Origin of the sequence: Novosphingobium sp. PhB165 (assembly GCF_004341845.1) — a bacterium.
In the GTDB taxonomy this organism is placed as follows: Bacteria; Pseudomonadota; Alphaproteobacteria; order Sphingomonadales; family Sphingomonadaceae; genus Novosphingobium.
In genome coordinates this window covers 1-115,343 of the sequence record NZ_SLVB01000010.1, presented here as the reverse complement: position 1 = coordinate 115,343, position 115,343 = coordinate 1, and the positions used below count along the sequence as shown (strand labels likewise).

Genomic DNA, 115,343 nt, shown 5'->3' with positions numbered 1-115,343 from the left:
AACGACGATCCCGCCTGCGCGCCGATCAATCCCTTCGGCAACGGCAATGTCTCGTCCGCAGCGCGCAATTACGTGAGCGTGCGCACCGGCCAGGACTACACCAACGAACAGACCGATCTGCTCGCCACCATCGGCGGCGACGTGGTTCGCCTGCCGGGCGGAACGGTCAAGTTCAGCCTCGCCTACGAACACCGCGACGAGCAGGTTTCCTACACCCCGCTCGAAGCGAACCAGCTCGGCCTGTTCGAAGGCGGCACCATGGAAGTGGCGCAGAAGGCCGGTTACAACACCGACGAGCTTTCGGGCGAACTGCTGATTCCGCTGGTCGATCAGGCCATGAACGTGCCGATCGTGCGCCTGCTGGAGGCAAGCGCGGCCGGGCGTCTCGTCGATAATTCGATTGCGGGCAAGGAACAGGTCTGGGACCTCGGCCTGCGCTGGCAGCCGGTTGACGGGATCACGCTGCGCGTATCGCGCAGCCGCAATTTCCGCGCGCCGACGCTGGCCATGCTGTTCGCGCCCTCGACAACCGCGCTGGGCTCGGTCGGGTTCGACCCTTGCGATGCCGACCGTATCAGCAGCGGGTCCAACCCGTCGGTCCGCCAGGCCAACTGCCTGGCCGCATTCCAGGCCAACCCGAACTACGGCGTAGAAGCCGACGGCACCAACGCCGGGAAGAGCGCGGCCGAGCGCCTCGCCGCCTTCCAGGACCCGTCCGAGAACTTCGAGCGCGCCACGATCACCACTGGCGGCAATCCGAACTTGCGCAACGAGATCTCGGATACGTTCACTTACGGGGTCGTTCTCCAGCCCGCCTTCGTGCCGGGCCTGACGATCAGCGCCGACCGCATCGAGATCGATCTCAAGGACGGCCTCTCGGCCTTCACCACGGAGGACTTCACCTCCGCCTGCTACGACAACACGACCCCCGATCCGACCGTCTGCAGCGCCTTCACGCGCCTTGCGGCATCGGACGGCGTGAGCCCGGGCGGCACCATCGTCACCGGCACGACCACCACCTTCAATGCGGGCGTCGTCAAGTATCGCGGCGAAGTCTACGCGCTCGACTACACCTTCGCGCCGGGTGACATCGGCACGTTCCACCTCGGCGTGAGCGCAACGCACAATTCGCTGCTCACCACCTCGGTCACCGGCGAGACCTTCACGCGCACCGACAACACGTACGAGAAGCCGACCTGGGAAGGCCGTCTCAACCTCGACTGGAGCCGGGGCAAGGTGCGGGTGAGCTATCAGGCCTATTATCTCGACAAGACCAAGGCCGCATACGACGCGACGATCGAGAACAATCCCAATCCGATCCTCGACAGCAACCTGACCCACTCGATCTCGGCGCAAGTCGACCTCGGCGGCTTCTCGCTGCGCGCCGGTATCGACAACTTCACCGACGAAGGCCCCTCCTACCCGCAGATCGCCTACGGCGACATCCTCGGCCGCCGCTTCTGGATCGGCGCCAAGGTCAAGATGTGATCGAGGCTGCGGCGGTGACGTTTGGTCGCCACCGCCGCAGCTCTTCACGTTCCTTCCGAACTTTCCGGTAGATTACAGACCCATGGCCGAAAGCCCCCCCCTGACCACGACTTCTTACGCCGATTGGGTCAGGCGCTCGATCCTCAGGAACAGTTCGTCGCGCGACCTGCTCGTCGGCCTGTTCGAAAGCTCGGTGCCGGAACCGACCGAACTGCTGCGCGAGGTCCTGCTCGAAGGCTTCGGCAAGGGCGTGACCTCGCGCTACACAAGCACCTTCGTTCGCGGGAACCCTTACCTCGTGGCCGCGCTCGCGCGGGAATACGGCGTCGGCGAAGGCCAGGTGCTGACGACCACCGGGGCGACGGGCGCCTTGTCGCTGGTCTACCGCGCACTGCTGGCGCCGGGCGAACGCATCCTGATCGAAAACCCGGGCTTCGATCTGTTCGCCAATCTCGCCCATGCCACCGGCAATGGCGTGGACCGCTTCGAACGGCGCGGCGCGCGGTTCCAGATCGATCCCGTCGAACTTGAGGCGGCGATTGGGCCGAAGACCCGTCTCGTCGTGCTCAGCAACCTGCACAATCCCTCGGGCATGGCGCTCGATGACGAGACCTTCCGCGCCCTGGCTGAAATTGCCAACCGGCGCGGCGTCACGTTCGTATTCGACGAAGTCTACGGCGGCTATGCGGGCGAGGCCGCACGTCCGGCCGCCTCGCGCGGAATTTCTCCGCATTTCCTGTCCATCAGCAGCGTGACCAAGCTCTACGGTCTTTCCACCCTGCGCTGCGGCTGGATCGTCGGCGACGAGGCCACGCTCGGCCCGATCCGCGACATGGCGCGCGAAGTCGAATTCGCCATTTCCAACCTGGCGCACGGGATCGCCGCGCTGGTCGTCGAAAACCCGGCGCGGTTCCGCGAGAACACCTTTTCCGTGCTTGGCCGGGCGCGGCCGATCATCGAATCCTACCACGATCACTGGCGCGCGCAGGGCCTTGCCGAGGGCGACCTGCCCGAGCACGGCTGCATCGCGTTTCCCCGCCTTGTGGGCATCCGGGACACGCTGCACTTCTCGGGCTGGCTTTCCGATCGCTGCGGGGTACTGGTGGCGCCGGGCGACTACTTCGGCGCGCCCGGCCATATCCGGCTCGGCTTCGCAATGGAGCCATCGCGGCTGGATTACGGGCTTCAGGCGCTGACCGACAGCCTGCTGACCTACCGCGAAACCCACCGAAATACGGACACACGATGATGCCCACTTCGCCGAAGCCCTCGGGTCGCACCGAAAGAGCGCAAGGACGAGCGATGAAATTCGCCGCGATCGCGCTGCTGGGGGCATTGCAGGGACCTGTTCCGGTACTGGCTCAGGAGCCGGCGCCGGGACAGGTTCCCATCGCATTGAAGATTGCTGCCGAGATCAGTCCCCCTGGTCTGGGCCAGCATGTCCGCGTCGAGCTGGGAACTGTCCCTGTCTCAGCCGGCGCGGACACCACGCCCGCCACCGCCGGGTTCCTGTCCTATTCGCAGCCGCCCGCCCGCAAGAGTTCCGCGCGGAAAGCCTCCGGGCACGAACGTCCGGTCATATTCGCGTTCAACGGCGGCCCCGGCGCATCTTCGGCCTATCTGCAAATGGGCCTGCTGGGCCCCGCGCTCGCCCATGTTCCGCAGGACCCGGCGGCGCCCGGCCAGACCTCGACCGGAAACATCCCCGGGGCGTCGGCGCTCTACGGCCTTGCCGATGTGGTCTTCATCGACCCGCCGGGCACCGGCTTTTCCGAGCGCCCCAAGGGCGCGGCCGCCGCGCCGTACAGCACCGTCTCCGGCGATGCCCACGCCGCCGCGGACCTCGTGCGCCAGTGGCTCGCGGCCCATGGCCGCCAGAAAGCCCCGGTCTACATCCTTGGCGAGAGCTACGGCACGATCCGCGCCGTCGCCATGCTGGACGCGCTGGACGAGATGGGCCTTGGCGGCAACGTGCGCGGCGTCGTCCTGCTCGGGCAGGCGCTCAACATGATCGAGACGTCGCAGCGGCCCGATAACGTGGTGACTTATGCGGTCTCGCTGCCCACGCTCGCGGCCATCGCCTGCTACCATGGCAAGCTCAAGGCCCCCTGCACCGCCGAGGCGGTCACGGCAGAGGCCGCCCGCTTCGCCCGCGACATCTACTTGCCCGCGCTCTATCGGGGCCGCGACCTCCCGCAGGAGGAACGCGCGCGCATTGCCGCGCGGCTGGAGGAACTGACCGGCATTCCCGCCGCCTTCTACCTCGCCAACGACTTGCGCATTTCGAAGGAGCGCTTCCGCGTCGAACTGCTGCGCGGGGAAGGCAAGGTCATGGGCCGCTACGATGCGCGCTACCTTGCTGAGCGTCCCGCAACCGTGACCACGATGATGCCCGGCGATCCCTCGTCGCCGATCTCGGACATCTATGGCAAGGCGATGACCGACTACCTGGCATCGACGCTGAAAGTGCCGGATGCCGCAAGCTACAAGGTGCTCGCCCGCTTCGAGGACGAGTGGCGTTATGGCGGCGCGGATTCGCCTTTCGCGGACTGGCCCTTCATGGCCACGGTGGAACGGCACGCGCAGGCGAACACCTGCCTTCGCTTCTTCGTCGGCACCGGCCTCTATGACACCACCACCACGATCGGCGCGGCGGACTATCTCTTTGCGCAGTCCAGCCTGCCCACGGCGCGCTACCGCAACGCGCGCTACGTAGGCGGCCACGTTTTCTATTCGGACGATACCAGCCGCGCGCGGTTCCAGGCCGACCTCGTCCAGTTCATCAAGGCGGATCCCTGCACATGAGTGACCATACCAGCAGCCTGCGCAAGGGTATCGGCCTGTGGGGGGTCGTCTCGATGGGTCTCGGCACCGCTGTCGGCGTGTCGATCTTCTCCGCCGTCTCGCCCGCGACCGCGCTGGCGGGCCCGGGGATGCTGCTCTCGGTGCTGATCGCCGCGCTGCCGATGTATCTCATCGCCGTGAGCTATGCCTATCTCGGCTCGGCCGATCCGGTTTCGGGCGCGAGTTTCGTCTGGCCATCGCGCTATCTCAGCCCGACGCTCGGCTTCTTCATCGCCTGGATGCGGATCATCGCCAACATGGGTGCGATGGTCGTCCTGGCACTGGTGCTCGTGCGCTATGTCTCGCTGCTCGTGCCGCTTCCGGTAAAGCCCACGATGTTCGCGGTGCTCGTGCTTGCGCTGCTGGCCAATATCTTCGGCGTTCACGTCGCCGCGCGGGCGCAGACGCTGATGATCGGCGCGCTTATCGTGCTGTTCGGCCTCTTCGCGATCTGGGGCGGGTTCGGCGCGGCCGAACCGGCTCGCCTCGAACCGTTCCTGCCGCACGGCATCCACGGCGCAATCGCCGCCGCGCCGCTGCTGATGGGCCTGTTCTTCGGGATCGAGGCCGCGACCGAGGCCGGTTCGGAAGTCGCCGAAAGCCGCCGCAATATCCCGCTGGGCATTGCCCTTGCCATCGGTTCGGCGACAGTGCTCTACACCGCCGTAGCGTTCGTCGCGCTGGGCGTGCTCGGGCCGGAAGCGCTGGCGGGAAGCAAGGCGCCGATCCTGGAGACGGCACAGGCTTTCATGGGCCCGCTTGCCGTTCCGGTGATCGTTCTGGCGGCCATCGTCGCCATTGGCACCAGCCTCAATTCGATCTTCACGATGTTCAGCCGCAGCCTCTTTGCCATGGCCGAGGCGGGCGTGCTGCCGCGCGTGCTTTCGCAGGTTCATCCGCGCTGGCACGTGCCGCACATGGCGCTGCTGGCGGTCTTCGCGATCGGCTGCATGGGCCTGTTCATGCCGATGGAACTGACGTTCCTGTTTCTCGCCGTGAACATTCCCAATCTCGCCAAATATGCGAGCATCTGCTTCTGCGCCCTGCGCGTGGCGCGCGACCGGCCGGACCTTCACGCCAGCGCCAGCTTCCGCCCCGCGCGCCGTCAGATGATGATGCTTGGCGGCACTGGAACTCTCTGCGCGATGGGGCTGATCTTCGTCGGGCTTGAGACCGACTGGCGACCCTACGTCCTGCTCTTGATCTGGGGCGTGCTGGGCGCGGTCTGGTACTTCGCCAGGAGGAACGGCAGGGAAGCCTGACTTCCCTACCCATTTCTCCCGATCAGAACGCGAAGTCCTCGTGCACATCGTCGCCATTGGTCAGCGCCGCCTGCTTGGGCGCTGACGGCGGCACGCTGATTTTCGGCGCGGCGGCGAAGGGCTTCACGCCCACTTCGCTCCAGATCTCCGACGGGAAATAGACCGTCCCGCCCTTCACCACCATGGCCATGCGGTGCAGCGCCGACATGTCCTCCAGCGGGTTGCCGTCCAGCAGCACGAAGTCGGCGTACTTGCCCTTCTCGACCGAGCCGTAGGATTGATCGCGGTGCATGTAGCGCTCGGGGCCGAGCGTGCCGATGCGCAGCACATCGGCGGTCGGGATGCCCGCCTCGGCATAGATCTGCAATTCACGGTGGAGCGAGAGCCCGGTCTGGTCGTCGGTCCCGGGCAGCAGTGTGATCCCCCGGCCGTACATATCGCGCAGCAGCGCCTTGATGGTCACGAACGACCCATCATAGGCTGCCGCATCGGCGGGGGAGGCAATCGGCGCAATGCCCTGTCGGCGGTTGCGCTGGACGCCCACCGGCAAGTGATCGAAATAGCCCGCCACCGCCGGGCTGATCGTGCCATTGCGGCTCAGCATCAGCAGTTCGAGCGTGACCGCCGTGGGATCAAGCGCGATGTGCTTGGCCTGCATGGTATCGAGCGTCGCGGTGACGCGCGGCGAGTTCAGGTCCAGCCCGGCAGTGCGGCGCATGGCGGTAAGCCGCAGCGGCGTGCGCGTATCCTCCTTGGGATCGAGGACCCATCCCAGCATCAGCTGGTTGATATGGGTGACTTCATCGTAGCCCGCCGCGATCATCGCATCGGCATTGGTGAAAGCCGGGATATGTCCGGTGACGCCCATGCCGAGCCGCTTCGCCTCGGCGGCGACGGCAGGCACCCATTCGGGATGGAAGCTGTTGTAGATCTTCACCTGCCAGTAGCCGCGCGCGCCGTACCAGCGCACCGCGTCCAGCGCCTCTGCCTCGCTGTCGACGATGAACCCGTTGCGCGAGGAATAGGGGCTGCGCCCTTCGAGGAACCCGTTGCGCACGATGCGCGGGCCGGCAACCTCACCCTGCTCGATACGGCGCGTGAGGTCGATCAGGAACGCGTTGTCGTTGCCCATGTCGCGCACGCTGGTCACGCCAGAGGCGATGTAGAGCAGCGCGGATTGCAGCGAAACGTGCGCGTGCATGTCGTGGAGGCCGGGAATCACCACCCGGCCGGCACCCTCCACAGTCACTTCGCCGGGCGAGGCCGGGCTGCCAAGCGGTTCGATCGCGGCGATCCGATCGCCGAAGACCACCACGGAAACCGGATCGCCAAGCTTGCCGCTTGCGGGATCGAATACGCGGACATCGCGGATGCGGATCGGCGCGTCGTAGCTGTGCGCGACTTTCTTCTGGATCGCCGCGAAGCGCTCGGCCGAACGGGTTGCGGCGATGCGGCCCAGTTCGCCCGCATACGTCGCCAGATCCTCGCGCAGCGTGGCGTTCGTCGGCGAATAGGCGGCGACGAGGCGGCCCGCATCGTCGAGCAGGATCGCGCTTGGCGTCAGCCCGATACCCTTGACGAGATAGGCCTTGTAGGCGGTGCCGCCCAGCGTGACCGGCGCTTCCTCCTCAAGCGAGAGCGCGCCGCCGGGCGCGGCGGGAAGCGCATGGTGGGCATCGGCCAGCAATGCGCGCGCATAGATACCGAGCGAGAACGGACTGCCTTCCTGCGCGACATAGAGCGTGGATGTCTTCGCTTTCAGAGCCCCCTTGCCCGTCGTGTCGGCCCAGGACAGTGCCCCGCCTTTGGCCGTGAAACGCTCGTCGACGGCATTGCCGAAAGTCGACGTGCCGGTCAGCGTCCAATTGACGGGCACGCCTCCGGCCCCCAGCACGATGTCCTCGTGCATGGTCGGTCCGCGACCGTTGCTCTTGACGTCGTGGTCGATCGTGACGTGGTTGCCGTCGATCTCGGCATAGACGTGGCCGACGTTCTCGCCATTGTCGATCACGGCGAAGCGCTCGCTTTCGGCATGGAGGGCGGCGGCGGAAAGGGCGAGCGTGGAGCAGGCGAGCCAGCGCAGCGCGGCGGCATTTTTCGAAGGCATCAGGCGTTCCCGGATTGGTGCTTGGCGTAGATGTGGGCGGCGGCGGCAAGATCCTGCACCGCATGGCCGAGCGACTTGTAGAGCGTGATCTGTTCGCCGTTCTCGCGGCCGGCGACGCGGCCCAGCAGCACCTCGCCGATCTCGGCGACGATGTGCGCGTCGGTGACCAGTCCCGCCGATCTGGCGTTGAGGAACTCGGCCGCCGCATCGAGCGCGGAGGCGCGGCTGTCGGCAATATAGCGGCTGGTGGCGACGAGTTCGCCGTCGATCTCGACCGGCCCCGGGCCGCTCGATCCGACGATATTGATGTGGGTTCCGGGCCTGACCCACTTGCCGAACAGGATCGGCTCGCGCGCGCCGGTCAGCGTGCAGATCACGTCCGCCGCGCCCGCCGCCGCTTCAAGGTCGGCGCCCACTTCGACCGGCAGCCGGCCGCTCCAGCGGTCGACCACGGCTTGCGCCCGTGAGAGGTCGCGCCCCCAGATCAGGATGCGGTCGAAGTCCCGCACCAAAGGCAGAGCTTCCAGGTGCGAATGAACCTGCGCGCCGATGCCCACCAGCAGAAGGATCCGGGAATCCGCGCGCGCCAGCGCGTCGGTGGCGACGGCCGTGGCGGCAGCCGTGCGGATATGCGTGATCTCTTCGGCATCGGCGACGCAGACCGGCCGCCCTTCCGACGGTTCGAACATCGTCACGAGCCCGCGATGGCGGCGCACGCCGGGCTGGCCAGCTTCGGCGAAGACGCTGATCATCTTGGCGCCGAACATGCCGCTGTCGGATAGCGCGCCGGGCATCTGCGCGAATGTCCGGCCTTCGCCCATGTGAATCATCGTGCGCAGCAGTTGCCGCGTCTCTCCGCGCGAGAGCGCCTTCATGGCCTCGCGCACGACCGCGATGCAGGACGGATAGTCCAGCAAGGCCCGCACGTCTTCGGCATCGAAGACTGCCAGTTCGCTCCGTTTCATCTTATCGCCCCGCCCCCGATACCTCATGCGTTCAGCATGAACCTTAGCGCGGCCTTTGGAAATTTCTCACGCTTTGTTGCGTCAGGATGACAGATCATGGCATGATCAAACCAACAGAACACGTCAGGGAGCATAAATTTGCCTGCCGAACTCGACCGGCTCGATCTCAAGATCCTCGATCGCCTGCAGATAGACGCCACTGAATCCTCGAACGAGATCGCCGAGCGCGTGGGGCTCTCGCAGTCGCCATGCTGGCGGCGGATCCAGCGGCTCAAGGAAGATGGCTATGTGCGGGAGACCGTGGCCATCCTCGATCGCGAAAAGTTCGGCGAGAGCATGTTCATTTTCGCGCAGCTCAAGATGTCGCGCCTGTCCGACACCGAACGCGAACGCTTCATCAGCGCGGTCAACGCCACGCCGGAGATCCTGGAAGCCTATACGCTGTTCGGCGAGATGGACGTGATGCTCAAAGTGCTGGCTCCGAACATTGCCTGGTACCAGAACTTCACATTCCGGACCCTGCTGCGCCTTCCCGGAGTTGAGGATGTGCGCTCCACGGCAACGCTTTCCGAACTCAAGTGGACACACCGGCTGCCGCTGCCCTCGGCCCCCACCTGATCGTAGAACTCCCCCCGGTGAGGCCCGGCAAAAGTGTTTCGGGTGCATAATTCATGCACGCGGATGCGCACGACCTGCGACCTTTGCACAAATCCCACCGGCGCAGACTGTTAGCCTTGAACCATGACACGCCCTCGTTCGTTTCGCATCGCCCTTGGCGCCGCCCTGCTGGCCTCCACACCGCTGGCCGCCGCATCCACGCCTGAAACGCCCGATCTGACCGTTACGCTGGCCCCGCTCGCCGATCCGAGCGGCGCGCTGACGCGGATGAATGTCGTCATCCGCTTCGAGAATCCCCTGCACGACGGCGCGCTGGCCGCCATCGCCTTGACGGCCAATACGGTCGAGACCTCGGCCGCAACCATGGAAGGGCTTGTCTTCACCGACGCAAAAGGCGTGATCCCGGTTGCCGTCAACGACGCGCGGCAGGACGGCGACAATGTCGATCGCAAATGGACGCCGCAGCGTCCCGTGGAAGGGCCCGTCACGCTTGCCTATCGCGTTGCCATTGACCCGCATCAGCCCGAACTCGCCAAGCCGCAGTACGAGCTGCGCGCGGCGGACGGCGGACTCTCGGGATCGGGCAAGGCCTTCCTCGTGCTTCCCGCCGACGACAGGCTCCGCAATGTCTCGGTGCATTGGGACCTTTCGCACGCCGGTGCCGCTGCGCGCGGAATCTCCAGTCTGGGCGCCGGCGATGCCGTGAGCAGCCATCCCTTGCGACCCGCCGAACTGGCCGACACTTATTACATGGCTGGACAGATCGGCTCTTATTCCAAGGGCGCTTTCTTCGGCGCCTGGCAAGGCCGCTTCGGCTTCGAGGCACCCGAGTTGATGAGCTGGGCTGCGCGGCTTCAGGGCTTCTACGGGACCTTCTTCGACCAGCGCCCTGCCAGCTTCGGCGTCTTTGCCCGGACCAACAGGCTCAATCCCGGCAGCGGTATCGGGCTGACCGACAGTTTCGCCTTCACGTTCAGCGATACGACCCCGATCACCGATCTCCAGAGCCTGCTCGCGCACGAGATGGTCCATGCCTGGATCAATTCGCTGAGCGGCTCGATGGATGCTCCGGGCGGGCTCAATCTCTCGTGGTTCGGCGAAGGGCTTGCCGTTCACTACCAGCGCATGCTGCCCTGGCGCGCCGGGCTGATCTCGCAGCAGGCTTTCCTGGACGACCTCAATTCGACCGCCGCGCGCTATTACACGAATGCGCTGATCGCCATGCCCAACGACCGGATCGCAGACGGGTTCTGGAAGGACACGCGCATCCGCGTGCTGCCCTATGACCGGGGCTCGCTCTATTTCGCCAAGGTCGACGCCGATATCCGCCATGCCTCGCAAGGGAAGCGCTCGCTCGACGATGTGGTGCGCAAGATGCTCGCCGAGCGGCGCGCCGGAAAGCCGATGGACCTTGCGCTCTGGAAGCGGCTTCTGGGCGAGGAACTGGGCGCGCAAGGACTGGCCGATTTCGACCGCATGCTCGCAGGCGAAACCGTGCTCCCCCCGTCCGATGCCTTCGGGCCGGGCTTCGAGCGTGTGGTCAAGCCGCTGCAGCGGTTCGACCTTGGTTTCGATCCACTCGTGCTGGTGTCACCCGACCGCGTGGTCAAAGGCCTTGAACCCGGCTCCGCCGCCGCACTGGCGGGCCTGCAAAACGGCGACCGGATCCTCAACCGCTTTCCGCAGGACGCCCTTCAGGGGAAACAGGATGCCACCCTTACCCTTCAGGTCGAACGCGAAGGCCGTCGTTTCAGCCTGACCTACCGTCCGCGCGGCGAAACGGTCCCGGCTTATCAATGGCAAGCGCGGACCTAGCCAGCCGGACCGGCCGAACGATAGACGGCCGCCGGCAATCTCAGGCCACCTGTCCGCGCGCCAGCGCGGCAAGCACCTGCGCCGGGACCGTATAGACGGCGTGGCGCTGGGCGCCGCGATTGTGATGGTCGACGCGGAAGCCCTGATAGTGGCGGGTCACGAGGCCGGCCTTCACAAGTTCGGAGACCGCGCGGCTGACCGAGGTCATGCCCGAGATGCGCACGCGGTCGGCCACTTCCATGTCGACGAGTTGCTGTGCCTGCGCCGCATCCGGGGGCAGCAGGCCGCGCTCGGCCATGTCGCGGCGCACCGCCTCGACGGTCGCCTTGCGGTAGTGGTGGCGCGCGGCACTCGGCGCGATGGCGGCTGAGAGCCATTCGCGGATCGGCACGAGCTGTTCGCCGTCGCGCACCATCGGCCCCGCCGCACCGCCCCGGCCGGCGACGCGGGCGATGAGGTCCAGCACCATGAACGTATAGCGCGGCCGCGCCGAATGAACGGAGATCGTGCGCATGATCCCCGGCATGTCGAGCCCGCGTTCAGGGGCGGGCGGGCTGCTGAGCGGGAGTTCCAACATGGAACGAATCAAGCACAAGTGCGAATCCGTGGGAATCCACAATCTGCATGAGAGCGCGAATTTCCGCCACTTTTTCCATCTGTGTCACTTTACCCAAAGCCTCTGGTAAAGTGACATGGGTGGCAATCACCACTTCTGGAACTTCGGATCCGAATGAAATTCAGGCTGCTGGACCGCCTGCATCCTCGCTGTCGAGATCAGCGCCATGTGCGCGCAGGACTTCGACAACGCGCGCCATCGCCATGGCCAGCGGCTCGGTCTCGCCCATCAACGCGAAGCTGCCGCCCAGAGCAAAACTGCAATGACCGTGGACCGTCGCCACCAGCGAGCGCGAAAGGCGGGCCGCCTCTCCGTGTTGCGCTTCCGGCAGGACAATGGTGACTTCGCGCTCGACGATAGCCATCAGCCCGCTGCGACGCCGCGCCAGATCCTCGGGCATGGCCATCGTTTCGGGCAGGCGGTGCTCGTAGATGGCTGACCAGAGATTACTGCGCTGCGAGGCGAAATCGAAATAGCCTTCGACCAGCGCGCGAATGCGCTCGCTTCCCCGCGCCTCTGCAAGACGCTCCTCCAGCCACTGCGCCCAGAGGATGAACGTGCGCGTGTTGATCTCCAGCACCAGAGCATCGACGCTGCCGAAGACGTGCATCACCGTGCCCACCGAATAGCCGATGCGCTTGGCCACCTCGCGCGCGGAGAAGCGAGCAAAGCCGACTTCCTCCATCAACTGCTGCGCCGCATCGAGGATCAGCGCTTCCAGTTCGTCGCGGGTGTGGTCGGATCTTCTGCCCATGGCGGCGATATACCGCGCCAATTTAACAGCGTCTAATTGTTAAATCACGTCAGGTGTTCGCGGCCCCGTTCGCCATGATATGCGCCCCCGAAACCCAGCTTGCCTGCGGGCTGGCAAGGAACGCCACCACATCTGCGATCTCGCCCGCCGTGCCGATCCGGCCGAAGGGCGAGGCGTTTTCGAAGAACGCGCGGGTGGCCTCGGGCGCCTTGTCCATCATGCCCGGCGCTGTGGCGCCGGGGATCACGGTGTTCACCGTCACGCCCTTGCGGCCCAGTTCCTTTGCCCAGCTTTCGGTCAAGCTCTTGATCGCGACCTTGGTGGCCGAATAGACGCCCGATCCCGCCATCGGAAACTCGCTGAGACTGGAGGAGAGGTTGACGATCCGGCCCCCCTCGCCCAGCCGCCGCGCCGCTTCCGAGGCGACGTAGAGCGGCCCGCGCAGATTGACGCCCAGCATCCATTCAAGCTGTTCGTCATCGAGATCGGCCAGCGAACCGCCGCCGCTCACGCCCGCGCTGTTGACCACCACGTCGAGCCGTCCGAACCCCTCGTCGATCGCCGCGAACAGCGCCCGCACTTCATCGCGCCGTGCAATGTCGGCGCGGACGGTCATGGCCTCGCCGCCAGCATCGCGGATCATCTTTGCAGTCTCCAGCGCGCCCTGCTCGCTGCCGCTGTAATGGACAGCCAGCCGTGCGCCGTCCTGTGCCAGCCGCAGCGCGATGGCGCGGCCGATGCCGCGTCCCGCTCCCGTGACCAGCGCAACTTTGCCGGCCAGAACGCCCTCACCCATCATTCACTCCCTATCATTCGCCATTCGCGTCGGCGCGCCAAAGCCCCGCCGACGCGCAATCGGCCATCACCCGGCACAACAAGCCCTCGACCATGATCGAGGCATGGGTGAGCACATGCGAGGGGTTGCGGGCGAGCGTCAGCGTCCTGCGCAAGGGCGGATCGCCGATGGACGCGGTGCTGATCCAGCCCTTCTCTCTCGCGCCCGCCGCAGCACAAAGCGGCAGCACGGTCAGCGCCGCCGCGTGCTCCACCAGCGAGATCGTCGTATCGAGAGAGTCGATCTCATGCGCGATCTGCAATGTCAGACCCAGCCGCGCCGCGTCGCGATCGAGCAATTGCCGCAAGCCATGCTGCGGCCCGGGCAGTACCAGTGGCTCGGCGGCCAGTGCAGCAATTTCGACTTTCGCATCTGCAGCAAAGCGGCCGGATGGCCCCGCCAGAACCAGTTCCTCGCTCGCCAAAGTGCGGGTGGCGAGGTGGCGCAGCGGATGGACCTCATACAGAACGCCAAGGTCGATCTTCTCCGTTTCCAGCCAGCCGCGCGCCGCGCCGGAATAGGCCTCCACCAGCCGCAGCCGAACCGAGGGCGCCTGTCGCGCCAGTTCCTCAACGAGGCGCGCACCCACCACGCGCATCAGCGAAGGCGGCATCGCCAGGACCACCTGCCCGCGCGCATCGGCGCGCAAGTGGCGGGCATCGGCAACAGCCTGCTCTGTCGCATGGAGGATCTGGCGTGCCCGTTCGCGAAAGACATGACCCGCCTCGGTCAGCGTCACTCCGCGCGCGGTGCGCTCGAACAGCGAAAAGCCGATCTCGTCCTCCAGCCGCAGAAGCTGCTGGCTGAGCGAGGGCTGCGCAATGCCCAGCGATTCCGCGGCGCGGCTGATCGATGCGCTGTCGGCGATCTTGAGGAAGGCCTTGAGGTGTGCGGTGTCCATGAACGCGGATGCTATTCCGCCGCGATGCCGAGCGCCACACCGTCCGGAGCAGGCCGCATGTCCACCACCCAGCGCACCGAACGGCGCATCGGCTCAATTCCGTCGTGCGGCGAACCGGGCGGCATGTGGTGCGAATTGGCATAGACCGTCATCGGATCGCCGCCCGACAGCGAAACCAGCCGCTGCACGCCCGCCAAGGCAAACAGATCCAAGAGGCGCGAACGGATGGTCTCGGGGTAAATGCCGACGGTCTGGGTAGTGTCGTCGCACCACTTGAGCACGTCCGTAAGGTCGTCGACCGGCACGAAGTTGACCACGCGATTGGAGAGCTTGTCGTAGAATTCGACGCGGTCGCTGAACTTCGAAACGACGAAGCCGCCTTTCAGCGTGTCACCCTCCACGTGGTAGAAATCGTCCTCCAGCGCGACGGCCACCAGTTCGGCTTCCAACTCGCGGTTCGGTACCGTGAACGGCACCGAAAGCAGCGGCGGCAGCCGGTCATAGGCCGCGACCATCCGGCGGCCGAGATCGATCACCTTGTCCAGCGACGCCTCATCGCAATCGCTTTCGACATAGATGATGCGCGTGTTGGCGCAGGCGGTCTGGTTGTAGAACCCCGCCAATGTAGCAAGACCCACCGCCGCCTCGTCCATCGCGGCATCGCTCTCGAACGTCTCGCTGCCCACCATCGACATCGAATACTTGGGATTGAGCGCGGTCAGGTCGATGCCGGGCTGGAGAAACTTCTGGATGTGGCGCACCGAACTCATCCCGCCCCAGGCGGTGATCTTGTCGATGCGGCTGGTGCGCACGATCTGCGAGTCCATGAATTCGTCTCCGCCCTTCCAGTAGGCGACGGCGATATGCTTCGTCACCGGATGATCGGGCGCCAGACCGATCAGCGTGCGGGCGATGGCATTGGCGGTGAGCGGATCGTTGGACGGCGACTTGATGAGAATGTCGGACTTGGTGAGTCCCGCGCGTGCCACCGTCATCGCCGCCACTACCGGCACGTTCCCCGCCGTGATGTGAAGCTGCCGCGTACCGACCGCGCGGATGCTGACATTGGCATAATCGCCCTGCCCCGGCACCCAGCCATCGAGATGATCGAGCCCGATGGTCTTGTCGACCAGCCCCGTCATCATCACCGCATCGAACATCGCCGGCAGCGCGTCATAGACGCCGCGCAGGATCGGCTCGGCCAGCCCGCCCGCTTTCAGGGCGAGAGCGAAACTCTGCTGGAGCAGTTCGTTGTCCTCCAGCCGCAGGCGCTTGCCCAGTTCTGCCAAGAGGTCGATGATCTCACGGATCGGCGTATCGTGCAGGTCGCGCAGCCGCGCTGTATCGCCGAGCACAAGGTCGTGGATGTGCCGATGCGGATCGGCCTGCCGGAAATCCGCGCCTCCCCGTCCTTTGAACAGCACCGCGTCCTCACCCGGCATGATAACCCGGCCACGCGCGATGATCGGGATGTCGAGAGCGTCAGCCATGGGCAGTTCCATCACGCCTCTCCCGCCACGAATTCCATGAACTCGTTGTAGGCGGCCTGCGATCCGGCGCAGGTGATCTTGTCATCCCCGCCCTCGTTCTCGGCAAACCGGCGGATCGTCTTGGCGGCGCGCGGACCACCCCAGCCGCAGGGGCAGTCCTCCTCCCAGTGGATCGTCACTTCATCGCCCGACGTGAAGCCGCCCCAATAGGATGTCGGGATCGGGTCGACGAGCGCGAGCCGCCCTTTCTGGATCCCCTCGCGCGGCAGCGCGCGCCCTTCGCCGTCCATCAGCAAGGGCACGGTGTAAGGCAGGAAATGGAAGTATCCGTGCGAACACATCGGCGCATTGCCGATGCATTCGGAAAAACCGTACTGATTGCCCAGCCGGGCGACCCCGAAGAAGGCCTTCACCTGTTCTTCCCAGTCAGCGGGGGCATCCTTGTACCCCTTCATGCCGCCGCCGCCCTCGACGATGGAGCCCGCTGCGAACTGACAGGTCATGCCCTTGTCGAGCCCGGCGCGGGCCACGCGGTAGAGGTCCGCGAACGTGCCGCCGATCTTCACGCGCTGGCCCCGGAAGTCGTGGATCAGCTTGCCGAACCACGACTCCATGTCCGTCTCGCGCGTGCGGCCCTGCCGCATCATCGCCTCGCGCTGATCGAGCAATGCCGGATCGAGGCCAAGGCTCATCACCTCGCCCCGGTCTTCGGCGGCCTGCAGGCGTCCGGAAAGCGCCATCAGGTCGGCCGGGATATGGGTGTCGTAAAGCGTGTGGTAGTTGGCCTCGCCGCCCGCCATCTCGACATTGAACAGGCTCATCATCTTGAGCATCGTCTGATAGCCGCCGCGATAGCCGGGGAAGAAGGTCGGCAGCTTAGTGGTCCAGGGATCGACGCCGCTCGACGCGCGGTTGACGTTGAAGAAGTGGAATTTCCACGGACCAAGCTCGTCATAGGAACGCGGCACGAAAGAGAGCTTGCCGGTCGTCCCGCTCGAATAGGTCACCAGCATGCCATAGGCTTCGAGGCGGGCGAGCCACTGCTCGATGGTGGTCACGCCGGTAAGATCGACGCGGGTGAGGTCATGCGCGGTCAGCTTGTCCAGCCAGCCGGTGAGCTTTGCAAAATCGCGGTTCTCGATGATCTGGATCGGATAGTTCTTGAGCACGCGGTGATCGAAGCAGACCGGCAGGACATCCTCGATCCGATCGATCGCCTCCACGCCCTGCCGGTCTGCCAGCTTCTTCAGAGCCGGGATGCGGTCCCGCAGCTTCGCGAAATTGATCCGCACCGCTTCCAGTTGCAGCTTCTCGCGCTCCTCGCGCGGGATCGCATAGAGGTCCTCGAAACGGCGATAGGTCCAAGTGGCCGGATTGTCCGGCAGCAGGCTGATCGACATTGGCAAATCCTCTTCCGGTTTTTCTTTGCCCGCAGCTTATGCAAGCCTCTCCCGAGCCGGAACCTGCCGAGCCTTTCTGGCAGCCAGAGGATTTTCGAATGGCTGGGCGTCATTATCCCACAAATTGACGATATCTAGAAATTGTGGGATAAATGGGGATGGCCCGCGTCCGCCCCTTCTCCGATGAGCAGTCCCGCCTGCTGGTCAACTTGCGCCAGCGCTACGAGACATGGATCGAGGCCGAGCGCGACCTTGCCGCCCTGCCCTACGACCTGCGGCGCAAGACCGTGAACGGCCACGAATACCTTTACCGCATCTTCGACCGGGGCGGAAACGGCAAGAGCCTCGGCGCCATGACGCCCGAACTGGAAGCGCAGTTTGCCGACTATCACGAGACAAAAGCGGCGCTGAAGGAGCGCGTGCGCGCGCTGCGCCCGGCCCTTGCCGAAGCGGCGGCGCTCTACCGCGCGCTGCGGCTGCCGCTGCTGTCCTCCGACGCAGGGCCGATCCTGCGCGAATGCGACCGGCGCGACCTGCTGGGTTCGCACTTGCTGGTCGTCGGCACCAATGCCATTGCCGCCTACATGATCGAGGCCAATGGCCGTATCGAGCTGCCCGACGAGACCGAGGACTTCGACCTCGCGTGGATCGCGCTGGAAGCCGAGGAGCACGAGCGGCGGGTGTGGGACATGCTGAAGGCGGTCGATTCCACGTTCACCGTCAATGCCGAGCGCGATTTTCAGGCGCGCAATGCCAAGGCCTACGAAGTGGAACTGCTGGTGGCCCCGTCGCGCGCGGCGACATTGGGCGGGCGCGATCAGCCGCGCCCGGTGCCGCTGCCCGAGCAGGAATGGCTGCTGCTGGGGCGCCCGGTGGATCAGGTGATCGGTTGCCGCGACGGCTCTCCGGCCCGCATCGTCGCGCCCGATCCGCGCTGGTTTGCGCTCCACAAGCTCTGGATGGCGGCGCAGGCCAAGCGCAATCCGCTCAAGCGGCCGAAGGACCGGATGCAGGGTCTTGCCCTGCTAGACGCGGTGGCGGAAGCGATGCCGCACTATCCGCTGGACGAGGCCTTCATTGCCGCGCTTCCGGGCGAACTGGCGCCGTTCTTCGAAGAATGGCGGGGCCTCTCGCAAGCTGCCCCGCCGGACTGGTAAGGTCTCAGATGCTGGCCGAATAGATCGGCCGGCCGGGAACCGGCATCTCAGTGCGATAGACCGTGCCGGTGCTCGATTCGGTGAAATAGAGCCAGCGGTTGTCCGGCCCGCCATAGGCCGCATTGGTGGTATGTCGGCCTTCGGGCACATCGATCCGCAGCATCGGCTCGCCCCGGTTGCTGAACAGCCAGACCGCGCCGAAGCCGACGTGGCAGACGACCAGATTGTCGTCCTCGTCGATGGTCAGGCCGTCCGGACCCGAGCCGCCGGACATCTGGATATAAGTCCCCACCTTGCTCACCACCTCACCGTCTTCGACAAGCGGGCAGCGCCAGACCGCATTGGCGCGGGTAACGGCCAGGAACAGCGCGGTCTCCGCCTTGTTGAGCACGAGGCCGTTAGGGCTGGGAATGCCGCTCAGCAGCAGTTCGAGCCGGTCCGTCCCGGCGCGCACGCGGAACAGGCGGCCATTGGGATTCTGCCAGCCCGACTGGCCCTGATCTGTAAAGTAGATATCGCCGTTGCTGGCGATCGTGAGATCGTTGCAGCCGAGGAACGGCTCCAGCAGATAGCGGTCGAACCATGTCTCCACTTTGCCGGTGGCGGGATCGCAGATCACCATCCCCTTGTGATGGTCCGCCACCAGCAGGCGCCCATCCGCCAGGAACTTCATGCCGTTGGGCTGGCCGTCGTATTCGAAACCAAGTTCGCAAGTGCCGTCGGGCGCGATGCGGAACAGGCGGCCCCAGGGAATGTCCGTCACCCACAGGTTGCCCTCGGCGTCGAACACCGGACCTTCGAGGAATACCGGGGCCGGCGCGCCGTGCAGCTGCACCCGCGCCCATTCGGTGCTTTCGCCGAAACGGCGGAACTTGTCAGGAATGCGGCAGAACAATTCCGCCATGACGGCGGGCGGTGCAGCGAACATCTCTCTCTCCTGTTTCGGGGCATCGCTCCCACGGCATTGCGCCGATGGGCACGCCTCCTGCTTGGCGAAAGACCTATTGCCCATTGACCGTTCTGAAAAGAGGCTTCACCAAGCCATCAGACAAAAAAGTATACATAACTGGCTTGGAGAGGCGAAAACCCCATGAGTTCCCGTGAACTCGTATGCATTATCGATCCGATTCATCCGCTCGGCGTCGAACGGATGGAGCAGGCGCACGATATCATCGCTCCGGCGAACTGGCGGGAGGACCCGCGCCTTGCCGAAACCAGTGTGATCGTCATCCGCACCAGCCCGCTGGGGCCCGAGGTTTTCGGCGCGATGCCGCGCCTCAAGGCCATCGTGAAGCACGGTGCCGGGGTGGACAATATCGACATTGCCGCTGCCACCGCGCGCGGGGTCATGGTGGCCAATACGCCGGGCGGCAACAATTCCACCGCCGTGGCCGAAGGGGCCGTCTCGATGATACTGGCGCTGCTGCGCCGGACTCGCGAGATGGATACACTTGTGCGCAATGGCCGCTGGGACGAGCGCTGGGCCGTCCGCCTTGGCGACCTGACCGGCGCGCGCGTCGGCCTGATCGGCTTCGGCCGCATCGCTCGCTGCGTGGCGCAGATCTGCGGCGCCGGTTTCGGTGCGGAAGTGGCCGCTTTCGATCCCGTGGTTCCCGATGAGGACATCCGCGCTGCCGGGGTGGAACCGCTGCCGCTGGCGGAAATCCTGCGGCGCGACGTGATCTCGATCCACACCCCGCTGACCGACGGCACGCGCAATCTGATCGATACGGTGGAGCTGGGCCTGATGTCCCCCCACGCGATCCTCGTGAACTGTTCGCGCGGCGGCATTGTCAACGAAGCCGCGCTCGCCGACGCACTGAGATCGGGCCAGATCGCCGGTGCCGGCATCGACGTGTTCGAGGCCGAGCCCCCCGCTCCCGACAATCCGCTGTTCGCCCTGCCCAATTGCCTGCTCTCACCCCATGTCGCCGGCGTTACCGAGGCCGGAATGCGCGACATGGCGCTCAATGTCGCCCGCGTGGTGGCGCTCGTGAGCCGTGGTGAGCGGCCGGAAACCCTGCTCAACCCGGAGATTTTCGCATGACTGCCCCGCTCAAGTCCGTGATCTATCGCAGCATTCCCAGGCCCGATCCCGCGCTGGTCGCGCGCGCCGCGAAGTTCGGTGTGGCCGACCTCCACGAAGGCCTGGGCGAGATCGCCGGGCGCATGGGCCTGATGAGCCCCGCCATGGTCCCCATCGCCCCCGGCCAGAAGCTCTGCGGCCCGGCCGTCACCGCGTGGAATTTCCCCGGCGACAACCTTGCCATCCATGCCGCGCTTTGGGTTGCCGAGGCCGGAGACGTGCTGGTCCTGACCAATGGCGGCGGGCACCAAGGTGCACTTTGGGGTGACGTTGCCTGCACCTACGCGAAACAGAAGGGCCTTGCCGGCACCGTCGTCTACGGCGCCACGCGCGATGTCGATGCGATCCGTGAGCTTGGCTACCCGGTCTGGTCCACCGCCGTCTCCGTAGAGCATCCCAAGAAGCGCGGACCGGCCGCCGTCAACGTGCCGATCGTTGCCGACGGCGTTCAGGTCGAGCCCGGCGATCTCATCGTCGGCGATTCCGACGGCGTGCTGGTGATCCCGCGCGCACTCATCGAACAGACCGTCGCCAAGGCCGAGACCCGCGCCGCCGCCGAAGTCGAATTCCGCCGCCGCATCGGCGAAGGCGAAGTGCTGTTCGAGATCCTCGGCATGGACGAGATCATCGCCGACCTCGGCATCGAAATCCACGACGGCGCCTTCAACGACGCCGCGTCTTAAGAACGTAAAGGCTGCACCTGGGGAGGGGACCGCAAGGCGGTCCAGCAGGGGCGACCGGGCCGACAATTCCGCCCATTGGCCCGGTCGCATCCTGAAAACAGGCCGGAAACAAAAAGACTGCATGCGCCGGGCCGAAATCCGCGCATCGCGAAGGAAGCAGGAGAGAGACAATGGCAGGCAAGCAGATGCATCTGGTCAGCTTCCAGATCCATTCACCGATCAATCACACCGTGCTCAGCTGGGCCGCGCCCGGGGACAACCGGCTGGACGCGATGGCCGATCTCAAGGCGTGGCAGGACCTCGTCCGCACGCTGGAGCGCGGCAAGTTCGACGGCCTGTTCTTCGCCGATACGCCCGGCGTGTTCGACCGCTATCGCGACAGCCATGAAGACGCGGTGAAGTACGGCATCTGCTGGCCCAACCACGATCCCGTCGTGCTGCTCTCCGCGCTCGCCGCCGTGACCGAGAACCTCGGCCTCGCAACGACGATGTCGACCAGCTCCTACCGCCCGTGGTCAATCGTGCGCCAGCTTTCCACGCTGGACTACCTGTCCGGCGGCCGCATCGGCTGGAACATCGTCACCGGCCACTTGCGCGGCGAGCACCGCGCGCTCGGCCACCAGCAGCTCGATCATGACCGCCGCTACGATGCCGCCGACGAATACATGGAGATCTGCTACCGCCTGTGGGATTCGATCGGGGAAGGCGCCGTCCTCGCCGACCGCGAGGCGGGGATCTACGCCGATCCTTCCAAGGTGAAGTTCGTCGATTTCGACGGCGAGTTCCACAAGTGCCAGACGGTCGGCCCGGTGCTGCCCTCCCCGCAGAAGCGCCCGGTGCTGTTCCAGGCGGGCACCTCGGGGCGCGGCCTGCGCTTCGGCCTTGAGCATGGCGACGTGGTCTTCGCGATCCAGCCCAACCTGCCCGGCATGCAGCGCTATATGAACCAGTTGCAGGAAGCCGCGACCGGCCTCGGCCGCAAGGCGCCCGGCGTGCTGTTCGGCGTGCAGCCGATCCTTGGCGGCACCGAGGAGGAAGCGCAGCGCCACCTTGACGATCTGGTCGAGCGCCTGCCACTCGACGGCTGTCTTGCCCGGCTTTCGGGCACGATGGGCGTCGATTTCTCCGGCATCGAACTCGATCAGCCGATGCAGGAACAGGCGACGCAGGCCTCGCAGGGGCTGATGAAGGCCTTCACCTCGGTACTGGGCGACCGCCCCTTCACCTTGCGCGAAGTGGCGATCAAGTGGGGCCTTTCGGTCGGCATGCCGCAAATCGTCGGCACGCCCGAGCAAGTGGCCGACAAGCTGGAGCAGATCTGGCGCGAAACCGGCTGCCACGGCTACAACCTGACGCCCACGGTCATGGCGTCCTCCGTCACCAACTTCGTCGATGAAGTCGTGCCGATCCTGCAGAAGCGCGGCGTCTTCCGCACCGAATACGAAGGCACGACGTTCGCCGCCAACCTCGGCCTGACCTGATGGCCATAGCAAAGAAGGCCCATAACATCGCCCAGCTGCGCGCCCTTGCCCGGCGCCGGCTGCCGCGCGCGATCTGGGAGTTCATGGAGCGCGGGACCGAGGACGACCTGCTGATCGGCCGCAATGTCTCAGCCCTGCAATCGCTGCACCTCACGCCGCGCACCTTGCGCGATGTGTCCGCGCGCTCGGCCGAAACCGTGCTGTTCGGCCGCCGCCAGCCCCTGCCCCTGGTGATCGCGCCGACCGGCATTGCCGACCTCATGTGGCACCGGGGCGAGCGCGCCATCGCCAGTGCCGCCGCCGCCGCGGGCATTCCCTTCACCCAGACCACCAGTTCGACCACCAGCTTTGCGGATATCGCCAAGGTCGCCCGTGCCGGTCACTGGATGCAGATGTACTTGTGGGAACGGCGCGAGCTTTCGTGGCAAGTGGTGGAAGCCGCCGGGAAGCACGGCGCCGACGTGCTGGTGCTGACCGTGGATACCCCCGTCTGGCCGCTGCGCGAATTCAACCGCCGCGCCGGAATGTCCAACCCGGTCCGGCCCAACACCCGCCTCGTCAGCGATTTCCTGCGCCGCCCAGGCTGGCTCGCCTCGGTCATGGGGCGCTACATGCTGGAAGGCGGACTGCCACAGTTCGCCAACTATCCCGCCGAAGTCGGCGGCCGGATCACCGGCAAAGTCGCGCGCGTCACCAATTCGGCCTCGGTCGACTGGAAGGACGTGGACGAGCTGCGCCGCCGCTGGCCGGGCAAGCTGGTGGTCAAGGGCCTGCTCCATCCGGACGACGCGCGCCGCGCGGTCGAGCGCGGGGTGGACGGCATTGCCGTATCCAATCACGGGGGGCGCAATTTCGATTCCTCGCCGCCTGCCATCGATGCCCTGCCCGCCATTGTCGACGCCGTGGGCGGCCGCGCCACCGTGCTGTTCGACAGCGGCGTGCGGCGCGGGGCCGATGTCATCAAGGCCATCGCGCTCGGCGCGGATGCGGTGATGATCGGCCGCGCCACGCTCTACGGCTGCGCCGCCGCAGGACAGGCCGGCGCGGCCCATGCGCTGGCCCTGCTCGCGAACGAGATCGACGTGGCGATGGCCATGTTGGGGATCACCCGGCTCGATGAACTGGACAGAAGCTTCCTTGGTTCGGGCAGGAGCGCTATGCAGCCGTCAGCGGTCTTCGAAGGAACCTGATGACGTTACCTGCTTCCAGTTCAAATTTGGCCAGCTCGGGAGCGGCCAGCCAGCGCATCGCCGACATCCTTGCCGAGCGTATTCTCGCGGGCGAGATCGCCCCCGGCGCGCGCATCAAGCAGGACGAACTGGCCGCCGAACTGGAAACGAGCCGCATCCCGGTGCGCGATGCGCTGCGCATGCTGGAAGCGCGCGGGCTTGTCGTCATGCGGCCCAATACCGGCGCGCGCGTGGCCAGCCTGTCCCTGCGCGACCTTGAAGTGTCCTACGAGATCCGCGAGCGGATCGAGCCGCTGCTGCTCGCCGAGAGCATGCCGCACCTCACCGACGGCGATTTTGCCGACCTCAAGCGGGTGATGGAGCGCAACGAACAAGTCACCGACATCGACGAGGCCATTGCGCTGGGCCGCGAGTTTCACTGGATCACCTATCGACGGCACGAGACCCCCCTTCTCGCGCAGATCGTCGAGCGCGTCTGGGACACCACGCAGAGCTATCGCCGCGCTTACCTGAAGCTTGCCTTCGCCAGCGGCAGCCGCACGCACGACGTGGAGCACCAGTTGCTTTACGATGCCGTGATCCGGGGCGAGGTCGAAACCGCACAGGCCGCGCTCGTCCTCCATATCCGCCGAACCCGCATCGGCTTGCAACGCCACGCCCACCGCTTCCAGTCGGTGCAGACGGCGGCGGACGAAAGCTGATAACCGGGGCCAGAACGATGGGAGTCTGATCGGGCGGCAGCGTCCGGTCGTTCAGCATCCGCACGAGTTTGCCTGCCTCGATGGGGACCGCGCGCTTTCTTCCTCCACAGTCGCCAGCCCGGCACCGTGCGCCGCTTCAACGAAGCCGATGCTGACGAGGCCGTCGCGGATCACCAACGACGCGAATATGGCCTGCGAAACGACGTGCTGGGCGGGATCGCAAACGCCAGCCAGGCGCCGCCGCACGGTGGGAACCCCTCACTCCCTTCGTGGGCCTCTGGCAGTCGGCCATCGGGCGTGAGTTGGGGACTTTCGGCCTTGATGCGTTCCGGGATCCACGCACGATGCCGGCTCGAATCGCCCCCCTGAATCGCCTTCGATGATTCGCCGGCCATCGAATGAACGGGAGCCAAACACGCTTGCTGCCCGTTTGGAAAAAAGGGCTCCAGACATGCCAGCCCCCAAGATATTGCGTCTCAAAGGGGGTGGGTGGCACTACAAACAGGAATATAGGCCATCCCATTGCCGAAATGAATGAAATTGCCTATTCTGCCCGCAAAAGTGCTTCAATGGAGTGCCGCGTGGCCGAATCGAATGCCGTCATTTCCCAGATTGGCGATCTTGCCGAGGCGGGTGAGAAGATGATCGAGCGCTTGCGGCGCAAGGCGTTTCTGCCGGAAAGCCGCAAGGGACTCAATGTCCGCACCGGAATCGCCGAGGCGGCGCAGCTGCTTGGCTGCTCCACCAACCGTATCCGCATGGCAGAGGACGACGGCCGCCTGCCCCCTCCCCCCGCCGGGGAAAACGGGCGCCGGCTCGGCTACTCGATCGAGGACATGCTGCACATGCGCGAAGTGCTCGGCGCTTCGCCGGCCCGCGCGCCGCTTGACGTTCCGGCGATGATCGCGGTGCAGAACTTCAAGGGCGGCGTCGGCAAATCCACCGTCACCACCCATCTTGCGCACTATTTCGCGGTGCACGGCTACAAGGTGCTGGTGGTCGATTGCGACAGCCAGGCGACCACGACCACGCTGTTCGGCTTCAACCCGCACTTCAACATCACGCGGGAAGAGACGCTCTACCCCTATCTCTCGATCGACCCGACCCAGGCCGACTTGCTCTATGCGGTCAAGCGCACGCCCTGGCCCAATGTCGACCTGATCCCCTCGAACCTCGAACTGTTCGACGTCGAGTACGAACTCGCCGCTGCCGGTTCCGACGGGCAATCGGTACTTGCCGCGCGCTTCCGCAAGCTGAAGCAAGGACTTACGGATCTTTCGCGCCATTACGACGTGGTCATTCTCGATCCGCCGCCGGCGCTCGGCACGATCAGCCTTGCGGTGATGCAGGCGGCCAATGCCCTGCTGGTGCCGCTTGCCGCCACCACGCCGGACTTCTGCTCGACCGTGCAGTTCCTTTCGATGATGGACCAGGTGCTCGACCAGCTGACCGGTGTCGGCATCGAGGTCGACTATTCGTTCGTCCGCCTGATCTGCTCGAAGTTCGACGGCAACGATCCCAGCCACGAGATGGTCCGCACGATCATGGAGCAGACTTTCGGCCCTGCCCTGCTCCCGGTTCCGATCCTCGAAAGCGCTGAGATCAGCCATGCTGCCATGCGCATGATGACGGTCTACGAACTGGAAAAGCCGATCGGCACCGCGCGCACGCACAAGCGCTCGCGCGCCAATCTCGACGAGGCGCTGGGCCAGATCGAACAGCTCGTTCGCGCCGGTTGGGGCCGCAGCCAGAAAGTGGACGAGGAGCTGCTGGTCAATGGCTGACCATGCCCTTCCGGACTGCGGCGGCATCGTTCTTTCGGGAACGCTGTCGAGGTTCGGCGTTTTCCATTTGTTCTTTTTGAATTCCGATGCCCCTGCCCTCTCAGAGCGTCCTTCGAGGTAAGCCCATGGCCCGCAAGCAATCCGACTATCTCGCCGCGCTGCTCTCCGACGAAGAGATCGAACCGAACGCGTCGGCAGCCGAAGCCACGGATATCGCGGCCATTCCGGTGGTACCGCGGGCCGAACGCGCGCGTGGCACCACGCTGCTCGGCCGCGAGAGTGCGCTTGCCCGCGTAGCCAGCGGCGAAGTCCGGCAGGTCACGCAGCTGCTGCTCGATCCTGCCAGGGTCCGCCCTTGGCCGGGCAATGCGCGCAGCTATACCCACCTCACCGAGGAATCCTGCCGCGAACTGATCGATTCGATGATCGCCGAGGGCGGTCAGAAAGTCCCGGCGGTGGTCCGCCGCATCGATGGCGACCCGGACCACGATTTCGAAGTCATCGCTGGTACCCGCCGCCACTGGTCAGTCGCCTGGCTGCGAGCGCACTCCTATCCGGAGATGCATTTCGTTGCGCAAGTCGTCCAGCTCGACGACGAGGCCGCTTTCCGCCTTGCCGATCTTGAGAACCGCGCCCGCAAGGACGTTTCGGATCTCGAACGCGCGCGCAATTATGCCGAGGCACTCAAGCAGCACTACGGCAACCACATGACGCGCATGGCCGAGCGGCTGAAGCTCTCCAAGGGCTGGCTGTCGAAGATGCTCAAGGTCGCGGCCATTCCGGACGCCATCCTCGATGCTTTCGCCTCCCCTGCCGATGTTCAGCTCAAGCCCGCCTATCCGTTGGCGCAGGCACTGGACGACAGCGCCAAGTCTCCCGCGATCCGCAAGGAGGCCCAGCGGCTTGCCCGAGAACAGACGAGCCGCCGCAATGGCGGGCGCCCTTCGGTCCCTGCCGCCGACGTCATCAAGACGCTGCTGGCCGCGCCCGAAGCCGATCGTGTTCGTCCGGAACCCAAGTCGGTCTTTTCACGCCATGGCCGGCACATGGCCTCGGTGCAATCGAGCAACCGCCAGGGCGTGACGCTGCGCCTTCATGCCGGTTCAGGTGCGACGCGTGATGAAGTGCTCGATGCCGTGCGCGAATTGCTGGACTTGCTCGATGGTGAGGGCAAGGGCTTGCGTCCCTGACCTGACCGGCAGAAAGAATCTGTATGGGTGAGTGATCACACAAGGCGGGGGCGAAAGCTCCCGCCTTTTTCGTTTCCCCTGCCCTGCTCCTTGTTTCCCCGGGGAAACACTATTGGCGTAAGTGCCTCCGCCGTGAACGAACGGCACCGCCGCAGCTGAGCTCTGCTCCCCCATCTCCCTTCACTCCTATCCTGCAAGCAGTCGGATGCCCACTACTCTCCAGTGAGCCTTGCTGCGCCCGTCACCATGACGGCATGCTCGCCGATCCCCTGTTTCCCCGGGGAAACACAACCGGCAGCCCGCCCCCGGCACCCACGCGTTAGCGTCTTCGGTCGTGACCGGCCTACGGATCCGGCCCACTCACCATCCACCCTGCCCTTCCGAGTTCTTCACAGGCACGCGCGGCGCCGATTTGCCCTTGCTTTGCGTGCCCGCCATGATGGCGAGAATCACCGAAATTCGCCGCGATGCTGTTTCCCCGGGGAAACAGACCACCGGCGCAGCTTCAAGAATGCAAAGCCACGTCCACTTGCCAGTCGGAATCCGAACATGAGCCGCCAAAAGCCGGAGACGGCCTCAGAACAATTCGACATGTTCCTGCCCTATGTCGCAGACATGCCGCTGCGCGATCAGCGCGAGATGATGGAACGCCCCTTCTTCAGCCTGGCCAAGTCGAAGCGCGTCAAGCCGATCGACTATACCAGCCCGGATGGAAAGCTCTGGGTCCATGTCAGCGCCAACCCGGACTACGGCATGGCGACGATCTGGGACGCCGACATCCTGATCTATTGTGCCAGTATGCTCGCCGACATGTCGCGGCGCGGCGCAAACGATGTCCCGCGCAAGCTTCATCTCATGCCCTACGACCTGCTGCGCGCGATTGGCCGCCCCACGACCGGGCGTGCCTACGAACTGCTGGGTCAGGCGCTCGATCGGCTCGTCTCGACAACGATCAAGACCAACATCCGCGCCGAGAACCGCCGCGAGGCGACATTCTCCTGGCTTGATGGCTGGACCCAGCTCGTCGACGAGCGGACCGAACGCTCGCGCGGCATGACGATCGAGCTGTCCAACTGGTTCTGGGAAGGCGTGATGATGAAAGGCGGCGTGCTGTCGATCGACCGCGCCTATTTCGACATCACCGGAGGCCGCGAGCGCTGGCTTTACCGGGTCGCGCGCAAGCACGCCGGTGGGGCAGGGGAGGCCGGTTTCGCGATCTCGATGCCCGTATTGTTCGAAAAGTCGGGTGCCGAGGGGCAATATCGCCGCTTCAAGTTCGAGATGCTCAAGCTCGCCGAGAAGGACGAACTGCCGGGCTATGCCCTTGCGGTCGAGACCGCGAAGGACGGCGAGCCCATGCTGCGAATGCGCCGGGTAGACGGGAAGGGCGGCGCCGGAATGGTGCTGCCCGAGGCCGCAGCGGAAGAAGGGTCTGCCGATCCCACGGTCAAGGTCGCCGCGGCCAAGCGGGTTTCCCCGGGGAAACGGGCCGCCTCGCAAGGCGGTACTGATGACAGCCAGCGCGCACAGCCATCATCCGCTGACGCGGTGCCCGGCGGAAACGTGCCCGAAGACGTGGTGGATGCGCGCAAACTTATCCGCACCACTATCGTCGGTCTGTCCGATGCCGCCACGCGCGGGTTCATGACCGACGAGACCATCACGCTCCTGCGCCGCGAGTGCCCGGGCTGGGATCTCCATGCACTCCACGCGGATTTCGAACGCTGGATCGGGGCCAGTCCCGAACGGACGCCTGCCGATTGGCAGCGCGCCTTCGTCGGTTGGGTCCGCCGCCATCACGAAAAGAACGGCCGCTCGCTGCGCGGATGAGCGAGCCCGGCGTGCTGGTTTGGTGAGGGAAGGGGGGCCGTTCCCGAAGTGTCGCGTCAGGATTGGATCGATGTCCGCGACGCTTCGCTCGAAAGGGACGGCTTCCGAGATTTGAACCTTCTCTGCGAAGCATGCGCGCAAAGTAATTCAACCTCGCACCCAAACCGGGCGCTTTTCACGGTCCATCGACACTCCGGGAACAGGAAAACCCCACCCTTCGACACTCCGGGAACACCCCTTCGACACTCCGGGAACGCCGGCCTCGACACTCCGGGAACGGATACACGTCCTTTCGGGAACAGCCCAAATTCGCGACTCATCGGAGTCTCGTGGCTTTCGGGAGCAATCCGGGCCTGTAACCTTGTAACAGAATCCCTAAATGAGATTCTAACTGCCGGAAGCTTCGGTATTTTTGGGACAGAGGGAAGGGCGCTTTACGGCGAGCGTACGCAAAACCGCCCAAACATAGGGCTGGCCGCGCGGCTTCAATCAGACGGCGAGGCCGTTGAACTCCGGAACGTCGAGTGGTTCTGATCGCCTTGGGCAAAGCACCGCGTGTTTCAACGTACGCTCTTCCGCCCAGCCCCCAATATCGGCTGCAAATCAAACCTCACGTTATGTGTCAGCATCTCCCGGCTGCGCACCGCTAGCGACACTCCCGGAACACCGCCGGGTTCTTTCGGGCGGACGAACCGGACCAGTCGCTAAACCGGGCAAACGTGTATGCCTTTTCCGGGGAGACCAAGCGAACCTGTCGCTGCGCCGGGCCGCTTGAAAAAAGTAGGCCTCACATCCGCCTGCTCGTCGCACCACGTTCGCCTTCCGCCCGTTCCATTGCGAGCGTGTTCGAACTTGTGCCTTGCCGATCTTGCGCGGACCACGACATGACCTCCGCGCCCACAACGCGATGAGGGACCTAGAACGCCTTCGCTCTTCGCCGTCATCGATCGCATGCCCTCATGGAAGCCTCAAAGGTCGTTTCCGATCCCCATCGCCGCCGCAGACCCACTCCGACGACGGCGAGCGCATTTTGGACTCTGAGAAAGCGCTCAAGCTCCTTTTTTTGGGCGCAGCAGTGCGAACAAAACCCGAAATGCGCAAAATTGCCCTTGGAGGCCCTCTAGAGCTTCATAGCTCCCGCGATGAACTCTGGGTCGCGGCACGCCCGTCTTTGCTCTGTACGAGGCTCTGCGGGAGCCTATTTTTTGGGCAAAAGCGCAACGAAAATGGCATTTCGGCATCACGTGAGGCCAAAATGACTCACGGCAGGACATCCGCCTCCGCCTGTTCACCACTGCCGCTTGTGTCCGATGCGCTACGGGCTGACATTTCGCCTGTAGGGAGGAGCAGGCCTGGATGAAGGAGAGGCGGGCAGGAGCCACCATCCGAACCGGACGGCGACGGCCCTTCTGTCCTAAGGCTTGTCGGCCGAGCCGGACGTTCGGCCGAGCAGTTCATCGATGGCGTTCATCGAGGCCTCGTATTCATCGAGCGCATCGCGCGAGAACGCAAACTCGCCAGCCCCTTCACCCTGACCGGATACGGTCTGCGCTGACGGGGCGTAGCGATACATCAAGGTGCGATTATGCGAAGCCTCGGAAGCGAGCAGCCCCATTTCGGCAATCGCCGTCAGAATGGTCCGCACGCCAAGCCGGGATGCGCCGACAAGCTGCTCGATCTGCGCACTGCGCAGCGTGCCGAACCCGGCGAGGAATTCCAGCACCGGCGTACTGCGTCCGCTGGAACGTCTGCCGCCGGATCGCTCGCGGATCAGATCAACCTGCTCGCCCGCTTCGCCCAGCATACGGTCGAGCTGCCACAAGGCATCCCGGAGAGCAGCCGGCGCGTCGTCACGGGGGGAAGGGGTGAGGGGATCCGGAACGTCCTCATAGGGGAAGTCGCAAGGCGCGGAGAGCCGGACCAGCGACGGAAGCGGGAACGCCAATGGCAAGCCTTGAGGCGATGAAAGGAATTCGCCGGCAAGGATGTCGAGTGCCCAGCGCGAATTCTCCGGCACGCGGACTTCGTGGGCAAGGCTTCGCCCCGGGCCGTGGATCATTTGCAGACCCGCCTCTTGCAGCCCAAAGCGCACATTCGTCCGGGCAGCCTTGAAAAGCGCCGAGACTGCCTGGAACGGCAGTTCGTCTTCGAGTGGATCGATGCTGGCGAGCAGACGGCGTGCTTCGGCTATCACAGTGTTCAGGTCTTCATGCACGGCTTCGTGGCCGCTGCGGATGAAGTCGGCGGGCGCCATGAACGCGCGCGTCAAATTTTGCGCCGCCTCAGCGAGATGTGGCCACGAACTGTGGGAAAATTCCGTCAATATGGCTTGGCAGATGGCCCTGGCAGGGCGTAAATTGTGCCCCGGATCGTCGGTCAGCGTCTTCAAACCCGCGAACCATTCGTGGAAGCGCTGATCGGTGAAGGAATGGCCCTCTTGCCGGAGGGCCGCGATGAGGCTTTCGCGAATGATGCGCGCTGCCAGCACTCGCAAGCATGGTTCCGGCAACAACCGGGTTGCCCCCTGGATACGACCCAGGAAAAGCGCCGAAAGAGTCAAAGCATCGCGATCTGCGGCGCTTTCGGGGATTTTATCCAAACAAATCCCTTTTTATTCAAAAGGATGTAGTTTCTGTATAGCTATTCGAAGATAGCTATACACCTACTTATGTCAATTGTCTGGCCACTATCGATAACAAAAATGAGGCTATGGCGCCCTCAGCAAACCTTCTTCCAGCAAAAGGTCAGCGGCTAGCCGAGGCTCATCGGATCAATCGATCGCCTGTGTAAGCCGCAACCACAATTGCTGGTCGAAATCGGCATCGCGAGCGGTCGTGCCGGTTCGCACCACGATGAGCTTCTTGCTCGGCACGATATAGAGCCGCCGGTCGAAAGCGCCGAGAGCTCCGACGAGATCCGTCGGCGCGGCAGGGATCAGCGGGCCATCCTTGCGGCCGGCCAGCGCCTTTACCGTGTAGGGGCTGCCGTTCAGCCACCAGAGCCTGCCGTAAGCCGGATTGGTCCCGGAAGGCGTGAACATCGCCTGGAGACCGGCTTGCGAGACCACACGCTTCCCCTCCTTTGTCAGCCCGCCATTCAGGATCATCAGGCCAAAAAGCGCCGTATCGCGCGGCGATGTCACGAGGCCGGTATCGTTGCCGACGCTCGCGAGTGCCGCCGGGCGTTTCCGCCAGGTCGTATCCTGCATGCCGAGCGGGCTTGTCAGCCAGTCGCGGGTAATGACGTCCAGCGGCTGCTTCGCCGCGGCCGCAAGCACGCGCTTGGTGATCGCATAGACCGGGGTGTTGTAGTGGAACGTCGTACCGGCAGGGGCCGCGTAGCCGAATTGGTCATTGAGGCCCGAACTCATCGTCAGCACATCGATGACGCGGATTGCAGCTTCCTGCTCTGGCGTTGCTTTGGACCAGCCTTTGCCAATGTAATCCGAGACCGGCCGGGTCACGTCCAGCAGCCCTTTGTCGGCGGCGATCGCAACAAGTACGGATACGAAGCTCTTCTGCTGCGAGGCGACGTCTTCGAGCAAGGCGCCGTGCGTGTCGTGTCCGTAGACGAAGAGCGCATATTGGGCGTCTCCCTCGGGCGCGGGCCAGTTCTTTTCGGCCAGAACCCGGCCGTCCTGGATTACCAGGAATCCGGTGCTGTTCTGGCTTTGCACATAGTCGAGAACCCGGGTCATGGCGGCGGAGGGGGCTGCCGCCTCGGGTATGTCTGTGCCCTTTGCCCATGTCGGCGCGGCACCGACAGCCATCAGTGCTGCTATCGAGGATGCTGCAAGCAATACCTTGATACCTGAACGAATTCGCATTCTCGCCTCCGGCAGATTTCCCGAGTGTCCGGCTTATAAGGGGCGACTTGGCTAATTGTCTACTGATATGGTTGACATTGAAAAGGCCCTGTAGAATGACCGGTGCCACCTCACCGGAGAGCGGGAGGGGACGAACAAGAGGATCGCACGATGCATGAGACGAGCAGGCGCAGCTTTCTGGCGGGCAGCGCGGCCCTTCCGGCAGCGGCGGCATTGCCGGGCATCCCGTCACTCGTGCCAATGACCGAGATCAGGGCGGCTACCGACACGGTCGCGGCCGATCTTGCCCGGTATATCGGCTTCGGCGGCAAGCAGGCCGGCGGCCCGGGCGACATTGCATGCGGAAACTGGCTTGCCTCCGAACTCCAGCGACTGGGATTTGCGGTAGAGCGGCAGGACGTGTCGACGCCTTTTTTCGATGCAGAGCGCTGTGAACTGACCTCCGGCGCGGCCAAGGCGCCCGTCTGGCCGCAGCCCATCGTCACCCCGACGGGGCCGGACGGCGTGACAGGGACAGTGGTGCGGGTCGATCCGGCCGGGCGGTCCGATTTTCCGCTGGAGAACGCCATCGCCCTCATCGATCTGCCATTCGGACGCTGGTCCACCGCGCTGGCCAAGCCGATCAGGGAGCCGGTTCTCGCCGCGTTTGCCGCCGGCGCGAAGGCGGCGATCATCGTCACCAACGGGCCGACGGGCAAAGTCATCGCGCTCAATGCCGATGGCCGCAAAGCGATGTTCCCGGGGCCCGTCGCCGTGCTCGCGCCCGAAGATGCGCAGCCGTTTCTGGCAGCGGCGGCACGGCGGGAAGCGGCGACGCTTCATCTCGTCGGCACCGGCGGTCGCCGCCCGGCGTTCAATTTCGTGGGACGGATCGATCGCGGCAAGGACCGCTGGCTGGCCGTCTCGACGCCGCGATCGGGATGGTATGGATGTGCGGCAGAGCGCGGGCCGGGGATCGCGACATGGCTTTGGCTCGCGCGGTGGGCAAGCAAGGCGGTGCAGGACCACAACCTCGCCTTTATCTGCAACAGCGGCCACGAATACGAGAACCTTGGCGCCGCCGAAACGCTGAAGGCGACGGCGCCGAAACCTGCCGAAACGCATTTCTGGCTTCATCTCGGCGCCAACGTCGCGGGAAGGGACTGGCACGACGCGGCGGGGTCGATGCAGCCGCTCCCCAGCATCGATCCGCAGCGGTTTTTGTCGGTCAGCCGGTCGCTGCTGCCACTGGCGCGCAGCGGTTTCGCGGGGCACGTGGGGCTGGAAACCCCGTACCCGAGCGATGTCCTGTCGGCCGGCGAGCTGAACGAAGTGATCGGCGCGGGATATCAGACGGTCGCCGGGGTCTTCGGCATTCACCGTTTCCATCACGTGGCACAGGACGACGCGCGCTGCGTGGATGCGCATAATGTTGCGGTGACGGCAGCGGGATTCCAGCTGTTTCTGGAACGCGTGCTGCGCGGCGATCCGTCCGGCTCGGCGGCGTGAGAAGCGCGGGTTTCGTGCCCGCGCTTCCGTTCAGATTACCAGAGCGGGCGTTCCTGAAGCTGTGAGCGCCGGGTCCGCACGATCTTGTCCCGCTCCGCAGGCGTGACCTTGGGCGTGCCGGCGGGCAGGAGCTTGCCGAGATCCGCCAGCGCCACTTTGCGAACGGTCGGGATGGGCTGGCTGGAGCACTTCATCCAGCGGCCCTGCACCACGCCGGTGGCAAAGCCTGCCGTATCCAGCCAGTTGGGCACGCCGGGGTCTTTTGCCGAGACAATGATGCGAACCATGCCATCGCTGTCCTTGTGGAGCTGCGATCCGTTCAGGCTGCTCTGGTTGTTGTACCAATCGGTGGTTTCGTAGAGATCGTTGGTCAGGATCAGCGATTGATACTGGCACTTATCCGGCTGCGTGGTTTCGATCAGAAGTGCCTCATCGTCCTTCAGATCGTAGGCGCCTTCGAAATAGAACTGGCCGGCAAGGCCGCCCATCTTGCTCATGTCGACCGCTTTCAGCGTGTTCACGACGCCTTCGGCACGCAGCTTCTGGGGCCGGTCGACCAGCAGCGGGGCGATGAAGCCCGCTGCCTGCGGAATGGCGCGGAGCCGTGCGGCCAGCACTTCGGCCGAGGGGCGAGGGCGCGGCGCGGGGACGTCCAGACGCTCGATCGACAGGGTCGGTTCCTTCTCGGCGCTCCAGTCCGATGCGACCATCCGGACCAGCAGCATGTTGGTGGTGGGGTCGGACTGCCACCAATCCCCCGTGTAGCCTTCCGGGCGCGTCGGGCTCAGGATCACGTCGTAGCGGCCTGCGGCATCGACCTTGAGCAGTTCGATGTCGTGCACCGGCCTTGGCGGACCGAGGTTGACGGTGCCGGGCGTCTGCGGCGGGCGAGGGCCGGCCTCGGCAATGCGGGCCTGATTCATCGATCCGCGCTGGCCGCGTAGTCGGTAGACGCCGCCCGGGGCGATCTTGGCGGAGCGGTAATTGGTGTCGGCGTTGGGCTGGCCGGTGGTCAGGTAATTGTTGAGCTGGGGCACGAAAGTCGGGCGGTCCGGATCGGAGGCCAGCGCATCGATGCCCGCCGCCGTGACGGCGGAGAGCGCGAGCCGCGCCGCCTCCTGCCGGATTTGCGGATCGGATCGCTGCTCGGCGGGCAGGCGCGCCAGTATCCGGTCGGGCAAGTCGCGCAGGCCGTCGAGGAATTCATTCCATCCGGGAATGGCTTCGCCGGCGGGGGAGGGCGGGGGCGGGGCAGAGGGCTTGTCCGCCATCGACTTCGATCCGGCCGAGAGCAGGGCGCCGCCGAGGGCGATCAGGGCTGCGGTTCGCATTACAGGGAGTACGCGCATGATGGATTCCCGGCAAAATCTGTTCCGGGCAGTCTATGGGGCGGGCGGGGCGACGCCAGCGGATCGGGCGTCGCGATCGGGCCTTATCTTGGCCATGGGGACATGAACGGCGCGAAACAGACCGGCCGTCCGAAATGCCGGTGAGGGCGATTTCGGACGGCCTGTCAGCGCATTACCAGGCCGGCTGGGTCGCGTAGAAGCGCTTCCAGAAGTCGATCTTCTCCGGACTGGCGATCGGGATCGGGGCGAAGTGGTCGCCCAGTTCCATCACTTGCGGGACTTGGGCGCTGTAGGCGGGCCAATCGGGCAGGCCGGGGCCGTTGGGGTTGCCGGTCTTGATGATGTTCGCCCAATAGGACGACATGCGTTCCGCGATCTGGCGGTCCTCATCGGTCCACGGCAGGTTCACCGCGTCCAGACTATTGAACGCATAGGGAATTTCCGAGCCGTGGAAGGCGCCGCGCGTATCGTGCGAGGGGCCGGGCTGGGCGTGCGTCCAAAAGTAGGTGTGCAGCGGCAGCGTGTTGGCCTTGCGCCACAACGTGCCCCACAGCCACGTGGAAATCCGCGAGTTGTCGCGCGCGGCGGCGTTGTTCTGGAGCGCGGCCTCCTCGTCCGTGGTGGCCGGGTAGAGGCGCAGGAACTCGGCTGCCAGCGGGCCGAATTTGCGCCGGGCGGAGGCCTCGAACAGGGCCACGGTGACATTGGTCTGCGGCATGCCGGCGCGCGGCGGAGCCTTGCTGGCGCGCAGGGCGGCGAAGGCGGTTTCCGGCACCGCGCCGGTCTCGTCCTTGTTGTTGCCCGCGACATAGGCAATCTGGTTCTGACCGCCCGACTGGTAGGTGTCCCAGTAGGATTGCGGGATGACCCAGCCATCCACCACCGGACGGAACAGCGGCGGCTTGCCGTCGCTGCCGGTTTCGACATCGGCGTCGATCGTGGCGCTGCCTTCGATCAGCTTCTGCCAGGGCAGGGCGCGCAGTTCGGCCAGCGATCTGGCACCGTGCTGGGCGGCATATTTCTCGCCCGCCTTCTCGGCCGTGGCGAGCGGGCGCCACGAAACCGAGAGATAGCGCAGCTCGGTATCGCGCGGATAGCGGGCGTGGCTTTCGGCGATGCCGGCGCGGAACAGGCCTTTCGCGAGCGGAGACATCGACAGGAATCCGACCGATCCCGCGCCCGCCGATTGGCCGCCGATGGTCACTTTGGCAGGATCGCCGCCAAATGCGGCGATGTTGCGCTGGACCCATTGCAGGGCGGCGACATCGTCGAGCAGGCCGTAATTGCCGGAAGCCGCGTGGCCCGATTCCTTGCTCAGCTCGGGCGTGGCGAGAAAGCCGAGCACGCCGACGCGGTAGTTGAACGTGACGACGACGACGCCCTTCTTCGCAAGGCCCTCGCCGTCGAATTCGGGGCTGGCACCAGTGCCGCCGATGAAGCCGCCGCCGTAGATCCAGACGTAGACCGGGCGCTTCTCACCGCTGCCGGGCGCGGCGCCGGTCCAGACATTGAGGGCGAGGCAATCCTCGCTCTGCGGCAATCCGCGCGCCATTTCGCCGCCGGGCTGGGGGCAGGCGGGGCCGAAGGCATCGGCCTTGCGGACGCCGTCCCATGCGAGCGGAGCGGCAGGCGCGCGCCAGCGCAGCGGCCCCACCGGCGGCGCGGCATAGGGGATGCCCTTGTAGACGGCGATATCGGGATCACGGCCCGCCGCGCCGGTCAGTTGGCCGGATTCGACCTTGATCGGCGTGGTCGCGGCCAGTGTGCCTGCGCTTTTTAAGGCTGGCTTAGAGGCGAAGCCGACGAGTTCGCCCGAGGCCAGCACATGACCCGTCATCGCCTGCTTCAGCGCATCGAAATTGCCGCCAAGATCGCCTGACAGCACGGTATCGAGCGCGAAGACCTGCACGTGATAGGCGTGGCGGGCGGCGTCATGCGTGTGCGGTCCGGCATAGGCGGCGCCCGCGCCGTGGACGTTGGGTCCGAAGGCCGCGCCGCCGGGCGCCTCGGTCATTCCGGCGGGGAGGGCGGTCGTCCCGGCGGGCAGGTTGTAGAGTACGAGGTGGATGCTGGTTCCCGCTTCCGGAGCGCCGTCCGCCGCCAGCATGCCCTGTACCACGACCACATAGGAGCGCGTGGCCGCGGGTCCCTTCGACCACGCGAGGCCGGGGAAGCGGTTGTCGCCATATTGCGTGCTGGCCAGCGGAATGTCGCCACCGGCGGGGAATGCCGGGCTCGTAACGGTCAGGCCGTGGGCCTTGTTCTTCGCGGGCAGGGCCGCGATCAGCAACTGGCGGTCATGGCCGATGCTGGTGGGCATGGGCTGCGACGAGGCCGCACCGGCCATGGCGATGAGCGCGGCCCCCGTGGCGAGACAGGCCCAGGGGCCGAGCTTCAAGCGCATCTTCAATCCTTCTCGTCGTTCACTTCGCGACCGCAAAGCGGCTCTCGTTAATGCGCCGCTGCAAAGCGGCCGGGTTTGCTCAGCCATGTGTCGATGTAGTCGTACGTCGTCTTCTGGGTGTCGCCGAATTCGCCGGGATGGCGCTCGCACGCCTTGCAGGTGTCGTACATGTGCGTTGCCCCTTCGACGAAAGCGATCGACTTGTCGCGGCTATGTGCCAGTTCGTAGATCGTTTCGCTGGCGAGGTATTCCCAGTGCCCGGTCATGCCCATGACCAGTAGCGGCACGGACACGCCCTGCACATTGCCGGGAGGGCTGGCATACGTCGAAGTCCAGTCCACGCCGCGGACCGACGTCTCGTCATAGCCAAAGTCCGGCCCGGTGCGGATGGCGTAGGAATTGAGGTAGCTGCGCACCGAGGTCTTGAGCGCGCCCTGCATCAGCGAGGGGCTCTGGTTGCGGGTGTTCTGCGGCACGCGCACGCTGGGGATGACCTGCGTGGTCACGCTGCCGTCGGCGTGGAGCAGCGGCCATGCCTTTTGCGTGTGCGACATCAGGCGGGTGTCCTGCGAGAACAGCCGGTTGTTACTGCCCAGCAGGATCGCGCCGGGCACAACGAAAGGCTCGTCGTCAGAATAGCTGCCCTTGCCCGCTTCGATCGCGGCGAGGCGGGTCTCGGCCTGCCGGGTCAACGCGGTGCTGCGCGCGCCCTCGGCCTTGAGGAAGGCGGCGGTGAACGCCGGGCTGTAATGCGATCCGGACGCGTTGAACCCATTGGCCGGGTTGTACATGTCCAGCCTGGGATCGAGCGCGAGGCCGCTGGTTTCGTTCCGGACGGCAGGATCGATGCTGAACAGCGTCATCGCCGCCAGCCCCCAGTTGGAATCAATCAGCATGAGGCCGTCCGCGGGGGGCAGGTCCGCCAGAGAATCCGGGCACTTCCAGATCTTCTCGGCGGACTGGCAGGCCTTGAGCCCGCCCTCGGCCACGAACTGGTAAGCGCTCATCACCGTGCCGCCGCCGCTGTGGCCCAGCAGCACCACATGCTTCACGCCGGGACGCTGGCGCAGCCATGCGACCCCGGCCTTGGCCTCGATCAGGACAGAATCGAGAATGCCGTCATTCGATGCGCCTGACTTGCTGGTGCTGTTGTTGGCGCAGAGCACGCGGTAGCCCCGGCGCGACAATTCCGTGCAGGCCGAAAAACTGAGGTAATCGGCCGAGGAATGCATGACGAAGATTGCCGTCTCGGCCTTGGGGCCGGGCGATGCTGGTTCGTAGAGCACGCCGGGAACACCCTTGGCGAGGTGCACGAACGTGGTCCTGATCGCGGCATCTCCCGCTGCCAGCCCCGATGGTTCCGTCGTTTCCGCACGGGCCGGCATCTGCTGGAAACCCAGCAGAGCCAGCCCGGCAAGAAGCGCGACCTTGTGACGTTTCGCCATGGGGTGCCGTCTCAGCCCTTGATCCGGAAGCCGACGAGGAAGGCGCGGCCGGTGGGATCGTCCGAGAACTCGTAGGACTGCCCGGCCGAAGTCGTGCCGCTGTAGTACCCGCTGAGCGGCGGCTTGGCGTTGAACAGGTTCGAAACGCTGACGTAGAACGAGCTGTTGGCGATCTTCAGCGACGATCCGGTGTCGAACGTCAGCGTCAGGTTGGTCGTCGCGTAGCTCTTCACGTAAGGATCGAGCCAGACCTGGCTGGCCACGCCGCTGCGGCGGAACCGGTTGCGGTAATGCTCGAACAGGTCGACCCTGACACCGTCTGTCACCTGATAGCTGACGAAGCCCGCGATCTGTACGCTCGGGCTCGGCATCAGGCCGTTCTGGCCCCAGCCTGCATCGCCCTGGTCGATCGTCGCGAGGCCCGGCTGCTCATAGTAGATGTGCGGCTGGTAGTTCACCAACAGGCGCAGGCCGAGCGCGCGGCCCGCCAGCGAGGTGTTGTAGTCCAGCTCGCCGTCGATGCCCCAAGTGCGCACCTTCGAGATGTTCTGCGGCTTGATATAGAAGGCCGTGACATTGCCCTGATCGTCGCGCTGGATCAGCGAGCAATAGGGCGAGGTGCCGTTGCTGTCATAGCAGGCCTGCTGGATCGCGGCGTTGAAGCCCTGAACCGTGGTGATCGCGTCGCTCACCACCGTATGGTAGTAATCCGCAGTCAGCGTCAGGCCCGGAATGAAGTGCGGCTTGTAGACGGCGCCGAAGGTGTAAGTGCGGCCGACTTCCGCCTTCAGATCCGGATTGCCGTTGTTGATCGACGGGACATAGACGGTCACCGGATGGTTGGGGTCCTTGGTGTCCACGAAGGATCCCGTGACCACGGTTTCCGGCTGGAACAGGTCATAAAGCGTAGGTGCGCGGATATCGCGCGAGATCGTGCCACGGAACTTGAGGTCGTTGTTGACCTCCCAGACACCGCCGACCTTCCACGTCGCGTAGCTGCCGCTGGTGCTGTAATCGGTGTAGCGCGCGGCGGCGTTGAGCGCGAGGGACTTGGCGAAGGCCACGTCCTTCAGCAGCGGGATCTCCACCTCGATCGCGGCTTCCTTCACGCTCTGCGAAACCGTGTCGCTGTTGGGGAAGGTGGTCGGATAAAGCGTGGTCGTGGCCGTGCAGTTGTAGCGCAGGCCGGTGCAATCGGCGAGGTCATTTGCCGTCGCGGTGCTGGAGGCATCGAACGACAGTTTGCGCCATTCGGCCGAGAGCGCGACGTTGACCGGGCCGGCCCAGGTGTCGAACACCGAGCCGCTGATCGATGCGTCGGCGGCGTCCATCTTCGTGTGCGTCAGGAATTCGACGCTGCCCAGCGTGTAGTTCAGCGCGTCCTGGCTGCTGGCGGTGGGGCCGAACATGTTGAGCGGCACGCAGTCGCCATACTGCGAAGGATTGGTCAGGCTGGCCTGGCAGACGATATTGCCGGTTGCGGGATCGACAACGGCGTCAAGCGCGGCGGCAAGGCGCTGGGCGTTCGGCAGGTTGCTGATCGTCGTCTTCAGGCGCGACATGCCGTGGGTGTACGTGGCATCCCACTTCCAACCGCCCAGCGAGCCTTCGATTCCGGCATTCAGGTAGATCTGCCGGGTCTTCGAAAGCGCCTCGATACGCGGCGCGCCCGACCAGATCTGGTTCATCGTGAAAGTGGACTGCCCGGCGGCGGCGAACTGGTCCTGATACGCTTCCGGAAGGAAGGCGTTGGACGTGCTGTAGGTCAGGCCCGCAAGCTGGTTCCACCCCGTATAGGAGGTGTTCTTCTTCAGGTTGGCGGCGCCCTGTACGTAGACGTGGATGTCGTCGGTCAGGTCGTAGTCGAAGCGGCCGAACAGCTGTGTGCCCCGGAAGGGCGAGATCATCGAGCTGTTCTGATAGGCGCCGTCGCCGCCAATCTGGCAGCACGACGATCCGGTCGCGGTGCCCCGGTCGAATGCGCTGAGCACGCCGTTCGAACCGAAGTGCTGGCCCGACAGCACACCCTTCGAGGAGATGTAGCCGCCGAAGGCATAGTTGCTGAGGCGGACGTTGCTTGCGAGGTAATAGGGATTGGCGGTCGTCCCGCCGCCCTGCACGGCGGCCAGATTGTCCCAGTCGCGGTCATAGGCGCGGTTGAGGATGCCGTCGTTCTCACGGTGCTGGACGCTGGCCTCGAAATGCCCGCGCGATCCGACCTTGAAGCCGAACGCGCCGCCGAAGTCGCGATTGGCGGCATCGCCTTCCTGCGAGATGCCGACTTCGGCATGGGCCTGGAAGCCGTTGAAGTTGCGGTTGAGGACGTAGTTCACCACGCCTGAAACCGCGTCGGAGCCATAGACTGCCGAGACGCCGCCAGTGACGATATCGACGCTGCGGATCAGCTCTTGCGGGATCAGGTCAACGTCGACCGACGAGTTGTAGAGCGTGGGCGGAATACGGTGGCCGTCGAACAGCACGAGCGTACGCGTGGCGCCAAGGTTGCGCAGATTGAGCACGTTGGCGGCGCCGTTGCCGCCCTGCACGCCGGTTGCGTTCGAGCCGGGGTTGCTGAACGAATTGCGCGATCCGGAAAACACCGGAAGCGTGTTCAGCGCGTCCGAGATCGAGCCCGAGGGCGAGGCGACCATGAGGGAGTCAGTGGAAATCGTCGTCAGCGGGGTCGGGCTCGCCGCGCCGCTGCGGATCACGCGGGAACCGGTCACGATGATATCGGGAACCGAAGGCGCGGGATTGGCGGCCTGCGGTGCGGTGTCGGCAGCAGCGGGTGCATCGGCGGATTGGGCCATGGCAGGCGCCGCCAGACCAAGGGCGCTCGCACCGAGCAGCAGGTTGCAAACCAGATACCTGGACTTCATCTCTAGATCCTCCCGAATATCATTCGCGGCGCGCGCCGAACCGGCGCGTTGTCACCCAAACGTTCGGCCCGGTAATTGCATGGGAGCGGACGTGTCCGGATATCAGTTTTGGTCGGCCGTGAATAAGAACCGCATTGCAGGTTTGTAATCCCGCCTTGCGGGCCTCCGACCGGACCGAGGCGAGACGAACCCGGACGAGTTGAAGCCGTTCCGGCACCGCCTTGCCCGAAGCCTCCATCATCTGGGTCCGTTTGCGAAAGCAATTCGCACGCGCCGATTGCGGGGCCTTTGCGCAGCGCCCGCTGCGCCGAATGTTCGGTGCCATATTGACCTGATCTTGCCCCTCTACCCGAAAAAGTGGCCGAACTGCGTGTGTTTGCACGTCGCCCATTGCCGCCGCTCCCATTACTGGAAGCGCGTTTCCCTTCGGGGCGGAAAGACGCCTTGCGTAGGCATTTGTGCGGGTTTCCGCGTTTCCAGACCCCCTTTGCGTGCTGTGCGGACATTGGCCCGTTCCCGGATCGCCCTTCCGGGACGCGCTGCGGGGGTGCCATGCGGCGTTACCCTCGGAACGACTTCACTTCGAAGTGCACAACGAACCTAACGATCTCATTCTGATGCGGAAAAGCAGACCGGGGCGGTCGTCGCAGCGTGTTTCAGACGCCGCTCGCTCGCCCCGGCCGAACCCTCAGGAATGACATTTCGCATGTTCAGCTCAGCTTGCCATATGGTCTCGTCGCTCCGCATCCGGAGGCACTGTGCGGTCTGGCTCCTGCTCGCCGCGCTGACGCTTGGTGCATTGCCGGCCCAGCCCTCGCGGGCCCAGATCCCCGGACAGCCCAACCCGGTCCCGACGATCGACCGCGGGCGTATCGACCGGGTCGAACCGATCGTTCCGCAAGGCGCACCTGTCCGCACCGCAACGCCGGCACCGTCGGTCGAAGTGAAAGGCGCTGCCGCTCTGACGGCGGTGGCGCTGAGGCGGGTGCGGTTCGAGGGCAGCACCCTGCCTCCGCGTGTCCTGCAAGCCTCGGTCGCGCCGTTCGCCGGATCGAAGCTGGACAAGGACACCCTGCAAAAAATCGCGGACGCCGTGAGCGCCGCCTATGCCCGCAGCGACATCGCGTTCTATGCCGTGACCATTCCGCCGCAAGTGCCGACCGGCGGTGTGCTGATCATCCGCGCCGTCGAAGGTCGGATTGTCAGCTATGCGCTGAACGGACAATCGTCGAGCACGCCGACCCGTCTGATCGGCAAGCACCTCGCGCGCCTGATGGCCGAGACGCCGACGCGCAAGTCCTCGCTCGAACGGACGCTGTCGCTGCTGCGCGACATTCCCGGCCAGACGGTCGAGGCGAAGCTGAAGACGACGGCCAAGCCTGACGAGGTCGCGCTCGATCTTGAGGTCAAGCGCAAGCAGGTCGAAGTCGCGCTCAACATCAACAATGGCGGCGTGGTCAACGTGGTGTCCGGCGTTCAGGCGCAAGTGGGCGTCACGGTCAACGGGCTGCTGCGCGAAGGGGACGTGACGCGGGTTTCCGGATACCTTCCGTTTCAGCCGGACCACTATCAGTTCTACACGCTGAGCCATGCCACCCCGATCGGCAGCAACGGCACGACGCTTGGCGTCAGCGGCGCCTATGTCCGCACGCGCACGAAGGGCACCGACATCCTGGGTGAGGCCAAGCAATTGGGGATCGCCATCTCGCACCCGCTGATCCGTTCCTATCGGAAGAACCTGACCGTTCAGGTCGCGCTCGATGGTACCGACAGCGACAACTATTATCTCGATACGCCCTTCGGTCAATTCCGCACCCGCGCACTGCGGCTCGGGGCATCGTGGTCGGAGATCGACAAGACCGGCGGCTATGCCGTGTCGCTCAGCCTGAGCCAGGGATTGGACGCTTTGGGTGCCCGGCCGTTGGAGAGCTATTCGGAGACCGGCTTCCGCAAGGCCAACGTGCAAGGGACCGCCGTCAAGCAACTTGCCAAGTCGGTTTCGATCCAGGCGACCGTGCGCGGGCAATACACGCAGGACCTGCTGGCCACGACCGAGCGGTTTTCGCTCGGCGGTGACGGTGCGGGCATTGCCTATCCTGCCGGAGTGGCCACGGCCGACAAGGGCGTGGCCGCACAGGTCGAACTTTCCTGGCAGGTTGCCGGCAAGGAGAAGGGGAAGCACGCCCTGACACTGTTCACTTATGCGGACGGCGCAGTGGCTCGCAGCTTTGCCCGACCGGCTTATCTCTTGCCGGCGACCAATTATTCGCTGGCAACGGCCGGAGGCGGGGTGCGCGTGATGCCCATCAAGGGATGGGTTGCTTCGGCACAAATCGCAGTTCCTGTCAAGTACTTATCGCCTAATTACGATAACAAGGCGAGATTTCTGTTCAGCCTGACGCGGACCGTCTGATTGCGTCCTTTGCGTATACGCAAAACGGGAAGAGCGGAGCCCGCGCCCGGTTCAGGTGACCTGCATTACGTGGAGAGGATATGAAGAACATTTGGGAAGTCTGGCCCAAGGCGCTGACCGATGCGGAATGCGATGCGATCGTCAAGCGCGCGGCGCATTACGCGCCGCAGGAAGCGACGGTGGGATTTTCGGCAGACCTGCGCAGCGACGTGATCCAGCGCAGCTCGACGATCCGCTGGCTCGACGTCGGGCGTGAGAAGGACATCGTCTCGCGCGTCATGTCATTCGTTCACGCCTCGAACCGATCGAACTTCGGCGCCGATATCGTCGCGCCTTACGAGGTCCAGTTCACCGAGTATCAGGCCACGAACAAAGGGCACTACGACTGGCATCAGGATGTCTGGCTGGAATCGGATAGGCCCTTCGCCAGAAAGCTTTCAGTCGTTGTGCAACTCTCGCCTTCGGCGGACTACCGGGGCGGCGAGTTCGAGTTCTTCGGCGTTCCAAACCCCGGCACCACTTTCCTCGATCGCGGTAGCATGCTGATCTTCCCGTCCTTCCTGCAGCACCGCGTCCTTCCGGTGAGCGAGGGGAACCGGAAGAGTCTGGTGACCTGGATCGAAGGGCCCAACTGGCGCTGAAGGCGACCTCGCATGTGGAACGTGCTGATCTCTTCGGACCGCATTCCCGCCGCTCCGCTTCATCCGGACGTGGTGATCGCCTGCTTCCTTGCACTTCTGGTGCTGTGCGGTGCGGTCGCCTGTACCGATGTGACCCGGCGCCGCATTCCCAATGCGCTTTCACTGGCAGTCGCGTTTCTGGCAGTTCCTTACTGGCTGGGTTGGGCAGGAGCGTGGGGACTGCTGGCGCTGCTTCTTCACGTGCTGCCGATCGGACTTCTGGCGATCCCTTTGGTCTTGCTGTTCTGGCTACGCCTGTTCGGCGGCGGTGACGTCAAGCTGATCCTGGCGATGGCCTTGTGGGTTCCTCCGCAGGATCTTCCCGCGTTCTGCATGGCGGTTGCCCTTGCCGGCGGCCTGCTGGGCGGCGGAATGCAGGTGCTCCATCTGGTGTTCTGGCGCGTGAAAACGGACAGTGTGCCTTATGGACTTGCGATCGCGGCGGGCGCGATCGCCGTGCTCGGCCCGGCCATTCGTCTGGCGCTGGCAGCGAGTTGCGGGATCGCTCGTTAGATCCTCGTCCGTTGGGCTGCCAGACTGACGAGAAATAGAGCCGGATTGAAACCATTCCCGTCCGGTGGGTGAGGTCCTCTCGCAACATGGGTTCTGGCTGAAGCGATATTTCCGGGATTTGGCGGAAATTTACGAAAAATGCGGATCAGAAGACAAAAACGTCCGATTTCTTCGACGTGAAGCGAAAAATATGCCGCTAAACAGACTTCGATAAAGCACCAATCGGAATTCTATTCGATTTGAGTAAATCATAAAATTGGTACTTTTATTAATGCGTAGTCGCAGGCGTATCGAGCCTCGGCGCTCCCTGGGGGTGTAATTTGCGCTTTAATATAAAACTATTCTATCGTCATGCCGCTTTGGGCCTGTCTTTAACGGCGTTGCCTTTGGCGACAGCTCTTTCGGTCAGCGCCCATGCCGCGCCATATGGTCCGGATGCCACGACTCCGGGCCAGCAGGCTGTGGCCGACGCTCTCGATTCCATCGCGTCACCCGGAACGACGCCCTATGGCAACATGCTGCAATCGATTGACGCACTGCCGGACTCGGCCGCGCGCGCAAATGCGCTCAGCCAGCTTTCGCCGCAGAACTACCGCCTGCTGCCCCGGCTTGCGATCCAGTCCATGGATGCCAGCGACCGCGAAATTCGCGGTTATCTGGTCGAACGGCGCGAAACCGCTGCAAACGGGGACGCGCCCAAGCTGGGAGACCAGAGCATCAACTTCATGTTGAGCTTCGGCCTCAAACAAGCCGAATACGAGGCCCGCACGGACCGGCCGCAGGCGAATTCTGATAGCCGTTCGCTGCGTGCCGGCATCGATTTCACGCCGATCAAGGGTCTGATTCTGGGCACCACGCTGGGCATCGACGGGATCGATGCCAATCTCGATCGTAGCCAGCAACCGCGTATCACGCAGTTCAACGTCGATATCGGGCCCTATGCGAGCTACTCGACCGGCAAGTTCTATGTCGATGCAACGGCGCTCTACAATCGCAGCAGTTACAAGCTCCGCCGTCAGATCAGTTGGAGCGGATTTTCGGACCAGCTACGAACCGGTGGAGACGGTGACAATGCCGCTGCCACGGTCGAGGCTGGTAGCATCCTGCAGCTCGGTGCCCTTCGGGCGCAACCCTTCGCCGGGCTGCAATACCGCTATGCTGATGTAAGCGGTTTCGTCGAGCGCGGCGGTGCGGCCTCCTTGGCCGTGGCGCAGTTCAAGACGGAATCCGTGCGCAGCAGCATCGGTCTGCGTGCCTCGACGACGGCCCGAACAGGTCTATGGACAATCAGGCCGACCGTCGAGGCACAATGGCAGCGCGAGCTGCGTTCCAATCCCGACAGCCGCATCGAAGCGACGTTCGCGAATGGCGGGACGCCGATATTCACACTTCCCGAATCTCACTATTCCCGAAGCGTTGCGGTGGTTGGCGCAGGCCTGTCCGCGGTGCGCGGGGACCGGCTGACCGTTCGCCTTTCCTACTCCGGCGAATTTGCCTCGGATCGTCATGTCCACGGCTTTGCCGTGACGGCAAGCCGGCGCTTCTGAGCACGGTCTTCAAATGTCAAAGAAGTCGGATCGGACCTAATTCCGCACGGTGGGATCGTGTCGGCCCGCTATCATGACATCACAAGGTCGCACGATCGGAGTTATCGATGGCAGGTTTCATAAGGGACATCCTCGCAACCCTGGCATACGAGCCCGCGCCTGCCGAGATGCTTGCGTCTGATGCCGAGGCGCTCTCGCGGCTGGATGAGCGGCTTTCCGGGTTCGTCCAGGGCAATGTCCGATCGCGTGGGGCGATATCCATTCGCCCCTCCGACTGTAGCGTCTGGGATGGAAATCCCCGCGACGTTCCCGGTCTTTCGGCGGAGAGCTGCCGCTCGCTCATCGACTCCATCGCGTTGGAAGACGGGAACCGGATACCGGTTCTGGTGCGCCATAACCCGACCGGGTCGGACCTGCCCTATCAGCTTCTCGTGGGCAGCCGCCGGCGGTTTGCCGTCGATTGGCTCAATCATAACGGCCGGCCGGAAATCCGGTTGAATGCGCTGATTGTCGAGCTTTCCGACGAAGAGGCGTTTCGCCTTGCGGACATCGAAAACCGCGAACGTCAGGATATCACCGAGCTGGACCGGGCGCGCAGTTACCAGAAGGCGGTGGACCAGTTCTACGGCGGCGTGCAGTCGCGCATGGCCGAAGCGCTTGGGCTGTCGAACAGCCAGCTCAGCCGTTTGCTGTCGTTGGCGCAGATGCCCGATGAAGTGGTCGATGCTTTCGCCACGCGCGACGAGTTGCGCGTTCGCCATTCCGAAGTGCTGACGCCGCTGTTGCGCCGCCCGCAGCAATGCGAGCGCGTGCTGGCCACGGCGCGTGTCATCGGCGAAGAGCAGCAGAGGCTTTCCGCGACAGGCGAACGGATGATCCCGGCCGCAGCAGTGCTTGCCCGCCTCAAGGCTGCAGGCAAAACCGCGTCCGGCGTCCGGGAGGTCGAAGGCGTAATCGAGCTTAACGGCGCCCGGATCGGGCGGATGCGCAATGTTCGCGAGGGGCTCTCCGTCGAGCTTCTGGTATCGGAGGGCTTGTCGGTCCGGGACCTTTGCAGCGCTCTGGAGGCCGCGATCCTGGATGCGCGCGCGCAAGTTGAAAGCCAGGACGACGAACTGGATATCGAGGACTGAGTGACCGTCTGGAGATTCGCGGCACGCGAATTTCGCGGACTCTGAATCCCTCGTCTCCCGGATGGGATTCGGCCTGCCGTGCCAGGCCGAACCTGCCATGATTATCCTTTGAAAAGAGGCGCGGACCGCGCCGTTAGGGTCTGCCTGGGGGATGATCCCCGGCGGGGGCAAATTGCACTCGCACCGGCGCTATTCGACGATCGCTGCGGTGCTCCCGATTTTGCGCGATATTCCCGGTTTTTTCGCAAGATTGCGCGCGACTTGAAAGCGTATTGTCTGCAAATCCTCAGGTCGCGGCGTGGTTTTGCGTAGGCCTGCGAGGGGTTTTCGAATCTGCGCGCGGGGCACCGATAGCCACCTCTCGCGACTGCCCTCATGGCGGCTTCTTCTACCCACGATCGGACCGATTGGAGGCTCTAGGTTCCTGCGAACTGGGCAAATTCCATGGAGGTCGACTATGAGACACGATCTAACAAAAGCCGGGCCAACAAAAGCCGGGCGCGCAAAAAACGCGAACAGGGGCGGCATCAGATATGCGCTGCTGTGTGCGACGGCGATACCTGCACTTTTGCTGGCGGGCTGCGCGGACGGCGTTGGCTTCAAGGTAGGCGCTGGCGGATCGCCGTCGGGCCCCACCAGCCCGAGCGGGCCGAGTGGACCAAGCAGCCCGACCGGTCCCAGCGGACCTAGCGGACAGAGCGGTCCCAGCGGACCTAGCGGACCTAGCGGACCAAGTGGTCCTAGCGACCCCAGCGGTCCGACTGGTCCCAGCGGTCCGACAGGCCCCAGTGGTCCGAGCGATCCCAGCGGCCCGAGCGGTCCCAGCGGTCCGACCGGCCCCAGCGGTCCGACCGGCCCCAGCGGTCCGACCGGCCCCAGCGGTCCGAGTGATCCCAGTGGCCCGACTGGCCCCAGTGGTCCGACTGGCCCCAGTGGTCCGACTGGCCCCAGCGGTCCGACTGGCCCCAGTGGTCCGACTGGCCCCAGTGGTCCGACTGGCCCTAGCGGCCCGACTGGCCCCAGCGGTCCGACCGGTCCCAGCGGTCCGACTGGCCCCAGCGGTCCGACCGGTCCCAGCGGTCCGACTGGTCCCAGTGGTCCAACAGGCCCGACCGGCCCGACGACATCGAGCTATACCGGCCCGGTGGCAGGCGTGGGTGTCGGCGGCACGTCCCTGTTGGGGCCGAGCGGTTCAGGCACGCTGATCAACGTCAACGTCGCTCCCGAAACGGCAACTGATCCCAGCACGGGCGGCCTCGCGGTCGATGTGCTGACGGGCGACGGCAAGGTCGTCCAGGTCGTGCTGCCCACCACCAACGAGCAGACGCAGGCCGCGCTAGCGCCGGTCGGCTCACTGGCCGGGGCACTGCTCGGCAGCCAGGTCGGCGGGACCGTGACGCAAGTCACCGATGGGCTCGCCCCCGTGGTTACGGCAGTCACTTCGACGGTGAATAGCGTCACGTCGCCGCTGCTCGGCACGGTGGACGGTCTACTTGCTCCGGTGGTGGGCAACAGCGGTGTGCTGGCGCCCGTCACGGGCCAGCTTGGCGGTCTGGTAGACGGCCTGACCGGTGCGCTCGGCGGGAACGGCGATCCGGCACGGACGTACAATGGTCCTTTGATCGGGCTGGATGCCGGCAACAATGCGCTGACCGGTGCAAGCACCACGGACACGCTGGCCGGGGTCAACGTGTTGTCGAACAATCCGGGCCTCGCCTCGGGTCAACTGGTGACGGCCGATGTGTTGTCGAACGGCAAAGTGCTCGATGTTGCCTTGCCGACGACGAGCGAGGCGGTGGCCGTGGGGCTTGCGCCGGTGGGCAATCTTGCCGGTTCGCTGCTGGGTAGTCAGGTCGGCGGCGCCGTGGATCAGGTGACGACGGGACTGGCGCCCGTGGTCGCGCCGGTCACGGCGGTTGTCTCGGCCGTTACCTCGCCCATTCTCGATGCGGTGAACGGTTCGCTTGGGCAAGTTGTCGGCAAGCTTGGCACGGGTGAGGGCGCGTCGGCCCTTGCGCCGGTAACCGGATTGGTGAGCGGCGTGCTGGGCAGCGTCGGTACCGGTTCCAGCGGCGCCGGTTCGATCCTCGCGCCTGTGACCAGCACTGTGGCAGCATTGACGGGCTCCACGGGCACGGGCAGCACTGCCAACGTACTGGCCCCGGTCACCACGCTTGTGAGCGGTGTGCTCGGCGGCGTCGGTACCGGTTCGGGCGCAACCGGTTCCATCCTTGCACCGGTTACCGGCACTGTCACCGCTCTGGTGAACGGTGTGGTCGGAAGCGTCGGCTCGGGTTCGAGCGGCACCGGCTCGATCCTTGCGCCCGTGACCAGCACGGTCGGCACCCTGACCGGGACCGGCAGTACCGGCAACGTACTGAGTGCCGTTACGGCGCCCGTCACGGCGTTGGTGAGCGGTGTGACGGGGAGTGTCGGTTCCGGTTCAAGCGGCGCGGGCTCGGTGCTCGCGCCCGTGACCAGCACGGTAACGGCCGTGGTGGGCACTGTGGTCGGCGGCGTCGGTTCTGGCTCGACTGCGACGGGATCGGTGCTTGCGCCGGTCACGAATGTCGTCAGCTCGTTGCTCGGCGGCACCACCGGTACCTCGTCGACGGGGGGATTGCTTGCCCCTCTCACCGGGCTGCTGGGCGGTCACGTGAACAAATAGCCTCCGGCGTGCTCGGTGCCCCAAGGACCCCCCATGGCCGAGCACGCTGCACCTCGTTGTTAAACGAGGTGGGGTGAGGGGGCGGCTGAATGTCTCCGGCCGCTCCCTCATTTTCTTTCAATAACGAGACAACGTGTTGGCCCGGGCGGGGTGGATCTTCGCCCGGGCCGCTTTGCTTTCGGAGCCGGTAGCTCCGCGCAGGCGGGAGGCACCGATTGATATCCAGTCCGGTGCGTAAAATTGAGCCGGACTGAGTACTTAACCAAACTTGCCGGTTTGCGCAGGCGAAGCAGGGAATTGCGCCGCTTCCCCTGCCACTTTGCGTGCTTCTGCCGCCGGATCATGGGCTTTGCGCTACCGGTTTCCCGATTTGCGTAGCCACGCGCAGTGTTTGTTACCGCCGGCATTGAGACCTTTGGGCGCCGGGAAGCGACGTGGCCGGGATGGCTCCTTCTGGATGCGATCCCCGCCCGCTGCCGCCGTATGCACTGCGACAGACAAGGCCTGCTCAGGGCCACCGCCAAGCCGGAGACTGTCGATGCCAATTCGTCACTTATCTGCCCTTCGCAAGCACGCGCTGCTGGGTACTGCAATTCTGCCCGTTATCATGCTGGGGGCATGTTCGGGCAGTTCGGGGCTGCATGTTGCTCCCACCAGCCCGAGCGGGCCAAGCAGCCCGAGTGGACCGAGCGGTCCCAGCGGCCCGAGCAGCCCGAGCGGTCCGACTGGTCCCAGCGGCCCAAGCGGCCCGAGCGACCCAAGCGGTCCGACTGGCCCCAGCGGTCCGACCGGTCCCAGCGGTCCGAGCGATCCCAGTGGTCCCACTGGCCCGACCGGCCCGACGACATCGAGCTATACCGGTCCGGTGGCAGGCGTGGGGGTCGGCGGCACGTCCCTGTTGGGGCCGAGCGGTTCAGGCACGCTGATCAACGTCAACGTCGCTCCCGAAACGGCAACTGATCCCAGCACGGGCGGCCTCGCGGTCGATGTGCTGACGGGCGACGGCAAGGTCGTCCAGGTCGTGCTGCCCACCACCAACGAGCAGACGCAGGCCGCGCTAGCGCCGGTTGGCTCACTGGCCGGGGCACTGCTCGGCAGCCAGGTCGGCGGGACCGTGACGCAAGTCACCGATGGGCTCTCGCCCGTGGTCACGGTGGTCACCTCCACGGTCAACGGTGTCACTTCGCCGCTGCTCGGCACGGTGGACAGTCTGCTGTCTCCGGTCGTGGGCAAGAGCGGTGTGCTGGCGCCCGTCACGGGCCAGCTTGGCGGTCTGGTAGACGGGGTGACCGGTGCGCTGGGCGGGAACGGCGATCCGGCACGGACGTACAATGGTCCGCTGATCGGGCTGGATGCCGGCAACAATGCGCTGACCGGTGCAAGCACCACGGACACGCTGGCCGGGGTCAACGTGTTGTCGAACAATCCGGGCCTCGCCTCGGGTCAACTGGTGACGGCCGATGTGTTGTCGAACGGCAAAGTGCTCGATGTTGCCTTGCCGACGACGAGCGAGGCGGTGGCCGTGGGGCTTGCGCCGGTGGGCAATCTGGCCGGTTCGCTGCTGGGTAGTCAGGTCGGCGGCGCCGTGGATCAGGTGACGACGGGACTGGCGCCCGTGGTCGCGCCGGTCACGGCGGTTGTCTCGGCCGTTACCTCGCCCATTCTCGATGCGGTGAACGGTTCGCTTGGGCAAGTTGTCGGCAAGCTTGGCACGGGTGAGGGCGCGTCGGCCCTTGCGCCGGTAACCGGGTTGGTGAGCGGTGTGCTGGGTAGCGTCGGTACCGGTTCGGGCGGCGCCGGTTCGATCCTCGCACCGGTGACCAGCACGGTCGCGACCCTGACGGGCTCCACTGCGGCGGGCACCGGCGGAACCGCCACCGTACTGACCGCCGTTACCGCACCGGTAACAGCGCTTGTGAGCGGCGTCCTGGGCGGCGTCAGTTCCGGTTCGGGCAGCACCGGTTCCATTCTTGCACCGGTAACGGGGCTTCTCAGCGGGCTTCATGGTGGCGGGCAGTAGCCCGCCGCCGTGAGCGCGAACCCGCAAGTCCGAAACACGATCAATTCTTCACAGCTGGGGGGCCCCAAACATGATTGACCTGGATCGCATCAGTCCACCCGATCGTCGCAGCAACTATCTCGTCGTCCTGCGGATCGACAATGCCCGCGCGCTTGAGGCCGCTTACGGAAGCGATGTGCTCTGTGCCGCGGTCGAGCATATCCGGCAGGGCGTCGAGCAGTGCCTTGAGCCCGCCGAAGTGGTCGATGTGACCACGCGCGGCCTTACCGTGCTGGCACACGCCGCCGTGATCGCGACGGACTTCGTGCGCACCCAGGTTGACGAGCTGTGCCTGGCACTCAGCACTTCGCCGCTGCACTATGGCGAAGCGGATATCCTGCTGTCGATTTCCGCCGGGTACAGCGATCCCAACGAAGACGGCGTCGACCGCCACAGCACCGAAGCGAAGTGGATGGCGCTCCGCCGCCTCAAGGGGGCAGTGGCGCCCGCTCTGGCGGTGGTACCGTGCAACGAGCATGAGGAAATGCGCTACCGGGCCGACATGGCTATCGCTGCGCCGCTCATCATGCGCCATGTCGCGGGCGAGACCTTCTTCGCATGGCGGCCGATCTTCAGCCCGGAGGACCCCTCGATCGTGCTGCGGCACGAGGCCCTGCTGCGCTATCCGGGGGAGCGCGGCGAGCAGTTCGATTGCGCCCGGCCCTATCGTGCGCTGGTGCGGATCGGCCTTGCCCACTTGCTGGACCGGCTGCTGGTCATTCGGGTTCTTGACGAGTTGGAAGCCGATCCGGAAGCGGAACTCTCGATCGAGATCGCGCTTCAGAGCCTGTCGTTCGACTTGTGTGGCCAGGACAGCGCCTGGACCGAGCTGATGGCCCGGCTGGAGCAGAAGCCCGAACTGGCGCGCCGTCTCGTTCTGGAGGTCCACGAAGCCACAGCCCATTCGCCGCGCGACGACACCTTCACGTTCCTTGGCGTGTTCCGGGCTCTGGGAGGCCGTCTTTCAGTGGCAGGGTTCGGTTCCTGCAGCGCGTCGATCCGCGAAGTGGCGCGGCTGCGGCCCGACACGCTGAAGCTGGACAGCGCCTTCATCCGCACGGCGTTCAGTTCGGGGCTGAGCCGCGCGCGTTTTGCGGATCTTGTCGATCTGGCGCGCTCGCTGACCGCCATCGTCGTCGCCGACGGAGTGGAGACGCCGGACCAGTGGGACATCGTTGCCGAGCTGGGCGTCCAATGGATCGTCGGTGCGCGGCGCAACCGGGCCAGCACCCGGAGGATCTGGTTCAACCCCGTTTACGACCGGCTGGCGGCGGACGACCTGCTCGAACCGCCGGCCCTCAACATGGAACCGGTTCGCCGGGCGGCCGGGACACGCCGCCACTAAGTCATACCAACGAATAGAGACACTGCTCAGGAAAGGATTGGGACATGAATATCGAATCCCTCAAGCGTGCGAGCGACCTGCTTTCCATCGCCCTCGATATCCTCGATGAGAGCGAGGCCACGGTCACTGCTTCGCTGGTGACGAGCGCCATCGACGCGCTCGATTTCGAGAAATTCGAAAGGGAACGCCGGACTCAGCGCGCCCGCATGCCCCGGCGTCTGCCGCTGCCATCGCTGCGCAGCTGCGCCTGATTTCGGGCGCGGTTCGCGCGCCCGGAAAAAAAGTACAGCCAGATAGGCTGTGGTCGGAGGCAAGCCGGATATAGTTGCGGTATGGGATGTGCAGTCCTGCGGATATGTTGGCCACCAGTGGCGGCTTTGGGGGACTGAAATGCAGCGGCGCGGCGAAGTGCTGGTCATCGACGATGTGATTGCGATCGTCGAGGAACTGGTAACCCTGTTGTCGTGGCATGAGGTTGGCGCGCATGGCGCGACCAATCTCACAGATGCCCTCGAAGTCCTGACGGAATGTCCCGAGATCAGGGTCGTCGCGTGCGACGTGCGGCTCGACAGGGAATCCGGACTGGACATCATACCGCGCATTCTTGAGCACCCCGAATTGCGACGCCGGCCGTTCCGCTTCCTTTTCATGAGTGGTGATCCCATGCAGGTTCAACATTTCCCGGCGGCTTCAGAGCACTACATCCTCACCAAGCCGGTCCAGCCCCGGGTGCTGATGCGGGCTATCACGTCGATGCTGGGCCCGGATGCCGATCCGGAATTCGGGAATGATCGCGAAGCGCAGGGCGCGCAAAGCATCGGCGCGTCTCCCCATGTCTGACTGTCCGTCCAATCAGCTCGACAATCCCCACGCGCTGCGCGCGCTGCTTTCGGAATTGACCGCGCGAACGGCGGGGGAACTGGTTCATGACTTCCGGCTGGACACAGCCAGTTCGACGATCCGTTTCCGGCGCGGCTATCCTGAAACCCATGTCGACGAGGCCATTCGGATCGCTCCCGGTGAGGGGCGCGATCTGGAGGCACTTGCCGCTTCCGGCGGAACCAGCGCGATCCTGCACCCGCTTGGAGCGGATGGAGGGAATTTGGAAGTGCTCGTGGCCGACAATCGCGGCGGCGCGCATTGGGGAAGGGCGGTTATCCTGCGCGGCGGTCCGGTTCGGACCCGCGAAGCGGCGCACACCATCGCTCACGAGCTGCGCCAGCCCCTCTTCACGATTTCGATTGCGGGAGAGCGGCTGCGCTATCTGCTGGCCCGGGCCGGCGTGCCGGAAACCGAAGCAAATTCGGCGCTGGAGCGGATCGCGGGGCAAGTCGAGCGGGCGCAGATCATCATTGCGCGAACGCTGGGACAGGGCGACCCGCTCGACGCGGTGGGCACGCGGGGGCCGGCGGATCTGACAGCGACGGCCAGGAGCGCGGTCGGCTTTCTGGAAGGCATGTTCGCACCGGCGGACATCTCGGTCGAGTTTCGCACCGATGGCCGCCCGGCCCGCGTCAATCTCGATGACGTGGCGCTGGAACAGGTTTTCGTGAACGTGGTGCGCAATGCAATCGAGTCAATCGAACGCCGCCGCTATCAGGGATGGGGTGAGCGCGGCCGGATCACGGTGGAGGTCGCGCGCGAGGGCGGCATGGCGCGGGCCACGGTGACGGATAACGGCGCCGGTCTTTCGAACGATCCCGCTTCCATCACGCGCCCCGGCCATCGTACCGAGAGGGGCCGGCGCGGCTCCGGCCTGGGCCTGTCGATCTGCCGCGACATTCTCGCCCCGGTGAACGGCACCGTGCGGCTGGCGGCGGGCGGCGGCGAGGGGGCTATCGTCGAAATAACCGTCCCGATTGTCGATGGCGCCAAAGCCTCAGATATCGTCGCGCCCTAGGCGAATAAGAAAGCGCGTTCCCGTGTTGCCCCAATACTGGCAGCGAAAGTCTCCGGACGCGGCAAGGGCCACATGTTCGACCAGCCAATGCGTGGCATGATCGAGCATCGGCCCTGGCACCCTTTCCCCATCCTCACCGAAGCATTGCACGGAAATCACCACGAACGCGGGGCTCAGCCGGGCCATCAAGCGCACTTTGCCTTTGCGCTTGGCGCCGTCGGGCGCGGTGAAGCTGGCAAATGCGTTGAGAAGCGCGGCAACCGTCATCATTTCCAGCGCGCCGTGCTGGGTGGGGATCAAATGCTCCAGCCCGTCTCCGGCAAGGTCGATGGAAACGCCGTGATGGCGGACATTGGACTTCGTGGCGGCCACCGCGCGTTCCAGCGCGCTGCGGACATTGAGGGTGGTCAATTCGCGATTGCCGTCGCGGCCGAAACCGCGGAACAGGCCCAGAATATAGGCCGCCGTCTCGGTGTGGGTTGCAATGCGTGCGACCCGATCGGCAAGGTCGGCCTTGCGTGCCGGATCGATGTCGAGCTGTTCGACAATATAACCCAGATTTCCGTTGGCCATCGAGATCACGTTGAGCGGCTGGGCCAGATCATGAAGCATCCCGCTGGTGATCCGACCCAGCAGCAAGTCACGCGCCACCGGAACGAGACCGGCGTCGCCCCAGGTCAGCAGGCGGGCGTCTCCCATCGCCAGATTGCGCGCGACCCCGCAGCCCAGGTACGCCGCGCAAGGAATGCCGATGATCGAAATCAACGCGCCACCGGACCCGGCAAGCAGAAATCCCGTCGCGCGGCAGGCAATCACCAGCGCGAGTGTCAGCACCCAGGTCCAGCGTGGGGGTTGAAGTATCGTGGGTAGCAGGCGCCGAGGAATGACGATTGCAAGGATCGCCAGCCCGAGCAGTATCCAGCATTCGAGTGAGTGACGCGCGCTTTCGTTCAGCAGGAGGTTGAGCCCGAACACCGCGGCGATGAGCGAGAGCTTGAAACGGTTGGTCAGCACCAGCAACGCGCCCAGCGCGGCGGCGGCGGGCATGGCGGCGAAGGGTGCACGATGGACCGTCAGCGCGAAAATCACCGCACCGAAGCCGATGACCGTGGGAAACAGCTGCGTTCCGTCCTCCCAGGCGCGCATGCGCAAGGACAGCGGCGTCAGAAATCGCCGGGCTTTGCCGCCTTCCTGCGGTAGCGGATCGTCGGGCTCGGGCGGCGCAATGTCCTTCTCCCGCTTCGCCGCAAAGGATGCGAGTTCGACCACCGTATTGTCGATGTTTCTCATATTGCGTGCGCTCCCCCACGCCGACGCCGTCCCCCAATGGGCATCATTTGCCGCTTAAGCCTCATTTGCAAGCATCTCTCTTGGTCAAGATTTATGGGGCATTTGCGGCGGCATGGAACAAGCATCGTCTGCCATTTCGATTTTCCGCCAAACGAACATAAGGATCAGGCGCCGATCTTTTCTGCATTGTCGCGCGGGAAAAGCGGAATTGGTTAAAGACAATTCATCTTTGCGCGCCGGAATCGGCGTTAATTGTGCGCCGCAACATTACTCTTCCCCATCATTGAGACCAGGAAAACCAGGTAAAAGAACCAATACGGACATGATCGGAAGTACTTTTGCCTGATCGCGCGCGGTCGAGACCCGCGGGTTTGCGGTGCGGATGGCCCGCAGCCGAATGCGGCGTGCCAAAACGCAAATCCGGTAGTCCCCCTCGATGCCCTCGCATCGGCTTCTTCTCCACACACTGCGGAATCCGAGAATGGATATTGTAGGCACGCAACATCGCATTCCGATCGCGCAAAGTGGGAAAATGATCCGTTTTGGATGCCACGCCGCCGATCGATTTGCGTAAGCGCAAGGTTCTGGGGGTGATTGCATGCGCTTGGGTTCTAAAGCGAAGCTGACGATAGGCGTCGGACTCGTGGCGGCGTGCAGCTTCGCCGTCATGGGGCTTCGCGAACTTGGCAGGTCCAGTCAGACCGTGCCCGATCTTGCCGCGCATGCTGCCGCGCAGAATGTGGCGCCTGCCCGGCCCCTGCTGGTCGCAACGACAAGGACGATCAGGACCGGCGAAACGATCCGCGCGGACATGATCCGCAACGCGACGGCCGATCTTGCGAAGTTTCCGACCGCGGCATCTTCCGTCGAAGTGCTCGGCAAAGTTGCCACGCATGATATTCCGGCCAATTCACTCATTCCGCGCAGCGTGATCGATCAGGAGACCAAGCTGGCCATCCGCGTGCCCATGGGGATGCGCGCGATCAGCATCGATACGACGGCGGAAATCGCCGTGGCCGGCCTGGTCCGTCCGGGCGACCGCGTGGACGTGCAAGTCGTCTATCCCGGCGAGGATGCGATAAGCGGCGCGCGGGGCAGCGGCCGCAGCGAGGCGCGGACTCTTCTTCAGATGGTGCCGGTGCTCGCGGTTGGCGATGTCGTGGTGGGCACACCGCCGCGCGGGGGCATCGCCTCCGATGTGAATGCACCGCCACCGCCCGCGCGGACCGTCACGCTGGCGCTTTCGCCGGAGCAGGTGTCCAGGCTCTCGCTCGCGAAGAACACCGGTGCGCTTTACCTCTCGCTGCGCAATCCCAGCGATCAGGCCCAGGTGGAGCTGGCGGCGGAAGAAACGCCGCGATCGCTTGCGCCCTCGGCGCCGCGTTCCATCGCGCCCGTCAGAACGGCACCGAAAATGGTCCAGCGAACGGCCGTGCGGCCCGCTCCCCGTCCGGCGTCCAAACCTCACGCCATCGAACTGGTGGTCGGCGGCAACAGCCAAACTATCTACTCAGGGAGTGCGCCGCATTGAAACCCTTCGTGGTCTCCTGTCTTGCCGTTGCGGCGGCATCCTTGTCGGTCTCGCTTCCCGTTTCCTCCGCGCGCGCGCAGGAGGCCGAAACCAGGCGCGAAACGCTCCAGATCGATGAGAAGCGCACGCTTTCGTTCGCGGGTGATATCGGCCGCATCGAAGTCAGCCGCGAGGGCGTGATCGCGGTTTCGGCCCCGACGTCCCGCTCGCTCAAGCTGACCGGCGTCGGCGGAGGCGAGGCGCAGCTCACGGTATATGCCGCCGACGGCAGCGTGCTCGGCCAGACGCTGGTGGATGTCATGGCCGCGCAGACTGCCGCATCCGGCGGCGGATCCGCGCCCGCAGGCTTCCGGCCCGGCGAGAAGGTCGTTGCCGTGGATGTCCAGTTCGCGGCGGTGTCCAGTTCCACGCTCAGGGCGCTTGGCTTCAGCTTTTCGAAGCTGGCCGGCGATCTTCAGGGCGCGGTGATTTCGCCCAGCAGCCTGGTCAGTTCGAGCTTTACCAGCACTGGCCTCAGCATCGATGCTTCGGCGCCGCTCCAGAGCGCGTTCAACCTCTTCCTGTCGGCGCCTAATCGCGGGATCGGGGCGGTGCTCAGCGCGCTGTCTTCCAACGGGCTGTCGCAGCTCCTTGCTCAGCCCACGCTGCTGGTGCGCTCGGGCGAACAGGCGAGCTTCCTGGCGGGCGGTGAGTTTCCAGTGCCGGTGCCGCAGTCCTACGGCGGTTCGGGCAATACCATCTCGATCCAGTACAAGGAATTCGGGGTGCGGCTGACAGTGACGCCCTTCGTCCTCTCGAAAGACCACATCGTTCTCAAGCTGGCGCCCGAAGTCAGCGAGCTGGACTATAACAACGGCGTCCAGCTTCAGGGCTACACCGTGCCGGGCATCCGTCGCCGGTCGGCGGAGACCACGGTGGAACTGGGCAGCGGCCAGAGCTTCGTGATCGCCGGGCTCAACTACAGCAACAGCTCGATCTCGAAGGACAAGTTGCCGCTGCTGGGCGACATTCCCGTGCTCGGGGCCTTCTTCAAGCGCCAGCAGAACCAGCGGGAGCGGCAGGAGCTGATCATTGTGGCGACGCCGCGACTGGTCGAGCCGGACGCCGCCCCGGCGCCGCTTCCCGCATCGATGACGCCGGTCGATCCGACGATGGGCCAGATGATCGTGGGCAATGACGGCGTCGATCAGGCCGTGGGTTCCTTTGGGGTAGTGAGGCGCTGACATGCCGACGATCAATCTTCTCTCCGTGGATCGCACGCTCGAACGCCGCCTTGCCGAAGCCGTGGGCGAGCATGTCGAAGTCGAGATGATCCAGTCGATGGAACTGGCCGATCTCTCCGGCCCGGGCATCGTGGTGATCGACCATACATCGGTGCCTGCCGACCGTTCGCTGGCGTCCTCGATCGGTCACGTGCTGCACGCCGCGCCCGGGCGCGGCGTGGTCGTGGCGACGGACGACATGTACGCCGATCAGGTGCTTCAGGCGATCCGGGCCGGCGCGGCCGACGTCTTCGCGCGCAATTCCGAAAGCAAGCACATCGCGGAAGTGGTGACGCGCCTGCTCAACAATTCGATGACGGCGCAGGGCCGGCTCGGACGGCTGACGCTGGTCCTTGGCACCGATCAGGAAGCCATGGCGATACTGGCCACCGACATGGCGCTGGCCTACAGCCTGAGCGACGCCGCCAGCCTGCTGGTCGATTGCACGCTGCCGTCGAGCACGGCCGAGGCCTATCTCGATCTCAAGGTCGATTACGGTCTGGCCGCCGCCGTTTCCGATATCGACCGCATGGATACGAGCCTGCTGTCCGACGCGCTGGCGCGCCATGAGGCGAGCGGACTGTCGCTGCTGACGTTCGACGGCGGCACCGGTGCCGAACCGGCCGGCATCGGTCCGAACGACATCGTCGGGCTCATCCAATTGCTACGGGCCAATTTCGAGCATGTGGTGCTTGGCGCGGGCAGCTTGAAGCATGCCGGGCTTCTGCGCGAACTCGCTTCGCAGGCCTCGGCCGTGGAAGTGGTGTGTAGCCAGTCGATCCGCGAACTCGATGCCTGCCGCCGATTGCTGGAAAAGGTCTCGCTCGACACCGCAACGGCGACGCGCGTGCGGTTGATCGTCTGGGACCACGATCCCCGGATCCTGCTGGACGGACGCCGGATGGCCGACGTGCTTGGGATCGACGCGGTGATGGGTATCCAGACCGACCGCGTTCGCGCGCGCAATGCGCTCAATGCCGGCAAGCCGATGATGCTCGATCGCGACGGCGGCGGTTATGCGCAGGCGATCCGCCGGGCCTGCAACATCGTGGCGCCGGTGAAAGGCGCGCGGGTCGGCATCGACCGGATGCGCCGCGCGGTCCTGCGTCTGGTAGAGAAGTCCGCATGAGCCTGCTCACCGCCGACGACGCGATCCTGCGCCATGCAGGCGGCCAAGGCCGCGCGGCGGTGGCCCAGCCCACGGCCCAGCGGATGAGCGACTCCTATCAGGCAGTCAAGGCGCTCACCTGTCAGCAAGTGATCGACCAGCTCGAAGCACAGGGCGTGACGGCCGAGGCGCTCGACCAGCGGGTGCTTCGGCAGGAGATCGAACAGGTCATCAGCAGCCGCAGCCGGCGCGGCCAGCTTGCGCTCAACAGCGCCGAGCGGCTCGTGCTGATCGAGGATGTCGAGGACGAAGTGGTCGGCCTCGGGCCGCTGGCGCCGCTTCTGCGCGATCCGGGCATCGACGACATCATCGTCAATGGCCCGCACACGATCTACGTCGAACGGGCGGGCATGCTCGAACAGGTCGAAACGCGCTTCCGCGACGACGGCCATCTCATGAACATCATCCAGCGGATCGTCGGCCCGATCGGCCGCCGCGTGGATGAGGCGACGCCGTTCGTCGATGCGCGTCTGGCTGATGGTTCGCGCGTCAATATCGTCATTCCTCCCATCGCGCTCGATGGCCCGCTCGTTTCGATCCGCAAGTTTCGCCTTCAGGCGCTGACGGTCGAGGACTGCGTCAACAGCGGCGTGATGAGTGTGCCGATGGCGGCCTATATTTCGAGCGCGGTGCGCTCGCGGCTCAATATCCTCATCTGCGGCGGCACGGGTGCGGGCAAGTCCACGCTGCTCAACGTCCTGTCGGGCTGCATCGGCGACCGCGAGCGGCTGGTCACCATCGAAGATGCCGCCGAGCTGCAATTGCGCCAGAACCATGTCGTGCGCCTCGAAACACGGCCGCCCAGCGTGGACGGCAGCCGCGAAGTCAGCGCGCGCGATCTCCTGCGCAACGCGCTGCGCATGCGCCCCGACCGCATTATCCTGGGCGAGGTGCGCGGCACCGAGGTCGTGGAAATGCTGCAAGCCATGTCCACCGGGCACGACGGATCGATGGCAACGCTTCACGGCAATTCTCCGCGTGACGCGCTTGCCCGGCTGGAGATGCTGCTGGGCTTTGCAGGTCAGCAAAGCGACATCCGCGCGCTGCGCCGCTTCGTGGCCAACAGCGTCCACGTCATCGTCAATATCCAGCGGCTGGCCACCGGCGCGCGGCGGGTGACCTCGGTGACGGAAGTGACCGGCGTGGAGGGCGATGCCTATTCGCTCAATGAGCTTTTCCGCTTCGAGGAACAGCCGCCGATGTCGGGCGAGGGCGCGTTCCAGACGCTCTCTCCGCGTCCCTATCATGCCGCACGCCTGCGCGATTTCGTAATGCCCACGGCGGCAGGATCGAAGCGCGGCGGCGAAGCGTCCGGGATCGCCGCATGGTGAGGGCGGCCGCCTATCTCGCGCTGGCGCTGGTGGTTCTGGGCATCATCGCCTTTTACCTCCTGGTCGAGCGCGCGCGCGGGCTTGCCGCCATCGATCGCCGGCTGGGGCTGATGGCAGGGCCGCACCTTGGCGCCGTCAGGACGATCGTGCCCATTTCCGTTCCCGAACGCGTCGCGCCGCTGCTGGCGCAGGCGCAAGTCGAAATGACCCTTCAGGGACTGCGCAATCTGGCTCTGGCGGGATTGGCGATAGTCGGCGTCGTGCTGTTTCTTGCCGGGCCGGTAGCGGCGCTGGCGCTGCTCGCGGGGATTCCGTTCTGCGCCTGGTCCTGGCTTCAGGCCCGCGCCCGCAAGCGCACCGAGGCGCTGACCGATGCTTTGCCGCTCTACCTTGACGGCGTGCGCCAGCTTCAGGCCATCGGCAATTCGCTTTCGCAGGCGCTGGAGCGGGCGCTGGCCGATGCGCCCGAGATCGTGCGCAGCTACTTCGCGGGCACCGCGCGGCGGCTGGAAATGGGCGCGCCGGTCGGTGAAACCATGCAGCAGCTTGCCGATCGCCTGCGCATTCCGGAAGTCTCCATGCTGGCCGCCGCGATCCGCACCAATCTGCGGTTCGGCGGCTCGCTCGGCGCGACCTTGACCAATTTGGCCGCCATCCTGCGCGAACGCGTGCGGATCCGCCGCGAACTGGCCGCCGCGACGTCCGAGGCGCGGATCAGCTCGCGGGTTCTGATCGCGATGCCCTTGCTCGCCATGATCATGCTCGTAGCGACTAACCCTGCCTATATCGACTTCTTCATTCACGACGCGCGCGGACAGAAGCTGTCGGTGATGGCGATCGGTCTGGAACTGATCGGGATCCTCGTGGTGAGCCGGATGATGAGGCTTGCGTTCTGATGGCGGCGCTGCTCCCGCTCATCCTGTTTTCGCTGTCGCTTGGCGGCGTGGTGGTCGCTTGCGCCGGCTACCGGCTGCTGCGGATCGACGCGCGGCTGCGGGAGCGGGTGCACGGCAGTGGGCTGCGCCAGACGCCGACCTCCCGGCTGCCGTTTCGCCTGCCACGCCTGTTCAATATCCGCGGGCGGGACCGTGACGAGGTCGAGAAGCGGCTGCGCAAGGCGGGCTATTTCGACCCCGCCGCCATCGAGGTCTTCGCATGGCTGCGCGTGGCTGCGGCCGTTACTGCGGCGCTCGTCAGCATGGCGGCCTGCATGGCCGCCACCGGCAACCCGTTCACGCCCATCTTCCCGACTTTCGCCGCCGCCGGCGGGACCTATATCGGCGCCAAATATGTCCTGCAAATGCGGGCCAACGCCCGTGAGCGGATCCTTACCGCCGAATTCCCCTTCCTGCTCGATCTCATGCTGATGATGCTGGAGAGCGGCGTCTCGCTGGACCAGTGCTTCCGGGCGATTGCACGGGATGAGCAAGTGGCGGTCCCCAACCATGCCCGCCTTGTGGGCATGCTGGTCGACGATCTCGATCGCGGGCAGGACTATCAGGTTGCGTTCGACCGCTGGGCCACGCGCGTAGCCGTGAACGGCGCGCGCGAACTGGCCACGGTGTTCCGTCAGTCGCTGTTCCACGGCATGGAACTGGTGCCTTCGTTGCGCGAATTCGTCCGCGAATTTTCGCAGCGGCGCGTCGCCCGCGCGCGCGAGGCGATTGGCGCCGTGACCGTGCGGATGGTCATTCTGATGCTGGTGTTCTTCATGCCCGCGCTTTTCATCGTGCTGGCAGGGCCACCGGTTGCGGCGATCCTCGATACCTTGCGGAGTTCGGTCCCATGATGCGCGGTAGACTTGCGGCCCGGGTTTTGGCGACGATCCTTCTTGCGGGTATCGCCCATCCCGCGTCCGCCACGGAGCGGGGCAACCCGGCCGAAGCGCTGGCCGATCCGGGCGACCAGGGTTCCACCCGCACGCTCTATCTCTCGCTGATCCGGCAGGCCCGGGTTGACGGGCGTTCGCGCGCGGCGCTGGCCTATCTCGACGATTTCGACCGCCAGTATCCCCGAGACCGCGAGGCGCTGGTGCTACGGATCAATTGCCTGCTCGATCTTGGCCAGACCGACGAGGCGCGTACTGCGCTAAAGCGCATCCCGCCGAACGACCGCGACGGACAGGTGCTGGAAATTCGCGGCCACGTTTCTGCTGCGCTGGGCGATTGGGCGCAGGCGGCGCGAGACTACGGTGCCGCGCTCGATGCCAGCCCCGCCAACCCGTTGGTCGGCAATGCACTGGGCTATGCGCGGCTGCGGTCCGGCCAACCGCAGCAGGCCGTGGAAGCGCTGAAGGCGGCCCATGATCTTGCGCCGAACGAAACGGTGATCCGCAACAACCTTGCCCTTGCGCTGACAGTGGCGGGGCGCGGGGCGGAGGCGGAAGCCCTGCTTTCCGCCGTGCGCGATGTGCGGTCGCGGGGAGAGATCCGCAGCCAGATCGCCAGCGAGGCGGCCCGGCTGGCCGTCCCTGCGGCGGCAGGCGCTGGAAACGAAACGGGGGGCGATCATGGCTAGTTTTCGTCGTCGCCGCGCGAGCGAACGGTCAAAGCCAGTGACCACCGGAAATCCCTGCCGCCGCTTCGTGAGCGCGCTGGCAAAGGACCAGTCCGGCATGATCGGCCCGGCCGTCGCGGCGATGGGCGTGATGCTGCTGGGTGCGGCTGGGCTCGCGCTCGATACCGGGCTCTACTATCTCGGCAACCGCGACCTTCGCACCGCGACCGAGGCGGCCGCGCTCGCGGCAGCCATGGACCCCTATCAGGGCGAGGCGCGTGCCCGCGATTACCTGACGCGCAACGGATACGATGCCTCCGTCCTCAAGTCGGTGACAATTGGCCGGTACTGCGCGGATGCGGCGCTGGGCAGCGACGATCGCTTCGACTCCAGCTTCAACCGCTGCCCCGGCAACGGCCAGGCCACTGCCGTCCGGATCGTCACCGGCAAGGCAAGCCGGCGCTTTTTGACCGGCGTTCTCGGCTCTGCCAGCCCCATCCCCGATCTTGCCGCCACCGCCACCGCCGCGCGGATCGACGAAGCCGGCGTCGGCGTCACGTCGGACGTGCTGACCGATGTGGTTTCACCGCTGCTTACCCCGATCACCACGCCGCTGGTCTCGACGCTCAATGGTTTGCTGGGCTCCCTGCTGGGTATTCCGATATCGCTGGGCAAGACGGACATCCAGAGCCTTATGCAAGGCAACGTCAGTGCAGGCCTGTTCTTCGACAGCCTCGCCAGCAAGGAGGGTTTCACCGGCACCTACGGCGAACTGGTGAGCAAGTCTCACGGGTTGAAGGACATTGCCTCAGCGGCGGCCGATGCCGCCTCGACACCGGAGACGAAAGCTGCGCTGAACGCCTTTGCGGGGCAAGTCAGCAACCGCTACAGCGTGCCCTTCACCGGCCTGTTCGGCCTGGGTGTGTGGAAGAACATGCCCGTGGGCGGCGCCGATGAACCGCCGGCACTGCGGGCGGGCATGAACGCCTACCAGCTGATCACTTATGCGGTCCAGTCGGGGCCGACGGCGATCGATCTTTCCAAGGCTGTCAGTCTGTTAGTACCTAACAGTGCCGTCAAGATCGGCTTGGTGTCGAGCGGTTCGGGCGACCGGCCCCGCTTCGCCTTCGGGCCTGCGGGCGAAACGCAGGTCGGCACGTCGGCCTTGCGCATTAGTATCCAGATCGACCTTCCTGTCTCCATCCCGGTCGTGGCATCGGTCAACGTCCATCTTCCGATTATTCTCGATGTGGCCGCAGCCCAAGCAGAGGTGACCGGAATAGACTGTGCCAACACGGCCGAGCAAGCGCGCGACACGACCGTCACCGTCCATGCAAGGTCGGGGCTCGTCAATGCCTATATCGGCGATGTACCGGCCTATGACCCGATGGCGAAATCGCTGCCTGTCATGACCGCGGCGGATGTCAAGCAGACGGATATCGCAAGTATTTCCTTGCTGGGCAGTGCTCTTGCCATCGATGTGAAGGGGCGCGCCATCGCGCAGCCAGTCACCGGCAGTGGACCGTCGGACGCAACGCTGACATTTGGGCCGGGTGTGGGCAGTCCGACGCAGCCTGCAAGCCCGCAGACAATCGGCAACACTGTCCAGATCGGCCAGACTGTGAGCGGCCTCACCACCAGCCTGCTCAAGTCGGACGGGCTAGACGTTCAGATCGTTCCCTTGGGAGTCTGTCTGCCGGTCGTCTGCTCTCTTCTTCAATCCACCGGCCTGTCAACGGTCACCGGCACGGTCCTGCCTGCCTTGGTGCAGCCTGTGACCGATCTACTCGGTACGGTGGTCGATCCGCTGCTCACCAATGTGCTGGCGGTGCTGGGCGTTCAGCTCGGCACGGCCACGGTCTGGACCACTGGCGCACGCTGCGGAGTGCCTGTGCTCGTCTGATTTTCACCGAGCCGGCGTCGCGCTTGCCTCCATGCGGCGCCGGAATTTTCAAGGAGGACAAGGGGAGTAATCCAATGAAGGATGCTGTTCTCAAGTTCCTGATCCGTCTCAAGACCGACGAACGGGGCCTTACCGCCGTCGAGTATGCCGTTCTGGGTGCAATTGTCGTGGGTGCTATCAAGTTGGTTGGCACCGATTTTACGACCAGCCTCACAGCGGCTTTCAAAAGTCTCTTCTAAACTTGATCAGGAGACTCGCGCGATGCGCATGTCAGCCGGAACTCTTGGACGACTGCTGAGATGCACGAGCGGGATGGCGGCGCTGGAGTTTGTATTCATTGCTCCGGCGCTGCTGCTCCTGGCCTTCGGGATCATCATTTACTCGATCTATTTCAGCGCCATGATCGGTGTCAGCCAGGCCGCGTCGGAAGGCGCGCGGGCCGCCGTGGCCGGTCTTTCCACCAGCGAGCGCACAAGCCTTGCTCAGGCGCGCGCGGCGGCCGTCATGAAAAACTACAGCGCGATCCTGGGCGGGGGGAGCGATCCCGTGATCTCCGCCGGGGCCGACGGTACCGGCGTCTTCAAGGTCCAGGTGAGCTACGACATGAGCAAGAGTCCGATCATGCGCTACGGCAACATGGTGCCGCTGCCTTCGCCGAACCTGACGGCGAGCGCTTCGGTGACCAACGGAGGCTATTGAAATGGGCGGCTATGAATACCTGCGTCTGGCGGCTCTGATCCTGCTCGTGCTGCCGGTCGTCGTGCTTCCATGGGAGGGACGCAGGCCGCCCGGCATTCTGTATGCAGCCATTGCGTTTGGGGGTATCGCTTTTGCCTTCTTTCGCAATGGGATAGAAGGCGCAATCTTGGCCGCTGCGTCGGGAACGATTTGCCTTATCCTGATATCGGCAGTAATCGCCGCGCTCCGTTCCGGGACGGGCCGAATCATATTGACCGGTGGCCAGATTAAACTTCTGTCATCAGGCGCTATCTGGCTCGGCGCGGCAGGAGCATTGGCTATGATAGTGTTAACCGGGACTGTTCTATTCGGTCTCGGAGCAATTTATAGATCGGACAGATTCGCTCGTCGTCCCGATACAGGTGCTATCGCCGCGGCCGCGATACTTTGTGTTGGATTTGGACAACTGATGATTCTTGCTTAGGTCAAGCTTCGGAGGTCTTCGCCGAACATGAACGAAATGGTACCGAACTGGCGGACTAGACTAGGGGCGATCCTCAATCCTTCCAGTACGCCCACTGCACTGCCTGCCCAAGAAGAGATCGTGGATAATACTCCGGTAGAAACCGTTCTGATCGTCGATGACGATGTGGATTGGTGCGAGGAGTGCGCCTTCAGCCTGCGGACGATGGGCTATGCCCCGCTTGTTGCAAACAGCGCGCATGAGGCGGAAAGGCTCTACGCCAACCACGACGTTTCCATCGCGATCGTCGATTTCAACATGCCCGGTCAGGACGGGATATCGCTGATCTACGACCTTTCGCAGAGCGCGGAGCTTCGCGGGCAGCGCCTTCAGTTCATCATGGTGACCGGCTATGCCAGCAAGGATGTCGCCATCGATGCCATGCGCGCTTCGGCGGTCGATTTTCTGGAAAAGCCGGTTCAGCAGGCCGATCTGCGCCGGGCGTTACAGCGCACCAAAGGGCTGCGCGATACGCCTGCCGCACGCGGAGACCTGCTCGGCAAGATCAGCAACCTGAGCCTCGAACTGCGCAGTCTGGCGCAATTGCTCGACGAACCCACGGCGCGGGGCAGCGGCAGCGAAGGCCCTATCGGCCCCGCGCAGGCGGAAACCGCCGACCGGCTGGAGCGTGACCACGAGCCCGGCGAACTTGCCGCCTATATCCGCGAAATCCTGCGCAAGGAGAGCAAGCGGCGCGAGATCGGCGGCGGCGAGCTGTTCGGCGATCCGGCTTGGGAAATGCTGCTTGATCTGCTGCTCGCCAAGATCGAGGGCCGCCTCGTGGCTGTCTCCAGCGCCTGCATCGCATCCGGCGCGCCGATGAGCACGGCCCTGCGCCTCGTGCGTCGCCTGGTCGCTGAAGGCGTGCTGTTCCGCCTTCCCGACGAACATGACCGGCGACGGCACTTTCTGGCCATCAATCCGAAGCTGGAGCAGCCGATGATCGGCTATCTTTCCGAACAGTTGCGGGCTCGGAAGGCGATCGCAAATCAATAAGTTAATCCGGTTTGGCGGGCTTCTCTCTTTTCCGCCATGACGGTCTGCCCTAGCTATCGTCGTCCGTGCAGTTGATGGTGCGGCCGGATTCGGGCTGCGGAGGTCCCATGTTTGCGCGCATCGTTGCCATTTTGGCTTTGCTCGTGGCCGCCCCGGCGCTGGCCGATGATCTTTCCGGCCAATGGGATCTGCGTGCAGGCGGCGTGGCGATGCTGCGCTTCGAACTGCACCCTACGCCCGAGGGCTGGAAGGGGACGTGGCAGAGACCGGACCATTACCGGACGGAGGGCTACAACTTCTCGAAAGTCACCGGGCCCGCGATTACGAGCGATGGGTCGGGGGAGGCCCAAGCCAACGGGGACGTCGCATTGCAGTTCGACGATCCGCATCCGCATTCAAGGCCGGATCGGGTGCGATTTCGGCTGATCGATCCGGCACATGCAAAAGTGGTGCTGGACGGCGGAATGACGCTGCGCCTGTCCCGTTCGACGGGCGGCCCGATGGGGCCATGGGACTCGGCGCGGACCTATCCGATCGATGTTACACGGACGACCAATCCGGATATGACGCGCATCTTCAAGGCGGACCTATCCGACCGCAAGCACGCATCCGACGGGACCGCTGCACGTGCGGCGGATGGTCGCAGGGCGCGGACGCAGCAGCTTCTCGATGCCGACGCACTCGACTCGGGCGAGGATTTCGAGCATGCGGCCGCAGTCTTCCAGCATGGCGAGGCGCCGGGCGATTACCTGAAGGCGCATCTGCTGGCGATAGTCGCGGTGGCGCGCGGGAGGCCGAGTGCTCTGACGATCGCTTCGGAATCGTTTGACCGCTATCTGGCGAAAATCGGTCACGCGGATGCGCCGAGCGCTGGGTCCCGGTGGGCGAGTGCGGGGCGCAGCGCTTCGGACGATATCGCAAGAGCAAGCAATCCGGAGATGACGGCGATTTTCGAGGCGGACCAGTCGGAACGCAAGGCTGCGTCCATTGACTGGACTGTCCTGAGCAAAGCAGACGAGCGCCGCCGGGCGCGGACGCAGGAACTGCTCGACGCCGGCGCGCTCAACTCCGGCGAGGATTTCGAGGGCGCGGCTTTCGTCTTCCAGCATGGCGATGCTCCCGACGATTTTCTGAAGGCGCATCTGTTGGCCACGATCGCGGTGGCGCGCGGAAAGCCGGGTGCGGTGTGGATCGTCTCGGCAACGCTGGACCGCTATCTGGAGAGAAGCGGGCGCCCGCAAGTGCTGGGTACGCAATTCCAGTCGGTAGCAGGCGGGCCGATGACGCAGGACCCCTATGACCGCACGTTCGCCTCGGATAGCTTGCGTGAGGCGCTGAATGTCCCCTCGCTGGCCGATCAGGAGGTGCAACAGCAGCAGTTTGCGCAAAGGGCAAGGCAACAGGCTGCTCAGCGGGCTCAGACCCAGCCCGCGCCGCAGGGGCAAACGGCTGGGAAATAGTTTGCGCTGCTCGTCGTAAGTGCAACCCATTCGTCGAAAGGCGCAATTGACGAATGCGTCCGTCCCGCTTAGCCGCGCAAATGCGGATTCTTCCCCCCACAAAAGAGCCGCGTCTGCCGAAGATGGCAGATGACAGGCGCGCGATCGACGCGGGCCGCCCGACGAGGACGATCGAATGAGTCTGACGGCCGCAGCTGTCGCATTGATGCTAGGTTCCACGGCTCCCGAAGCTGGAACCGTCGCGGCCATCGATCCCGTCGCCGCGCCGCAGGTAGCTATGCCGCCGCAGGCAACCGTATTGCCGCAAGTAACTTCGGTGCCGCAGGCCACGGATGCGACTGTGGCTCCAGCAGCCTCGCCTGCTTCCGATCAAGCCACCACAACAGCAACAGCAACAGCAACGGCAACCGAATCGCCGGTGGATGCGGCTGCACCAGTGTCGGCGGCCGCGCCCGACGTTTCCGCCCCTGCCGCCGCGCCCGATGCCGCGAATGGCCCGCACACGCAGGGTTCGGAAATCCTCGTTACGCATCGCAAGCGGCCGCCGCCGGGCGATCCGATGGAGCGCGTCAACGAGCAGTCGTTCAAGGCTGTGCAGGCCGTCGACAAAGCCGTGCTGGAGCCGGTTGCCACGGTGTACAACAAGGGGCTGCCTCGCCCGGTACGGCAGGGCCTGCGCAACTTCTTCACTAACCTCGACGAGCCGGTGATCTTCGCTGCCTATCTTCTTGAACTCAAGCCCGGCAAGGCGATGGAAACGGCCGGACGTTTTGCGATCAATACGACGCTGGGCGTGGGCGGCATCGTCGACATCGCCAAGCGCAAGCCCTTCAACCTGCCGTACCGCCCCAATGGCCTTGCCGATGTGCTGGGCTATTACGGCGTCGGGCCCGGCCCGTACATGTATCTGCCGCTCATCGGCCCGACGACGGTGCGCGACGTGATCGGCGATTCCGTCGACAATCTTTGGGGCCCTGCGGTATTGGGCAAGCCGTTCTCCAAACCGGAAGTGGCGGCGCCCATGACGGTCGTCAGCGAGCTGGGCGAGCGAGCGGCGTTCGATGATGAGATCCGCAAGATCCGCAAGTCGGACAACCCCTATGCGACCTATCGCGAACTTTACCTGAGGCAGCGCAAGGCAGAGATCGATGCTCTCCATGGGCGCGTTACGGAGCCTGTCGTGCCGGTCTACGGTCCCGGTATGCGTACTGCCGGTGGCAAGAAGGGCGAGCAGAATGCCGTGCCGGATCCGGCCGAGAAGCAGGCGCCGGTGTCCGCTCCAGTGACGCAGGAACCGGTGCAGAAGGAAGACAAGGGCAGCGATCCGCGCTGAACCGGCATTGGGCGGCAAGGGTTGGTTGAATGCGGGCGATCGGTTAACCTGATCCGCCGATCCCTGAAGCCAACACGAAATTGCCGGCCATGACGCGAAGACCATCACTCGAACTTGCCGCGGCCGAAGTCGTCACGGTGTTCCTGCCGGGTGAGGCGGTGCTGCCGCAGCGCCGCAGCGGCGAGGCCATCGACAGAACCGAGCAACTTACGAGGCTTGTGCGCTCGCTGGTCTCGGCAAAGCCGGACTTCGATGAGCCCGCGTTGCGCAGGGCGCTTGAGGCGCGGGCTCCGGCGGGCGTGAAAGCCCTGGCCAGCGATCTCGACGACTATGCCGCCTTCGATGCGCGCCATGGCGGGATTGGCCTTCCGGCGCGGGAAGAGCGGGTGGCGGCCTATGTCAACGATTGCGAAAGGCGCGGCCTCAGTCTCGCGACCGTGCAGCGGCGGCTCGCCTCGCTGACGGCGGTTCACGACCTGCTAGGACTTCCCGGGCCTGCGCGGAAAGGCAGTGTACGAGATGCCTTTCGCGCGATGCGCCGCCGTGCCGAACCGCGCGGGCGCGATGCAGGGCGGGCAATCGAGGCCTTTACGCTGGAGGCGCTCCTCGCCGCCTGTCCCACCACGCCTGCGGGCCTTCGCGATGCGGCGATGTTGTCGCTTGGCCACGATGCGGAATTGCGTGTTTCCGAACTCATTGGCGTCACCGTCGCGCATCTGGTGCTTCACGATGACGGCTTCGTCGACCTCGAAATCGTGCCCGCCCGAAATGACGGGGCAGGGGAGGGACGCCGGGTCCGCCTCACGCCGGAAACCGTACGCCGCATCGATCTCTGGCGCGAAGTGGCCGGGCTCGACCGGGGGCCGCTATTGCGCCGCGTATCGGTAGTACGCACCAAGGCGCGCGAGGGGCGGGAAGCGGTGCCATTGGCAAAGCTGGGCTGGAACCACCGTCAGGGCGAGGGCAATCTTGGCGAACGCCGAACCCGGCCTGCCACAAGCGACTATGCGATCGGCGAAACCGCGATGACGCAGGCGGCGATCCGGCTGATCGTTAAACGCGCTGCCAGACGCGCGGCGGAGCAGGGGTTCGTGGCTCTTCAAGGCCGTGATCTCGACGCGGCCATCTCCGTGCTCGGCCGGGGCACGCTGCGCTGGCCGCCAGCGACTTAACTGAAAAGGGGGCAGCCATCCCATGGCCGCCCCCTCTCATGCACGGTTATCGCTTATTCGGCCGCGATGGCCGGCTGGTCCTTCTCGTCATTGGCCGCTGACGCCAACGGGCTGCCGATCATGCCCATGCCCTTTTCCGAGAGCAGCATGCCGATGAGCGCCTGCAATGCGCTGCCACCTTCCGCGCCCGAGCCGCCGCCGGTGTTGATCTGCACCCGCGGCACGATGTCCACGCCCGACTTCTCCAGCGCATCGGCGAGCCGTTCGATGACCTGACGGGTCAGCTGGAACTGCGCGCCGCCCGAAGCCGCGGCCTGCTTCTCGATCGTTTCGGCCGTGGCGAGGCCGGTGCGCGTGATCCGCTCGGCATCGGCACCGGCGAGCGCCACGACCTTGGCGGCCTCACCCTCACCCAGCAGGCGGATGCGGTCAGCCTCCGCCTTGGCCAGCGTGCGGGTTTGCTCGGCATCCTGCGTGGCGCGCTTGAGCGCGGCCTTGCCCTGGTTCTCCTGCACCGTGATCGACAGCTCGGACTCGGTGATCGAGGTCTGCTGATGCGCGCGCGCTTCGGCCTCGCGCAGGGCCTTCTCGCTCTCGGCGGCGATCCGCTGCTTTTCGTAAGTCGTTACGCGTTCCTCGGCGACCTGCCGTTCGCGAAGTTGCTGGAGCACCTTTTCGATCTGGTCGTTGCCTGCCGCCGCGCGCGGGGTGCCGATCAGCACTTCCTGCAGTTCGAGGTTATAGCCGCCGAACTTGGCGCGCATTTCATCGCCCGCCTGCTCCTGAATGTCGGAGCGTTCCTGAAGCAGCTCGATCAGCGTCTTGCGCTGCGCGACGTTCTTGAAATAGGCCGAGACCATCGGATCGAGCGTCTGTTCGACCAGCTTCTTGATGTCACCGAAGCGCTGGATCACCAGCGGCGCCTTGCGATAGTCGATATGCACGACCACCGAGAGCGGCAGCGTCGGTTCGAACGCATCCTTGGTGATCAGCGAGACTTCGGACAGGTTCTCGTCCAGCTTGTGCTGGCCGGTGGTGTCCTGATCCCACTTCAGGATGAAGTTGGTGGTCGGCACGATCACGATCTTGCCGGCGTAAGTGTTGAACGCATATTTGCCGGGCAGCAGCGGTTCGCTCCACACGCCGCGCGTGCCGCGCGCCACCAGCTCGCCGTGGCGGTAATCCTCGCCCGAGGTATCCTTCCCGCTGGCGCCGGTATAGCTGATCACCACGCCGACATGGCCGACCTCGATCACGGTCTTGGAGACCATCTCCACGGTCGCGAAGAGGCGGTTGATGAAGTAGCTGCCCTCGACCAGAACCTGAAGCTGACGGCCGCGGCGCCCGCCGGCGGCAATGAACTTCTCCGGATCCTGGAAGCTGTTGTGGAAGGTGACATGGTTGGCCTGATCGGTGCCCACTTCGGGCGCGATGATCTGGTCGGCAGTGAGCGCCGGGCCGTCATGCACGGTGACGATGCCGATCTGGTCGGACGAGTCCCTGATGACCACGGCGTCGAAGCCGTCGCGCCGGGCGATCTCGCCCTGCATCTGCGCGAAGAGGTCGGCGTCGTTGCGTTCCAGTATCAACCCGTAGATCTGGTCGCGCGTGATGATCACGAACTGCGAGAGGTTGATGGCATAAGTACCCTCGCGCAGGATGGTGCGCTGCGGGCCCTTCTGGCCGCCGTTCGACAGGAAGGCGCGCACGTCGAGGAAATCGGCCGTGGAGGCATTGCTGGCGAGCGTCTGGGTGGGGCCCAACGGTGCGCCGTCACGCGCGAAGACGTAGCCGATCTGGCCTTGCGGGATCGTCACCAGCGGCTGGCTGTGGACGCGATACTGGAACGGCACGAAGAAGTGATAGCCGCCGCGCAGCACGTCGGGCTGGTAGCCCGCTTCGCGGTTCAGCGCGATCAGGCCGCCGGAGATCGAGCCGTTGCGGCTCCACAGCTTCTCGACGATGGCCACACGGTTGTTGCCCACGTACCGAACGCAGCGCGACAGCGTAAATAGAAAGACGACGACGAGAGCCACGACCGCCGAAGCGCCGAGCACAAACATGTTTGTCATCTGGGGAGGTGTCCTTGGGACCTAAGAAACGAGCGCACCAATTGCGCTCGGAGCGATATTTACGCCTGTTCCGAGCGGCTCGCCAGAGAAATACAATAAATTAACCCTGAAAATGTGAGGGGCCGTACCGCGCCTCCACATAGCCCGCGATGATGCGGGCCTGCTTCTCGTCTTCCTGTGCCTCGGCCTCGGCAAGCTCCGCCTCGGCGGCGACTATGCGCTCGATCGTGGCTGCGGCCATGTCGGCCAGAACCGCGCGCTTTTCCGGTGCGGCGGAGCCCAGCGCCCGGACGGAGGTCTCCACCGCTTCCGCGACATCGCGGGCGAGGGCCTGATAGGCCGGGTCATCGTGATTCCAGCGCGCCGATGTCAGCCGCGCCAGCGCAGCCTCCGCGCGCGGACCGGGCAATGTGCGGGCCCGGTCGAGGGCATGGTGCAGCAGGCGCTCCGACCGCTTTGCTGCTGCCCGGGGATCGCGCGCCCGACGGCGCCTTTGCCGCGCACGCAGCAGGGGATCGACAAGCGCAGCGGCAGTCGTGGCGGCCACCGCCAGCGCGGCATATCCGCCCAGCAGCGCCGGGCTGAGACGCAAGGCGAGATGCAGGACGCTTTCGGCGTCGTCGGGGGCATCGCGCACGACCGCGACGAGCATCGCCAGAAGATAGAACGGCAGGACAAAGTGGAGGAATGCCCCGCCCACCAGTTTCCATGGGAGGACCGGAGCAGTGTGCTCTTTCTCTTTCAAAACGGCATCGTTCGGCACGCGCCTATTCTGCCATACCGGCGCGGCGGGCGCCACAGGCTACTGTGACGGAACGCGGGACCGATCGGACCGTTTTAGGCTGCACGAGGCGTGTCCGTCGCAGCCAAGGCGGGGGACAGCGCCGCGAACCGGAGAGTGACGCCCATGCACAAGAGTTTCACCGCATTCGCCAACTTCGTGGCCGGGGCGGCCGGCAAGGCACAGACCTTCATCGCCGCGCTTCTGGTCGTGGTGGTCTGGGCGATCTCGGGACCGATCTTCAAGTGGTCCGACACCTGGCAACTCGTCATCAACACCGGGACGACCATCGTGACGTTCCTGATGGTGTTCCTGATCCAGAACAGCCAGAACCGCGACGCTGCCGCCTTTCAGGCCAAGCTCGACGAATTGCTGCGCGCGCTGGAAAATGCCCGCAACGGCTTCATCGGCATCGAGCACCGCAGCGCCGAGGAGATCGACCGCCTGCGCACCCGGCTCGAAGAGGAAACCGGCCAGTGCGAGGATCCGCATCACGCTGCCAAGGCCAGTGTGGGGCGCCTGCTCGACCGGTTTTGAAAAGCGCGGCCCGGAAAAATTTTCGGTCTCGTGTCGATTTCCGGTCGTCCCGTTCGTCGAGAGATCGAGAGGCTGATAAAAGCCTCCGGTCACGAAGGAGTGAGATCATGCGTGTAATGGTATTCGTGAAGGCGACCGAGGACAGCGAACGCGGCACACTGCCCGCGAAAGAGATGTTTGAGGCGATGGGCAAGTTCAACGAGGAACTGGTCAAAGCCGGTGTCTTGGTGGTTGCCGACGGGCTCAAGCCATCGTCGGCGGGCAAGCGGATCGCGTTCGATGGCCCCTCCCGCACGGTCATCGACGGTCCCTTTGCCGAAACGCGCGAACTGGTCGCCGGCTTCTGGATCTGGGAGGTCAAGGACATGGACGAGGCTATCGCCTGGGCCAAGCGCTGCCCCAATCCCATGCCGGGGCCGAGCGATCTGGAAATCCGCCCCGTCTACTGCCTGGAGGACTTCGCTGAAATCTTCGACAGCGCGGGGGAGCCGCAGTCCGATGGCTGAATAAGCGCAAATGGTGGGCGAGGAATCGCGCCGGGCGATCGAAGCGGTGTTTCGGATCGAGCGGGCCGGACTCATTGCCGGTCTGGCCCGCATGGTTCGCGATGTCGACAGCGCCGAGGAACTGGCGCAGGAAGCGCTGCTCGCCGCGCTCGCTGACTGGCCGAAATCCGGCGTTCCCGAAAAGCCGGGCGCGTGGCTCATGACGACTGCCAAGCGCCGTGCGCTGGACAGAATGCGGCGCGACCAGATGCGCGAGCGCAAGCATGCCGAACTTGCCCGCGAACGCGACGATGATGAAGGGGCGGCTGCCGAACGGATCGCCGCTGCCATCGACAACGATATCGGCGACGACCTGCTCAGCCTGATCTTCACTGCCTGCCACCCGGTCCTTTCGGCCGAGGCGCGCGCGGCGCTCACCTTGCGGCTGATCGGCGGGCTGACGACCGAGGAAATTGCCCGCGCCTTCCTGTCCGCCGAGGCCACCATCGCCCAGCGCATCGTCCGCGCAAAACGCGCCATCGCCAAGGCCGGGCTGGCTTTCGAAGTCCCGCGCGGCGCCGAACGCGCCGTGCGCCTCGCCTCGGTACTGGAGGTCATCTATCTGATCTTCAACGAAGGCTATGCGGCAACCCGAGGCGAGGATCTGATCCGAACTTCGCTTTGCGCCGAGGCGCAGCGGCTCGGCCGGATCCTGGCGGGGCTGATGCCGGAGGAGCCGGAAGTGCTCAGCCTGCAGGCGCTGATGGAGATTCAGGCCTCGCGCTTTGCGGCGCGGGTGGCGCCGGATGGCGCCTTCGTGCCCCTGACCGCGCAGAACCGCGCGCGATGGGACCGGCTCTTGATCTGGGACGGGCTGGCAGCGCTGGAACGGGCGGAGGCACTGGGCGGCAGCGACGGCGCCTATGCCCTGCAAGCCGCGATTGCCGCCTGTCATGCTCGCGCCCTCAAGGCGGAAGATACCGACTGGCCGCGCATTGCGGCGCTCTACGACCGGCTGCGCGCCGTCGTGCCGTCGCCGGTGGTCGATCTGAACCGTGCGGTGGCGCACAGCATGGCATTCGGACCGGAGGCCGGGCTCAGGCTGATCGACGAGATCGCGGACGCCGCCGTACTGCGCGACTACGCGCCGTTGCCGGCCGCGAAAGGCGATTTGCTGTTCCGCGCCGGGCGCCTCGGCGAGGCGCGCGTCGCCTTCGAAACCGCCGCCGGGCTTACGCGCAACGCGGTGGAGAAGTCGTTCCTGCTGTCACGCGCCCGGTCCTGCATGTGCTGACGCGCGCGAAATGGGATCATTTTCCCTGACGCGCCGGAATAGCCTGTCCCGAGTGTCCGCTGATTTCGGTCCCGGCATGCGGCGCGAAACGCAGGTTCCAGATCGTTGCCGACAGCGAGATGGCGGTCACGACCCAGAATGCCGAGGAGAAGTCGCTGATGGTCGGCGTCTCATGCCCATGGGCCAGCGTGGCAAGGTGCAAGGCCACCGCCGCAATGCAGATGCCGAGCGAGAGCATAAGCTGCTGGAAGGTGGAGTAAAAGGCCGTGGCGCTGCTCATCTGGCGCTTGTCGATGCCGTCGTAGGCGATCGTATTGTAGGCGGTGAACTGGAACGACATGAAGAACCCGGCGAGCATCAGCACGCCGAACATGGCCCAGGTCGGCCAGTCTGGCCGGAACAGGCCGCAGACGGCATAGCCTGCGGTTGCCACGAAGCCATTTGCGATCAGCGCCCTGCGAAAGCCGAAGCGGCGCAGGATGCGGGGCGCGAAGCTCTTCATCGCCAGTGAGCCGATGGCGGTTGCCACCGTGATGGTGCCGCTGCGCGCGGCGGTGAAGCCGAAGCCCACCTGCATCATCAGTGGCAGCAGGAAGGGCTGTGCGCCTTGCGTGATGCGCGTCAGCGAACCGGCAATCACGGAAAGGCGGAACGTGTCGTCCTTCAGCAGCGAGAGGTCGAGGATCGCGCCCTCGCGCCGCTTGGCGTGGGTAATGTAGCTGAGGCCCGCGACGATGCCGATGGCGACGAGGCCGGCCGAAATCCATTCCCGGCCCGGTCGGCTGGCCATTTCGAAGCCGAACAGCAGGCAGCCGAGCGCAATGCCGCTCAGCACGAAGCCCAGCACGTCGAAGCGGTTGGGCCGCTCTTCGCGGACATTGGCGATGAAGCGCCCGGTCAGCCAGAGGCCCAGAACGCCCATCGGCAGGTTGATGTAGAAAATCCATCGCCAGTCGAGATAGGTCACGATGAAGCCGCCCAGCGGCGGACCGATGATCGGGCCGATCAGTGCCGGCACCAGCAGCCACGACATCGCGCTGACCATGTCCTGCTTGGCAACCGAGCGCAGCAGTACAAGGCGCCCGACCGGGATCATCATGGCGCCGCCGATCCCCTGCACGAAGCGCGAGACGACGATCATCTCCAGCGTCGGTGACTGACCGCAGGCAAGGCTGCCCAGCGTGAACAGCACGATCGCGGTGCGGAACACCGTGCGCGAGCCGAACCGGTCCGCCAGCGTGCCCGAGGCGGGAATGAAGATGGCGAGCGCCAGCAGGTAGGACGTGAGCGCCACGCTCATGTCCTGCGCGCGTACGCCGAAGTCGCGCGCCATCGTCGGCAGCGCGGTGGCCAGCACGGTCGCGTCGACGAATTCCATGAACAGGGCCGAAGCGATGATCAGCGCGACCAGCCGGTAGTTCCTGCTGGCTGCGGGCGCGCCCATGTCGGGCGTCATGGCGATCGAGCCTCCGGCGGGCACGATGCCGTCGCGTACTTCGGCATTGACGGAAGCGATGCCGCGCCTGCGGGGCCTCAGCATCGGGTTGCGGCTTCGGAATATCGAATCTGCATGATGTCCGGACCATAGCCGGGTCGGTCATCCATGCATCCATCAATTTGTGCGCGAGCGTTTCAATTTGCGCGCGGTTTCGCCCGGAGCTGGCCGGGCGGCCGTTTCTGAAAATGGCGCCGAAATTGTAAAAGTGTACCGGGACGTTTTTGGGCGTAATCAAGATTGCGAGGGGCAAACGGCAGGGAGAATGTCCGTGACCGGTATCGAAGCTTCGGCACATGCGTTCGAGCAATGGCAGCGCACCCGGTTGGGTCCGTTGTTTGTCGAGAAGGATCTGGAACGGAAGCATAACAAGATGCGCAAGGGCGTGTTTCCGTTCCTGCGGGCCACCTATTGGCGGTGGTCGGAAATCGTCTTCGATATGCTCCCGCATTGGCGCGATGCGAGCCAGGTGCTGGCGATCGGCGACACCCATCTCGAAAACTTCGGTACTTGGCGCGATGCCGAGGGGCGCCTTGTCTGGGGCGCCAACGATTTCGACGATGCCTGCGTGATGCCTTGGTCGCTCGATCTTGTCCGCCTCGCGACAAGCGCGGTGCTGGCGGCCGGCGAGGATGCCGACATCGCGGGGATTTGCGCGGCGATTTGGGAAGGGTACCGCGAGGGTATTGCCGCGCCATCGCCGATCATTCTGGACCGCGACCGGGGGTGGCTGCGAACCGACCTCGTGCTGGGCGATGAAGAGCGTAAGGAATTCTGGGAGGATTTCGACCAACCGCCCAGCATCATTCCCGCAAGTTATCTGTCGGCTCTCAAGGCATCGCTTCCCTCCGACGGCGGGGATCCGGTCTGCTTCGCACGGCAGGCGGGCACGGGCAGCCTTGGCAAGCCGCGTTTCGTGGCCAGTCTTGCCAACTGGCGCGGAGGGCCGGTGCTGCGGGAAGCCAAGGGGATGCTGCCCTCCGCGTGGACGCTTTTCCACGGCGGTACAGAAGCGCCGGGCGTAATGGAGGTCGCGCAAGGCGCATTTCGTTCGCCCGATCCCTGTCTTCAGATCCATGGCGACATCCTCGTCCGCCGACTTTCCCCGAACAGCCGGAAAATCGAGGCGGAAGACAAGGGGCGGCTGCTTCTGCGGCCGCGGATGGTGCGCATGATGGGGCAGGAAATCGCCAACTGCCATGCCAGTGACATCGCGCGTGCGGCTGCCGTGCGGGCCGAAGTGATGGCCAGATCCGGCGATTGGCTGGAGCCCGATGCCCGGACCATGGCGAAGGTGGTCGCGAAAGATCAGAATGATTTTGCATCGAGCGGTGGATGAGCGGGAGGTTAGTTAACTCCAAGCAGTCCTATAGTAATTTCCGATAAAACCGAGGTGAGGTGCGAAATCGGCCGAATCCGTTATGTGTCAAATCTCGTCCCGAGGATAATATTTATAGAGTTACCTAGGGGATTTTGGTAATTGATGTGGTTATCCGACCGGGGTGCGATCTGGGGGTTTGGGCATGACGAAGGCGAAAACGGATCTTGAGGCCGTTGTCATAGATCTTCCGCTTGCCAGAAATTCAAAAGATGACCCGGACATGGTCGGTCTGGTCCAGGAATTCGTGCTGGCCCTGCCTATGGACCTGTTCACGGTCGGCCATGACGGTACGGTGCTGACCGCCAACCTGTCGCACACGATCCGATCGCCGGCAGGCCTGGAGCATCGCCGGTCGGTCATCGGCGCCCCGTTCGAGAATGCGCTGGATCGCCTGCCCATCGATGACGAGAGCCGGCGGGAAATCTGCGCTCAGCTGAACGCCGTGCTGCGCGGCACAGTGCTGACGGCGTGTCGCTGCTATCGCCTGCTGGCGTCCGATCCCGATATGTTGACGGTTCAGGCAACCCGCATGTCCGGGCGTGCGGGCCAGATGCTGGTCGTGCTGCAGCGGGAGCGTAGCACGGTGTCCGAGCGGTGTGGCCGCAGGGCGTATCAGGCCCAGTTCCTGCGTGCGCAGGATGAGGAACGCAGACGGATCGCCCGCGACCTGCATGACGGTACCGCGCAATATCTGGCGCTGGCGCAAGTCATGCTGGAAGCCGTGCGCAAGGCCCGCACCGTCGATGCCATGGAAGAGGCCTGCGCCGATATCGAATCCGCTCTCAGCACCGCACAGCACCAGATGCGGACTCTGAGCTACGTCCTCCACCCGCCCGAACTGGAAGCGGGCGGCATCGTCGAGGCTCTGGGATCGTTCCTGAAGGGCTTTGCGCGGCGGACCGGGCTCCGCGTGCGGTTCCGCAATCTTGCCGGCTACATCAGGCCATCGGCCGACCTTGAGATCGCCCTGTACCGGGTGGCGCAGGAAGCACTGGTCAATGTCGGCAAGCATGCTTTTGCCAGCACGGTCGAAGTGCGGCTCCGCCATATCGGCGGATACCTTGTGCTTGAGATCGAGGACGACGGCATCGGTATCTCAGCTGATATTCTGGAAGGCCGCATGCGCGAGGCGGTCGGCGTCGGGCTTGTCGGCATGCGCGAACGCGTCGAGGGGCTGGGCGGCGTATTCTGCGTGGAGCGAGGATTGAACGGCACGCAGGTCAGCGCGCGTTTTCCGCAGCGGCGGGCCGAGGATCTGGGACCCGCGCGCGCGGCCGGTGCCGAGATCGTTACGGCTCGACGATATTGTTCCGAACCGCGTAAAGCACGAGTTCCGCCGTCGTCCTGATCTTGAGCTTGTGCATTGCCGCGGCGCGGTGGGTCTCCACCGTTTTCACGCTGATTTCGAGGATGTGGGCGATCTGCTTGTTGAGTTTGCCCTCCGCGATCAGCTGGACGATTTCCCGCTCCCGCGCGGTGAGGGTGGTATTCTTCTCGGAGGTGTGATCGCTCTCGATGAAATGTTCGAGCAGCGTTTCCGAAATGGCGCCCGAGAAATAGGGCTTGCGCTTTGACAGGGCCTTGACCGCCGCCACCAAATGGGTGCCGCTGTCCGATTTCAGCACGTATCCCCGTGCTCCGGCACGCAGTACGTCGATCAGCAGGCTTTCCCGGTCGTGCATCGTGTAGATGAGAATCTCGGTGCGTGGCAGCGCGTGCTTGATTGACCGCGTAAGCTCGAGCCCGTTCATCAGCGGTAGCGAGTAGTCGAGAATGGCAATGTCGGGCTGGGTCTCGAGGGCAAGGCCCAAAGCCTCGCGCCCGTCGGCCGCTTCGGCCACGACTTCGAAAGAGGAATGGGATTCAAGCAGTGTCCGCACGCCCTTGCGCATGGCCTGGTGGTCGTCGGCGATCAGGATTCTGCTTGTGGGCGGCCGCATGCGAACTCCTTTGCTCCTGGTCCGTTCTCAGGTTCGATGAGTTCGGGCGACCATCATCGCCGCACAATTCGCGCGTTCAATCGGGAATTACCCTAGCGGTTCGCGCAATCGCATCGAAGGGAGGAGGCACCATCCGCGTGGTGATGCCCCGGTCGCGGGCGTTCGCAAAGCGATTATTTGCCGAATTAACAATCGATTGCCGCGCCGCGGGTTTCGCCAGAGAGCGAAATCCCGCAGAACGCGCCGCACTTTACCGGCAAGCGGGATTGCCCTCGCGGAGCAGCGCAACGAAGGCGATGGATTTTGCCGCGATCATCAGCAATGCCGCCGCGCCGGAAAGCTCGGCCTGTTTCATCCCGCGCATCTCGTCATCCTTACGGGTTCACGCCATCATTCGGCCAGATCGGGGGCCATGGGAATACCGCTCGACGGCTGCGGGCCCGTACGCGGAGCGGCGGCTACGCGATCCTTGAGCTTCTCGAAATCCGCTTCGAACTTGGGGCGGATGGTTCCGCAGATGCGGTCCCAGATCGTTGTGTAGCCGCCATAGTTGCCGTTGAAATAGCGATGATGCTGATCGTGGAAGGTCGCGGTGATGAACCACTTGGTGGCCCAACTGCGGTTCCACCAGCGCGGCATGAACTCGTAGCCTGAGTGGACGTAGAGCCCCATGAAGATGTTGGTCGGCAGGATCAGCATCAGCGTGGCGTCGTGGACGGTGAAGATCGTCAGGAACAGGGGCACGAAACCGCCGTTTATGATCGATTCCAGCGGATTGACCGAGAGCGTGGTCAGCAGATTGGGCGATGTCGACTTGTGATGGAGCTTGTGGATCCAGCTGTAGAACGGCTCCTTGTGCATCCAGCGGTGCAGCCAGTAGAAATAGGTGTCGAACAGCAGGAAATAGAGCCCGTACTCAAGGGCGATCATCCACCATCCGGCCGGGGCGTTTTGGAACGCGACCCAACCTTGGGCCTTCAGCCAGGCGGTCAGGCCGCCGAGGATCTTGCCGGAAATGGCCAGCGTCACCACTGCGACGAGCGCCTCGTTGCGGAAGGTCTTCCACTTGAACCCGCGCGGCTGGATCTTGCGCGCCTTGAAATAGCCGGTGACGATCCCGGACAGGATGCCGGTCGCCACGAAGAGGATAAGCCACAGCCGCAGCAGGTGGTCCCCGGTCGTCATCGCCTCGATCATCGCTCGTCAGCCCAGAACCAGCGCAAAGGCAAAGACGTGGAGGACAAGAGCGAGCGTGCCGGCGAAAGCGTGCGACGCGGGAAGCGAGCTGGACATGCGATTTTCTCCATTCGGCGATGCATCCTGCCCGCCGTCAGGTGATCCATCGCAGCGCGCGATTGGCCGGCAACCGATTTTACGTTACGTTGCCGCTGCCACTGCCAAATAGGCGGAAAACGTTGATTTTCCCAATTGGCGGTTCGTGAAATGGGAGAGAATGCCAGATGAGCCGCCTTCGCCAGTTCCTGTTAGAGCTTTGGGCGATGCTCGTCTCCGCAGCGGTCATCGGCTTTCTTGGCCCCTTCGGCACGTACCTTGAGGCGGACTTTCCGTCGCGGGTATGGGAATGGTGGGCGCACCTGATGGGGGCCTATATCGTCGTTCGGCCGGCCATCGGTTTATGGGTGGCGGTCGCGGATGCAACCTCGCTGCCCAGGCGTTCCATCGTGTTCTGGGGCGTGATCGTGACGAGCTTTCCGCTCACCCTGATCTGGCAATGGGTCGGAAGTGCGTTCTTCCATGCACTGGGTGGGTTCGCCGGCATTCTTCCGTTTGCTCTGCTCAGCGCCATGGGCGTGCTTGTCGTTGTCTGGTGGGCGCGGCGGGTGGACGAGGAATTTGGCGCTCCGCTGGCTGCCGAACCGGACCATGCACGCAGTCCGGAACTGGTCGCGGAGGCTGTGCCGGTTCCATCCATCCCAGCGGGCGGGCCCCGCTTGTCGGGACGGCTCTCGCCGCAGTTCGCCGGTCCGATTCAGGCGCTCCAGAGCGAGGACCACTATGTACGCGTGCACGGCGTCACCGGCAGCGAGCTTTTGTTCATGCGCCTTCGCGATGCCATCGCGGAAATGGACGGGATGGCAGGGCAACAGGTCCATCGCAGCTGGTGGATCGCGCAAGGCGCTGTCGCGTCAATAGAGGCGGACGGCCGCTCGCGCCGGATCGTTCTGGCCAATGGCGCGACGGCGCAAGTGGCGCGGGAATCCGTTGGCCGGCTGGAGAGCAGCGGCTTCCTGTCGAAGGGCGCCTAGCTCTCCTTCATCGTACCCCTGCGTTGTTTCCGCCGCCGGATTTTAATCACCGGATCGGTATCAACAGGGAAGGTGTGGTCGCCGGTTTTGAGGCTACCACGCACTTGCGTCCGAGATGAAAGCGGTGATCGCGCGGCGGACCCATTCCTGTCGCACCGGGCGTGAAACCGGGCGATCGGTGAGCATCACGTTCACGTAGTAGCCGCGCAGCATCAGGATGAAGGCCTCCGCCGCGCCGTCGGCATCCTTGGGGACTTTGCCTTTCGCGGCGGCGCATTGGCGGATGAAATCGGCGATCTGCTGCACGCCGATCTGGGTCCGTTCGGCGGCTGCGATGCCCAATTCGGGAAAGCGATGAGACTCGCTGTAGATCAGGCGATTGACGCCCAGCAGCCCTCCACTGAAGCTGATTTCCAGCGACCGGTCGGCATAGGCGAGCAGCCCTTTCTCCAGATCCGCGTCCCCGGCTTGGAGTTGCAGCAGCGTTGCGCTGAGGGCGTGGTCCATCTGCTGGAACATGATCGCCCGGAACAACTGCTCCTTCGACGAATAGCGCGAGTAGAGCGTCGTCTTGGAAATGCCGGCGGCCTTGACGATCCGGGTCATCGACGTGCCGCCATAGCCGTGGCGCAGAAATTCCTGAAGCGCGACATCCAGCAACTGACCGTCGATTTCGGCGACTTCTTCCAGCGTCGGCCGGCCCCGCGCCCGCGGAGTTGCGGCCCTGGATCCGGTAGCCTTGCCTCCGGTACTGTTCGGCCGGATGTTCTTGGGTGCAGAATTGGCGATCGCTGGTGCCGTCATGAAACCGGCATGCCGAAACGGCGGGGTGTTGGCCACCGATATTTCGCCGTGTGGGGATCGGGCAAGGCGGGGCAAAGCTTGACAAGCGCGGCCCGGCCGACCCAGACAAGAAACGAACCAGTCGGTATCATTTAATGCCGCGGGCTGCCCGCTGGAGCAGCCATCTTGCCGCGATGCGCGCGGGATCTGGTCGAAAAACGATCCGGCGGGCGAGGTCCTGACAGTGAACACCGCATGCAAGCCGACTGATGTTCCCACACCGGGCGAAATCGATATTCCCGCGCTTCGGCAACGCTACGCCCATGAGCGGGACAAGCGGCTGCGGCCCGAAGGCGGCGAGCAGTATCTGAAGACCGAGCACGAGTACGCCCAGGCATACGAAGCCGATCCGCACATGCCGCGGGTGCCGCGCGATCCGATTTCCGAGGATCTCGACGTTGCCGTGCTCGGCGGTGGGTTCTCGGGGCTGATGGCGGGGGTGCACTTGCGCAACGCGGGTGTCTCGACGTTCCGCCATATCGAACATGCCGGCGATTTCGGCGGGGTCTGGTACTGGAACCGCTACCCCGGCGTGCAGTGCGACAACGATGCCTATTGCTACATGCCGCTGCTGGAGGAGACCGGCTATTTCCCCTCGAAGAAGTTCGCGGACGGCTTCGAGATACAGCGCCATTGCCGCCGCATCGGCGAGCAATACGGGCTTTACGAGAACGCGCTGTTCCACACGCGTATCACCGCGCTGCGCTGGGACGAAGAACGCGATCGCTGGCGGATCGCCACCGATCACGGTGACGACATCCGCGCACGTTTCGTCATCATGTGCGGCGGCCCGCTGAACAGGCCCAAGCTTCCCGGCATTCCGGGACTGCACGATTTCAGGGGCAAGGTCTTCCACACTGCGCGCTGGGACTATGCCTATACCGGCGGGCGCTGGGAGGATCCGGTTCTCGACAAGCTGGCGGACAAGCGCGTGGCGATCGTCGGCACGGGCGCGACGTCGATCCAGGCGGTGCCCTTCCTCGGCAAGTATGCGAAGCAGCTTTATGTCTTGCAGCGCACGCCCCCCACGGTCGATGCGCGCCCAAACCCGCCTACCGACATGGAATGGGCGCGGTCTCTCCAACCCGGCTGGCAGAAGGAGCGTCAGCGCAATTTCCATCATGTCGCGATCGAGGGCATGCGGCCGGGCGATGTCGACCAGATTTGCGATATCTGGACAGAAATCAACCGCGACCTTGCCGCTGAACTGGCTGGCGAAGGCTGGCCGGACCTGACGCTCGAAGCCTATCTCGAACGCCGCGAAGCCATGGATTTTCGCGTGATGGAGCGCATGCGCCGCCGCGTCGAAGCCATTGTCGAGGACAAGGCGACCGCCGAGGCGCTCAAGCCCTGGTTCGGCTTCAACTGCAAGCGTCCGCTATCGAACGATGACTATTACCCGACTTTCAATCGCCCGAATGTCAAGCTGCTGGACGTATCCGCCACGCGCGGCGTCGAGCGGTTGACCGAAAACGGCTTTGTACATGAAGGCACCGAATATGGGATCGACTGCCTGATCTGTGCCAGCGGGTTCGAGGTCACCAGCGATCTCGACCGCCGCTGGGGCATCGGCGCGGTCGATGGGCGCGGCGGTCAGTCGCTCTATGAGAACTGGGCGGACGGCTATCGGACGTTGCATGGGGCAATGAGCCACGGCTTCCCCAACCAGTTCTTCACCGGCTATGTGCAGGGCGGCTTCAATGCCACTACCATCGAGCAGTTCAGCCGGCAGGGCTATCACATCGCCTATATCATCAGGCAGGCGCTCGATCGCGGGGCAACGGCGGTCGAACCCACGCTGGATGCTCAGGACGCATGGGTCGCGAAGATCCGTGCCACGGCCGTCGATATCTCGAAGCTCCAGCGGGAATGCACGCCCGGCTACTTCAACAACGAAGGCGATCACAAGGGCAGGCGCTGGTATCTCGGCGAATCCTACGGTCCGGGCTGGGATGCCTTCGAGACGATGATGCAGGATTGGCGCGATGCTGGGACCCTGGAGGGTCTCAGTGTCACGTGCCGCGCGGCGCAGGCAGCGGATTGAACGCGGCGGGAAACGGGAGGGAGGGATCTCGCTCCCGTTTCCCAGCGGCTATTGCGCCTCGATTTCGTGGCGCCGGCTCTCGACATCCGCCAGCAGCGGCAGGATCTTCTGGTCAGCGAGGATCGTGCAGTAGTACTCGTTGACGTGCACGATCTTGCCTTCCAGCAGCGTGAAAACCATGCAGTACTGGTTGCAATAGGCCTCGCCGTTGACGAGCGTGGCATTGCCCTCGAATTCCACGACCACACGGTCGCCTTCGCCGGTGACCGACTTGAAATCGGGCCGGAGGCCGGTCGGGATCAGGTCCTTGAAGGCAGCGGTCGTGGCCACGATGAGTTCGTAGGGGCGGGCCCCCGAAAGTTTCCCGAAGCCCTTGGCTACCGTCACCGCATCGGGCGAGAGGCAGCGTTCGGCCGCAACGGCATCGCCATTGCTGAACGCTTCGATGAATGCGATCACGACCTGCTTGTTGGCTTCGCTCATGTCTTTCATCTCCTCTCGATCGCGGTATCCGTGCCGGACATGCCGAACAGGGACCTGACGAACCGAACCAGACGCGCCGGCCAGGATGGCCGCGCGGCTTCAGTTGCGACGATTCCCGCGTTTTCGGCTTCGGCTTCGATTTCGGCCTTGAGCTGCTGCGCGAAGGCCTTGGCAAACTGGGGAAGCAAGGGCTTGCCCATGGCCTCCCACATCTTGGCCATCTGCCCGCTGCCGACCACTTCCACGCGCAGCGTCACTTCGGTTTCACCGGACCTGACGGCACGCGCGATGTAAGTGCCGCCGCCCTGAACCGGATCGCCTTCAAGATCGTACGTAAACGTCACCCGCCCGGGCCCTCCCCACTCGGTCACGTGCACATTGACGTTGACTGTCCGCACGAGACCGCCCGCGCCGACTTTCAGCACCCAGTGCGAACGGTCTGCATCGATGATCCTGCATTCGCGCAGTCCGGGCATGAGTTTCGCCCAACGCTCGATGTCGCGAACATGGGTCCAGACCGCGTCGATGCCGACATCGATCACGACGCTCTGTTCGGTTTCGATCATTCGGCGGCCTCGAGCCGCTGCCGCCGCGCCAGTTCCTCGTCGAGCAGGGTGCTCGGGCGGCCGATTGCGTGGAGCGCCGCAAGGTAGCCGTGGGTGATGCCGCGGGCGTTGGTCATCCCGCTCTGCATGACCGCGCCGTTGTCCAGTCGCGCCATCGAGTTGCCGGCGACGTAGAGACCCTCGATCGGTTCCTCGTCCCAACCGATCACGCGGCAATGCTCGTCGCCTACGAGCCCGGCTGCCGCGATGCCGCCGCCTGCCATGCGGTGGAGTTGCACGGCGTAGAACGGCGCCTGCAAAAGCGGGCCGAGATTGCCGTTGGGCTTCTGGTTGGGATCGCCGCACATGGTGACGCTCCACGGGAAGGCGCCGCGCCGGAATTCGGGATCCCCGCCCGCCAGTGAGTAGCGGTTGAAGGCTTCTACCGTGTCCAGCAGCCCCTGCGTATCGACACCGATCCTGTCCGCGAGTTCGGCAAGGCTGCCCGCGGTGACGCCCATGCTTTCGGGAATCTCCTGCCCCGGCATGACCCCGCCAAATGGGTATTTCTCGCGCGCCTGATGGTCGAAGATGGCCCAGCACGGGTAATTGCTGTGGGTCTGCGTATTGCCGTCGATTGCATTGATGGCGTGCGCGATGGAGCGGTAGAAGGCCTCGTTTCCGAAGCGCTTGCCGGCGCTGTTGACGACAATCGTGTGCGGCAGGCCCATGAACGGCAGCGCGCCGCGCCACAGCGGCAAGTCGCCCTCCTGTTCCTCGCCCGGTGTATGGATGCCAAGTATCGTTCCATCGGGAACGCGGGCGATCCGGGCGCCGAACGGTCCGGCGAGCCGCAAGTGGGCGCCGTCGATCGTCTGCATCACCATCGATTGCGGGTCGAGCTGGTTGCCGAGGGTCCGCGAATAGGTCGGATCGCGCTCATAGCTGCTGACGGCAATGACGACGCCGCGATTTGCCTTGATGTAGACATCGCGCCCGTCGCGCTTTGCGCGCACGCCGACGATCCGCTCCCCATCGCCGATCAGCTTTTCGACATTCACGCCTGTATGTAGGGGAATTGCGCGATCGATCGCGCCCTTGACGAAGTAGGCGGCAAGACCGGGGCCGAGGCAGCGCTCGTCGCTGCCCATGCGCTCGGACATCGCGGTATAGTCCCAGTTGAGCATGTTCGCGGTGCCGCCATTGGTGAAAATGTCGTGATGCGTCATGCTGTAGGGAACATGGGGCGAGACCCGCGTCCGGGATTGCCATTCGCCGAGCGAGGCGGCGGGGAAGGGGACCGGTTCGAGCAGGCGGCCCTCGGCCACGCTATCGTTGGTGTGCGGATAGTAATAGTCCGGGCATCCCGGAATGGCGGCGAGCCTGAGGTCGATGGTCTCCTCGAAATAGCGTAGCGCCACCGGGGCATGGATGGCCTGATTGAGAATGGCAACGTCATCGGCATATCCCGCCGATAGACCCTTCACGTAGCGAAAGCCGCTTTCCGGGGAGTCCTCTACACCCAGCGCCTTGCCCAGATGGTTGCCCGCCACCCAGACCTCGCCCATCGAATAGGCCGTGACGCCGCCGACCTGATCCGAACGTTCGAGGACCAATGCCGAAAATCCGTGGTCCTGCGCCGTGATCGCGGCGCACAAGCCGCCCGCGCCGGAGCCGATTGCCACGACATCGGCTTCCAGATCCCACTGTTCCGGCAGCTTTTCCATCTTCACCGGCTCTCTCCCACCGACCGTTTTCGGCAAGGCTGCCGCAGTCTTATTTTATGATACGGAATGGTCTTATTAATGGCTAAGCCCGGGGGTGGAGGCGTGTCAAGCTGCGCGCGCGCCTTGGGCAGGGCGGCGGACAGGCAAATGGGCGGGAAGAGGAACGCAGCGAGGGGCCTGATCGGCCCCTTGCGGGGGAACTAACTGTCCCACCCGGCCCCTGCGGTTACACTGGAGCCCGCCTTTTGAGAATTGCGTCGATATCCCCGCGCACGCCTTCGACCGAAGTGTCGAGAGGTCCGCCTGCCAACGGGATCTCGGTATACATGACCCTGCGCTCGCTCGATACGGGCGGCGTCGCCTCATGCAACGTGCAGGACAGATGGACGGTGAGGTCGCCGGGCTCGGTCTGCATTGCCACCACCGGCAGATAGGGCCGGGTCTTGGCGTGCTCCACCGGAATGCCGACGCGGTGCGACCCTGCGATCACTTGCAATTGGCCGTTGCCTGGTCCCGAGGCTGTCAGCGAAATACCCACCGTCATGCGTGAGCACGCATAAGCGTGGCGGCCGAGGTGGCAATCGCGGTGGAAGGTCAGATCGGACGGGCCTGATACGATCCCGACAGGCTTGAACAGCGCCTCGATGATACGGCCCTTCGCCGGCTTGCGTTCGAGATGGTCGTGTCCGGCCAGCACCCGATGGAGCAGATCCCACTGCGGGCCTTCCAGCAGCGCTTGCGTGGTGGGCGAGCGCTCGACGAAATCCTGAAGGCGCACGCAGGCGCGCGATCCGTCCGCCAGGGTCGCCCACCAGGACTTGCCGTCGCCTTCGCTATAATCGGGGAGCGCGGCATCCATGTCGCGGCTGATGCGGGCCATGTCCGTCGGATCGAGCCAGCCCCGCAGATGCAGAAAACCCGCTTCCCTCAGGAAGTGCGCGATGTCCGCCGGGTCCGAAGCGGGTGTGAAACTTGCATTGAGATCGAGAGGCTGCCCGTGCCGGTCTACGAAGGACAACTGCTCCGGCAGTACGGTCCAGCCTTCGAGAAGCGTGTGCCACAGCGCGTCCCACGAGGACAGCGCCTCTCTGTTCGTGCGGTCGGGTTGGAGTTCGCCGGTCACCAGCAGGCCATTGAAAGTCACAAGGTTCTGCGCGACCCGCGAGAACTGGTCCTCGCTCAGCGCGACGACGAGAGCGCCCGGCACGTTGCCGTTAGCCGCGACGAGCTTCTCGCCCTCTGCGGCGATTGACCACGCCTGCTCGCCGACTTCGACAGTTAGGGGCGGTGCTTCGAGCCATCGCATGCCCGAGGCGACCAATGCGCCGTTTCGCTCGGCAAGCCGGGGAAACTCCTCTTCGAAAAAAGCGGCGGCGGCGATGGAGCGACAATCACTGTCGCGGCGCGTGCGACGGTCGAGCTTGGTCGGCATCTTTATCTCCCACACAGGCAGGCAATAGCAGCGCCTGCGTGCCTGCCGCCGCTGGCGACAGGCACGGATAACATAGGGTCTCAGAACTTCTTGCTGATTCCGAACTGGAACACACGGCCAATGCTCGTGACGGCATAACCGTCCAGCGAGTTGATCGAGCCGTTGTAGGGCGGCGGATCCTTGTCGAACAGATTGTCGACGTTGAAGGTCAGCGAAAGGTCCTTCATCACGCCTGTCCCCTTGAAGTCGTATTGCGCAAAGAGGTTGATAGTGTCGAAGTCCTTGATCCGGGACTGATTGAGGTTCGAAGCCAGCGGCGCGACATCCCATCCGCCAAGGTGCCGCCAGGTGGCCTGCGCACGCAGGTTCCCGAAGGTTGCGCCCAAGGTGCTGGACAGGATGAAGCGCGTCTGCGCCTTCACGGTGTTGACGAAGGGGGCATCCGAGACGGACTGTTCCTTGCGATCCAGGACGTAGTTGCCGTTGATCTGCGTATAGACCGAGCCGAAGCCGGTCTGGTGATCGTACGAAAGCGAAACGTCGAGACCGTCGGTGTTCACCGCCGCAAGGTTGGTGCGGCGGCCATCGGCGATGGAGTAGACCTGTCCCGGCACCACCGTATAGGGCGAGACTTGCGCCAGCCCACCGGGGACTTGCGAGGCCAGTGCATTCACTTGCGCGATCGTCGGGTTCATCACGTAATTGCTGGTGAACAGCGAATAGAACACCGAGGGATTGAAGACCGGCGGGATGTCGATGAGGTTCTTGAAGCGGATGTTGTAGTAGTTCAGCGTCAACGCCAGACCGGGCACGGAGGGGGGCGCGATGTCCATGCCTATCGACCAGGTCGTTGCCTTCTGGGGCTTGAGATCGGTGCCGCCGCCGCCCAGGAAGATTTGCGCCTGTCCGGGTAGCGGGGCCACGGCCGGGTTCGCGAAGAGGATCAGCGGGAACGCGAAGATCGTGGGCGGCGCGGCATCGGCGCCGTCGGCGAGGCTGGGCGCCTGGAACGACTTCCCCCAGCTCCCGCGGATTTTCAGGCCGTCGAACGGTTCGTAAGTGGCGCCGAACTTCGGATTGAAGGTGCCGCCAAAGTCGCTGTAGTGGTCGTAGCGGCCCGAGGCGGACAGGCTGAGCGAATAGAACCCGCCGGTACGATTGCCCTCACCAATGACGGGAACCTGCACTTCCCCGAACAGGGCGGCGATGCGCCTGCTGGCGGAGTTGAACGGCAGGTCGTCCACGGCGGCGGCGCTGACGGTGCCGTTGATCCGGGATTCGTACTTCTCGTAGCTGTACTCGCCGCCCACGGCGACTTTCACGTCACCGCCGGGCAGGCTGAAGAGGCTGCCATCGAGCACAAGCCGGGTATTGACCATCTCGTTCTTGCCCAGACCATAGTCGAGGAAGTTCGAGATGAGCGGCAGGACCGCGCTGTTGGCGGGGTTCGACAGGTTGTAGGGATCGAAGTTGCCGGTCAGCACCAGTCCCGAAAGCGTGCCGTCGTCGATCTTCTGGTTGGCGACTTCGGATCGGCCGCGTCCGTAGTTCGCCAGCCAGCGCAATTGCCAGCCATGGCCGAGATCCGCCGTGGCCGATGGCGTAAAGCCCCAGGTTTCGAGGCGCGTACTCTGGCTGGTATGGTCGCCGAGGATCGAGGAGAAATCCATCGAAACCGACTGCGGCGCGAAGCTGTTGGCATCGCCGGTGTTGCGGTAGAACGGATTGAGCACTATCCCCGGAGCGTACGGATTGACGGGGGCAATCGTGGCGGTCGCCGTGACCGGTCCACCGTCTCCCTTGTTCACGCGGTTCATGTAGAACGCGCGCATGTCGAACGTCACGGGGCCGCCATCGTCGTAGGACATCCCCGCGAAGACGGAATGCCGCGTTTCGCTGGGATAGAACGTGCGGTTCTGGCTGATGTCACAGCGATTGCCGGTGCCCAGCGTCAGGCCGGGCAGGGCATAGATCGAGGATCCGATCGAGACGTTGCCCGCCCCGCAGGTCAGATCGAGGGGCAGCCCGGTCGTATAGTCGAGGCGGCGGACAAAGTCGCGGTCCCGGCCGTAAAGCGAATCGTGCCACGAATAGTCGTAACTTGCGTAGACCGAGAGCGAATCCCAGGTCTTGCCCACTGTCACGTCGGCATTGGCGGACTGGTAATCGGACTCGAAGCCGTAGCGGCCCTTGACCTCGATACCGTCGAAACGCTTGCGAGTGATGAAGTTGATAACGCCGCCCACCGCATCAGCGCCGTAAATTGACGAGCCGCCGTCCAGCACGATCTCCACGCGCTCGATGGCGCCGGGGGCAATCGCGTCGGGATCGGGCACCGTCTGGCGCACGCCCATGCCCGGCAGCCGGTGCCCGTCGACAAGGATCAGGGTCGATGAGCCGCCGCCGGATGCACCCGGCAGATTGCGCAAGTTGGGACGATTGATCGTGATCTGGCTGGAATTGATGGCCGAAACGATCGGTGTGGTATTGAACGATGCCGCCTGCGGCACGCTTGCCAGAAGCTGCGCCGTCGAATTCGCGCCGATTGCGGTAATCGCCTCGGAATTGATCGAGACCGTTTCGGAACCCGCCGGTGCCACCCCGCGCAGCAGGGTGCCGGTGACGATAATTTCCTTGATTTCCTTGTCGCTCAGCGTCGTCTGGCTGTCCTGATCGGGCGCCGGATCCGTTTGTGCAAGCGCCGCTACCGGCGCGAGAGCGATCATCGATACACCGAGCAGCACATAGCGCCGCACGGGACTGGAAGTCCTCTTCATACCCTCTCCCTTTTCGGCACCTGCGGATTTTTTCTCCGGGTTGCCTGTCCAGTTCGCCCCGCCCCCCTTGGTTTTAGTGCCGCTTGTCGAGGGTGTCGGAGCGTTGGAGGCTTGAGCGTGACAGATTCGCCAAGCCTTGTCGCCATAAATTATTTAGGTACTAAAATAAGTAGGGCACGGGAGATCGTTGCGACCGGCGCCGAATTGGCCGATGGAATGCGCATGCGACTTACGGACCAGGAACATAACCGTGTGCTGCTGCTCAAGAAGCTGCGAGCCAGCGAGCCGGTCGCCCGAACCGATCTTGTCAAGTTCACCGGCCTGACGGGCGGCACCATCACCGCGATCACTGCCGATCTGGTCAAGCGGGGCATCGTCATCGAGGAAAAAGTGGTTTCGAATGCGCCCGGGCGGCCAAGGGTCAACCTGCGGATCAATCCCGAGGGCAAATACGTTGTCGGGATTACCGCGACGAACGACGGCGAACTGCTGCTGGAGATCGTCAATCTCAGAGGCGAGAGCCTTGCCGTTTCAACGGCACTGCTGACCCCCACGACCAGCATCGCGGACTTCGCGCGGCAATTCGTGGCGGCGCTGGAAACCGCCATCGCCGGCTGGCCCGTGCGCCGGGAGGACATCTACCGGATCGGGGTCGGCATTCCCGCCGTTGTCGACAATCGCACCGGCATCGTCGAACAGATCCTCACTTTCGAGCCCGGTCCCTGCGATTTCGGCGGGATCGTCGAGCGGGCTCTCGGCATTCCGACGCTGGTCGACAACAACATCAATCTGCTCGCGCGCGCAGAGCATTGGTACGGCCTGGGCGCCCAACTGGGCGATTTCACGCTGATCAACGTCGACCTCGGCATTGGCGCCGCGCTTTACAGGGGCGGGCAGTTGATCAGCGGCGCGCACGGGATCGCTTCCGAATTCGGACATGTGAAGGTCGTGCCGGACACCGGCCGCCTCTGCCACTGCGGCGCTCGAGGCTGTATTCAGGCATATTGCTCGATACATGCGATCATTCGGCAGGCGTGCGAACGGCTGGGCAGGGCGGAGCCACGCTATGAGGAGATGGGCCGGTTCTTCGAGGAACTGATGGCCGAGCATGCGGCCGCCGCAATCGACATCTGGCCGGTGCTGGAGCAGGCGAGCCACTATCTCGGCGTTGCGGTGGCCAATCACATCACCATGCAGGATCCGGAGGCCGTCATCCTTTGCGGCCCGCCCATCGCGATGATGGACAAACTGCGCGGCACTTTCTTCGCGGCGTTGGAGCAGAACACGTTTCCGACTTTGCGGCGGCGCACCAAGTTGTACTTCAAGGCCTGGGACAAGGGCGCCTTCGCGCGCGGGGCGGCAGCGATGGTTCTGGAGCATCTCTACTCTTCAGCCTGATTTGCCGCTGAACTATTTCACAATCTAAATTTACATCTGCATCGCGGCGGATTTGGAACAGGGATCGGCCGCAAGGAGCTGTCTGGGGGCGGATCGCCATGGGATCGGTCATCGGCTATAGGCGGATCCAACCTGTCGGAGAGAGAACTGCGTGAGCGAAGGAATTGAGCTGATCGAGGCGAATGGCGTTCTCGAAATTCACATCACTCGCCCCGAGAAGAAGAACGCCCTGACCGCCTCGATGTATCGTGCCATGACGGCCGCCCTCGCGGATGCGTCGGCCCGCGCGGAATGCGGCGTGGTGCTGATTGTCGGGAAGGGAGACGCTTTCTGCGCGGGCAATGACCTTGCCGACTTCATGGCCGGACCGGAAGGCGCGGCCGCCGCGCTCGATTTCATCCGGGCCATCGCAAGCTTTGAAAAACCGGTCGTCGCAGCAGTGCAGGGGCTGGCGGTGGGCGTGGGAACGACCCTGCTGTTCCACTGCGATCTGGTCTATGCGGCGCCCGATGCACGCTTCGTCATGCCCTTCGTCAATCTGGGGCTGGTACCCGAAGCGGCATCGAGCCTGCTGGCGCCGTCGACCTTCGGTTATGCCAAGGCTGCGGCGATGCTGCTGCTGGGAGAGCCGATGGACGCGGAAGCGGCCGACCGCGCGGGACTTGTCACTGCCGTGGTCCCGGCGGTTGGACTGCTCGAACATGCGCGCGCCAAAGCGGCGATATTGATGAGCAAGCCGCCGCAGGCTCTGCTGGCCACGCGCCGGTTGATGAGGGGAGACCCGGCCATAGTCGCCGCGCGCATCGAAGAGGAAGCGCAGGTCTTCACGCAGGCGATCAGCTCTCCGGAAGCCAAAGAAGCCTTCACGGCCTTTTTCGAGAAGCGTCCGCCCGTGTTCCGATGACGGGCGCCCGGCGGGGGTGTCGATCCGCATTTGAGACGATGCCGCGAATGCCGAGACAATAAATACACTTCGTGATTGCTAAGTGCCGGAGATTGGTACAGCTTCGTTCGACCTGCCCTTCAATGCGCGTCAGGGATAAATCGGATGACGACTGACCGTGCGTTAAGTGTTCCGGTGTCCATCATCGCAGTGATTCTGATGACGGCCGCGGCCTATTATGCCAGCAGTGTGTTCGCGCCGCTTGTCGTCGCGCTATACATCATGGCTCTGGTGTGGCCGCTTCAGCGCATGTTGCAGGCGCGGCTGCCCAAGCTGCTGGCGCTGGCGCTGACTTTGCTGGCGACGCTTGCGATCGGCTTCCTGTTCGTATTGATCTTCAGCTGGGCGGTCGGCCGGGTCATTCGCCCGATCATGCTCGACACGGCCCGCTACCAGTACCTTCTGGAGCATCTGGCGGACCGGTTCGAGATCCAGGGATTTTCGATTGCCGGCTTGTGGTCGGAATATGTCGACCTCGCCTGGACGATCAGCGCCATCCGGCAGGTCGGCGGGCATTTGCAGACGACGCTCACCTTCTGGATCATCGCCATCACCTACCTGCTGCTTGGACTGCTGGAGGTGGACGACATGCGCGCGAAAATCGCGGTCATGCGGAATCGCGAGGCATCGTGGATGCTGCTGGAAGGCACCCGCATCATCGCCGGCCACTATCGCCGCCATCTGCTGGTGCGAACGCTGATGAGCGTGCTGACGGGCCTTCTCGTCTGGCTTTTCGCGTGCGTGGTCGGCCTGCCGTTTGCGGGGGAGTGGGGCGTGATCGCCTTTGCGCTCAACTACATTCCGTTCATCGGGCCGTTCTTCGCCACCCTGCTGCCCACGCTGCTGGCGATGACGACTTTCGACACGTGGCAGGCGGTCATTCTCGTGTTCCTCTGCCTCAACGTCATCCAGTTCATGGTCGGCAGCTATATCGAGCCGCGCGTCGCGGGTAGCGTCCTGTCGATTTCGCCGATGCTGGTGCTGTTCGTGATCTTCTTCTGGACGTTCCTGTGGGGAATCCTCGGCACTCTGCTCGCCGTGCCGATCACGGTTGCGATCATCACGTTCTGCGGGCTCCATCCGCGTAGCCGCTGGGTGGTCGAGCTGTTCGGCAAGGCTGCTGCGGCGAATACGGCAGAGGCGGAATGATGCTGCCTCAGGAAGCGTGGGGCGCTGCCGCTCGCCGTTGCCGGGCCGCAAGCAGGGCGTAACCTCCTACAAGAGCGGCCGCGACGCCGGACGCGGCACCAACGCCTAGCGCCCAACGCGGGCTGAGGTGGTCCGCGATCCAACCGACGATCGGCGCGCCGATCGGCGTTCCTCCCAGCGCCACGCCGACGCGCAGCGCCATCACGCGTCCGCGCATGGCGGGTTCGGTAGAGAGCTGCATCAGGCTGTTGGTCGTGTTGGTGAAGACGAGCGCGGCAACCCCGGTGAGCACCAGCGCGGCCGCGAAGAGCCAGAAATCGGGCGCGATCGCGGCCAGCGCGCAGCCGAGCCCGAACACACCGGCGCTGAGCATCAGAGCCTCGAAACGCGGCTTGTCGCGCTGGGCGTTGAACAGGGCGCCGCTCATCGTCCCGATGGCCATGGCCGAGGACAGGAAGCCATAACCACGCGCGTCTGCATGGAAGATGCGGACCGCCATGGTCGAAATGAAGATCGGAAAGTTCAGGCCGAACGTGCCGACAATGAACAGCATGATCAGGATCGCCTTGAGGTCCGGCCGCCCCCAGACATAGCGAAATCCCTCGGTAAAGCTGCCCCTGGTGCGCTTCGCGCGCGGGTTGGAATGCAGCTCCCCGGTCCTCAGGAGGAAGAGCGAGGCCAGCACGGCCATGAACGATGCGCCGTTGATGAGGAAGGCCCAGCCGGTTCCGACCATGGCAATGACGAGGCCCGAGACAGCCGGGCCGATCAGCCGCGCGGCATTGAACGATGTCGAGTTGAGCGCCACTGCATTGGTTAGATCGGCATCGCCCACCAGTTCGGCGACGAAGGTCTGGCGCACCGGCGCGTCGAACGCCGCCGCGGTGCCGAACAGGAAGGCGAAGACATAGACATGCCATAGCTGCACCATGCCGGTAACGGTTAGCATGCCGAGCACGAGGGCCAGAACGCCCATTGCCGTCTGGGTAAGGATCAACAGCTTGCGCTGGTTGAAATGGTCGGCGGCAAAGCCCGTCCACGGCAGGAACAGGAATTGCGGCCCGAACTGGAGGGCCATGACGATGCCGACGGCCGAGGCGCTGTGGTGTGTCAGCGTCGTCAGCACCAGCCAGTCCTGCGCGGTGCGCTGCACCCAGGTGCCGATGTTCGACACGAAGGCCCCTGCGGTCCAGACCCGGTAATTGAATCCCCGCAGCGAGCGGAAGGCACCTGTGGTCGGAGCGTTCATGGGCGTTCCGGCGTGTTGCCGCCGTGGAAGCGGCCGAAGTGCCGGGCGGTGAACAGGCCGAGCAGCAGCATCCCCAGCCCGAGTGCGGCCGCCTGTGCCGGGTCGCGCAAGTCGAAATCGCCGACCCGGCAGACCAGCAGGTAGAAGAGCACGAGGTTGGCGAAGCCCCACAGCACGTTCACGGTCGAGGATGACAGGCCTTCGCCCGGCGGCGTTGCGAAGGGGCTCTGGAAGGCGCGGCCCATCATCCCGCTGACGAAATGCGGAAGCGCGTTCGCCAGTGTGGCACCGCCGGCGAAATAGGACAGGAGATGGAGCCAGGGCATTTTACGAATTACCTTTCCAGCAGGGCAAGAACATCGGCCGTCAGGCCGGTTTCGCCCAGTCTCGGGAACACGTTCTTGATGGCGTGATCGTGGGCTTCGGGCCGCGTGTCGGCCATGGCATCGATGGCCAGCGTGACATTGAAGCCAAGCTCATAGGCCTGGCGCGCGGTCGATTCGACGCCGGTTCCGGTCGCCACGCCGGTGATGACGACTTGCGTTACCCCTACCGCTTTCAGCCGTGCTTCCAGATCGGTGTTCGCGAATGCGCCCCAGGTCCGCTTCGTTACGACGAGGTCGTCTGGCTGCTGGTCCAGTTCGGGAATGAATTGGGTGAAATCGTTGGCGAGGTTGTCCATGGGGCGGCGGGGCTGCTCCGTTCGACCCGGCGCGCCGCCTGCGACATTGACCAGCACGACCGGAAGGTCCCGCGCCCGAAAGGCATCCGCCAGAGCCCGGCTGCGCTCTACCACACTGCCAATCGGAGCGGGGAAGGGCGCACCCACAAGGCCCTTCTGAAGATCGACAATGACGAGCGCCGTCATGGGATCGAGCGCGGTCAGCGCCATGGGACTGTCCTTTCTGCGGGCGGGGCAAACGCGCCCTTGTTCAACCGTCAATCGTTCACGAGCCGCTCCAGCAGCGGGATTGCGGCAATGAGCTGGTCCTGCTCGGCCGGCGAGAGCCGCGCCCTGATCGTGCGGGAAAGCCAGTCCTGCCGCGCGGCGCGGCCTTCGCCGATCCATGTCCGGCACTGTTCGGTCAGCGATAGCAGGGTTTTCCGGCCATCGGCCGGGTCCGGAGCGCCGCAAATCAGGCGGGCGCTCTCCAGCGCGGCCACGACGGCGCCCATCGATTGGGGGCGCATGCCCTCCAGTCGGGCGAGGTCCGATGTCGTGGCGGGTCCATGCTTTTCGAGACGCAACAGCACCGAGGTCTGCGAAGGCGGCAGATCGCCGACACTCGCCTGTTCGCGGAGTCGGCGCTTCAGCTTGCCGGCAATGCGGCGCAGATCCTGCGCTAGCACGGTGACGTGCAGTTGATCCTCGGACGAAACGCTCATGGCCGTCCGATAGAAATATGAAGCCTAACTGTAAAGTTAAACTTCCTTTAGGAAAGCGGGAAAGGGGCGCCGGCAGCAGCGCCCCTTCCTTCGATCAATCCATCAGCTTCTGGGTAATGTAGGTCATCCACAGCGCCGTGGTCTTGGCGGATTGGCGGATATCCGCGCCCGAGCCGTGGCCGCCTTCGGTATTTTCATAGAAGTAGAAGGGAAGGCCCAGTTCCTCCATCCGCGCCGCGAACTTGCGGGCGTGTTGCGGGCCGACGCGGTCGTCGCGCGTGGTGGTGAAGATGTAGGGCTCCGGATAGTTCACGTCTTTGCGCAGTGCGTGATAGGGCGATTTCTTCAGCCAGAAGGCCCGCGCCTCCGGATCCGCGTAGACATCGCCGTACTCGCCCTGCCAGCTCGCGCCGGCGGCGATCTTGCTGATGCGGATCATATCGAGCAGCGGCACCTGGATCACCACGGCGTTGTAGAGTTCGGGGAATTCCGTCATCTCGACACCCATCAGCAGGCCGCCGTTCGAGCCGCCGATGATCCCGAGCCGGCGCGGCGAGGTGATCTTTTTGGCGATCATGTCGCGCGCGACGCTGGCAAAGTCGTCATAGGCGACCTGCCGCTTCGTCTTGAGCGCGGCCTCGTGCCAATCCGGCCCGAACTCGCCGCCACCGCGAATGTTGGCCAGCGCGAAGGCGCCGCCATGTTCAAGCCAGAGCTTGCCGTAGCTGCCCGAATAGAACGGCGTCGAACTCGACTGGAAGCCGCCATAAGCATTGAGCAGCACCGGGGTCGAGCCGTCCAGCGGCATGTCCTTGCGGTGGACGAGGAAGTAGGGGATCGCGGTGCCGTCGGTCGACTTCGCCTCGCGCTGCTCAACGATCAGGCCGGTGGCGTCGAAGCGCGGCGGCAGGCTCTTCACCGGCTCGGCGCTGCCCGTCGCGGCGTCGACGAGATAGAGCGTGCTGGGCGTAGTGAAGCCCTCCGCCGAGGCGAACGTGAGGTTGCTGCGGGTATCGGCGGCGCTGAATTCCAGCGCCAGCTTGTCCGGCAGCGGCAGCGCCGTCGTGGTCCATCCCCCGTTCGCGGCGGGCGCGAGCGAGAGCAGGCGGCCGTTGACGTTGTCGAGAATGGACAGCAGCAGGCGGTCACGCGTGATGGAGACCGCTTCCAGCGCTTCGCGCGGGCCCGGCTTCCAGGCGATCCGGGCCTCGATCGCTTCGGGACGAGCCAGCACTTCGGCAAGCGGGGCAGTCGCCACCGCGCCGGTGGGAAGGTCTCCCCATGCCTCGTCGAGGCGGAACACGACCTGCCCGGCAACGAGACCTGCCACAGAGACCTTCTGCGGTATGGCGAGTTCGTGCACTTTGCCATCCGTGCCGATCACCAGGCTTTGCTGGTGGAAGAAGTCGATCGCGCGCGTGATCAGCTTCAGCGTGTTGCCCTGCCCATCCTGCAACACGGCGGGGAAAACGCCGACGTCGCTCTTCTGCCCGCGGAAGATCTCCGTCGCTTCGGACAGCGTCCTGCCGCGCGCGAGGCGCTTGACGATATAGGGATAGAGCGACTCGGTGACATCGCCCGGTGTCCATTCGGTGGCGACGAGCAGATGGTCGGCATCTTCCCACGTGACGCTCTGCTTGGCGCGGGGAAGGTGGAATCCGCCTTGCACGAAAGTACCCGACGCGAGATCGAATTCGCGCGTCTCGACAGCGTCCTCGCCGCCGTTGGAGAGCGAGATCAGGCAAAGCCGCTGCTCCGGCTCAAGGCAGTCGGCGCCTTTGTAGACCCAGCTCTTGCCTTCCGCCTTGCCCAGCGCATCAATGTCGAGAACGGTCTGCCAGTTGGGCTGCGCGCGGCGATAGTCATCAAGCGATGTGCGCCGCCAGATGCCGCGCAAGTGCTGCTCGTCCTGCCAGAAATTGTAGATCTGCCCGTTCAGGAAGCGGGGGGCGGGAATGCGGTCTTCCGCGCCGAAGATCCTGAGCGCCTCGTCATAGAAGGTCTTGTAGCGCGGATCGGCTTCGAGCCGGCCCTCCGTCTTCGCGTTGTGGGCCTCCACCCAGTCCATCGCGCGCTTGCCGTCGAGATCCTCCAGCCAGATCCACGCATCGGGTGGATCGCGGGGGTCGGCAGGAGCGGGCGTTGCGGCATGAGACATGGGCATGAAACTCAGAAAGGCGAGCGTGCTGGCAAGCGCGGTACGCAGGATGGGCGTCAAGATTGTTCCCCCCGAAAGATCGATTGGGGGAGCCTAGCGCCTGCGACACGCCGGGCAAGCGGTTACGCTTTGATTTCGGTGTGTTGGCAGGCGTGGACGAATTCGGCGCAAAAGACCGGTGCCGTTTCGAAGTGCCCCCGCCTTCGCGGGGATGATGGGGCTTTGCGCTTGAAGGCTCGGTTGCGGCATCGGGACACGTCGCGGGCTATTGGACAATTGCTCGATGCGTTCGGCCATTTCGTCCTGCGCGGCGCGATCGCTCTATAAGAGAAAAGGAAGGCCGGGGCGCGAGCGCCGGTCCAGCATTTGCTCTGCCTGCCGAGGTGTTTCGCGCCTCGCGGGCGGGGCCATTCTATAGGTTGCCGGTGATGAATCTCCAGAACTCCGCCACGCTTGCCGTGTCGCCGCTCGGCCATGGGGCCGACCGGTCCTACACCGTGAAGAGCTTCATCGGCCGTGATCTTGAACGCGGCGCCGAACCGGGTGAGATCGTCGAGATCCTGCCTGCGGGACGAAGCCCGTTCCGGATCGTCTCATTCTATACCGCGCACAACGAATATGCGGACCACGCCGCACGGCTTCGCGCAACGCTGGACGGGTTCGGTCTGGACTATGTGCTGCATCCGATCGACAGCCTTGGCCGCTGGGAACTCAACTGCGCCTACAAGGCGGAATTCGTGTACGAGCAGTGGAAGGCCTCCGATCGGCCGATCGTCTGGCTGGACGCGGATGCTACCGTCGAGGCACTGCCCGATCTCTTCTCGGCGCTCACGGCCGATGTCGCGCTGCATAAGTGGACATGGGACCACCAGGCCCACGACCGCGGCTGGGAATTCTGCTCCGGCACTGTCTATTTCGGCAAGACGGCCGAGGCCGAGGCCCTGCTGCAGCAATGGCTGGTGCGTTGCCGCGCCGATCCGCTGACATGGGATCAGGTCCATTTGTGCTCGGCCTGGTGCGACATCGCCAGTACCCGTCCGCTGAAGACGAGCTGGCTGCCGCGTTCGTATCTGCATATCGAAGGCGCGCCTTGCAACGAGCCTACCGTCATCCGCCATTGGCAGGCGTCGCGACAGGCGAAGGCCGACGGCCGCAAAACCGATCACGAGGCAGCGCAGTTCACCGAAGCCGGAATGCGGGACCGGGCCACGAACACGCTCTGGCGCACGCCGGAAGAAGCGTTCTGGATCCAGGAAGGCGTGGACCACATCATTCCCGCAACGGAGTTCGAATTTCCTGAGGGCTTCGACCTCGGATCGGCCTTGGCGATCGCGATTGACGGTCATTTTCCCGTGCTGGAAATCGGTTGTGGCGTCGGTCGCATCGCGTCGCTGTTCGATGACGGCTATATCGGAGTAGACGTCAATCCGCATTCCCTTGCCCAGGCGCGGGCCGTGCTTCCAGCTCAGAACTTCCGCATCCACGATCAGGGATATCGGTATCCGGATGCGGCGACGGCGTTGTTCTATACCGTTCTTCTGCATGTGTCCGATGAAGCGCTCGTGCCGCTGCTGATCGAGGCGGTGAGAGGCCGGCAGCGGATCATCATCGCCGAATTGATGGATGTGCGTTGGCGCCGGGAGGGCAATCCGCCCGTCTTCAATCGCGATCCGGAATACTACATCTTCCTGATGCAGGAATTGGGTTTCCGGCTCGTGCACTTTTCCAAGCCGGAATATGAGCATTACAATCGCGCGCCCTGGAACACAGGACGCGACAGTCGCATCACTTTCCTTGCCTTTGAAAGGACGGATCGAGCGGACGCACGCGAAATGGCCTGATTGGCGTCTGCCCGCCCAGGATCGGGCCTTCGCGCTGAGGGATCTTTCGGATTACGAGTACTGGTCCGGCCGTCGAATGACGGACCGGATGCAAGGAGTCGTATCCAAGCGGGCGGCAGATCTGTATGCGGCATGTTGTCCCGTGGTTCGGGCATCGATCCGGACCACGGTCCCGGCGCATCCGCGCCGCGGACGGGCTGTATAGCCGGACTCCCAAAGCGTTCCCATGCCTTGCGGCGTCGGGAACCCGTTATGAAAGTCGCCCGCCGGGAACCTATGGAAGCGTCCGCGCCCACACTTGCCGATCTCGGCTGGAGACCCTTCTTCAGCGAACAGCTGTCCGACGAGGAGCGGGAAACATGCCGCCCGGTGCGGGTGATGTCCGTCTATCGCGGACTTGTCGCGGTGGTGGGTGAGGGGATCGACCAGCTGATTTCTTCGCGCCTGCCGAACCCGCAGGGACCGGAAGATCGGCCCGCCGCCGGCGATTGGCTGCTGATCGGTGCCGATAGTCCTGAACCGGTGCGGCTCCTGAGGCGCGAGAGCCTGTTCAAGCGGCCCGCACCGGGCAATGATCGCCGCGTCCAGTTGATCGCGGCGAATGTCGACACGCTCTTCATTGTCGCCTCCTGCAATCACGATTTCAGCATTCCCCGGCTGGAGCGCTACCTCGTGCTCGCGCGGGAAGTGGGGGTCACTCCGGTGATCGTGCTGACCAAGATCGACCTGACCGACACGCCAGACAAATACCGCGAGGCCGCGATGGGGCTTCAGCCCGGTCTGCGCGTCGAAACCGTCAACGCGCGCGAGGGCGCCAGCGCCTTGCCGCTGGCGAAGTATTGCGGACCGGGCCAGACCGTTGCGCTGATGGGATCGTCCGGCGTCGGCAAGTCGACGCTGGTCAATACGCTGCGCGGTTCGGATTCGATCACCACCCAGGCCGTGCGCGAACACGACAGCAAGGGCCGTCATACGACCACGGTGCGCGAAATGCACCGGCTGGCGCAGGGCGGCTGGCTGATGGACACGCCCGGCATGCGGGAGTTCAAGCTGGCGGACGCGACCTCGGGGCTGGCGGAAGTGTTCGACGACATCGAGCTTCTGACCCTCGAATGCCGGTTCACGAATTGCAGCCACAGGAAAGAGCCGGGTTGCGCAATTCAGGCCGCGATTGCAGAGGGCGCGCTCGAACCCGACCGGCTTGAGCGATGGCGCAAGCTTACTGCGGAAGATAACAGCAATACCGGCACTATGGCCGGGCGGCGTAGCCGGGCCGGAAAGCCCGGCGAAAGGAAATGACCCATGGCTGATCTCTATCTGAAGGCGCTGGAATCCGAACGGAAGAGCCTGTGGGCCGCATGTCGCCTGAAAGGCCTTGCCAAAGGCACGCCCGAACGGCTCCGGATTGCGGAACTGGACAAGCTGCTGGCCGAGCACAAGGCCAAGAAGGCGGGCTGACCGGTTGGACGGCGGCGCTTCAGCAATATTTTCCCGGGCCGGGTGATCGAACGGCCCGGCGAGTCAGGTGATGGGCCCGATGGAGCAGGGCGGGCAGCGAATCTCGCGCCCATCCGTGCGGGGCGGGTGACGGGTCTTCCCGGATGCCGCGCGGCATTTGCAGGGCCAGCGCGGCCAGCGTCAGCGGCCAGCGCAGGCCGGGCCAGTCGGCTTGCAGCAATTGGCGCCGATGCTGGATGCGGGGCCACAAACCGCTGCAATACTCCTGTGGAACCGGCACCGCGAACAGCGACCGCAGTGTCAGCAACTGCGTGCGCAGCGCGCGCCGGGCCTGCCGGGCGGTGAAAAAGCCATCGAGTTCCTGCCAGTCGATCCCTTCGCCCGACCGGGCCAGCCCCGCAAGATCGACGAGGTGGCGCATGTCCACCAGCCCGCGCCAGTAATCGAGTTCCTGAAGCTGGTCGTGCGAGACGAGCACGGCGGCCTGCGCTGCCGGGGACGGTTGCAGCGCCCGCTGTCTGCCGATCTCCACGCGCCGGCAATGCGCCGAGAGCATCGGGTAATCGAAGCGGGGGTTGCTCCCCTTGGTCCGACAGTGGAGGTCGAGCATGCCCACGTCGCTGCTTCGGTAGAGGACGAGGGGGGCGCCGTCCAAACCGCTTTCGTAGTGTATCCGGAAGCCGAGCCGGCCAAGGCAGCTCCGCGCCCCAGGCATCGCGCTTTCAGGCAGCATCAGGTCGATATCGCCGAGAATCCGGCCTCGTGCCGCCGGAGCGCCAAGCTCCACGAGCAAGGCCGCGCCTTTGATCAGGATCGGCGGCGGGCCCGTATCCGCCAGTGCGCCGAGAACTTCCTCCAACAGGAGCATCAACCGCCGATTGCGCTCTGTGTTTGCCTCGACGACGGCGGCCAGAAAGGCGAGAGCATCCTCGGGAACGTCGGGGCGCCGGGCCAATCGCGAGCCGAGCGAGGCTGTCGTCATGGTGCGGTTGGCCCGGCCGATGAGGTCTTCCCAATCGCACCTGACGGGTATTCTGCCGTCGAGCGCGGCGGCGAAGGTTCGGATGCCGATCATCGCAGCCTTACTCGGTGGCGAGGTGGAGCAGCCGCACGGCTTCGTCCAGATTCGCATAAGACAGACGCCGGCATTGCGCGCGTCCCACCAGGCGGCTGAGCATCTGCACGTCCGATAGGGTCGAGCGTCCGGTGCGGGCGTAGGCGCCTTGGAGCAAGACTTCGAGCGTAGCGAGCGGTTCGAGCGGGTTCAGTTCAGCGGGCATTCCGTCGTCGCGGGCGAGCAGAACGATCCAGTCCACCGGATAAATGCCGGTGCGCGGTTCCGGCATGGGCAAGTAACGCAAGGTCGCGCCGTCGAGCCGTTGATGCACGGCTGTACGCCCGATCACGTCCCCATAGCCGGGCAGCAGGTGCCACGAACCGCGCTTCAGTGTGGGATAGAAGGACAGGCCCTGTACCATCCCGGCGTGGTCCAGCAGGGTCACGTCATCTGCGGCATAGCCGAAGCCTGCGGCGGTCAGAGCGACGGAAAGGGTGCTCTTGCCCGCTCCTGGCGCGCCGCTGAGCAGAAGCGCGCGGTTCCCCCGCACAAGAAGGGCGCAGTGCAGGGCGATCCGGTCGCTGGCCGTGAGCACGTCATCGACCAGACGCGCTTTCAATTTGGGAATGGCCTGATCAAGCCTCGCAATGCTGGCCGGCTTGCCGTGCCGCGAGATGACCACTTTGGGCAGGGCAACGTGCGTGCCCCAACGGCGGATCTGCCAACACGGCACCGCCTCGGCGTCCGGCCGCTTTCGGGCAGCGGCCGGCATCGCAAGTGATCCAAGGCTCGCACCGATCTCCACATCAATGGGAATGCCCCCGAGATCGAGCGGGAAACGGCGCATCACCTCGTCGGTCGATCCAGGCACGACGGCGAGCAATTCCGCGCCAGACCACAAGGATATCAACGCGGTAACGGCATCTTCCGCGTCCTGCCTGTCCATACCATGGCGGGTGCAGGACGCGATCAGGCGGCCGAGCGGAGCGGGGCCGCTCGTCAGCTCCCTGGCAACCAGTGCAGCGAAAGGATCGAGGGCGTAGAGCTTTTGCGCGGTCTCGCAAAACAAGGCGTCGCGGTCGGAAAGGGAAACGACCGCGACGCCGGGGGCAAACTGCCATTGCAGGTTTTGGTCCGTGGGCACCGTGTTAACCCGGTCGGAACCGAGGCCTTGAAAGGCGCCGGTCGAAGGCTGAACATCGGCGGCCAGCATTGCGCATAGCGCGTCAGGTGTTTGCGGACCCTCCGCGCCGGCCATTGTCAGTGGCCGTGCCCGCCACCGCCCCGGTCGCCGCTACCCATGCCGCCACTGGATTTGATGCCGCCGCCACCGCCGCCATCACCAAAGCCGCCGCCTCCGCCGGAGTCTCCGCCACCGCCACTGCCGCCAGAAGCACCGTCGCCGCCGCCGGAGCTACCTCCACCGCCGTCTCCTCCGCCACCCCCACCACCGCCGCCAGAGGCCGCGATTGCAGGAGAGACCAGCGATGTGGAGAGCAGCACCGTCATCGCCGGCGGCACGGTGAGCGCGAAGCGCCCGGCCGTCTTGAGAAAATCGCGCCGGTGCGTGTCACCGATGAGATCGGAAGCTCGATCATCCATGGCCGTTCCCCTGTGCCGTTTCGGCGAGGGCACCCTCACCGTGAAAAGTCGGGACTGGATATGCTGAATAGGCCTGTGGGAGCGGGGAAGCATCTATCGGGCGATATAGCTCTCATGGGCGAGCCTCCGGCGGATTTAGGGGAGTTCGCCCGGGCTGTCCGGCGCTGGATGGGCGTCGGCATAACGGGCGACCATCAAAGCCACCGTGGTCCGATTGTCGGCGCCAAGCTTGGAATAGATGCTGTGCAGGTGGATCTTGACGGTCCCCAGGCTGATGGCGAGTTCCCCCGCGATATCCCGGTTGGCCATGCCCTTGGCCAGCAGCCGGGTGACCTCCCATTCGCGCGGAGTCAGGCTCTCGAACGGAGAAACCTCCCGTTCCTCGGCCCGGCGCCGGTTGATCGCGGCGGCGACGAGGTGCTGCGGCAGCCAGCGTCCTCCGCGAGCGACCTTGCGCAGACATTCGACCAGCGTCGTGGGCGCTATGTCTTTCAGGACGATACCGGCCGCACCGGCGGCAATGGCCTCGATAACCTGCGCATCGGAAATCGCGGCGCTGAGCAGCACCACTCGGACCGGCCAGCCCGCTCGGTTGATTCGGCCGAGCAGGTCCAACCCGTCCAGATCGGGCATGTAGATATCGATGAGGGCAATATCGGGCTGATACTCCTCGATCTTCCGTAAGGCGGTTTCGCCGTCGCGCGCGGTGGCGACCACCTGCAATTCGGGATCGACGCCGAGCAGAGTCTGGATGCCGCTGAGGATCATCGGGTGATCGTCGCATACGACCAGCGTGATCATCCGTTCACCGCCCCGATCGGGAACACCAGACGCAGCCGGCAGCCGTGCGTGCTGCCCGCGGCGACGAGCGTGCCGCCGAGATCCGCCATCCGTTCGCACAGCGATTGCGGCAGCCCCGCGCGGGCCTCAAGGCCGCAGCCGTCGTCCGCGATTTCGACCTGAAGGTCGCCGTGTCGCGCCCGGATATCGATTCTCAGCGCGGCGGCGGATCCGTGCCGCACGGCATTGGCCGTCGCTTCGGACAGGGCGAGGCAGAGTTCGGTGGCAGTCTCGTCGCTGACCCGCAGATTCTCCGGCTCAACCGATATGTCGAGCCGGCACGCCCACTGCGTGGCCAGCGGCTCGACCAGCGTATGCAGCTGGTGCCTGAGGAAACTGGGAGCGCTTCGGCCCGTGCGGGAGCCATTCAGCAAAGTGCGCAGCCGGGTGTGCTGCTGCTGGAGCAGGTTGCGAACCTTGTTCATCACCGGCTGCGCGTCGGGCGGGAGCGTTGCCCGCGTCGCATCGAGTTGCCAGACTGCCGCCGTCAGGTCTTGCAGGACGCTGTCATGGATGTCGCGCATCACGCGGACGCGTTCCTTGAGGCTGGCCGCAGCGGCAAGGCCGTTCGCTATCGAGAACTGCTCCAATGCCAGTGCGATGCGCGCGCCGATGATGCGCGTGAACGCCTCGACATTCTCGTCCCGAAACGCCGGATCGATCACGATGACCAGACCGTGGTAGCGAATGCCCTTGAACTCGGCGAGGTGCAGGGACTGTTTTGCGCCGCCCAGCATGGCGTTCCATGCCGGGCTGCCACCGCGCGAATTGAGCCGTCGCAGCATCCTGCGCGGGTCCGCCGCCGCCGCCGCCTTGAGCTCTGAAAGCGGCGCGGGAAGGGTCACCCGGTCGACGAATTCGCAATGATCGCCGGTCCAGAAGCCGATCGTGCCATGGCCTTCGTCCTGGTCCTGCCAGACGACCACGATGTGATCGGTCCCCAGCACGCGGGCGGCATGTTGAAGCGCTTCGGCTAGCCAGGGCCGGTCGTCATCGGGCATCATGCGGATCGGCCAGGAGGCAAGCTCCTGCAACCGGCGCTCGTTTCGGGCGCGATAGCTGCCGAAATAACCGAGCATGAGCGCGGCGACCCATGCATAGACGAACCGCATCAGCAGCACGTTCATGGACCAGTCGCCGTCCGCGCGCATGTCCGGGATCGCGACGATGACCAGCAGCAACTGAAGCAGGACCGCAGTGGCAAGAACGCCGCGCCAGCCCCACCGCATCGTCGCGCTGATCAGGGCAAATGTGAAAAAGACAAAGAACGGGCTCTGCAGATCGTCGGAATAGTGCGCAAGTAGCCCCAAGGTGAAGACGTCGATCGCCGTCTGCGCCACGCGCGAATGCTCGCGCCATCGCGGCGGGGCGGGAAGCACCAGCAGGATAATGCTGACTGCGACGTAGAGGCAGAGAACGGTGTAGGTTTCCGTGACATTCGAATGGGGTGTCGTGGGGTCCAGAAAGACGGCGACCAGCGACAGGCTTGAGGCCAGGAGGCGCGCGACGGCGATCAGCGTTTCAGGATCGGCCTGCGCGATTCGGTTCGCGAAGCTTGGCCTGTTCGCCAATCTTGGAGGTCGCGCGGGTTGTGACTTCGACATCAATCCGTGCTCTCGGAAGGCGGGCACGCGGCAGAACCCCTGCGGCCGTTGGCGCACCCCGCCGGCGACAATTCATAGCGATGAATTCACGGGGGACGAGTTTGCGGGCGCGCATCGCTCACTCGGCCTTCGATCCTCATCGTGACGGGAAGCTGCGCGTCGGGGCCCTTTTCGGGCAAGGGGGGAATTGGCGTACCCCCAAATCGCCGGTCGATCGCCAGGGTGGTTTCAAATGAGCGTCCGTTCAACGGCGATGCTCTGGCTTATCGGGGCCGATCGTCACGAGAAGGCGGCATCGACTTACGGCCTGATCCAGATGGCAGTCGTCTGGCGATAGGAAACGCACAGCACACCATCGACAATCCGGGCGCTGAAACCCAGCCTATCCTGTCCCTCCTCGGCATCGGTCTGGAACATCGTCCGCAGATCCGCGATCGAGCACTCGTCCGGAAACGACGTGCCAAGTACCGCATCGAATGGCAGATCGGGAGTGATGCTGCCGTGCAACCGGGGATCATCCAACCCCAGTCCTTCGCCCAGATGCGCCAGTTCCGCGGCTGTAAGGGCGTGGACGTGGGAGGGATCACGTAAGCGTTCCATTCGGTCATAGGCAGCGGATTTCGCCTCCTCGGGCGTCACGTCCCTGACCACGATCCTGCCACCTGCCCGGCAGACGCGTGCCATTTCGGTAAGCGCGAGACGGGGATCCCGCATATGATGGAATGCGGCGGAACAGGTGACGAGGGTGAAAGCGGCGTCAGGGAAGGGCATTCGGAACGCATCGCCCACGACCCATTCGGCATTGGCGATGCCACGCGATGCTTGAGCCGCCCGCGCCTGATCCAGCATCGCCGGTGTCAGGTCCAGGCCCGTCACATGCGAAACGAACGGGGCAAGATCGAGCGCGAGAGAACCCGGACCGCAGCACACGTCGAGCGCGATATCGTCCGGCATGGCCCCGACCAGCGCCGCGAAGGCCGCCCGGCGATCGTCGCTGGCCATGCTGCAGGTCAGCTTCCCATAACTCGCCGCTTGGAGCGAGAACTGGCCGATTACGCGTTCGTGGTGATTTTGCTCATCCGGCATGATCTTTCTCCGCCAGCTTGCTGTTGCCGGTTGACGGGTTGAAGCTGTGATCGGCCCTCGCGCGGAAGTTCAGCAGCCGCGCGGCCTCATCGCCGACGCGGAATGAATATTCTGTGCCGGCAGGGATATAGAGCGAACCGCCGGGCCCCAGCGCCTTGTCTCTCCAGTGCAGCGAGCCTTCGACGATGAAAAAGATCTCGTCATTGTCGTGCGAGTGGGGAGCGATCAGCGTTTGCGGGGCGAGCCTCATTTCCATCAGCTGCATCGACGTGTCACTTCCGGGTTCGTGGAAGCTCAGACGGCCCGCCAGCTCTGATGGATCGATGTGATCGCGCATCCAGCCCATCGGGATGTCGCCGATCTTTCGCCACTCCAACTGAGACTGGTCGTGCACGCGGATTGCCATTTGTCGTCTCCCTGCGATTTGCGATGCCGAATTTATGGCATGCCGGCGATTTGACTGTCTCACGGCGAGCGGCCAATCTTGCCGCTCAAACGGCCATATTGCCGGACGCTGAAGGGAATCCTGATGCCGACGATTGCCATCGATCCAGACCGGGATCTGGGTTTGATCACCCTGATCGATCCGGCAACCCGCCCGTTTGCGGGCGCCATCGTCCAGGATGAATTCGACATCACCGCGTCTTGGCACCACCACGACATGCACCAGCTTCAATATGCGATCGAAGGCTCGATGCAGCTTGAAGACGAAAGAGGCCGGCATATTCTGCCCCGCAGTCTGGCGGGCTGGATTCCGGCGGGCACGCGGCATCGTAACAGTCTGCATCGCATCAGGTCGGTCACCGTGCTTCTCTCCAGGGATTGCGTTGAGGATGCCGGTGCCGAGGTTCGCATACTGCACGTAGCACCTTTGATGCGTGAGATGCTGGTAGCAGCCACACGGTGGCCGCTGGGCAAGGCTCTGGATGACACGGGGCGGGCTTTCTTCACGGCCTTCGCGCTTCTTTGCCGGGACTGGATCAAGGATCATGCGCGGTTGACACTGCCATCGGCTAAAGACCAGATACTGGAGAAGGCGCTTGCCTTCGTCCGCGCCGACCCGGTTGGCTGTACCCTGACGGAGACATTGCAGGTCGCCGCACTGTCCGAAAGGACGCTGAGGCGGCGGTGCCAGGCCGAACTGGGAATGGGCTGGGACGAGTATCGCAGACGGGCACGTCTGCTGGCGACGCTCGGCCCGCTTACCGAGACCGATCAGTCGATTGCGCAATTGGCGGCCAATGTCGGCTTCGAAAATCAAAGTGCTTATGCCCGCGCGTTTCGTCTCCTGACTGGGCAATCGCCCCAAGCCTATCGCAGATCATCCAGACGCTAGGCGATACGGATCCATGGCGTGCCGAGCCTCCCCAGCGCAGCTAACCGCCGGTAAACTGCCATTTGTCCTGTGAGTGACGATTTTTTGAAAATTGTGTTTGACCGAATCATTGGTGGGACTTAGAGGGCCTCTCACCGCAGCGGA

General features: G+C 64.7%; 98 protein-coding genes (1 of these 98 running past the window's edge). 56 read left to right on the top strand and 42 right to left on the bottom strand.

What is annotated here, in order from left to right:
• The 4 genes from EDF56_RS22170 to EDF56_RS22155 all read left to right on the top strand — a co-directional run.
• A protein-coding gene (locus tag EDF56_RS22170) for a TonB-dependent receptor (protein WP_243652778.1) crosses the window boundary here: on the top strand, positions 1–1,488 show its end. The gene continues 1,491 nt to the left of window position 1, outside the view; 1,488 of the gene's 2,979 nt are visible here — the last part of the coding sequence; its start codon lies off the left edge, out of view; the stop codon is at positions 1,486–1,488.
• Positions 1,489–1,570: 82 nt separating this feature from the next.
• Positions 1,571–2,737 (top strand): pyridoxal phosphate-dependent aminotransferase, encoded by a 1,167-nt coding sequence (locus tag EDF56_RS22165; protein ID WP_132391671.1) that lies wholly within the window; start codon positions 1,571–1,573, stop codon positions 2,735–2,737.
• Between the two features lie 53 nt (positions 2,738–2,790).
• A complete protein-coding gene (locus EDF56_RS22160; protein WP_132391669.1) occupies positions 2,791–4,293 on the top strand; it encodes a septum formation initiator in 1,503 nt (500 codons plus the stop codon).
• Positions 4,290–5,594 (top strand): amino acid permease, encoded by a 1,305-nt coding sequence (locus EDF56_RS22155; RefSeq protein WP_132391667.1) that lies wholly within the window; start codon positions 4,290–4,292, stop codon positions 5,592–5,594. The genes EDF56_RS22160 and EDF56_RS22155 overlap by 4 nt, the downstream gene beginning before the upstream one ends.
• Before the next feature lie 22 nt (positions 5,595–5,616).
• Here the strand turns inward: EDF56_RS22155 and EDF56_RS22150 are convergent, their stop codons facing one another.
• The gene (locus EDF56_RS22150) at positions 5,617–7,701 is read right to left on the bottom strand and encodes an amidohydrolase family protein (RefSeq protein WP_132391665.1); all 2,085 of its coding nucleotides are present in this window, start codon (positions 7,699–7,701) and stop codon (positions 5,617–5,619) included.
• On the bottom strand, positions 7,701–8,666 hold the full coding sequence (locus EDF56_RS22145; RefSeq protein WP_132391663.1) for an ornithine cyclodeaminase family protein: 966 nt from the start codon (positions 8,664–8,666) through the stop codon (positions 7,701–7,703). Before EDF56_RS22145 ends, EDF56_RS22150 begins: the two co-directional genes overlap by 1 nt.
• Positions 8,667–8,804: 138 nt before the next feature.
• Between EDF56_RS22145 and EDF56_RS22140 the strand changes: the two genes are divergently transcribed.
• Positions 8,805–9,284, top strand: coding sequence for an Lrp/AsnC family transcriptional regulator (locus EDF56_RS22140; RefSeq protein WP_132391661.1), 480 nt, complete (start codon positions 8,805–8,807; stop codon positions 9,282–9,284).
• 123 nt (positions 9,285–9,407) lie between these two features.
• A complete protein-coding gene (locus EDF56_RS22135; protein ID WP_132391659.1) occupies positions 9,408–11,099 on the top strand; it encodes a peptidase M61 in 1,692 nt (563 codons plus the stop codon).
• Between the two features lie 40 nt (positions 11,100–11,139).
• Here EDF56_RS22135 and EDF56_RS22130 read toward each other — a convergent pair whose 3' ends face one another.
• The 6 genes from EDF56_RS22130 to EDF56_RS22105 all read right to left on the bottom strand — a co-directional run bounded on the left by EDF56_RS22130 (position 11,140) and on the right by EDF56_RS22105 (position 17,095).
• Complete coding sequence (locus EDF56_RS22130; protein WP_132391657.1) at positions 11,140–11,676, bottom strand: hypothetical protein; 537 nt, start codon at positions 11,674–11,676, stop codon at positions 11,140–11,142.
• A 160-nt stretch (positions 11,677–11,836) separates the two neighbouring features.
• A complete protein-coding gene (locus tag EDF56_RS22125; RefSeq protein ID WP_132391655.1) occupies positions 11,837–12,469 on the bottom strand; it encodes a TetR/AcrR family transcriptional regulator in 633 nt (210 codons plus the stop codon).
• A 49-nt stretch (positions 12,470–12,518) separates the two neighbouring features.
• A complete protein-coding gene (locus EDF56_RS22120; RefSeq protein ID WP_165912331.1) occupies positions 12,519–13,265 on the bottom strand; it encodes an SDR family oxidoreductase in 747 nt (248 codons plus the stop codon).
• A 13-nt stretch (positions 13,266–13,278) separates the two neighbouring features.
• On the bottom strand, positions 13,279–14,205 hold the full coding sequence (locus EDF56_RS22115) for a LysR family transcriptional regulator (RefSeq protein ID WP_132391651.1): 927 nt from the start codon (positions 14,203–14,205) through the stop codon (positions 13,279–13,281).
• Positions 14,206–14,216: 11 nt separating this feature from the next.
• Positions 14,217–15,695, bottom strand: a complete 1,479-nt coding sequence (locus tag EDF56_RS22110; protein WP_165912330.1) for an acyl-CoA reductase — start codon at positions 15,693–15,695, stop codon at positions 14,217–14,219.
• An 11-nt stretch (positions 15,696–15,706) separates the two neighbouring features.
• Complete coding sequence (locus tag EDF56_RS22105) at positions 15,707–17,095, bottom strand: hypothetical protein (protein WP_132391647.1); 1,389 nt, start codon at positions 17,093–17,095, stop codon at positions 15,707–15,709.
• Positions 17,096–17,253: 158 nt separating this feature from the next.
• Here EDF56_RS22105 and EDF56_RS22100 point away from each other — a divergent pair, with 158 nt between their 5' ends.
• Positions 17,254–18,252, top strand: coding sequence for a GSU2403 family nucleotidyltransferase fold protein (locus tag EDF56_RS22100; protein ID WP_132391645.1), 999 nt, complete (start codon positions 17,254–17,256; stop codon positions 18,250–18,252).
• Positions 18,253–18,256: 4 nt separating this feature from the next.
• Here the strand turns inward: EDF56_RS22100 and EDF56_RS22095 are convergent, their stop codons facing one another.
• Entirely contained in the window at positions 18,257–19,180 is a 924-nt protein-coding gene (locus EDF56_RS22095) for an SMP-30/gluconolactonase/LRE family protein (protein ID WP_132391643.1), read from the bottom strand.
• A gap of 162 nt (positions 19,181–19,342) precedes the next feature.
• Between EDF56_RS22095 and EDF56_RS22090 the strand changes: the two genes are divergently transcribed.
• The 8 genes from EDF56_RS22090 (at position 19,343) to EDF56_RS22055 (ending at position 29,197) form a co-directional block, all read left to right on the top strand.
• Positions 19,343–20,299, top strand: a complete 957-nt coding sequence (locus tag EDF56_RS22090) for a hydroxyacid dehydrogenase (protein ID WP_132391641.1) — start codon at positions 19,343–19,345, stop codon at positions 20,297–20,299.
• Positions 20,296–21,021 (top strand): 4-carboxy-4-hydroxy-2-oxoadipate aldolase/oxaloacetate decarboxylase, encoded by a 726-nt coding sequence (locus EDF56_RS22085; protein ID WP_132391639.1) that lies wholly within the window; start codon positions 20,296–20,298, stop codon positions 21,019–21,021. Before EDF56_RS22090 ends, EDF56_RS22085 begins: the two co-directional genes overlap by 4 nt.
• 170 nt (positions 21,022–21,191) lie before the next feature.
• A complete protein-coding gene (locus tag EDF56_RS22080; protein ID WP_243652777.1) occupies positions 21,192–22,502 on the top strand; it encodes an NtaA/DmoA family FMN-dependent monooxygenase in 1,311 nt (436 codons plus the stop codon).
• Entirely contained in the window at positions 22,502–23,692 is a 1,191-nt protein-coding gene (locus EDF56_RS22075; protein WP_132391637.1) for an alpha-hydroxy acid oxidase, read from the top strand. Before EDF56_RS22080 ends, EDF56_RS22075 begins: the two co-directional genes overlap by 1 nt.
• A gap of 26 nt (positions 23,693–23,718) precedes the next feature.
• Positions 23,719–24,393, top strand: a complete 675-nt coding sequence (locus EDF56_RS22070) for a GntR family transcriptional regulator (RefSeq protein ID WP_243652776.1) — start codon at positions 23,719–23,721, stop codon at positions 24,391–24,393.
• 641 nt (positions 24,394–25,034) lie between these two features.
• Positions 25,035–26,177 (top strand): AAA family ATPase, encoded by a 1,143-nt coding sequence (locus tag EDF56_RS22065; protein ID WP_243652783.1) that lies wholly within the window; start codon positions 25,035–25,037, stop codon positions 26,175–26,177.
• Between the two features lie 125 nt (positions 26,178–26,302).
• On the top strand, positions 26,303–27,367 hold the full coding sequence (locus EDF56_RS22060) for a ParB/RepB/Spo0J family partition protein (protein ID WP_132391631.1): 1,065 nt from the start codon (positions 26,303–26,305) through the stop codon (positions 27,365–27,367).
• Between the two features lie 549 nt (positions 27,368–27,916).
• Entirely contained in the window at positions 27,917–29,197 is a 1,281-nt protein-coding gene (locus EDF56_RS22055; RefSeq protein WP_132391629.1) for a replication initiator protein A, read from the top strand.
• Positions 29,198–30,611: 1,414 nt separating this feature from the next.
• On the opposite strand, the gene EDF56_RS22050 is transcribed toward EDF56_RS22055, so the two are convergent.
• Positions 30,612–31,796: a hypothetical protein gene (locus tag EDF56_RS22050; RefSeq protein WP_132391627.1), complete on the bottom strand. Its 1,185-nt coding sequence runs from the start codon at positions 31,794–31,796 to the stop codon at positions 30,612–30,614.
• Positions 31,797–31,967: 171 nt separating this feature from the next.
• On the bottom strand, positions 31,968–32,966 hold the full coding sequence (locus tag EDF56_RS22045; protein ID WP_207904914.1) for a serine hydrolase: 999 nt from the start codon (positions 32,964–32,966) through the stop codon (positions 31,968–31,970).
• Between the two features lie 207 nt (positions 32,967–33,173).
• Between EDF56_RS22045 and EDF56_RS22040 the strand changes: the two genes are divergently transcribed.
• A complete protein-coding gene (locus EDF56_RS22040; RefSeq protein WP_132391623.1) occupies positions 33,174–34,511 on the top strand; it encodes a twin-arginine translocation signal domain-containing protein in 1,338 nt (445 codons plus the stop codon).
• A gap of 35 nt (positions 34,512–34,546) precedes the next feature.
• Here the strand turns inward: EDF56_RS22040 and EDF56_RS22035 are convergent, their stop codons facing one another.
• The 5 genes from EDF56_RS22035 to EDF56_RS26095 all read right to left on the bottom strand — a co-directional run bounded on the left by EDF56_RS22035 (position 34,547) and on the right by EDF56_RS26095 (position 42,979).
• Positions 34,547–35,842: a DUF1214 domain-containing protein gene (locus EDF56_RS22035; protein WP_165912329.1), complete on the bottom strand. Its 1,296-nt coding sequence runs from the start codon at positions 35,840–35,842 to the stop codon at positions 34,547–34,549.
• Positions 35,843–36,032: 190 nt separating this feature from the next.
• Complete coding sequence (locus EDF56_RS22030) at positions 36,033–38,264, bottom strand: carboxylesterase family protein (RefSeq protein ID WP_243652775.1); 2,232 nt, start codon at positions 38,262–38,264, stop codon at positions 36,033–36,035.
• Positions 38,265–38,311: 47 nt separating this feature from the next.
• On the bottom strand, positions 38,312–39,709 hold the full coding sequence (locus EDF56_RS22025) for a hypothetical protein (protein WP_207904912.1): 1,398 nt from the start codon (positions 39,707–39,709) through the stop codon (positions 38,312–38,314).
• A gap of 11 nt (positions 39,710–39,720) precedes the next feature.
• Positions 39,721–42,588 (bottom strand): TonB-dependent receptor, encoded by a 2,868-nt coding sequence (locus EDF56_RS22020; protein ID WP_132391619.1) that lies wholly within the window; start codon positions 42,586–42,588, stop codon positions 39,721–39,723.
• Between the two features lie 19 nt (positions 42,589–42,607).
• Positions 42,608–42,979 carry a hypothetical protein gene (locus EDF56_RS26095; protein ID WP_165912328.1) on the bottom strand — a complete coding sequence of 124 codons (372 nt, stop codon included), beginning with the start codon at positions 42,977–42,979 and terminating at the stop codon, positions 42,608–42,610.
• A 315-nt stretch (positions 42,980–43,294) separates the two neighbouring features.
• On the opposite strand from EDF56_RS26095, the gene EDF56_RS22015 reads away from it, so the two are divergent.
• From EDF56_RS22015 to EDF56_RS21995, 5 genes are all read left to right on the top strand, one after another.
• Positions 43,295–45,001, top strand: a complete 1,707-nt coding sequence (locus tag EDF56_RS22015; RefSeq protein ID WP_243652774.1) for a ShlB/FhaC/HecB family hemolysin secretion/activation protein — start codon at positions 43,295–43,297, stop codon at positions 44,999–45,001.
• Positions 45,002–45,081: 80 nt separating this feature from the next.
• Positions 45,082–45,642 carry a 2OG-Fe(II) oxygenase gene (locus tag EDF56_RS22010; RefSeq protein ID WP_132391617.1) on the top strand — a complete coding sequence of 187 codons (561 nt, stop codon included), beginning with the start codon at positions 45,082–45,084 and terminating at the stop codon, positions 45,640–45,642.
• A gap of 12 nt (positions 45,643–45,654) precedes the next feature.
• Positions 45,655–46,194 carry an A24 family peptidase gene (locus tag EDF56_RS22005; RefSeq protein WP_132391615.1) on the top strand — a complete coding sequence of 180 codons (540 nt, stop codon included), beginning with the start codon at positions 45,655–45,657 and terminating at the stop codon, positions 46,192–46,194.
• A 386-nt stretch (positions 46,195–46,580) separates the two neighbouring features.
• Positions 46,581–47,741: an autotransporter outer membrane beta-barrel domain-containing protein gene (locus EDF56_RS22000; protein ID WP_243652773.1), complete on the top strand. Its 1,161-nt coding sequence runs from the start codon at positions 46,581–46,583 to the stop codon at positions 47,739–47,741.
• Positions 47,742–47,908: 167 nt separating this feature from the next.
• On the top strand, positions 47,909–48,874 hold the full coding sequence (locus EDF56_RS21995) for a ParB/RepB/Spo0J family partition protein (RefSeq protein ID WP_243652772.1): 966 nt from the start codon (positions 47,909–47,911) through the stop codon (positions 48,872–48,874).
• A gap of 1,001 nt (positions 48,875–49,875) precedes the next feature.
• Here the strand turns inward: EDF56_RS21995 and EDF56_RS26660 are convergent.
• Complete coding sequence (locus EDF56_RS26660) at positions 49,876–50,001, bottom strand: hypothetical protein (RefSeq protein ID WP_279389731.1); 126 nt, start codon at positions 49,999–50,001, stop codon at positions 49,876–49,878.
• A gap of 17 nt (positions 50,002–50,018) precedes the next feature.
• Here EDF56_RS26660 and EDF56_RS21990 point away from each other — a divergent pair, with 17 nt between their 5' ends.
• Positions 50,019–51,542, top strand: a complete 1,524-nt coding sequence (locus EDF56_RS21990; protein ID WP_243652771.1) for a hypothetical protein — start codon at positions 50,019–50,021, stop codon at positions 51,540–51,542.
• A 605-nt stretch (positions 51,543–52,147) separates the two neighbouring features.
• On the opposite strand, the gene EDF56_RS26090 is transcribed toward EDF56_RS21990, so the two are convergent.
• A complete protein-coding gene (locus EDF56_RS26090; protein ID WP_243652770.1) occupies positions 52,148–52,390 on the bottom strand; it encodes a hypothetical protein in 243 nt (80 codons plus the stop codon).
• A gap of 17 nt (positions 52,391–52,407) precedes the next feature.
• Here EDF56_RS26090 and EDF56_RS21985 point away from each other — a divergent pair, with 17 nt between their 5' ends.
• From EDF56_RS21985 to EDF56_RS21965, 5 genes are all read left to right on the top strand, one after another.
• Positions 52,408–53,562 (top strand): hypothetical protein, encoded by a 1,155-nt coding sequence (locus tag EDF56_RS21985; RefSeq protein WP_207904910.1) that lies wholly within the window; start codon positions 52,408–52,410, stop codon positions 53,560–53,562.
• A gap of 70 nt (positions 53,563–53,632) precedes the next feature.
• On the top strand, positions 53,633–54,946 hold the full coding sequence (locus EDF56_RS21980) for an EAL domain-containing protein (protein ID WP_132391605.1): 1,314 nt from the start codon (positions 53,633–53,635) through the stop codon (positions 54,944–54,946).
• A gap of 44 nt (positions 54,947–54,990) precedes the next feature.
• Complete coding sequence (locus EDF56_RS21975) at positions 54,991–55,197, top strand: hypothetical protein (protein ID WP_132391603.1); 207 nt, start codon at positions 54,991–54,993, stop codon at positions 55,195–55,197.
• Between the two features lie 139 nt (positions 55,198–55,336).
• Entirely contained in the window at positions 55,337–55,786 is a 450-nt protein-coding gene (locus EDF56_RS21970) for a response regulator (protein WP_132391601.1), read from the top strand.
• Positions 55,779–56,846 carry a HAMP domain-containing sensor histidine kinase gene (locus EDF56_RS21965; protein WP_165912326.1) on the top strand — a complete coding sequence of 356 codons (1,068 nt, stop codon included), beginning with the start codon at positions 55,779–55,781 and terminating at the stop codon, positions 56,844–56,846. Before EDF56_RS21970 ends, EDF56_RS21965 begins: the two co-directional genes overlap by 8 nt.
• Here the strand turns inward: EDF56_RS21965 and EDF56_RS21960 are convergent.
• Positions 56,826–58,136 (bottom strand): hypothetical protein, encoded by a 1,311-nt coding sequence (locus tag EDF56_RS21960; RefSeq protein ID WP_132391597.1) that lies wholly within the window; start codon positions 58,134–58,136, stop codon positions 56,826–56,828. The two genes, EDF56_RS21965 and EDF56_RS21960, sit on opposite strands and share 21 nt — an antisense overlap.
• Before the next feature lie 598 nt (positions 58,137–58,734).
• Here EDF56_RS21960 and cpaB point away from each other — a divergent pair.
• The 15 genes from cpaB to EDF56_RS21885 all read left to right on the top strand — a co-directional run bounded on the left by cpaB (position 58,735) and on the right by EDF56_RS21885 (position 73,989).
• A complete protein-coding gene (gene cpaB / locus EDF56_RS21955; RefSeq protein ID WP_132391595.1) occupies positions 58,735–59,667 on the top strand; it encodes a Flp pilus assembly protein CpaB in 933 nt (310 codons plus the stop codon).
• On the top strand, positions 59,664–60,890 hold the full coding sequence (locus EDF56_RS21950; protein ID WP_243652769.1) for a pilus assembly protein N-terminal domain-containing protein: 1,227 nt from the start codon (positions 59,664–59,666) through the stop codon (positions 60,888–60,890). The genes cpaB and EDF56_RS21950 overlap by 4 nt, the downstream gene beginning before the upstream one ends.
• Before the next feature lies 1 nt (position 60,891).
• Complete coding sequence (locus EDF56_RS21945; RefSeq protein ID WP_132391593.1) at positions 60,892–62,058, top strand: histidine kinase; 1,167 nt, start codon at positions 60,892–60,894, stop codon at positions 62,056–62,058.
• Entirely contained in the window at positions 62,055–63,428 is a 1,374-nt protein-coding gene (locus EDF56_RS21940) for a CpaF family protein (RefSeq protein ID WP_132391591.1), read from the top strand. The genes EDF56_RS21945 and EDF56_RS21940 overlap by 4 nt, the downstream gene beginning before the upstream one ends.
• A complete protein-coding gene (locus EDF56_RS21935) occupies positions 63,422–64,324 on the top strand; it encodes a type II secretion system F family protein (protein ID WP_132391589.1) in 903 nt (300 codons plus the stop codon). The genes EDF56_RS21940 and EDF56_RS21935 overlap by 7 nt, the downstream gene beginning before the upstream one ends.
• The gene (locus EDF56_RS21930) at positions 64,324–65,217 is read left to right on the top strand and encodes a type II secretion system F family protein (RefSeq protein WP_132391587.1); all 894 of its coding nucleotides are present in this window, start codon (positions 64,324–64,326) and stop codon (positions 65,215–65,217) included. The genes EDF56_RS21935 and EDF56_RS21930 overlap by 1 nt, the downstream gene beginning before the upstream one ends.
• A gap of 26 nt (positions 65,218–65,243) precedes the next feature.
• Entirely contained in the window at positions 65,244–65,945 is a 702-nt protein-coding gene (locus EDF56_RS21925) for a tetratricopeptide repeat protein (RefSeq protein ID WP_243652768.1), read from the top strand.
• A complete protein-coding gene (locus EDF56_RS21920) occupies positions 65,938–67,827 on the top strand; it encodes a pilus assembly protein TadG-related protein (RefSeq protein ID WP_132391583.1) in 1,890 nt (629 codons plus the stop codon). Before EDF56_RS21925 ends, EDF56_RS21920 begins: the two co-directional genes overlap by 8 nt.
• A 74-nt stretch (positions 67,828–67,901) precedes the next feature.
• A complete protein-coding gene (locus tag EDF56_RS21915; RefSeq protein WP_132391581.1) occupies positions 67,902–68,066 on the top strand; it encodes a Flp family type IVb pilin in 165 nt (54 codons plus the stop codon).
• A gap of 22 nt (positions 68,067–68,088) precedes the next feature.
• Positions 68,089–68,526 (top strand): TadE/TadG family type IV pilus assembly protein, encoded by a 438-nt coding sequence (locus EDF56_RS21910; protein ID WP_132391579.1) that lies wholly within the window; start codon positions 68,089–68,091, stop codon positions 68,524–68,526.
• A 1-nt stretch (position 68,527) separates the two neighbouring features.
• Positions 68,528–68,989, top strand: a complete 462-nt coding sequence (locus tag EDF56_RS21905) for a hypothetical protein (RefSeq protein ID WP_132391577.1) — start codon at positions 68,528–68,530, stop codon at positions 68,987–68,989.
• Between the two features lie 27 nt (positions 68,990–69,016).
• Entirely contained in the window at positions 69,017–70,024 is a 1,008-nt protein-coding gene (locus EDF56_RS21900) for a response regulator (RefSeq protein WP_243652767.1), read from the top strand.
• Between the two features lie 107 nt (positions 70,025–70,131).
• Entirely contained in the window at positions 70,132–71,484 is a 1,353-nt protein-coding gene (locus tag EDF56_RS21895) for a hypothetical protein (protein WP_132391575.1), read from the top strand.
• Positions 71,485–71,659: 175 nt separating this feature from the next.
• Positions 71,660–72,817 carry a VacJ family lipoprotein gene (locus tag EDF56_RS21890; RefSeq protein ID WP_132391573.1) on the top strand — a complete coding sequence of 386 codons (1,158 nt, stop codon included), beginning with the start codon at positions 71,660–71,662 and terminating at the stop codon, positions 72,815–72,817.
• Between the two features lie 89 nt (positions 72,818–72,906).
• Entirely contained in the window at positions 72,907–73,989 is a 1,083-nt protein-coding gene (locus EDF56_RS21885; protein WP_132391571.1) for an integrase, read from the top strand.
• A gap of 53 nt (positions 73,990–74,042) precedes the next feature.
• Here the strand turns inward: EDF56_RS21885 and EDF56_RS21880 are convergent, their stop codons facing one another.
• The gene (locus EDF56_RS21880) at positions 74,043–76,061 is read right to left on the bottom strand and encodes an SPFH domain-containing protein (protein WP_132391569.1); all 2,019 of its coding nucleotides are present in this window, start codon (positions 76,059–76,061) and stop codon (positions 74,043–74,045) included.
• A 100-nt stretch (positions 76,062–76,161) separates the two neighbouring features.
• Entirely contained in the window at positions 76,162–76,761 is a 600-nt protein-coding gene (locus EDF56_RS21875) for a hypothetical protein (protein ID WP_132391567.1), read from the bottom strand.
• A 207-nt stretch (positions 76,762–76,968) separates the two neighbouring features.
• Between EDF56_RS21875 and EDF56_RS21870 the strand changes: the two genes are divergently transcribed.
• From EDF56_RS21870 to EDF56_RS21860, 3 genes are all read left to right on the top strand, one after another.
• Positions 76,969–77,379 (top strand): low affinity iron permease family protein, encoded by a 411-nt coding sequence (locus tag EDF56_RS21870; protein ID WP_132391565.1) that lies wholly within the window; start codon positions 76,969–76,971, stop codon positions 77,377–77,379.
• A gap of 107 nt (positions 77,380–77,486) precedes the next feature.
• Positions 77,487–77,885, top strand: a complete 399-nt coding sequence (locus tag EDF56_RS21865) for a YciI family protein (RefSeq protein WP_132391563.1) — start codon at positions 77,487–77,489, stop codon at positions 77,883–77,885.
• A gap of 10 nt (positions 77,886–77,895) precedes the next feature.
• The gene (locus tag EDF56_RS21860; RefSeq protein WP_132391561.1) at positions 77,896–79,158 is read left to right on the top strand and encodes a sigma-70 family RNA polymerase sigma factor; all 1,263 of its coding nucleotides are present in this window, start codon (positions 77,896–77,898) and stop codon (positions 79,156–79,158) included.
• Positions 79,159–79,174: 16 nt separating this feature from the next.
• On the opposite strand, the gene EDF56_RS21855 is transcribed toward EDF56_RS21860, so the two are convergent.
• Positions 79,175–80,698: a DHA2 family efflux MFS transporter permease subunit gene (locus EDF56_RS21855; protein WP_132391559.1), complete on the bottom strand. Its 1,524-nt coding sequence runs from the start codon at positions 80,696–80,698 to the stop codon at positions 79,175–79,177.
• Between the two features lie 79 nt (positions 80,699–80,777).
• Here EDF56_RS21855 and EDF56_RS21850 point away from each other — a divergent pair, with 79 nt between their 5' ends.
• Both EDF56_RS21850 and EDF56_RS21845 read left to right on the top strand, forming a co-directional pair.
• Positions 80,778–81,992, top strand: coding sequence for a DUF2252 family protein (locus EDF56_RS21850; RefSeq protein WP_243652766.1), 1,215 nt, complete (start codon positions 80,778–80,780; stop codon positions 81,990–81,992).
• A 262-nt stretch (positions 81,993–82,254) separates the two neighbouring features.
• Positions 82,255–83,382 carry a sensor histidine kinase gene (locus EDF56_RS21845; RefSeq protein ID WP_165912325.1) on the top strand — a complete coding sequence of 376 codons (1,128 nt, stop codon included), beginning with the start codon at positions 82,255–82,257 and terminating at the stop codon, positions 83,380–83,382.
• Here EDF56_RS21845 and EDF56_RS21840 read toward each other — a convergent pair.
• Entirely contained in the window at positions 83,324–83,974 is a 651-nt protein-coding gene (locus EDF56_RS21840; protein WP_132391555.1) for a response regulator transcription factor, read from the bottom strand. The two genes, EDF56_RS21845 and EDF56_RS21840, sit on opposite strands and share 59 nt — an antisense overlap.
• 390 nt (positions 83,975–84,364) lie before the next feature.
• On the bottom strand, positions 84,365–85,171 hold the full coding sequence (locus tag EDF56_RS21835; RefSeq protein ID WP_132391553.1) for a sterol desaturase family protein: 807 nt from the start codon (positions 85,169–85,171) through the stop codon (positions 84,365–84,367).
• Between the two features lie 263 nt (positions 85,172–85,434).
• On the opposite strand from EDF56_RS21835, the gene EDF56_RS21830 reads away from it, so the two are divergent.
• A complete protein-coding gene (locus EDF56_RS21830) occupies positions 85,435–86,241 on the top strand; it encodes a LytTR family DNA-binding domain-containing protein (RefSeq protein WP_207904908.1) in 807 nt (268 codons plus the stop codon).
• Positions 86,242–86,334: 93 nt separating this feature from the next.
• On the opposite strand, the gene EDF56_RS21825 is transcribed toward EDF56_RS21830, so the two are convergent.
• The gene (locus EDF56_RS21825; protein ID WP_132391551.1) at positions 86,335–87,045 is read right to left on the bottom strand and encodes a TetR/AcrR family transcriptional regulator; all 711 of its coding nucleotides are present in this window, start codon (positions 87,043–87,045) and stop codon (positions 86,335–86,337) included.
• Positions 87,046–87,268: 223 nt separating this feature from the next.
• On the opposite strand from EDF56_RS21825, the gene EDF56_RS21820 reads away from it, so the two are divergent.
• Positions 87,269–89,128, top strand: coding sequence for an NAD(P)/FAD-dependent oxidoreductase (locus EDF56_RS21820; protein WP_207904906.1), 1,860 nt, complete (start codon positions 87,269–87,271; stop codon positions 89,126–89,128).
• A 48-nt stretch (positions 89,129–89,176) separates the two neighbouring features.
• Here the strand turns inward: EDF56_RS21820 and EDF56_RS21815 are convergent, their stop codons facing one another.
• From EDF56_RS21815 to EDF56_RS21795, 5 genes are all read right to left on the bottom strand, one after another.
• Complete coding sequence (locus EDF56_RS21815) at positions 89,177–89,611, bottom strand: nuclear transport factor 2 family protein (RefSeq protein ID WP_165912324.1); 435 nt, start codon at positions 89,609–89,611, stop codon at positions 89,177–89,179.
• A gap of 5 nt (positions 89,612–89,616) precedes the next feature.
• A complete protein-coding gene (locus EDF56_RS21810) occupies positions 89,617–90,177 on the bottom strand; it encodes an SRPBCC family protein (RefSeq protein WP_132391545.1) in 561 nt (186 codons plus the stop codon).
• Positions 90,174–91,883 carry an FAD-binding protein gene (locus tag EDF56_RS21805; RefSeq protein WP_165912323.1) on the bottom strand — a complete coding sequence of 570 codons (1,710 nt, stop codon included), beginning with the start codon at positions 91,881–91,883 and terminating at the stop codon, positions 90,174–90,176. Before EDF56_RS21805 ends, EDF56_RS21810 begins: the two co-directional genes overlap by 4 nt.
• Before the next feature lie 226 nt (positions 91,884–92,109).
• Entirely contained in the window at positions 92,110–93,315 is a 1,206-nt protein-coding gene (locus tag EDF56_RS21800; RefSeq protein WP_132391541.1) for a phytanoyl-CoA dioxygenase family protein, read from the bottom strand.
• A gap of 80 nt (positions 93,316–93,395) precedes the next feature.
• On the bottom strand, positions 93,396–96,092 hold the full coding sequence (locus tag EDF56_RS21795) for a TonB-dependent receptor (protein ID WP_132391539.1): 2,697 nt from the start codon (positions 96,090–96,092) through the stop codon (positions 93,396–93,398).
• A 222-nt stretch (positions 96,093–96,314) separates the two neighbouring features.
• Here EDF56_RS21795 and EDF56_RS21790 point away from each other — a divergent pair, with 222 nt between their 5' ends.
• From EDF56_RS21790 to EDF56_RS21780, 3 genes are all read left to right on the top strand, one after another.
• Complete coding sequence (locus tag EDF56_RS21790; RefSeq protein ID WP_165912322.1) at positions 96,315–97,490, top strand: ROK family protein; 1,176 nt, start codon at positions 96,315–96,317, stop codon at positions 97,488–97,490.
• Between the two features lie 151 nt (positions 97,491–97,641).
• Positions 97,642–98,394, top strand: coding sequence for an enoyl-CoA hydratase (locus EDF56_RS21785; protein WP_132391535.1), 753 nt, complete (start codon positions 97,642–97,644; stop codon positions 98,392–98,394).
• Positions 98,395–98,568: 174 nt separating this feature from the next.
• Entirely contained in the window at positions 98,569–99,582 is a 1,014-nt protein-coding gene (locus tag EDF56_RS21780) for an AI-2E family transporter (RefSeq protein WP_207904904.1), read from the top strand.
• 7 nt (positions 99,583–99,589) lie between these two features.
• Here the strand turns inward: EDF56_RS21780 and EDF56_RS21775 are convergent, their stop codons facing one another.
• From EDF56_RS21775 to EDF56_RS21755, 5 genes are all read right to left on the bottom strand, one after another.
• A complete protein-coding gene (locus tag EDF56_RS21775; protein WP_132391531.1) occupies positions 99,590–100,831 on the bottom strand; it encodes an MFS transporter in 1,242 nt (413 codons plus the stop codon).
• A complete protein-coding gene (locus tag EDF56_RS21770; protein WP_132391529.1) occupies positions 100,828–101,157 on the bottom strand; it encodes a hypothetical protein in 330 nt (109 codons plus the stop codon). Before EDF56_RS21770 ends, EDF56_RS21775 begins: the two co-directional genes overlap by 4 nt.
• 8 nt (positions 101,158–101,165) lie before the next feature.
• Positions 101,166–101,723, bottom strand: a complete 558-nt coding sequence (locus EDF56_RS21765) for an isochorismatase family protein (protein ID WP_132391527.1) — start codon at positions 101,721–101,723, stop codon at positions 101,166–101,168.
• 47 nt (positions 101,724–101,770) lie between these two features.
• Entirely contained in the window at positions 101,771–102,217 is a 447-nt protein-coding gene (locus EDF56_RS21760) for a MarR family transcriptional regulator (protein ID WP_132391525.1), read from the bottom strand.
• Between the two features lie 94 nt (positions 102,218–102,311).
• The gene (locus tag EDF56_RS21755) at positions 102,312–104,375 is read right to left on the bottom strand and encodes a prolyl oligopeptidase family serine peptidase (protein WP_132391705.1); all 2,064 of its coding nucleotides are present in this window, start codon (positions 104,373–104,375) and stop codon (positions 102,312–102,314) included.
• Positions 104,376–105,049: 674 nt separating this feature from the next.
• Between EDF56_RS21755 and EDF56_RS21750 the strand changes: the two genes are divergently transcribed.
• From EDF56_RS21750 to EDF56_RS26085, 3 genes are all read left to right on the top strand, one after another.
• Positions 105,050–106,216, top strand: coding sequence for a class I SAM-dependent methyltransferase (locus EDF56_RS21750; RefSeq protein WP_165912321.1), 1,167 nt, complete (start codon positions 105,050–105,052; stop codon positions 106,214–106,216).
• A 252-nt stretch (positions 106,217–106,468) separates the two neighbouring features.
• Positions 106,469–107,515 carry a ribosome small subunit-dependent GTPase A gene (rsgA, locus tag EDF56_RS21745; protein ID WP_347812999.1) on the top strand — a complete coding sequence of 349 codons (1,047 nt, stop codon included), beginning with the start codon at positions 106,469–106,471 and terminating at the stop codon, positions 107,513–107,515.
• A gap of 3 nt (positions 107,516–107,518) precedes the next feature.
• The gene (locus EDF56_RS26085) at positions 107,519–107,674 is read left to right on the top strand and encodes a hypothetical protein (RefSeq protein ID WP_007677795.1); all 156 of its coding nucleotides are present in this window, start codon (positions 107,519–107,521) and stop codon (positions 107,672–107,674) included.
• A 19-nt stretch (positions 107,675–107,693) separates the two neighbouring features.
• On the opposite strand, the gene EDF56_RS21740 is transcribed toward EDF56_RS26085, so the two are convergent.
• The 7 genes from EDF56_RS21740 to EDF56_RS26075 all read right to left on the bottom strand — a co-directional run bounded on the left by EDF56_RS21740 (position 107,694) and on the right by EDF56_RS26075 (position 114,269).
• Entirely contained in the window at positions 107,694–108,749 is a 1,056-nt protein-coding gene (locus EDF56_RS21740) for a nucleotidyltransferase family protein (protein WP_165912320.1), read from the bottom strand.
• Positions 108,750–108,756: 7 nt separating this feature from the next.
• Complete coding sequence (locus EDF56_RS21735) at positions 108,757–109,944, bottom strand: hypothetical protein (RefSeq protein ID WP_132391519.1); 1,188 nt, start codon at positions 109,942–109,944, stop codon at positions 108,757–108,759.
• A gap of 47 nt (positions 109,945–109,991) precedes the next feature.
• The gene (locus tag EDF56_RS26080) at positions 109,992–110,333 is read right to left on the bottom strand and encodes a hypothetical protein (protein WP_165912319.1); all 342 of its coding nucleotides are present in this window, start codon (positions 110,331–110,333) and stop codon (positions 109,992–109,994) included.
• Positions 110,334–110,468: 135 nt separating this feature from the next.
• A complete protein-coding gene (locus tag EDF56_RS21725; RefSeq protein WP_132391515.1) occupies positions 110,469–111,134 on the bottom strand; it encodes a response regulator transcription factor in 666 nt (221 codons plus the stop codon).
• Entirely contained in the window at positions 111,131–112,744 is a 1,614-nt protein-coding gene (locus EDF56_RS21720; RefSeq protein ID WP_165912318.1) for a histidine kinase, read from the bottom strand. The genes EDF56_RS21725 and EDF56_RS21720 overlap by 4 nt, the downstream gene beginning before the upstream one ends.
• 333 nt (positions 112,745–113,077) lie before the next feature.
• Positions 113,078–113,863, bottom strand: coding sequence for a methyltransferase domain-containing protein (locus EDF56_RS21715; protein WP_132391511.1), 786 nt, complete (start codon positions 113,861–113,863; stop codon positions 113,078–113,080).
• Positions 113,853–114,269, bottom strand: a complete 417-nt coding sequence (locus EDF56_RS26075) for a cupin domain-containing protein (RefSeq protein ID WP_165912317.1) — start codon at positions 114,267–114,269, stop codon at positions 113,853–113,855. Before EDF56_RS26075 ends, EDF56_RS21715 begins: the two co-directional genes overlap by 11 nt.
• A gap of 123 nt (positions 114,270–114,392) precedes the next feature.
• On the opposite strand from EDF56_RS26075, the gene EDF56_RS26070 reads away from it, so the two are divergent.
• Positions 114,393–115,199, top strand: coding sequence for a helix-turn-helix transcriptional regulator (locus EDF56_RS26070; RefSeq protein ID WP_165912316.1), 807 nt, complete (start codon positions 114,393–114,395; stop codon positions 115,197–115,199).
• The last annotated feature ends 144 nt before the right edge of the window (positions 115,200–115,343 follow it).

Bases quoted from the DNA above. Each gene is read 5' to 3' on its own strand.
- EDF56_RS22165 (WP_132391671.1), top strand. From the start codon at position 1,571: ATGGCCGAAAGCCCCCCCCTGACCACGACTTCTTACGCCGATTGGGTC.
- EDF56_RS22160 (WP_132391669.1), top strand. From the start codon at position 2,791: ATGAAATTCGCCGCGATCGCGCTGCTGGGGGCATTGCAGGGACCTGTT.
- EDF56_RS22155 (WP_132391667.1), top strand. From the start codon at position 4,290: ATGAGTGACCATACCAGCAGCCTGCGCAAGGGTATCGGCCTGTGGGGG.
- EDF56_RS22150 (WP_132391665.1), bottom strand. From the start codon at position 7,701: ATGCCTTCGAAAAATGCCGCCGCGCTGCGCTGGCTCGCCTGCTCCACG.
- EDF56_RS22145 (WP_132391663.1), bottom strand. From the start codon at position 8,666: ATGAAACGGAGCGAACTGGCAGTCTTCGATGCCGAAGACGTGCGGGCC.
- EDF56_RS22135 (WP_132391659.1), top strand. From the start codon at position 9,408: ATGACACGCCCTCGTTCGTTTCGCATCGCCCTTGGCGCCGCCCTGCTG.
- EDF56_RS22130 (WP_132391657.1), bottom strand. From the start codon at position 11,676: ATGTTGGAACTCCCGCTCAGCAGCCCGCCCGCCCCTGAACGCGGGCTC.
- EDF56_RS22125 (WP_132391655.1), bottom strand. From the start codon at position 12,469: ATGGGCAGAAGATCCGACCACACCCGCGACGAACTGGAAGCGCTGATC.
- EDF56_RS22120 (WP_165912331.1), bottom strand. From the start codon at position 13,265: ATGGGTGAGGGCGTTCTGGCCGGCAAAGTTGCGCTGGTCACGGGAGCG.
- EDF56_RS22115 (WP_132391651.1), bottom strand. From the start codon at position 14,205: ATGGACACCGCACACCTCAAGGCCTTCCTCAAGATCGCCGACAGCGCA.
- EDF56_RS22110 (WP_165912330.1), bottom strand. From the start codon at position 15,695: ATGGCTGACGCTCTCGACATCCCGATCATCGCGCGTGGCCGGGTTATC.
- EDF56_RS22105 (WP_132391647.1), bottom strand. From the start codon at position 17,095: ATGTCGATCAGCCTGCTGCCGGACAATCCGGCCACTTGGACCTATCGC.
- EDF56_RS22100 (WP_132391645.1), top strand. From the start codon at position 17,254: ATGGCCCGCGTCCGCCCCTTCTCCGATGAGCAGTCCCGCCTGCTGGTC.
- EDF56_RS22095 (WP_132391643.1), bottom strand. From the start codon at position 19,180: ATGTTCGCTGCACCGCCCGCCGTCATGGCGGAATTGTTCTGCCGCATT.
- EDF56_RS22090 (WP_132391641.1), top strand. From the start codon at position 19,343: ATGAGTTCCCGTGAACTCGTATGCATTATCGATCCGATTCATCCGCTC.
- EDF56_RS22085 (WP_132391639.1), top strand. From the start codon at position 20,296: ATGACTGCCCCGCTCAAGTCCGTGATCTATCGCAGCATTCCCAGGCCC.
- EDF56_RS22080 (WP_243652777.1), top strand. From the start codon at position 21,192: ATGGCAGGCAAGCAGATGCATCTGGTCAGCTTCCAGATCCATTCACCG.
- EDF56_RS22075 (WP_132391637.1), top strand. From the start codon at position 22,502: ATGGCCATAGCAAAGAAGGCCCATAACATCGCCCAGCTGCGCGCCCTT.
- EDF56_RS22065 (WP_243652783.1), top strand. From the start codon at position 25,035: ATGATCGAGCGCTTGCGGCGCAAGGCGTTTCTGCCGGAAAGCCGCAAG.
- EDF56_RS22060 (WP_132391631.1), top strand. From the start codon at position 26,303: ATGGCCCGCAAGCAATCCGACTATCTCGCCGCGCTGCTCTCCGACGAA.
- EDF56_RS22055 (WP_132391629.1), top strand. From the start codon at position 27,917: ATGAGCCGCCAAAAGCCGGAGACGGCCTCAGAACAATTCGACATGTTC.
- EDF56_RS22045 (WP_207904914.1), bottom strand. From the start codon at position 32,966: ATGGCTGTCGGTGCCGCGCCGACATGGGCAAAGGGCACAGACATACCC.
- EDF56_RS22040 (WP_132391623.1), top strand. From the start codon at position 33,174: ATGCATGAGACGAGCAGGCGCAGCTTTCTGGCGGGCAGCGCGGCCCTT.
- EDF56_RS22035 (WP_165912329.1), bottom strand. From the start codon at position 35,842: ATGCGAACCGCAGCCCTGATCGCCCTCGGCGGCGCCCTGCTCTCGGCC.
- EDF56_RS22030 (WP_243652775.1), bottom strand. From the start codon at position 38,264: ATGCGCTTGAAGCTCGGCCCCTGGGCCTGTCTCGCCACGGGGGCCGCG.
- EDF56_RS22025 (WP_207904912.1), bottom strand. From the start codon at position 39,709: ATGGCGAAACGTCACAAGGTCGCGCTTCTTGCCGGGCTGGCTCTGCTG.
- EDF56_RS22020 (WP_132391619.1), bottom strand. From the start codon at position 42,588: ATGAAGTCCAGGTATCTGGTTTGCAACCTGCTGCTCGGTGCGAGCGCC.
- EDF56_RS26095 (WP_165912328.1), bottom strand. From the start codon at position 42,979: ATGGGCGACGTGCAAACACACGCAGTTCGGCCACTTTTTCGGGTAGAG.
- EDF56_RS22015 (WP_243652774.1), top strand. From the start codon at position 43,295: ATGTTCAGCTCAGCTTGCCATATGGTCTCGTCGCTCCGCATCCGGAGG.
- EDF56_RS22010 (WP_132391617.1), top strand. From the start codon at position 45,082: ATGAAGAACATTTGGGAAGTCTGGCCCAAGGCGCTGACCGATGCGGAA.
- EDF56_RS22005 (WP_132391615.1), top strand. From the start codon at position 45,655: ATGTGGAACGTGCTGATCTCTTCGGACCGCATTCCCGCCGCTCCGCTT.
- EDF56_RS21995 (WP_243652772.1), top strand. From the start codon at position 47,909: ATGCTTGCGTCTGATGCCGAGGCGCTCTCGCGGCTGGATGAGCGGCTT.
- EDF56_RS26660 (WP_279389731.1), bottom strand. From the start codon at position 50,001: ATGTCGTCGGGCCGGTCGGGCCTGTTGGACCACTGGGACCAGTCGGAC.
- EDF56_RS26090 (WP_243652770.1), bottom strand. From the start codon at position 52,390: ATGTCGTCGGGCCGGTCGGGCCAGTGGGACCACTGGGATCGCTCGGAC.
- EDF56_RS21980 (WP_132391605.1), top strand. From the start codon at position 53,633: ATGATTGACCTGGATCGCATCAGTCCACCCGATCGTCGCAGCAACTAT.
- EDF56_RS21975 (WP_132391603.1), top strand. From the start codon at position 54,991: ATGAATATCGAATCCCTCAAGCGTGCGAGCGACCTGCTTTCCATCGCC.
- EDF56_RS21970 (WP_132391601.1), top strand. From the start codon at position 55,337: ATGCAGCGGCGCGGCGAAGTGCTGGTCATCGACGATGTGATTGCGATC.
- EDF56_RS21965 (WP_165912326.1), top strand. From the start codon at position 55,779: ATGTCTGACTGTCCGTCCAATCAGCTCGACAATCCCCACGCGCTGCGC.
- EDF56_RS21960 (WP_132391597.1), bottom strand. From the start codon at position 58,136: ATGAGAAACATCGACAATACGGTGGTCGAACTCGCATCCTTTGCGGCG.
- cpaB (WP_132391595.1), top strand. From the start codon at position 58,735: ATGCGCTTGGGTTCTAAAGCGAAGCTGACGATAGGCGTCGGACTCGTG.
- EDF56_RS21945 (WP_132391593.1), top strand. From the start codon at position 60,892: ATGCCGACGATCAATCTTCTCTCCGTGGATCGCACGCTCGAACGCCGC.
- EDF56_RS21940 (WP_132391591.1), top strand. From the start codon at position 62,055: ATGAGCCTGCTCACCGCCGACGACGCGATCCTGCGCCATGCAGGCGGC.
- EDF56_RS21935 (WP_132391589.1), top strand. From the start codon at position 63,422: ATGGTGAGGGCGGCCGCCTATCTCGCGCTGGCGCTGGTGGTTCTGGGC.
- EDF56_RS21930 (WP_132391587.1), top strand. From the start codon at position 64,324: ATGGCGGCGCTGCTCCCGCTCATCCTGTTTTCGCTGTCGCTTGGCGGC.
- EDF56_RS21920 (WP_132391583.1), top strand. From the start codon at position 65,938: ATGGCTAGTTTTCGTCGTCGCCGCGCGAGCGAACGGTCAAAGCCAGTG.
- EDF56_RS21915 (WP_132391581.1), top strand. From the start codon at position 67,902: ATGAAGGATGCTGTTCTCAAGTTCCTGATCCGTCTCAAGACCGACGAA.
- EDF56_RS21910 (WP_132391579.1), top strand. From the start codon at position 68,089: ATGCGCATGTCAGCCGGAACTCTTGGACGACTGCTGAGATGCACGAGC.
- EDF56_RS21905 (WP_132391577.1), top strand. From the start codon at position 68,528: ATGGGCGGCTATGAATACCTGCGTCTGGCGGCTCTGATCCTGCTCGTG.
- EDF56_RS21900 (WP_243652767.1), top strand. From the start codon at position 69,017: ATGAACGAAATGGTACCGAACTGGCGGACTAGACTAGGGGCGATCCTC.
- EDF56_RS21895 (WP_132391575.1), top strand. From the start codon at position 70,132: ATGTTTGCGCGCATCGTTGCCATTTTGGCTTTGCTCGTGGCCGCCCCG.
- EDF56_RS21890 (WP_132391573.1), top strand. From the start codon at position 71,660: ATGAGTCTGACGGCCGCAGCTGTCGCATTGATGCTAGGTTCCACGGCT.
- EDF56_RS21885 (WP_132391571.1), top strand. From the start codon at position 72,907: ATGACGCGAAGACCATCACTCGAACTTGCCGCGGCCGAAGTCGTCACG.
- EDF56_RS21880 (WP_132391569.1), bottom strand. From the start codon at position 76,061: ATGACAAACATGTTTGTGCTCGGCGCTTCGGCGGTCGTGGCTCTCGTC.
- EDF56_RS21870 (WP_132391565.1), top strand. From the start codon at position 76,969: ATGCACAAGAGTTTCACCGCATTCGCCAACTTCGTGGCCGGGGCGGCC.
- EDF56_RS21865 (WP_132391563.1), top strand. From the start codon at position 77,487: ATGCGTGTAATGGTATTCGTGAAGGCGACCGAGGACAGCGAACGCGGC.
- EDF56_RS21860 (WP_132391561.1), top strand. From the start codon at position 77,896: ATGGTGGGCGAGGAATCGCGCCGGGCGATCGAAGCGGTGTTTCGGATC.
- EDF56_RS21855 (WP_132391559.1), bottom strand. From the start codon at position 80,698: ATGCTGAGGCCCCGCAGGCGCGGCATCGCTTCCGTCAATGCCGAAGTA.
- EDF56_RS21845 (WP_165912325.1), top strand. From the start codon at position 82,255: ATGGTCGGTCTGGTCCAGGAATTCGTGCTGGCCCTGCCTATGGACCTG.
- EDF56_RS21840 (WP_132391555.1), bottom strand. From the start codon at position 83,974: ATGCGGCCGCCCACAAGCAGAATCCTGATCGCCGACGACCACCAGGCC.
- EDF56_RS21835 (WP_132391553.1), bottom strand. From the start codon at position 85,171: ATGATCGAGGCGATGACGACCGGGGACCACCTGCTGCGGCTGTGGCTT.
- EDF56_RS21830 (WP_207904908.1), top strand. From the start codon at position 85,435: ATGAGCCGCCTTCGCCAGTTCCTGTTAGAGCTTTGGGCGATGCTCGTC.
- EDF56_RS21825 (WP_132391551.1), bottom strand. From the start codon at position 87,045: ATGACGGCACCAGCGATCGCCAATTCTGCACCCAAGAACATCCGGCCG.
- EDF56_RS21815 (WP_165912324.1), bottom strand. From the start codon at position 89,611: ATGAGCGAAGCCAACAAGCAGGTCGTGATCGCATTCATCGAAGCGTTC.
- EDF56_RS21810 (WP_132391545.1), bottom strand. From the start codon at position 90,177: ATGATCGAAACCGAACAGAGCGTCGTGATCGATGTCGGCATCGACGCG.
- EDF56_RS21805 (WP_165912323.1), bottom strand. From the start codon at position 91,883: ATGGAAAAGCTGCCGGAACAGTGGGATCTGGAAGCCGATGTCGTGGCA.
- EDF56_RS21800 (WP_132391541.1), bottom strand. From the start codon at position 93,315: ATGCCGACCAAGCTCGACCGTCGCACGCGCCGCGACAGTGATTGTCGC.
- EDF56_RS21795 (WP_132391539.1), bottom strand. From the start codon at position 96,092: ATGAAGAGGACTTCCAGTCCCGTGCGGCGCTATGTGCTGCTCGGTGTA.
- EDF56_RS21790 (WP_165912322.1), top strand. From the start codon at position 96,315: ATGCGACTTACGGACCAGGAACATAACCGTGTGCTGCTGCTCAAGAAG.
- EDF56_RS21775 (WP_132391531.1), bottom strand. From the start codon at position 100,831: ATGAACGCTCCGACCACAGGTGCCTTCCGCTCGCTGCGGGGATTCAAT.
- EDF56_RS21770 (WP_132391529.1), bottom strand. From the start codon at position 101,157: ATGCCCTGGCTCCATCTCCTGTCCTATTTCGCCGGCGGTGCCACACTG.
- EDF56_RS21765 (WP_132391527.1), bottom strand. From the start codon at position 101,723: ATGGCGCTGACCGCGCTCGATCCCATGACGGCGCTCGTCATTGTCGAT.
- EDF56_RS21760 (WP_132391525.1), bottom strand. From the start codon at position 102,217: ATGAGCGTTTCGTCCGAGGATCAACTGCACGTCACCGTGCTAGCGCAG.
- EDF56_RS21755 (WP_132391705.1), bottom strand. From the start codon at position 104,375: ATGTCTCATGCCGCAACGCCCGCTCCTGCCGACCCCCGCGATCCACCC.
- rsgA (WP_347812999.1), top strand. From the start codon at position 106,469: ATGAAAGTCGCCCGCCGGGAACCTATGGAAGCGTCCGCGCCCACACTT.
- EDF56_RS26085 (WP_007677795.1), top strand. From the start codon at position 107,519: ATGGCTGATCTCTATCTGAAGGCGCTGGAATCCGAACGGAAGAGCCTG.
- EDF56_RS21740 (WP_165912320.1), bottom strand. From the start codon at position 108,749: ATGATCGGCATCCGAACCTTCGCCGCCGCGCTCGACGGCAGAATACCC.
- EDF56_RS21735 (WP_132391519.1), bottom strand. From the start codon at position 109,944: ATGCTGGCCGCCGATGTTCAGCCTTCGACCGGCGCCTTTCAAGGCCTC.
- EDF56_RS26080 (WP_165912319.1), bottom strand. From the start codon at position 110,333: ATGGATGATCGAGCTTCCGATCTCATCGGTGACACGCACCGGCGCGAT.
- EDF56_RS21725 (WP_132391515.1), bottom strand. From the start codon at position 111,134: ATGATCACGCTGGTCGTATGCGACGATCACCCGATGATCCTCAGCGGC.
- EDF56_RS21715 (WP_132391511.1), bottom strand. From the start codon at position 113,863: ATGCCGGATGAGCAAAATCACCACGAACGCGTAATCGGCCAGTTCTCG.
- EDF56_RS26075 (WP_165912317.1), bottom strand. From the start codon at position 114,269: ATGGCAATCCGCGTGCACGACCAGTCTCAGTTGGAGTGGCGAAAGATC.
- EDF56_RS26070 (WP_165912316.1), top strand. From the start codon at position 114,393: ATGCCGACGATTGCCATCGATCCAGACCGGGATCTGGGTTTGATCACC.